108 protein-coding genes and 1 riboswitch (2 of these 109 running past the window's edge) are annotated in these 109,650 nt (G+C 68.5%); of the genes, 52 read left to right on the top strand and 56 right to left on the bottom strand.

Features of this window, described 5'->3' with window-relative positions:
• Both AC1RLW_RS21135 and AC1RLW_RS21130 read right to left on the bottom strand, forming a co-directional pair.
• On the bottom strand, positions 1-442 hold the 5' portion of the coding sequence (locus AC1RLW_RS21135) for a DUF4178 domain-containing protein (RefSeq protein ID WP_493194902.1). Its footprint begins 1,040 nt before the window's first position; 442 of the gene's 1,482 nt are visible here — the first part of the coding sequence; the start codon lies at positions 440-442; its stop codon lies off the left edge, out of view.
• 106 nt (positions 443-548) lie between these two features.
• Positions 549-1,598, bottom strand: coding sequence for an SPFH domain-containing protein (locus AC1RLW_RS21130; RefSeq protein WP_493194901.1), 1,050 nt, complete (start codon positions 1,596-1,598; stop codon positions 549-551).
• Between the two features lie 176 nt (positions 1,599-1,774).
• Between AC1RLW_RS21130 and AC1RLW_RS21125 the strand changes: the two genes are divergently transcribed.
• From AC1RLW_RS21125 to AC1RLW_RS21115, 3 genes are all read left to right on the top strand, one after another.
• Entirely contained in the window at positions 1,775-4,123 is a 2,349-nt protein-coding gene (locus AC1RLW_RS21125) for an NADP-dependent malic enzyme (protein WP_095948384.1), read from the top strand.
• Positions 4,124-4,303: 180 nt separating this feature from the next.
• Positions 4,304-4,717 carry a guanyl-specific ribonuclease gene (locus AC1RLW_RS21120; RefSeq protein WP_056574987.1) on the top strand — a complete coding sequence of 138 codons (414 nt, stop codon included), beginning with the start codon at positions 4,304-4,306 and terminating at the stop codon, positions 4,715-4,717.
• 50 nt (positions 4,718-4,767) lie between these two features.
• Entirely contained in the window at positions 4,768-5,193 is a 426-nt protein-coding gene (locus tag AC1RLW_RS21115; RefSeq protein WP_095747788.1) for a barstar family protein, read from the top strand.
• Between the two features lie 283 nt (positions 5,194-5,476).
• Here the strand turns inward: AC1RLW_RS21115 and rsmA are convergent, their stop codons facing one another.
• From rsmA to AC1RLW_RS21100, 3 genes are read right to left on the bottom strand one after another with little or no spacing between them, the layout of a single operon-like run.
• A complete protein-coding gene (gene rsmA / locus AC1RLW_RS21110) occupies positions 5,477-6,244 on the bottom strand; it encodes a 16S rRNA (adenine(1518)-N(6)/adenine(1519)-N(6))-dimethyltransferase RsmA (protein WP_493194899.1) in 768 nt (255 codons plus the stop codon).
• A gap of 26 nt (positions 6,245-6,270) precedes the next feature.
• Positions 6,271-7,674: a peptidylprolyl isomerase gene (locus AC1RLW_RS21105; RefSeq protein WP_070063345.1), complete on the bottom strand. Its 1,404-nt coding sequence runs from the start codon at positions 7,672-7,674 to the stop codon at positions 6,271-6,273.
• Positions 7,675-7,693: 19 nt separating this feature from the next.
• Positions 7,694-10,285: an LPS-assembly protein LptD gene (locus AC1RLW_RS21100; protein WP_493194897.1), complete on the bottom strand. Its 2,592-nt coding sequence runs from the start codon at positions 10,283-10,285 to the stop codon at positions 7,694-7,696.
• Positions 10,286-10,417: 132 nt separating this feature from the next.
• Here AC1RLW_RS21100 and AC1RLW_RS21095 point away from each other — a divergent pair, with 132 nt between their 5' ends.
• The 5 genes from AC1RLW_RS21095 (at position 10,418) to AC1RLW_RS21075 (ending at position 15,637) form a co-directional block, all read left to right on the top strand.
• Entirely contained in the window at positions 10,418-11,515 is a 1,098-nt protein-coding gene (locus AC1RLW_RS21095; RefSeq protein ID WP_493194895.1) for an aminoglycoside phosphotransferase family protein, read from the top strand.
• A gap of 79 nt (positions 11,516-11,594) precedes the next feature.
• A complete protein-coding gene (locus AC1RLW_RS21090) occupies positions 11,595-12,326 on the top strand; it encodes a 16S rRNA (uracil(1498)-N(3))-methyltransferase (RefSeq protein ID WP_493194894.1) in 732 nt (243 codons plus the stop codon).
• A 106-nt stretch (positions 12,327-12,432) separates the two neighbouring features.
• A complete protein-coding gene (locus tag AC1RLW_RS21085) occupies positions 12,433-13,788 on the top strand; it encodes a M20/M25/M40 family metallo-hydrolase (protein WP_493194893.1) in 1,356 nt (451 codons plus the stop codon).
• Positions 13,789-13,888: 100 nt separating this feature from the next.
• Positions 13,889-14,353 (top strand): YidB family protein, encoded by a 465-nt coding sequence (locus AC1RLW_RS21080; protein ID WP_095948391.1) that lies wholly within the window; start codon positions 13,889-13,891, stop codon positions 14,351-14,353.
• 105 nt (positions 14,354-14,458) lie between these two features.
• Positions 14,459-15,637: an MFS transporter gene (locus tag AC1RLW_RS21075; RefSeq protein ID WP_369630730.1), complete on the top strand. Its 1,179-nt coding sequence runs from the start codon at positions 14,459-14,461 to the stop codon at positions 15,635-15,637.
• Positions 15,638-15,640: 3 nt separating this feature from the next.
• Here AC1RLW_RS21075 and AC1RLW_RS21070 read toward each other — a convergent pair whose 3' ends face one another.
• Together AC1RLW_RS21070 and AC1RLW_RS21065 are read right to left on the bottom strand one after the other, a co-directional pair.
• Entirely contained in the window at positions 15,641-16,516 is an 876-nt protein-coding gene (locus tag AC1RLW_RS21070) for an alpha/beta hydrolase (protein ID WP_493194890.1), read from the bottom strand.
• A 73-nt stretch (positions 16,517-16,589) separates the two neighbouring features.
• Complete coding sequence (locus tag AC1RLW_RS21065) at positions 16,590-18,101, bottom strand: M20 family metallopeptidase (RefSeq protein ID WP_493194888.1); 1,512 nt, start codon at positions 18,099-18,101, stop codon at positions 16,590-16,592.
• A 92-nt stretch (positions 18,102-18,193) separates the two neighbouring features.
• Here AC1RLW_RS21065 and AC1RLW_RS21060 point away from each other — a divergent pair, with 92 nt between their 5' ends.
• Positions 18,194-19,048 (top strand): DUF72 domain-containing protein, encoded by an 855-nt coding sequence (locus AC1RLW_RS21060; RefSeq protein ID WP_493194887.1) that lies wholly within the window; start codon positions 18,194-18,196, stop codon positions 19,046-19,048.
• A gap of 33 nt (positions 19,049-19,081) precedes the next feature.
• Here AC1RLW_RS21060 and AC1RLW_RS21055 read toward each other — a convergent pair whose 3' ends face one another.
• On the bottom strand, positions 19,082-19,594 hold the full coding sequence (locus AC1RLW_RS21055) for a bactofilin family protein (RefSeq protein ID WP_493194885.1): 513 nt from the start codon (positions 19,592-19,594) through the stop codon (positions 19,082-19,084).
• Positions 19,595-19,709: 115 nt separating this feature from the next.
• On the opposite strand from AC1RLW_RS21055, the gene AC1RLW_RS21050 reads away from it, so the two are divergent.
• Positions 19,710-20,642 carry an ion transporter gene (locus tag AC1RLW_RS21050; RefSeq protein ID WP_492744064.1) on the top strand — a complete coding sequence of 311 codons (933 nt, stop codon included), beginning with the start codon at positions 19,710-19,712 and terminating at the stop codon, positions 20,640-20,642.
• Here AC1RLW_RS21050 and AC1RLW_RS21045 read toward each other — a convergent pair.
• From AC1RLW_RS21045 to AC1RLW_RS21030, 4 genes are all read right to left on the bottom strand, one after another.
• A complete protein-coding gene (locus tag AC1RLW_RS21045) occupies positions 20,587-21,174 on the bottom strand; it encodes an IMPACT family protein (RefSeq protein ID WP_139702950.1) in 588 nt (195 codons plus the stop codon). The two genes, AC1RLW_RS21050 and AC1RLW_RS21045, sit on opposite strands and share 56 nt — an antisense overlap.
• A gap of 37 nt (positions 21,175-21,211) precedes the next feature.
• Entirely contained in the window at positions 21,212-21,799 is a 588-nt protein-coding gene (gene metW / locus AC1RLW_RS21040; RefSeq protein ID WP_070063357.1) for a methionine biosynthesis protein MetW, read from the bottom strand.
• Entirely contained in the window at positions 21,796-22,956 is a 1,161-nt protein-coding gene (gene metX, locus AC1RLW_RS21035; RefSeq protein WP_062473608.1) for a homoserine O-succinyltransferase MetX, read from the bottom strand. Before metX ends, metW begins: the two co-directional genes overlap by 4 nt.
• A 127-nt stretch (positions 22,957-23,083) precedes the next feature.
• Positions 23,084-23,647, bottom strand: a complete 564-nt coding sequence (locus AC1RLW_RS21030) for a TMEM165/GDT1 family protein (RefSeq protein WP_062473609.1) — start codon at positions 23,645-23,647, stop codon at positions 23,084-23,086.
• Between the two features lie 9 nt (positions 23,648-23,656).
• Positions 23,657-23,843: riboswitch (yybP-ykoY riboswitch) on the bottom strand.
• A 259-nt stretch (positions 23,844-24,102) separates the two neighbouring features.
• On the opposite strand from AC1RLW_RS21030, the gene rbp reads away from it, so the two are divergent.
• Positions 24,103-24,642 carry an RNA-binding regulator gene (gene rbp / locus AC1RLW_RS21025; protein ID WP_144004541.1) on the top strand — a complete coding sequence of 180 codons (540 nt, stop codon included), beginning with the start codon at positions 24,103-24,105 and terminating at the stop codon, positions 24,640-24,642.
• A gap of 109 nt (positions 24,643-24,751) precedes the next feature.
• On the opposite strand, the gene AC1RLW_RS21020 is transcribed toward rbp, so the two are convergent.
• The 4 genes from AC1RLW_RS21020 to AC1RLW_RS21005 are packed head-to-tail and all read right to left on the bottom strand — an operon-like array spanning position 24,752 to position 27,777.
• Positions 24,752-25,537: an SDR family oxidoreductase gene (locus AC1RLW_RS21020; RefSeq protein ID WP_493194883.1), complete on the bottom strand. Its 786-nt coding sequence runs from the start codon at positions 25,535-25,537 to the stop codon at positions 24,752-24,754.
• A 43-nt stretch (positions 25,538-25,580) separates the two neighbouring features.
• Entirely contained in the window at positions 25,581-26,231 is a 651-nt protein-coding gene (lptC, locus tag AC1RLW_RS21015; RefSeq protein WP_070063362.1) for an LPS export ABC transporter periplasmic protein LptC, read from the bottom strand.
• Positions 26,228-26,776 (bottom strand): KdsC family phosphatase, encoded by a 549-nt coding sequence (locus tag AC1RLW_RS21010; protein WP_062473615.1) that lies wholly within the window; start codon positions 26,774-26,776, stop codon positions 26,228-26,230. The genes lptC and AC1RLW_RS21010 overlap by 4 nt, the downstream gene beginning before the upstream one ends.
• On the bottom strand, positions 26,776-27,777 hold the full coding sequence (locus AC1RLW_RS21005; protein ID WP_062473617.1) for a KpsF/GutQ family sugar-phosphate isomerase: 1,002 nt from the start codon (positions 27,775-27,777) through the stop codon (positions 26,776-26,778). Before AC1RLW_RS21005 ends, AC1RLW_RS21010 begins: the two co-directional genes overlap by 1 nt.
• 86 nt (positions 27,778-27,863) lie before the next feature.
• On the opposite strand from AC1RLW_RS21005, the gene AC1RLW_RS21000 reads away from it, so the two are divergent.
• Positions 27,864-29,849, top strand: coding sequence for a monovalent cation:proton antiporter family protein (locus AC1RLW_RS21000; protein WP_062473618.1), 1,986 nt, complete (start codon positions 27,864-27,866; stop codon positions 29,847-29,849).
• Positions 29,850-29,865: 16 nt separating this feature from the next.
• Here AC1RLW_RS21000 and AC1RLW_RS20995 read toward each other — a convergent pair whose 3' ends face one another.
• From AC1RLW_RS20995 to rpmH, 7 genes are all read right to left on the bottom strand, one after another.
• Positions 29,866-30,804 carry a zinc ribbon domain-containing protein gene (locus AC1RLW_RS20995; protein ID WP_493194880.1) on the bottom strand — a complete coding sequence of 313 codons (939 nt, stop codon included), beginning with the start codon at positions 30,802-30,804 and terminating at the stop codon, positions 29,866-29,868.
• Positions 30,805-30,890: 86 nt separating this feature from the next.
• Entirely contained in the window at positions 30,891-31,352 is a 462-nt protein-coding gene (locus AC1RLW_RS20990) for a Crp/Fnr family transcriptional regulator (protein WP_095948399.1), read from the bottom strand.
• Positions 31,353-31,453: 101 nt separating this feature from the next.
• On the bottom strand, positions 31,454-32,866 hold the full coding sequence (mnmE, locus tag AC1RLW_RS20985) for a tRNA uridine-5-carboxymethylaminomethyl(34) synthesis GTPase MnmE (protein ID WP_493194879.1): 1,413 nt from the start codon (positions 32,864-32,866) through the stop codon (positions 31,454-31,456).
• 76 nt (positions 32,867-32,942) lie between these two features.
• Positions 32,943-34,625: a membrane protein insertase YidC gene (gene yidC / locus AC1RLW_RS20980; protein WP_493194878.1), complete on the bottom strand. Its 1,683-nt coding sequence runs from the start codon at positions 34,623-34,625 to the stop codon at positions 32,943-32,945.
• Complete coding sequence (yidD, locus tag AC1RLW_RS20975) at positions 34,622-34,909, bottom strand: membrane protein insertion efficiency factor YidD (RefSeq protein ID WP_056574909.1); 288 nt, start codon at positions 34,907-34,909, stop codon at positions 34,622-34,624. Before yidD ends, yidC begins: the two co-directional genes overlap by 4 nt.
• Complete coding sequence (locus tag AC1RLW_RS20970; protein WP_062480416.1) at positions 34,906-35,328, bottom strand: ribonuclease P protein component; 423 nt, start codon at positions 35,326-35,328, stop codon at positions 34,906-34,908. The genes yidD and AC1RLW_RS20970 overlap by 4 nt, the downstream gene beginning before the upstream one ends.
• A gap of 101 nt (positions 35,329-35,429) precedes the next feature.
• Positions 35,430-35,564, bottom strand: coding sequence for a 50S ribosomal protein L34 (gene rpmH, locus AC1RLW_RS20965; RefSeq protein WP_007834827.1), 135 nt, complete (start codon positions 35,562-35,564; stop codon positions 35,430-35,432).
• Positions 35,565-35,872: 308 nt separating this feature from the next.
• Here rpmH and dnaA point away from each other — a divergent pair, with 308 nt between their 5' ends.
• The 3 genes from dnaA to gyrB all read left to right on the top strand — a co-directional run bounded on the left by dnaA (position 35,873) and on the right by gyrB (position 41,204).
• Positions 35,873-37,252, top strand: a complete 1,380-nt coding sequence (dnaA, locus tag AC1RLW_RS20960) for a chromosomal replication initiator protein DnaA (RefSeq protein ID WP_062480418.1) — start codon at positions 35,873-35,875, stop codon at positions 37,250-37,252.
• An 89-nt stretch (positions 37,253-37,341) separates the two neighbouring features.
• A complete protein-coding gene (gene dnaN, locus AC1RLW_RS20955) occupies positions 37,342-38,448 on the top strand; it encodes a DNA polymerase III subunit beta (protein WP_056574900.1) in 1,107 nt (368 codons plus the stop codon).
• Positions 38,449-38,582: 134 nt separating this feature from the next.
• Positions 38,583-41,204: a DNA topoisomerase (ATP-hydrolyzing) subunit B gene (gyrB, locus tag AC1RLW_RS20950; protein WP_493194873.1), complete on the top strand. Its 2,622-nt coding sequence runs from the start codon at positions 38,583-38,585 to the stop codon at positions 41,202-41,204.
• Positions 41,205-41,283: 79 nt separating this feature from the next.
• Here the strand turns inward: gyrB and AC1RLW_RS20945 are convergent, their stop codons facing one another.
• Complete coding sequence (locus AC1RLW_RS20945) at positions 41,284-42,447, bottom strand: ABC transporter substrate-binding protein (RefSeq protein ID WP_487847711.1); 1,164 nt, start codon at positions 42,445-42,447, stop codon at positions 41,284-41,286.
• Between the two features lie 408 nt (positions 42,448-42,855).
• Between AC1RLW_RS20945 and AC1RLW_RS20940 the strand changes: the two genes are divergently transcribed.
• The 3 genes from AC1RLW_RS20940 (at position 42,856) to AC1RLW_RS20930 (ending at position 45,392) form a co-directional block, all read left to right on the top strand.
• Positions 42,856-43,380, top strand: a complete 525-nt coding sequence (locus AC1RLW_RS20940) for a hypothetical protein (RefSeq protein ID WP_493194871.1) — start codon at positions 42,856-42,858, stop codon at positions 43,378-43,380.
• Between the two features lie 118 nt (positions 43,381-43,498).
• Positions 43,499-44,011 (top strand): hypothetical protein, encoded by a 513-nt coding sequence (locus AC1RLW_RS20935; protein ID WP_492742954.1) that lies wholly within the window; start codon positions 43,499-43,501, stop codon positions 44,009-44,011.
• Positions 44,012-44,195: 184 nt separating this feature from the next.
• Positions 44,196-45,392 (top strand): metallophosphoesterase, encoded by a 1,197-nt coding sequence (locus AC1RLW_RS20930; RefSeq protein ID WP_493194869.1) that lies wholly within the window; start codon positions 44,196-44,198, stop codon positions 45,390-45,392.
• Positions 45,393-45,404: 12 nt separating this feature from the next.
• Here AC1RLW_RS20930 and AC1RLW_RS20925 read toward each other — a convergent pair whose 3' ends face one another.
• The 4 genes from AC1RLW_RS20925 to AC1RLW_RS20910 all read right to left on the bottom strand — a co-directional run bounded on the left by AC1RLW_RS20925 (position 45,405) and on the right by AC1RLW_RS20910 (position 49,092).
• Positions 45,405-45,905, bottom strand: coding sequence for a polyhydroxyalkanoate granule-associated phasin (locus tag AC1RLW_RS20925; protein ID WP_159279085.1), 501 nt, complete (start codon positions 45,903-45,905; stop codon positions 45,405-45,407).
• Positions 45,906-46,022: 117 nt separating this feature from the next.
• Positions 46,023-47,000 carry a lysylphosphatidylglycerol synthase domain-containing protein gene (locus AC1RLW_RS20920; RefSeq protein ID WP_493194866.1) on the bottom strand — a complete coding sequence of 326 codons (978 nt, stop codon included), beginning with the start codon at positions 46,998-47,000 and terminating at the stop codon, positions 46,023-46,025.
• Positions 46,997-48,280 carry a cardiolipin synthase ClsB gene (gene clsB, locus AC1RLW_RS20915; RefSeq protein WP_493194864.1) on the bottom strand — a complete coding sequence of 428 codons (1,284 nt, stop codon included), beginning with the start codon at positions 48,278-48,280 and terminating at the stop codon, positions 46,997-46,999. The genes AC1RLW_RS20920 and clsB overlap by 4 nt, the downstream gene beginning before the upstream one ends.
• Before the next feature lie 14 nt (positions 48,281-48,294).
• Positions 48,295-49,092, bottom strand: coding sequence for an endonuclease/exonuclease/phosphatase family protein (locus AC1RLW_RS20910; protein WP_493194862.1), 798 nt, complete (start codon positions 49,090-49,092; stop codon positions 48,295-48,297).
• A 210-nt stretch (positions 49,093-49,302) separates the two neighbouring features.
• On the opposite strand from AC1RLW_RS20910, the gene AC1RLW_RS20905 reads away from it, so the two are divergent.
• A complete protein-coding gene (locus AC1RLW_RS20905; protein ID WP_240531255.1) occupies positions 49,303-49,677 on the top strand; it encodes a serine/threonine protein kinase in 375 nt (124 codons plus the stop codon).
• A 102-nt stretch (positions 49,678-49,779) separates the two neighbouring features.
• Here AC1RLW_RS20905 and AC1RLW_RS20900 read toward each other — a convergent pair whose 3' ends face one another.
• The 8 genes from AC1RLW_RS20900 to AC1RLW_RS20865 form a co-directional block, all read right to left on the bottom strand.
• Entirely contained in the window at positions 49,780-50,358 is a 579-nt protein-coding gene (locus tag AC1RLW_RS20900) for a Spy/CpxP family protein refolding chaperone (protein ID WP_095743018.1), read from the bottom strand.
• A gap of 149 nt (positions 50,359-50,507) precedes the next feature.
• Complete coding sequence (locus tag AC1RLW_RS20895; protein WP_447739742.1) at positions 50,508-51,581, bottom strand: flavodoxin family protein; 1,074 nt, start codon at positions 51,579-51,581, stop codon at positions 50,508-50,510.
• 86 nt (positions 51,582-51,667) lie between these two features.
• A complete protein-coding gene (locus AC1RLW_RS20890) occupies positions 51,668-52,561 on the bottom strand; it encodes a pirin family protein (protein ID WP_139702965.1) in 894 nt (297 codons plus the stop codon).
• Between the two features lie 71 nt (positions 52,562-52,632).
• Entirely contained in the window at positions 52,633-53,403 is a 771-nt protein-coding gene (locus tag AC1RLW_RS20885) for a GNAT family N-acetyltransferase (RefSeq protein WP_493194859.1), read from the bottom strand.
• Entirely contained in the window at positions 53,400-54,668 is a 1,269-nt protein-coding gene (locus AC1RLW_RS20880; RefSeq protein WP_493194858.1) for a biosynthetic peptidoglycan transglycosylase, read from the bottom strand. The genes AC1RLW_RS20885 and AC1RLW_RS20880 overlap by 4 nt, the downstream gene beginning before the upstream one ends.
• 13 nt (positions 54,669-54,681) lie before the next feature.
• Positions 54,682-55,251, bottom strand: coding sequence for a hypothetical protein (locus AC1RLW_RS20875; protein WP_493194856.1), 570 nt, complete (start codon positions 55,249-55,251; stop codon positions 54,682-54,684).
• The gene (gene xrtQ / locus AC1RLW_RS20870; RefSeq protein WP_493194854.1) at positions 55,232-56,164 is read right to left on the bottom strand and encodes an exosortase Q; all 933 of its coding nucleotides are present in this window, start codon (positions 56,162-56,164) and stop codon (positions 55,232-55,234) included. The genes AC1RLW_RS20875 and xrtQ overlap by 20 nt, the downstream gene beginning before the upstream one ends.
• A 15-nt stretch (positions 56,165-56,179) precedes the next feature.
• Positions 56,180-58,240: a VIT and vWA domain-containing protein gene (locus AC1RLW_RS20865; RefSeq protein ID WP_493194853.1), complete on the bottom strand. Its 2,061-nt coding sequence runs from the start codon at positions 58,238-58,240 to the stop codon at positions 56,180-56,182.
• Between the two features lie 215 nt (positions 58,241-58,455).
• On the opposite strand from AC1RLW_RS20865, the gene creD reads away from it, so the two are divergent.
• From creD to AC1RLW_RS20845, 4 genes are all read left to right on the top strand, one after another.
• Positions 58,456-59,943: a cell envelope integrity protein CreD gene (creD, locus tag AC1RLW_RS20860; protein ID WP_493194852.1), complete on the top strand. Its 1,488-nt coding sequence runs from the start codon at positions 58,456-58,458 to the stop codon at positions 59,941-59,943.
• Positions 59,940-61,232 (top strand): glycoside hydrolase family 3 N-terminal domain-containing protein, encoded by a 1,293-nt coding sequence (locus AC1RLW_RS20855; RefSeq protein ID WP_493194850.1) that lies wholly within the window; start codon positions 59,940-59,942, stop codon positions 61,230-61,232. The genes creD and AC1RLW_RS20855 overlap by 4 nt, the downstream gene beginning before the upstream one ends.
• Positions 61,233-61,242: 10 nt before the next feature.
• Positions 61,243-63,636, top strand: a complete 2,394-nt coding sequence (locus AC1RLW_RS20850; RefSeq protein WP_390347627.1) for a penicillin-binding protein 1A — start codon at positions 61,243-61,245, stop codon at positions 63,634-63,636.
• Positions 63,637-63,745: 109 nt separating this feature from the next.
• Positions 63,746-64,351, top strand: a complete 606-nt coding sequence (locus AC1RLW_RS20845; RefSeq protein WP_487847721.1) for a hypothetical protein — start codon at positions 63,746-63,748, stop codon at positions 64,349-64,351.
• Here the strand turns inward: AC1RLW_RS20845 and creC are convergent.
• Positions 64,345-65,787, bottom strand: coding sequence for a two-component system sensor histidine kinase CreC (creC, locus tag AC1RLW_RS20840; RefSeq protein WP_062473809.1), 1,443 nt, complete (start codon positions 65,785-65,787; stop codon positions 64,345-64,347). The two genes, AC1RLW_RS20845 and creC, sit on opposite strands and share 7 nt — an antisense overlap.
• Positions 65,784-66,578: a two-component system response regulator CreB gene (gene creB, locus AC1RLW_RS20835; protein WP_062473807.1), complete on the bottom strand. Its 795-nt coding sequence runs from the start codon at positions 66,576-66,578 to the stop codon at positions 65,784-65,786. The genes creC and creB overlap by 4 nt, the downstream gene beginning before the upstream one ends.
• A 568-nt stretch (positions 66,579-67,146) precedes the next feature.
• Here creB and AC1RLW_RS20830 point away from each other — a divergent pair.
• A complete protein-coding gene (locus AC1RLW_RS20830; protein ID WP_492698594.1) occupies positions 67,147-68,106 on the top strand; it encodes a YcjF family protein in 960 nt (319 codons plus the stop codon).
• 112 nt (positions 68,107-68,218) lie between these two features.
• Here the strand turns inward: AC1RLW_RS20830 and cueR are convergent, their stop codons facing one another.
• Both cueR and AC1RLW_RS20820 read right to left on the bottom strand, forming a co-directional pair.
• Entirely contained in the window at positions 68,219-68,641 is a 423-nt protein-coding gene (gene cueR / locus AC1RLW_RS20825) for a Cu(I)-responsive transcriptional regulator (protein WP_493194849.1), read from the bottom strand.
• Positions 68,638-68,832, bottom strand: coding sequence for a heavy-metal-associated domain-containing protein (locus AC1RLW_RS20820; RefSeq protein WP_062473802.1), 195 nt, complete (start codon positions 68,830-68,832; stop codon positions 68,638-68,640). Before AC1RLW_RS20820 ends, cueR begins: the two co-directional genes overlap by 4 nt.
• A gap of 161 nt (positions 68,833-68,993) precedes the next feature.
• Here AC1RLW_RS20820 and AC1RLW_RS20815 point away from each other — a divergent pair, with 161 nt between their 5' ends.
• A complete protein-coding gene (locus tag AC1RLW_RS20815) occupies positions 68,994-71,255 on the top strand; it encodes a heavy metal translocating P-type ATPase (protein WP_493194847.1) in 2,262 nt (753 codons plus the stop codon).
• A gap of 12 nt (positions 71,256-71,267) precedes the next feature.
• Here AC1RLW_RS20815 and AC1RLW_RS20810 read toward each other — a convergent pair whose 3' ends face one another.
• The 4 genes from AC1RLW_RS20810 to AC1RLW_RS20795 form a co-directional block, all read right to left on the bottom strand.
• Positions 71,268-71,756 carry a GNAT family N-acetyltransferase gene (locus AC1RLW_RS20810; protein WP_493194845.1) on the bottom strand — a complete coding sequence of 163 codons (489 nt, stop codon included), beginning with the start codon at positions 71,754-71,756 and terminating at the stop codon, positions 71,268-71,270.
• Between the two features lie 99 nt (positions 71,757-71,855).
• Positions 71,856-73,148: a beta-ketoacyl-[acyl-carrier-protein] synthase family protein gene (locus AC1RLW_RS20805; protein WP_493194844.1), complete on the bottom strand. Its 1,293-nt coding sequence runs from the start codon at positions 73,146-73,148 to the stop codon at positions 71,856-71,858.
• On the bottom strand, positions 73,145-73,432 hold the full coding sequence (locus AC1RLW_RS20800; RefSeq protein WP_307695346.1) for a phosphopantetheine-binding protein: 288 nt from the start codon (positions 73,430-73,432) through the stop codon (positions 73,145-73,147). The genes AC1RLW_RS20805 and AC1RLW_RS20800 overlap by 4 nt, the downstream gene beginning before the upstream one ends.
• Before the next feature lie 17 nt (positions 73,433-73,449).
• The gene (locus AC1RLW_RS20795; protein WP_493194842.1) at positions 73,450-74,331 is read right to left on the bottom strand and encodes an alpha/beta hydrolase; all 882 of its coding nucleotides are present in this window, start codon (positions 74,329-74,331) and stop codon (positions 73,450-73,452) included.
• A gap of 114 nt (positions 74,332-74,445) precedes the next feature.
• Between AC1RLW_RS20795 and AC1RLW_RS20790 the strand changes: the two genes are divergently transcribed.
• The gene (locus tag AC1RLW_RS20790) at positions 74,446-75,135 is read left to right on the top strand and encodes a response regulator transcription factor (RefSeq protein WP_056574813.1); all 690 of its coding nucleotides are present in this window, start codon (positions 74,446-74,448) and stop codon (positions 75,133-75,135) included.
• Between the two features lie 8 nt (positions 75,136-75,143).
• Entirely contained in the window at positions 75,144-76,529 is a 1,386-nt protein-coding gene (locus tag AC1RLW_RS20785) for a sensor histidine kinase (RefSeq protein ID WP_493194841.1), read from the top strand.
• A 4-nt stretch (positions 76,530-76,533) separates the two neighbouring features.
• Here AC1RLW_RS20785 and AC1RLW_RS20780 read toward each other — a convergent pair whose 3' ends face one another.
• The 6 genes from AC1RLW_RS20780 to gstA all read right to left on the bottom strand — a co-directional run bounded on the left by AC1RLW_RS20780 (position 76,534) and on the right by gstA (position 82,129).
• Positions 76,534-77,010: a GNAT family N-acetyltransferase gene (locus AC1RLW_RS20780; RefSeq protein ID WP_493194839.1), complete on the bottom strand. Its 477-nt coding sequence runs from the start codon at positions 77,008-77,010 to the stop codon at positions 76,534-76,536.
• Positions 77,007-77,492 (bottom strand): RidA family protein, encoded by a 486-nt coding sequence (locus AC1RLW_RS20775; protein WP_493194838.1) that lies wholly within the window; start codon positions 77,490-77,492, stop codon positions 77,007-77,009. The genes AC1RLW_RS20780 and AC1RLW_RS20775 overlap by 4 nt, the downstream gene beginning before the upstream one ends.
• 78 nt (positions 77,493-77,570) lie before the next feature.
• Positions 77,571-78,674 (bottom strand): alkene reductase, encoded by a 1,104-nt coding sequence (locus AC1RLW_RS20770; RefSeq protein WP_159279063.1) that lies wholly within the window; start codon positions 78,672-78,674, stop codon positions 77,571-77,573.
• A gap of 86 nt (positions 78,675-78,760) precedes the next feature.
• Positions 78,761-80,584 (bottom strand): acyclic terpene utilization AtuA family protein, encoded by a 1,824-nt coding sequence (locus AC1RLW_RS20765; protein WP_493194836.1) that lies wholly within the window; start codon positions 80,582-80,584, stop codon positions 78,761-78,763.
• A complete protein-coding gene (locus AC1RLW_RS20760) occupies positions 80,581-81,378 on the bottom strand; it encodes an enoyl-CoA hydratase/isomerase family protein (protein ID WP_493194834.1) in 798 nt (265 codons plus the stop codon). Before AC1RLW_RS20760 ends, AC1RLW_RS20765 begins: the two co-directional genes overlap by 4 nt.
• Positions 81,379-81,520: 142 nt before the next feature.
• Complete coding sequence (gstA, locus tag AC1RLW_RS20755; RefSeq protein WP_139704705.1) at positions 81,521-82,129, bottom strand: glutathione transferase GstA; 609 nt, start codon at positions 82,127-82,129, stop codon at positions 81,521-81,523.
• 190 nt (positions 82,130-82,319) lie between these two features.
• Here gstA and AC1RLW_RS20750 point away from each other — a divergent pair, with 190 nt between their 5' ends.
• From AC1RLW_RS20750 to AC1RLW_RS20710, 9 genes are all read left to right on the top strand, one after another.
• Positions 82,320-82,505, top strand: a complete 186-nt coding sequence (locus tag AC1RLW_RS20750) for a DUF1328 family protein (RefSeq protein WP_013538518.1) — start codon at positions 82,320-82,322, stop codon at positions 82,503-82,505.
• Complete coding sequence (locus tag AC1RLW_RS20745; protein WP_492742986.1) at positions 82,502-83,389, top strand: transglutaminase-like domain-containing protein; 888 nt, start codon at positions 82,502-82,504, stop codon at positions 83,387-83,389. The genes AC1RLW_RS20750 and AC1RLW_RS20745 overlap by 4 nt, the downstream gene beginning before the upstream one ends.
• A 197-nt stretch (positions 83,390-83,586) precedes the next feature.
• Positions 83,587-85,572, top strand: a complete 1,986-nt coding sequence (gene mnmG / locus AC1RLW_RS20740; protein ID WP_493194831.1) for a tRNA uridine-5-carboxymethylaminomethyl(34) synthesis enzyme MnmG — start codon at positions 83,587-83,589, stop codon at positions 85,570-85,572.
• Positions 85,569-86,213 (top strand): 16S rRNA (guanine(527)-N(7))-methyltransferase RsmG, encoded by a 645-nt coding sequence (gene rsmG / locus AC1RLW_RS20735; protein ID WP_390347593.1) that lies wholly within the window; start codon positions 85,569-85,571, stop codon positions 86,211-86,213. The genes mnmG and rsmG overlap by 4 nt, the downstream gene beginning before the upstream one ends.
• Before the next feature lie 114 nt (positions 86,214-86,327).
• On the top strand, positions 86,328-86,942 hold the full coding sequence (locus AC1RLW_RS20730) for a LysE family transporter (protein ID WP_099794289.1): 615 nt from the start codon (positions 86,328-86,330) through the stop codon (positions 86,940-86,942).
• Between the two features lie 29 nt (positions 86,943-86,971).
• On the top strand, positions 86,972-87,892 hold the full coding sequence (locus AC1RLW_RS20725; protein ID WP_493194830.1) for a ParA family protein: 921 nt from the start codon (positions 86,972-86,974) through the stop codon (positions 87,890-87,892).
• Positions 87,893-87,940: 48 nt separating this feature from the next.
• Complete coding sequence (locus tag AC1RLW_RS20720) at positions 87,941-88,486, top strand: RBBP9/YdeN family alpha/beta hydrolase (protein WP_493194828.1); 546 nt, start codon at positions 87,941-87,943, stop codon at positions 88,484-88,486.
• Positions 88,486-89,439 (top strand): ParB/RepB/Spo0J family partition protein, encoded by a 954-nt coding sequence (locus AC1RLW_RS20715; protein WP_062473760.1) that lies wholly within the window; start codon positions 88,486-88,488, stop codon positions 89,437-89,439. Before AC1RLW_RS20720 ends, AC1RLW_RS20715 begins: the two co-directional genes overlap by 1 nt.
• 131 nt (positions 89,440-89,570) lie before the next feature.
• Positions 89,571-90,470 carry a CsgG/HfaB family protein gene (locus AC1RLW_RS20710; RefSeq protein WP_070061439.1) on the top strand — a complete coding sequence of 300 codons (900 nt, stop codon included), beginning with the start codon at positions 89,571-89,573 and terminating at the stop codon, positions 90,468-90,470.
• An 87-nt stretch (positions 90,471-90,557) separates the two neighbouring features.
• On the opposite strand, the gene AC1RLW_RS20705 is transcribed toward AC1RLW_RS20710, so the two are convergent.
• Positions 90,558-91,982, bottom strand: a complete 1,425-nt coding sequence (locus AC1RLW_RS20705; protein ID WP_070061438.1) for an FAD-binding oxidoreductase — start codon at positions 91,980-91,982, stop codon at positions 90,558-90,560.
• A gap of 76 nt (positions 91,983-92,058) precedes the next feature.
• Between AC1RLW_RS20705 and AC1RLW_RS20700 the strand changes: the two genes are divergently transcribed.
• The 4 genes from AC1RLW_RS20700 (at position 92,059) to AC1RLW_RS20685 (ending at position 94,347) form a co-directional block, all read left to right on the top strand.
• Positions 92,059-92,559 carry a DinB family protein gene (locus tag AC1RLW_RS20700; RefSeq protein ID WP_369645754.1) on the top strand — a complete coding sequence of 167 codons (501 nt, stop codon included), beginning with the start codon at positions 92,059-92,061 and terminating at the stop codon, positions 92,557-92,559.
• 14 nt (positions 92,560-92,573) lie between these two features.
• Positions 92,574-93,173 carry a cob(I)yrinic acid a,c-diamide adenosyltransferase gene (locus tag AC1RLW_RS20695; protein WP_062473752.1) on the top strand — a complete coding sequence of 200 codons (600 nt, stop codon included), beginning with the start codon at positions 92,574-92,576 and terminating at the stop codon, positions 93,171-93,173.
• Positions 93,170-93,526 carry a hypothetical protein gene (locus tag AC1RLW_RS20690; RefSeq protein WP_070061436.1) on the top strand — a complete coding sequence of 119 codons (357 nt, stop codon included), beginning with the start codon at positions 93,170-93,172 and terminating at the stop codon, positions 93,524-93,526. The genes AC1RLW_RS20695 and AC1RLW_RS20690 overlap by 4 nt, the downstream gene beginning before the upstream one ends.
• A 296-nt stretch (positions 93,527-93,822) precedes the next feature.
• Entirely contained in the window at positions 93,823-94,347 is a 525-nt protein-coding gene (locus AC1RLW_RS20685) for a class IV adenylate cyclase (RefSeq protein ID WP_493194825.1), read from the top strand.
• On the opposite strand, the gene AC1RLW_RS20680 is transcribed toward AC1RLW_RS20685, so the two are convergent.
• Entirely contained in the window at positions 94,314-94,691 is a 378-nt protein-coding gene (locus AC1RLW_RS20680; RefSeq protein WP_095743046.1) for a MerR family transcriptional regulator, read from the bottom strand. The two genes, AC1RLW_RS20685 and AC1RLW_RS20680, sit on opposite strands and share 34 nt — an antisense overlap.
• 95 nt (positions 94,692-94,786) lie before the next feature.
• Here AC1RLW_RS20680 and AC1RLW_RS20675 point away from each other — a divergent pair, with 95 nt between their 5' ends.
• Entirely contained in the window at positions 94,787-95,248 is a 462-nt protein-coding gene (locus AC1RLW_RS20675; protein ID WP_493194824.1) for a hypothetical protein, read from the top strand.
• Here AC1RLW_RS20675 and AC1RLW_RS20670 read toward each other — a convergent pair.
• The gene (locus tag AC1RLW_RS20670; protein ID WP_493194822.1) at positions 95,226-95,867 is read right to left on the bottom strand and encodes a GDSL-type esterase/lipase family protein; all 642 of its coding nucleotides are present in this window, start codon (positions 95,865-95,867) and stop codon (positions 95,226-95,228) included. The genes AC1RLW_RS20675 and AC1RLW_RS20670 overlap by 23 nt on opposite strands.
• Positions 95,868-96,028: 161 nt before the next feature.
• On the opposite strand from AC1RLW_RS20670, the gene AC1RLW_RS20665 reads away from it, so the two are divergent.
• Genes AC1RLW_RS20665 through AC1RLW_RS20640 form a run of 6 tightly spaced genes read left to right on the top strand, consistent with a single transcriptional unit; the run spans position 96,029 to position 102,223 of the window.
• A complete protein-coding gene (locus AC1RLW_RS20665) occupies positions 96,029-97,216 on the top strand; it encodes an ABC transporter substrate-binding protein (protein ID WP_493194820.1) in 1,188 nt (395 codons plus the stop codon).
• Positions 97,217-99,046: an ABC transporter permease gene (locus AC1RLW_RS20660; protein ID WP_493194818.1), complete on the top strand. Its 1,830-nt coding sequence runs from the start codon at positions 97,217-97,219 to the stop codon at positions 99,044-99,046.
• Between the two features lie 17 nt (positions 99,047-99,063).
• The gene (locus AC1RLW_RS20655; protein ID WP_070061429.1) at positions 99,064-99,621 is read left to right on the top strand and encodes an OsmC family protein; all 558 of its coding nucleotides are present in this window, start codon (positions 99,064-99,066) and stop codon (positions 99,619-99,621) included.
• Positions 99,605-100,453 carry an ABC transporter ATP-binding protein gene (locus AC1RLW_RS20650; protein ID WP_493194817.1) on the top strand — a complete coding sequence of 283 codons (849 nt, stop codon included), beginning with the start codon at positions 99,605-99,607 and terminating at the stop codon, positions 100,451-100,453. Before AC1RLW_RS20655 ends, AC1RLW_RS20650 begins: the two co-directional genes overlap by 17 nt.
• On the top strand, positions 100,450-101,295 hold the full coding sequence (locus AC1RLW_RS20645) for an ABC transporter ATP-binding protein (protein ID WP_493194815.1): 846 nt from the start codon (positions 100,450-100,452) through the stop codon (positions 101,293-101,295). The genes AC1RLW_RS20650 and AC1RLW_RS20645 overlap by 4 nt, the downstream gene beginning before the upstream one ends.
• Before the next feature lie 34 nt (positions 101,296-101,329).
• Entirely contained in the window at positions 101,330-102,223 is an 894-nt protein-coding gene (locus tag AC1RLW_RS20640; RefSeq protein ID WP_070061427.1) for a VOC family protein, read from the top strand.
• 4 nt (positions 102,224-102,227) lie between these two features.
• Here the strand turns inward: AC1RLW_RS20640 and AC1RLW_RS20635 are convergent, their stop codons facing one another.
• Complete coding sequence (locus AC1RLW_RS20635; protein ID WP_062473733.1) at positions 102,228-102,650, bottom strand: winged helix-turn-helix transcriptional regulator; 423 nt, start codon at positions 102,648-102,650, stop codon at positions 102,228-102,230.
• 110 nt (positions 102,651-102,760) lie between these two features.
• Between AC1RLW_RS20635 and AC1RLW_RS20630 the strand changes: the two genes are divergently transcribed.
• Both AC1RLW_RS20630 and AC1RLW_RS20625 read left to right on the top strand, forming a co-directional pair.
• Positions 102,761-103,351: a dihydrofolate reductase family protein gene (locus tag AC1RLW_RS20630; RefSeq protein ID WP_493194813.1), complete on the top strand. Its 591-nt coding sequence runs from the start codon at positions 102,761-102,763 to the stop codon at positions 103,349-103,351.
• Between the two features lie 146 nt (positions 103,352-103,497).
• A complete protein-coding gene (locus AC1RLW_RS20625; protein ID WP_159274262.1) occupies positions 103,498-103,959 on the top strand; it encodes an RcnB family protein in 462 nt (153 codons plus the stop codon).
• Positions 103,960-104,049: 90 nt separating this feature from the next.
• On the opposite strand, the gene AC1RLW_RS20620 is transcribed toward AC1RLW_RS20625, so the two are convergent.
• Together AC1RLW_RS20620 and AC1RLW_RS20615 are read right to left on the bottom strand one after the other, a co-directional pair.
• Positions 104,050-104,319, bottom strand: a complete 270-nt coding sequence (locus tag AC1RLW_RS20620) for a hypothetical protein (RefSeq protein WP_070061423.1) — start codon at positions 104,317-104,319, stop codon at positions 104,050-104,052.
• 113 nt (positions 104,320-104,432) lie between these two features.
• Positions 104,433-105,377: a CysB family HTH-type transcriptional regulator gene (locus AC1RLW_RS20615; protein WP_062473726.1), complete on the bottom strand. Its 945-nt coding sequence runs from the start codon at positions 105,375-105,377 to the stop codon at positions 104,433-104,435.
• Between the two features lie 178 nt (positions 105,378-105,555).
• On the opposite strand from AC1RLW_RS20615, the gene AC1RLW_RS20610 reads away from it, so the two are divergent.
• The 3 genes from AC1RLW_RS20610 to AC1RLW_RS20600 form a co-directional block, all read left to right on the top strand.
• Entirely contained in the window at positions 105,556-106,158 is a 603-nt protein-coding gene (locus AC1RLW_RS20610) for a TetR/AcrR family transcriptional regulator (protein ID WP_062473724.1), read from the top strand.
• Positions 106,159-106,375: 217 nt separating this feature from the next.
• Positions 106,376-107,275 carry an alpha/beta fold hydrolase gene (locus tag AC1RLW_RS20605; protein ID WP_493194810.1) on the top strand — a complete coding sequence of 300 codons (900 nt, stop codon included), beginning with the start codon at positions 106,376-106,378 and terminating at the stop codon, positions 107,273-107,275.
• A 90-nt stretch (positions 107,276-107,365) separates the two neighbouring features.
• Positions 107,366-109,650, top strand: partial view of an SEL1-like repeat protein gene (locus tag AC1RLW_RS20600; RefSeq protein WP_493194809.1) — the 5' portion only. 631 nt of this gene lie beyond the right edge of the window; 2,285 of the gene's 2,916 nt are visible here — the first part of the coding sequence; its start codon is at positions 107,366-107,368; its stop codon lies beyond the right edge, outside the window.

The following is a 109,650-nucleotide window of genomic DNA, read 5'->3' as shown; positions in this document are numbered from 1 at the left end:
CGACGGTGTAGCTCTGGCCGGCGAAGGCGGTGGTGGCGCCCACGCGCAGGTCGGTCGGCGGCGGCGCGGCGCGCTGCAGGTCGAAGGGCAGCGCAAAGACGTAGGCGCCGTTGTCCTCGCTGAGGACGCCGGTGCGGTCGCCGTCGAGCGCGGCGATCCACTCGGTCCAGCGCCCGCCGGGGTAGGTGTACTGCAGCCGGCCGATCAGCGTGAAGGGCTTGTCCTGGATGCGGCCGGCGGCGAACAGCTGCAGCGGGCTGAAGTCATCGAACAGCTCGGCCATCTTGCCGGTGCGCGCGAGCGTGTCGCCCTGGCGCACGACGGTGCTCTGGCAGTACGGGCAGACCGCGTGCGTCGATTGCGCCGAGCGGAATTCGACCGGCGCGCCGCAGCCGGGGCAGGGCGCGCGGTAGTAGCGTTGGGAGCCGGTTTCCTCAGCCATGGCGCACCGGGTGCGATGGCGCGGCCGGCCACGAATGATTCAAGCCAAAAAGGCCTCTGACGCCCGCTGGGCGGGCGTCAGTCGCTATCGAAAACATTGCGACGAATCAGACGAGCTTTTTCAGCAGTTCGGCCTTCTTGGCGTCGAACTCTTCCTGCGTGAGGATGCCTTTGGCCTTGAGTTCGCCGAGCTTCTCGAGCGTGGTCATCACGTCGGCGGCGCTCACCACGGCCACGGCCGGCTGCTGCGTCGTGGCCGCAGCCTGGGCCGCGGCGTTCGGGCTCAGGCCCTGCGCGAGGTTCTGCGCCAGCACCTGGCCGAGCGCCACGCCGGCGCCCAGGCCCATCGCGTCACCCGCGATGCCGCCGCCACCGGCCGCCCCTTCGGCGAACTTGGGGATGGCCTGCGCCGTCTGGTACTGCATGAACTTGCCCATGTCGTTGCCGACCATGCCCATGCCGATCTTCTGGTCGAGGATCTTCTGCAGCTCTTCAGGCAGCGAGACGTTCTGGACCGTGATGTTCTCGAGCTTGATGCCGATCTTTTCGAACTCGGGCACCAGCTGGGTGGCCAGCGCGGTCGCGAACTGGATCTGGTTGGCCGCCAGGTCCAGGAAGGGCAGGCCGCTGGAGGCGATGGCGTTGCTGATGTTCTGCAGCACCAGGCCGCGCAGCTGGCCGTCGAGGTCGGCCACGGAGTAGATGTCGCGCGTGCCGGAGATTTCGGTGTGGAACAGCTTCGGATCGCCGATGCGGAAGCTGTAGTTGCCGAAGGCGCGCAGGCGCACGGCGCCGAAGTCCTTGTCGCGGATCGTGATCGGCTGGGGCGTGCCCCACTTCTGGTCGACCTGCTGGCGGGTGCTGAAGAAATAGACGTCGCTCTTGAAGGGGGATTCGAAGAGCTTGTCCCAGTTCTTCAGGTACGTGAGCACGGGCAGCGTCTGCGTCGTGAGCTTGTACATGCCGGGGCCGAACACGTCGGCCACCTGGCCTTCGTTGACGAACACCGCCATCTGCGACTCGCGCACGGTGAGCGAGGCACCGTTCTGGATTTCCATCTCGGCCATCGGGAAACGCCAGGCCAGCGTGCCATCGCCGGACTCGGTCCACTGGATGATGTCGATGAACTGTTTCTTGATGAAATCCATCAGGGCCATGGTCGTTCCTCTCGAGATGTTGTCGGTTTGTGTCCCAGCCACACATATTGCCACAGGGCCTTGACGGTGCCCCGTGCTTTTGGTCATGCCTGCCACCGGCCATGCGGCGTAGGGCGGAATGGACCGAGGTCTACAATCGGCGCCCCCAGAAGAAGCGCCACCAGGAGCAACGGCACATGTCCGATTCGACCGCATCGTCCCCTTCGACCCCCACCCCGGAAGACAAGCGCGCCCTGCTGCGCCGTGCCGCCCTCGAGTACCACGAGTTTCCCGTCCCCGGCAAGATCGCCATCGCGGCGACCAAGCAGATGGTCAACCAGCGCGACCTGTCGCTGGCCTACTCGCCCGGCGTGGCCGCGCCCTGCGAGGAAATCGTCAAGGACCCGGCCAACGCCTTCAAGTACACCTCGCGCGGCAACCTCGTGGGTGTCATTTCCAACGGCACCGCCGTGCTGGGCCTGGGCGACATCGGCCCGCTGGCCTCCAAGCCGGTGATGGAAGGCAAGGGCGTTCTCTTCAAGAAATTCGCCGGCGTCGACGTGTTCGACATCGAGATCGACGAGAAGGACCCGGTCAAGCTGGTCGAGATCATCGCCTCGCTGGAGCCCACCTTCGGCGCCATCAACCTGGAAGACATCAAGGCCCCGGACTGCTTCTACGTCGAGCGCGAGCTGCGCAAGCGCATGAAGATCCCGGTGTTCCACGACGACCAGCACGGCACGGCCATCACCGTGGCGGCCGCCATGCTGAACGGCCTGAAGGTGGCCGGCAAGAACATCGCCGAAGTGAAGCTGGTCACCTCGGGCGCGGGCGCCGCGGCGCTGGCCTGCCTGAACCTGCTGCTCAAGGTGGGCCTGAAGCGCGAAAACGTGTTCGTCACCGACCTGGCCGGCGTGGTCTACGAAGGCCGCGAAGAGCTGATGGACGACGACAAGCGCCAGTACATGCAAAAGACCGACATGCGCAAGCTGTCGGAAGTGATCGCTGGCGCCGACGTGTTCCTCGGCCTGTCGGCCGGCGGCGTGCTCAAGCCGGAAATGGTCGCCAAGATGGCGCCCAAACCGGTGATCTTCGCGCTGGCCAACCCGAATCCCGAGATCGCGCCCGAGGACGCCCATGCGGTGCGTAACGACGTGATCATGGCCACGGGCCGCACCGACTACCCGAACCAGGTCAACAACGTCCTGTGCTTCCCGTACATCTTCCGCGGCGCGCTCGATTCGGGCGCGACCACCATCACCGACGAGATGGAGATTGCCGCGGTGCACGCCATCGCCGAGTTGGCCCAGGCCGAGCAGAGCGAACGCGTCGCGGCTGCCTACGCCGGTGAAAAGCTGAGCTTCGGCCCCGAATACCTGATTCCGAAGCCCTTCGACCCGCGCCTGATGATGAAGATCGCGCCGGCCGTGGCCAAGGCGGCCGAGGAAAGCGGCGTGGCGCTGCGTCCGATTAAGGACATGGACGCCTACCGCGACAAGCTGCAGAGCTTTGTCTACGCCTCGGGCACCACCATGAAGCCGATCTTCGACGCCGCCAAGCGCGCACCGAAGAAGCGCGTGGCCTACTGCGAAGGCGAAGAAGAGCGCGTGCTGCGCGCCGCGCAGATCGTGGTGGACGAAGGCCTGGCGCGCCCGACGCTCATCGGCCGTCCGGCCATCATCGCCCAGCGCATCGAGAAATTCGGCCTGCGCCTGAAGGAAGAGCTCGACTACGACGTGGTCAACGTCGAGCAGGACCACCGCTATCGCGACTTCTGGCAGACCTACCACCGCATGACCGAGCGCAAGGGCCAGACGGTGCAGACCGCCAAGATCGAGATGCGCCGGCGCCTCACGCTGATCGGCGCGATGCTGCTGCACAAGGGCGAGGTCGACGGCATGATCTGCGGCACCTGGGGCACCACGCTGATCCACCTGCACTACATCGACCAGGTGATCGGCAAGCGCCCCGGCGGCTGCGCCAGCACCCCGCAGGACGTGCCCGTGTACGCCTGCATGAACGGCTTGCTGCTGCCCGACCGCCAGGTGTTCCTGGTCGACACGCACGTCAACTACGACCCGACGCCCGAAGAGCTGGCCGAGATCACGACCATGGCGGCCGAGGAAATGATGCGTTTCGGCCTCAAGCCGAAGGCCGCGCTGCTGTCGCACTCCAACTTCGGCACCAGCAACGAGCCCAGCGCCGTCAAGATGCGCAAGACGCTCGACCTACTGCGCGTACAGGCGCCCTGGCTCGAGGTGGACGGCGAAATGCACGGCGACGTGGCCCTGGACAGCAAGCAGCGCGCGGTCGTCATGCCGCACAGCGCGCTCGCGGGCGACGCCAACCTGCTGGTGTTCCCCAACATCGACGCTGCCAACATTTCTTACAACCTGCTCAAGACCGCGGCCGGCGGCAACATCGCCATCGGCCCGGTTCTGCTCGGCGCGGCCAAACCTGTGCACATTCTCACGGCGAGCGCGACTGTTCGCCGCATCGTGAACATGACAGCCTTGACAGTGGCCGACGCAAACGCCGAGAGATAGGCCATTTGGCGAGAGTGGACGCCAACTTAAGGCGTCGCTTTCCGCCCCCGCGACTGCTCAAACTTTGGGCAGTCGCTTGCTATTTTCGCCAGCGTGGTGCACACTCGCGGGCTTGAATTTGCGGGTTAACCCCGAGGTTGAGCGCAATTCAAACCCCCCGCTCTTTTCTTGTGGTGCCCCATGGCGGCTTACGCCTCGATCACGTCCTCTGTCACTAAGTTTGCGCTCACCAGCTTGATGCTGGTGGCTCTGACGACGGGGGCCGAGGCCCGCGGATGGTTCGGCGCCGACAAAACGTCCTCCGAGGCATCGATTGCCCTGACCGATCTGCCGGTCCAGGGCCAGCGAACCTACCAGGCCATCCTTGACGGTGGCCCCTTCCGGTACGACAAAGACGGCACGGTATTCGGCAATCGCGAACGCATCCTGCCAGCGGCACGCCGCGGGCATTACCGCGAATACACGGTGCCAACGCCCGGCGCGCGCAACCGCGGTGCCCGGCGAATCGTTTGCGGTGGCGAGCAGCGCACGGCGCCCGAAGCCTGCTGGTACACGGCGGACCACTATGCGAGTTTCAGACGGATTGCGCCATGAGCGATGACAACGACCTGAGCGGCGCCCCGAAGCGCCCCGACGAGATGATGATGACTATGGAAAGACCAGCGGATATGACCTTATCCCTTCGAGCCGTACGCCCGAACATCGTGCAATCGATCCGCGCGTTCCGCGTGAACGACCTGCAGGATGCCGCCAACGCGGCCGGCCAGCACTTCCTGTACGCCAACCTGGGCAACGCCCAGACCAAGCAGGACGTGCTCGACCTGATTGCCCAGCAGTTCACCTTCCCGGCGCACTTCGGCAAGAACTTCGACGCGCTGTACGACTGCATGACCGACCCGTTGCATAAATCGGGCCCGCAGCCTGGTTTCGTCATCGTGCTCGAGCAGATCCCGGCCAACGCCAAGTTCGACAAGGAAGCGCGCGAGCAACTGCTCGACATCTTCCGCGACGCTTCGGACTACTGGGGCGATCGCAAGGTCCCGTTCCGCTGCTTCTATTCTTTTCTGTAGCCCGTTCTGCATCCACCAGCCAAGCAGAACGGGCGAACGAGGCTCAGCCGACCGCTGAAACCCTCGATGGCATCGAAGTCAACACCACCGCCACGGCAGCCGCCGCGGCCACGCCGGCCGCCAGCACCGAGCCGGCCGGCGAGAAAATGCCGACGGACAAGCTCGTCGACGTGTCGCCCCTGGCGCTGCGCATGAGCAGCCCCTTCAACGCGGGGTACTGGCTGGCCGCCGCTTAACAGCAACGCTCACCGCCACAAAAAAGCCCGTCATCGACGGGCTTTTTTCATGCGGGAACGGCCTGGGCCAGTGCAACGTATTCGGCCACCGGCACCTCCTCGGCCCGGCGCTGGATGTCGAATTCGCCGGTGAAGCCGTGCTCCCCCAGCCATTTGCCCAGCGTGTGCCGCAGGATCTTGCGGCGCTGGCTGAAGGCGACCTGCACGATCTCGCCAAGCCGCGCCGCATCGACCGCCGGCGGCTGCGCGAGCGGCACCATCCGCACCACGGCGCTGTCCACGCGCGGCGGCGGATCGAAGCTCTCGGGCGGCACGAACAGGACGTTCTCCATGTCGTAGCGCCACTGCAGCATCACGCTCAGGCGGCTGTAGTCCGAGGTGGCGGGCCGGGCCACCATGCGGTCGATCACTTCCTTTTGCAGCATGAAGTGCTGGTCGGCGATCAGGTGGGCATAGCCCAGCAGGTGGAACAGGATCGGCGTGGAGATGTTGTAGGGCAGGTTGCCCACCACGCGCAGCGGTTTCGGTTCGGCCTTGGCCGCGAGTTCGGCGAAGTCGACCTTGAGCACGTCCGACTCGATGACATCCAGCTGCGGATGTTCGCGCAGCCGCTTGGCCAGGTCGCGGTCGAGCTCGATGACCGTCAGGCGGCCGAGCCGCTCGACCAGCGGCTGCGTGAGCGCCGCCAACCCCGGCCCGATCTCGACCATCGCATCGCCGGGCTGCGGCGCGATCGCCTGCACGATCCCGTCGATGATCCCGCCGTCGGACAAAAAGTGCTGTCCGAACCGCTTTCTTGCAATGTGCTGTGCCATCGCGGCCTAGAGCGCTGCCGCGGCCATCAGGACTGCGGCGTCTCGCGGTATTCGACGTAGGCGCGCGCGCGCACTTCCTGCACCCAGGTGGCGAAGGCTTCTTCGACGCGCTGTTCGCGCAGCGCGGCACGTGCGGCTTCGCGCTGCTCCGACTGGCTCAGCTTGGCTTCGCGGCGGCCGACCACCTGGATCAGGTGGACGCCGAAGCGCGACACCACGGGGTCGCTGATCTGGCCCGGCGTGAGCCGGTCCATGGCTTCCTCGAACTCGGGCACGAACTGGCCGGGGCGCGACCAGCCGAGGTCGCCGCCTTCCTTGGCGCTCGCGTCCTGCGAGTTGTCGCGCGCCAGGCCGGCGAAATCGGCGGTGCCGGCCTGCACGCGGCGCTTGAATTCCTGCAGCTGGGCCACCGCCTGCGCGGTCGTGCGCTTGGGGTCGTTCAGCAACAGGATGTGGCGCACCTGGGTCTGGGTGATGGACGCATCCGACGAGCCCACCTGTGCCTTGGTCAGCACCTTGAGCACGTGGAAGCCGGCGCCCGAGCGCACAGGCCCGGCGATGCCGTTCACCGCGGTCGATTGCGTGGCCTCGACGAACACCGGCGGGTAGCGGTCGGCGCTGCGCAGGCCGAGCGCGCCGCCGTTGGCACGGTCGGGCGAGTCGGAGTTCTCGCGCACCAGCTTGGCGAAGTCTTCGCCGCTGCGCGCGCGCTGTGCAAGGTCGGTGGCCTTCTTCTGCGCGGTCGCGACCTGCGCCTCGGTGGCGTTCTCGGGCACGGCCACCAGCAGCTGGGCGATGTTGAGGTTGAGCAGGGCGTTGTTCTTGACGGCGCTTTCGCGCTGTTCGCGCAGGTACTCGTCGGCCTCGATGTCGCTGATCTTGACCTTGGACTCGACCTCGCGGTCGCGCAGGCGCGTGAGCAGCAACTGGTCGCGCAGGTCGTTGCGGAATTCGCGCGGCGAGATGCCCTCGGCCGCCACGCGGCTGCGCAGCTCGGTGAGGCTGATCTCGTTCTGGCGGGCCACGGTCTGCTCGGCCTGGTCGATCGCCACGTCGTCGACCTTGATGCCGTTTTCCTTCGCCAGCTGCAGCTGCGCGCGCTCAGTGATCAGGCGCTCCAGCACGAGGCGCGTGAGTTCGGCGCGCGGCACGCGCTCGGCGTCCGGGTTCTCGCGGATCAGGCGCGTGACACGCGACTGCACCTCGGTGTTGGTGATCGGCTCGGAGTTGACCAGCGCCACGATGTACTCGGCCGCGCGCTGCACCGGCGCCGCCGCGGGACCGGCAGGGCGCGCCGCCGGCGGCACGATCCGGGGACCGGCACGCATGATGTCCGTGATGCCGCTGCCGGAACGAAAGCCCTGTGCGCCAGCCGTTGCGGCGATGGCCGCAAGGCAACCCAGGGTGATGAGGGAACGGATGTGTTTCATGGCGTGGACGGTCGTCGTTTCAGTCGTAATTGGTGAAGCGGCTCGGGGCTTCGGTCGGTTGACGCAGCGGCTGGTAGCGCTGGATGTTCTGTCGCAGCGCCTGCATCGGGCTCGAGCCGATGCTGGAGAAACCGACGAATTCGAGCTGGAACATGATGCGGGTGTTGGCCGTCACCTGGCCGGTGGTGATGCGCTGCAGCACCACACGGCTGATCCAGCAGCAGCCGTCGTACTCGACCCCGAGCACGCCGTCCGTGAGCTTCTTGTCCTGCAGGCTGTAGTTCAAGCGACCCACGGCGTACCAGCGTCCACCGCCTTCGCCCTTGCCCGGCCCGAGGTCCTTGCCCTTGTCGCCCCACAGGTCGTTGAGCGGCCATTGCCAGCCGAAGTCGATCGACTTGTTGCCGTCGGTGGCCGTGGGCGTGCTCGGCGCCTGGTAGCGGAAGGCGGCGCTGAGGTTGCGGTACGGGCCCGGGTTGTAGCGCGCGCTGATCGCGCTGCGCGTGGAACGGCGCGAATCGGGGTTGTACTGGAGCAGCGTGTCCAGGCTCCACTTGGGCGTCCAGTTGATCTGGGCGCCCAGCAGCAGGTCGCTGGTGCGGTCGGTGACCGGCGCGACGCCCGGCAGCGTGACTTTCTGGTCGGCAAAGCGGAAGCGCTGCGCGATGCCGAAGCGTACGGCTTCGACGCCGGTGCCCGGATCGATCAGGCGGGACGTGACGCCCAGCGTGAGCGCGTTGGTGTCCGAGATGCGGTCGGCGCCCGAGAAGGCGTTCTCGGTGTAGATGGTCGCGAAGCTGAAGTCGTTGGCGGCCGAATCGTAGTTCGGCAGCATGCTCTGGTTGCGGTACGGCGTGTACACGTAGTACGCGCGCGGCTCCAGCGTCTGGCGGAAGGCGCGACCGAAGTAGCTGGCGTCGCGCTCGAAGACCAAGCCGCTGTCGAGGCTGAAGGTCGGCACGACGCGGTTCGACGAGGTCGGGAAGAAGTACAGCTGGCTCGGGTTGTACGGCATCCCGTTCACGTAGTCGATGCCGTTGACCGACACCTTCGGAATGGACGACTGCGGCAGGTAGTAGTTGTACGAGGTCGCGTGCAGCTGCAGCTTGGGGATGACGAAGGAACTCGGCGTAAGGAACGGCCGGCTGATCGCCGCCTGCGCGAACACGCGGTCGCCGTCGGGCTGCGACTGCTGATTGAGGTCGAAGCCGGGCTGGCCGGCCAGGATGCTGTTGACGCGAAAGCGCGAGTAGTCGGTGTTCAGCGAAACGTCGAAGCCGTGCCAGTCGTACTTGGCGTAGTTGGCCGTGATCTGCGGCACGCGGTCGTACGAGGGCACGACCGGCGACAGGTTGTATTGCAGCGTCTGGTAGCGCAGGGCGCGCACGGCGCCGCTCCAGTCGCCCTTGGACCAGTTCAGCGAGCCTTCGTTCGGCAGCTGCCGCTGCGCGAGCGTCGGCGTGCGTGTGAAGTCGCGCCAGTAGTCGTTGTCGCTGACGCGGTTGATGTTGAGGCTGGCGGACAGCGAGTCCAGGCCCAGCGCCTTGGCATCGAAGTCGTGGCGATGGTTGAGCCACAGGCCCCAGCGCTTGCTGCTGTCGGGCGGCTTGCCGAAGTTCAGGTCCTTGAGCGCGATCTCGCCGTTGTTCAGCTTCTGCAGCTGCTCGGCGCGCGCCTCGTTGTAGCGCTGGCCCACGAGGCGGTCGCTGCCCATCAGGTCCAGGCGGATGCTGCCGCTGTAGTCCTTCTCGAGGTAGCGGAATTCGCTGGCCAGGTTGAGCCCGCGCTTGCTCATCAGCGTGGGCGTGAAGGTGGCGTCGCGGTTGGGCGCGATGTTCCAGTAGTAGGGCTGCGCGACCTCGAAGCCGTTGGTGTTGTCCAGCCCGATGGTGGGCGGCAGCAGACCGCTCTTGCGCTCGTTCGACAGCGGGAAGGTCACGCGCGGGATCGGCGGCGTCGTGATGCCCATGAAGCTCATGCGCGCATCGATGGCGACGCCTTCGTTTTCCTCGGTGTCGGTGGTCAGCGTGGCGGCGGTCAGCAGCCAGGCCGGCATCCAGCCGGGGAAGTCCTCGCGGCGGCAGGTGGTGTAGCTGGCGCGCCGCGCGATCGAGACGTTGGAGTCGACGAAGTCGATGCGCTCGGCCTCGCCGTGGCCGCCGGTCGCGAGGAAGCGGTAGCGCACGTTGTTGAAGAAACCCTCGAAGGTCTCGAGCTTGAGTTCCAGCTCCGGACCTTCGTACACGTTGCCGGCCTGGTTGACCCGCACGTTGCCGGTGGCCTTGGCGCGGTCGTCCGGCTGGTAGTACTCGAGGCGGTCGGCCGTGATGGCGACCGGGCCGCGGCGCAGCGTGGCGTTGCCCTCGACCACAGTCTCGAGGTCGGGGCGACCGGAAATGCGGTCGCCGGTGACGAGGCTGGGCAGCTGGCTGCGTTGCACGGGCGTCAGCGTCTCGGTGAGCAGCGGCGTGCGCTTCAGCGTGAGCGGTCCCTCAAGCACACCGGCTTGCTGGGCAAAGGCGCCATGCGCGTGCAGCAGCGCCAGCGACAGCACGGCCAGTGGCAGCGGCGGGCTCGAACGTCGCAAGGCAGCGCGTGGGGTCGTAGGCATCGATTCGGAACGAAAAATCGTCGGGACGGCGCGGCAAGCCGGCGGGTTGCGGGGTCCGGCAGCCACCCCGCCCGGTCGGATCGACCTCGAGCAGGGGTGCCGCGCCAGGCGGATTTGTAGAATTGATTATCCATGACAGCACCTTCGACCCCGGCGTCCACGACCCCACACCCCGCCCAGGCCATTCTCTGGACAGATCCGCAGCGGGCCGAAGCGTTCCGGGGCTGGCTGGCCGGCATTGCCGACGCCCGGCAACTGCGCCCGGACACCGTCCGGCTGGCGTCGGCCGACGCGAGCTTTCGCCGCTACTTCCGCCTCGACACCACCGACGGCCGCACGCGCATCGTGATGGATGCGCCGCCCGACAAGGAAAACAGCGCCCCCTTCGTGCAGGTGGCACAGCTGATGGCCGAAGCCGGCGTGACGGCGCCGCAGGTGCTCGAATGGGACCGCGACCACGGCTTCCTGCTGCTCGACGACCTGGGCCGCCAGACCATGCTCGACGTGATCGATCCGGCCCGCCCGGACGCCAACCGGCCGCTCTACGACCTGGCCATCGACGCGCTGATCCGCTGGCAGCTCGCCTCCAAGCCCGGCGTGCTGCCGCCCTATGACCGGGCCCTGCTCGAGCGTGAACTGGCGCTCTTTCCCGAGTGGTACATCGGCAAGCACCGCGGCGTGGCCGTGGAAGGCCAGCTGAAAGAGCGCCTGGACCGCGCCTTCGCGCTGATCGTCGAGAACAACCTCGCGTCGCCGAGCGTCTACGTGCACCGCGACTTCATGCCGCGCAACCTGATGGTGGGCGACGATGCCGGCCAGCCGCTGGGCGTGCTCGACTTCCAGGACGCCGTCTACGGCCCGATCACCTACGACATCGCCAGCCTGATGCGCGACGCCTTCCTCAGTTGGGACGAGGAGTTCGTGCTCGACATCACCATCCGCTACTGGACCGCCGCGCGCAAGGCCGGGCTGCCGGTCGACCAGGACTTCGGCGCCTTCTATCGCGCGGTCGAATGGATGGGTCTGCAGCGCCACCTCAAGGTGGCCGGCATCTTCGCGCGCCTCACGCTGCGCGACGGCAAGCCGCGCTACCTGGCCGACACACCTCGCTTCATCGCTTACATCCGCGCCACCGCCAGCCGCTACATCGAACTGAAGCCGCTGCTGCGCGTGATCGACGAGGTCGAGGGCACCACGGCCGTCACCGGCTTCGCCTACGGCCGAGTCTGAAGAGAAACTGAAAAAAGCCAAAAAAGAAAATCGCTGTAGCGCCCGTACCACGGGCGCCATCAGCTCCTGATCTCATCGCATGCCCCGTTTTCACTGCTCCGTGCCGCTGACCGCCGGCGCCAGCCTGGCGCTGCCGCCGGGCGCCGCGCGCCATGTGCAGGTGCTGCGCATGCAGCCCGGCGACACGCTCACCCTGTTCGACGGCGCGGGCGGCGAGTACAGCGCGACGGTCGAACGCATGGGCCGCAGCGAGGTCGCCGTGACGGTGGGTACCCACACGTCCATCGAACGCGAAGCGGCTCGCGCCGTGCACCTGGCGGTCGGCATGCCGGCCAACGAGCGCATGGACTGGCTGGTCGAGAAAGCCACCGAACTCGGCGTGACCAGCATCCAGCCGCTGGCCACGGCGCACGGCGTGCTGCGCCTGTCGGGCGAGCGCGCCGAGAAGAAACGGGCGCACTGGGAAGCCATCGCCGTCGCGGCCTGCGAACAGTGCGGTCGCAACCGCGTGCCGGTGATCCATCCGGTGCAGTCCTTCGCGGGCTGGCTCGGCGGCGCTACCGCCACGGATACGACAACGACGCGCTTGGTGCTGAGCCTGGCCGAGGGCACGCGCGCCGTCACTGCCGTGGCCGCAGAGACACCCACCGCGCAACCGGCGCTCGTGCTGAGCGGTCCCGAAGGCGGCCTCAGCGCCACCGAGGAACAGGACGCCATCGCGCGCGGCTTCGCACCGGCCACGCTCGGCGCGCGGGTGCTGCGCGCCGAAACCGCGGCGCTCGCGGCGCTGGTGTCGCTCGTCGGCGCCTGAGCGGTTCGGGGGGTGTTTTCCGCGAGGCGCACACCGGGCGCCTGCGGAACAATGGCCGCTTCGTTTTTCCTTGTTCAATCCGCCTCCCGGAAGGACCGCTCCCCCCATGCCTCGTTCATCCCGCGCGTTTCGTCTCGCCCCCCTTGTCCTGGCCGCGCTGTGCGCCATGCCCGCCGTTCACGCCCAAAGCCAGGCCGTTGCGCCCACACCGGCGCAGGTCAGCCCCGCGGTCGACCAGGCCTACACCCAGCTCATGGCCTCGCCCGCGATCCGCAAGCTGCTGGAATCGGTCAAGTCCGACCACGAACGCACGGTCGAGGAGCTGAAGACGCTGACCGAGATCGAAGCGCCGCCCTTCAAGGAACAGAAGCGCGCCGAAGCCTTCCTGGCACGCCTGAAGGCACTCGGCCTGCCCGACGCGAAGATCGACGCCGAAGGCAACGTGATCGGCCTGCGCAAGGGCACGGGCAACGGCCCCAAGCTGCTGATCTCCGCGCACCTCGATACGGTCTTTCCGGCCGGCACCGACGTCAAGGTGAAGGAGCGCGACGGCAAGCTCTTCGCGCCCGGCATCGGTGACGACACGCGCGGCCTGTCGGTGCTGCTGTCATGGCTCAAGGTGCTCAACGACAACAAGATCCAAACCGTGGGCGACCTGATGATCGTTGCCAACGTCGGCGAGGAAGAGCTGGGCAACCTGCGCGGCATGAAGGCCATCTTCCGCGACCACCTGGACATCGACGGCATGGTCGGCCTGGAGCCCTCGCCGGACGGCCACGTGCTGGTGCTCGGCACCGCGAGCCACCGCTACGAAGTCACCTTCAAGGGCCCGGGCGGCCACAGCTTCGGCGCCTTCGGGCAGGTGCCCAGCGCGATCCACGGCATGGGCCGCGCGATCGCCAAGATCGCCGACGTGCGCACGCCGAGTTTCCCCAAGACCACCTTCACCGTCGGCACCGTCGGCGGCGGCACCTCGGTGAACACCATCGCGCCCGATGCGCGCATGGCCATCGACATCCGCTCGGACGACATGGCCTCGCTGCTCGAGACCGAGAAGAAGATCCTCGCCACGCTCGACGAGGCCGTGGCGGAAGAGAACAAGCGCTGGAACGTGAGCAGCCTGAGCGTGAGCACCAAGCTGATCGGCGACCGCCCGGGCGGCCGCACGCCGCCCGACTCGGTGATCGTCGAGGCCGCCACGCGTTCCAACAGTGCTTTCGGCCACAAGACGCTGCTGCGCGGCGGCAGCACGGATGCGAACGTTCCCATTTCGCTGGGCATCCCGGCCATCATCATCGGCGGCGGCGGCAAGTCGGGCGGATTCCACTCGCTGGGCGAGTCGATTGACGTGACAGATGCATGGAAAGGCGCGCAGAATTCGCTCGTCACCGTGCTCGGCCTGGTCGGTGTGCAGGGCGTCAGTCCCGCGCTCCTGCCGAAACGCGCAGCACGCAGCAAGTAATTTGTCACGTTGCCAGTTCGAAAGTGGCCGCGCCACTTTCGGCAAGCGGGTCGCCACATTGGAAAATGTGAGCGTTTCTGTCACACACCAAGGAATGGTCATGGGGTTGCTCGATTCGGTACTCGGTCAGGTGCTAGGAGGCGCTGCACAGCAGCAGCAACCGCAAGGCGGTGGCCTCGGGGGATTGGGAGATCTCGGAAGCCTCGCCGGCGCCCTGGGCGGCCTGCTTGCCAACAACGGCGGGCAGGGCGGCCTCGGCGGCATGGTCTCGAAATTCGAGCAGGCGGGCATGGGCGACGTGATCGGCTCGTGGATCGGCAACGGTGAAAACAAGCCGGTGTCGGGCGATCAGCTGCAGAACGCGCTGGGCGGCGACACGATCGCCGCCATCGCCTCCAAACTCGGCATCAACGCACAAATGCTGCTGCCGATGCTGGCCACCATGCTGCCGGCCCTCATCAACCAGCTCACACCGCAGGGCAAGGTGCCCGAGCAAGGCCTCGGCAACCAGGACGACCTGCTGGGCTCGCTCAGCGGTCTGCTGCAAGGCAACAAGCCGACCTGACCTGCCACCCGGCGAATTTCATTCTCAGAATTCCGGCGCCCGCGAGGGCGCTTTTTTTTGGCCGGCGCCTTGCCTTCGCCGCCCAATCGCGTAGAACCGCGCCCCATGAATCGCAATCTGTGGCTCCTGGCCATCTGCCAGGGCCTGCTCCTGACCAACAACGTCACCTTCATCGCCATCAACGGTCTCGTGGGCCTGGGCATCGCGCCGCAGGGCTGGATGGCCACGCTGCCGGTGATGGGCTACGTGGTGGGCGGCGCGCTGAGCACGGGGCTGGTGGCGCGCACGCAGCAGCGCTTCGGCCGTCGCGGTTCGTTCCAGATCGGGCTGGCGGTGGCGGTCGGCTCGGCGCTGCTGTGCGCCTACGCGGCGTCCTCGAAGAACTTCTGGCTGCTGTGCTTCGCCACCGTGGTCGCCGGCTACTACAACGCCAACGCCGGGCTCTACCGTTTCGCGGCAGCCGAGCTGGCACTGCCGGCCTGGCGCGAGAAGGCCGTGTCGATGGTGATGGCCGGCGGCCTGATCGGCGCGGTGGCGGGGCCGAACCTGGCGACCCTCACGCGCGAAGCGCTTTCCGTGCCCTTCGCCGGCGCCTACATCGCGCTGGCGGCGGTGGCACTGCTCTCGATGGCGGTGATGCATTTCATCGAATTCCCGCCCTCGCCGACCCGCAAGGAAGCGGGCGGCGGCCGGCCGCTGGGCGAGATCATGCGCCAGCCCGTGTTCATCGTGTCGGCCGCCGCGGGCGCGCTGAGCTACGGCGTGATGAACCTGCTGATGGCCGCCACGCCCATCGCGATGCAAATCTGCAGCCTGCCGTTTTCCGACGCGGCGCTGGTGCTCGAATGGCACGTGATCGGCATGTTCGCGCCGGGCTTCTTCACCGGCCACCTGATCCGCCGCTTCGGCGCGCTGCCGGTGATGGGGGTGGGGCTGGCGCTCAACCTCGGCTGCATCGTGGTGGCGCTGTCGGGCGTGGACCTGCACCACTTCCTGGTGGCGCTGTTCCTGCTGGGCGTGGGCTGGAATTTCCTGTTCACCGGCAGCACGACGCTGTCGCTCACCGCCTACACGGCCGAGGAGCGCGACCGGGCCCAGGGCGCGCTCAACTTCTGCGTGTTCGCGACGCTGGCGCTGACCTCGTTCGCCTCGGGCGTGCTCGTGACCACGCAGGGCTGGCAGCTGTTGAACTACGGCTCGCTGGTGCCGGTGGCCCTGACCGGCGCCGCGCTGCTCTGGCTCGCGCAGACGCAACGCCGGCGCGCGCCGGTGGCCAAGGCCTGAGCCTCAGGCCACGCGCGCAGGGACAGCCGCCGCCGGAAACCGCCGGTCGAGCCAACGCTGCAGCGTGTCGAACACGGGCTCCGCATCGAGTTCGTTGAAGAGCTCGTGGTACAGCGCGTCGAAGCACTTCGCCTCGACGTTGCCGCTGGGCGCCGCAGCGGCCGCGAAGGCACGGCTGGCCGCCGGCCGCACGAGCCGGTCGTCGCCCGCGTAGATCAGCAGCGTGGGCACCGGCCAGCGCGCCGCGTGCTGCTGCACCGTGGCACCTTCGTAGGCGAGAAAACGCGCCAGCCGGCTGCCGATGCGGTCGTGCGTGAGCGGATCGTCGCGGTAGGCCTGCACCACCACCGGGTCGTGCGAGAGGTAGTTGTCGTCGAGCCCGTTGCCCACGCGCAGGTTGGGCGCGATGCGCGGCAGCACCGCCAGCAGCATCTTCTGGAAGCCGTTCAGCCCCGGGTCGAGCCCCGGCGACGACAGCACCAGCGCATCGACCGGCCGCACGCCGCGCGCCACCAGGCTCGCGGCGACCAGGCCGCCCAGGCTGTGGCCCAGCAGCACCAGCGGCACGCCGGGGTTCTCGCGGCGCGCGTCGTCGATCACCAGCGCCAAGTCGTCGACCAGACGCAGCTCGCCGGGCAGGCCGCCGCGCGCGCCGGTGGATTCGCCGTGCCCGTGATGGTCGTGCGCCCAGACCGCGAAGCCCCAGGCATGCAGTTGCTTGGCGAGGCCGTGATAGCGCCCCGCATGCTCGCCCAGCCCGTGCACCACGACCACCACGGCGCGGGGCGTGCCCGCGGCGGGCAGCCGCCGCAGCGCCAGCGTCTCGCCGTCCGGCGTGGACAGCGACACGCGGTGCGGCAAGGGCAGCGTGTCGCTCATGGGTGCACCCTTGGCGCTGCGCGCCTTCCCGCCAGGCGGGAGCGAGCTTGCTTGGGGCGGCCCGGCGCGGCGCTCAAGCCGCCACCGGCTCCGCAGCCGCAGCGCGGTGCGCGACGGGCAGGGCGGCGATGACCTCGGCCACGGCGGCCGTCAGCTTCTTGGCGTAGGGCACGTGCAGGAACTCGTTGGGGCCGTGCGCGTTGCTCTTCGGGCCCAGCACGCCGCAGACCATCATCTGCGCCGTCGGGAAGCCGGCGCTCAGCATGTTCATCAGCGGGATCGTGCCGCCCTGGCCGATGTAGCCGCAGGAGGCGCCGAAGTGCGCGCGCGAGGCCTTGTTGAGTGCGTCCTCGAACCACGGCGTGATGGTGGGCGCGTTCCAGCCGGTGGCACCGCCGCCGCTTTCGAAGGTGACACGTGCCTGGTAGGGCGCGTTGTCTTCGAGCAGGGCCTTGAGCTTTTGCACCGTCTCGGCCGCATCGACCAGCGGCGGCAGGCGCAGCGAGAGCTTGAAGGCGGTGTAGGGGCGCAGCACGTTGCCCGCGTCCTTCAGGGCCGGAAAGCCTTCGGCGCCGGTGACCGACAGCGTGGGCTTCCAGGTGCGGTTGAGCAGGGCCTCGACCGGGTCGGTGGTGGTCGGCAGCGCGAACATGGTCGAGCCGCCGCAGTCGTAGTGCGCCCACGGGAAACGCTTGTAGACCTCGTCGCCGAGGATGGCGGCGGTGGCCTTGGCCTGCGCCAGCCGGTCGGCCGGCACTTCGCAATGGAAGCTGGCGGGCAGCAGGCGGCCGGTGGCGCTGTCTTCGAGGCGGTCGAGCACCTGCCGCATGATGCGAAAGCTCGAGGGCACCAGGCCCGAGGCGTCGCCCGAGTGGATGCCTTCGGTCAGCACCTCGACCTTGAGCGTGCCGCTGGCCATGCCGCGCAGCGAGGTCGTGAGCCACAGCTGATCGTAGTTGCCGGCGCCCGAATCCAGGCAGATCACCAGCTCGACCTCGCCCAGGCGCGGACGCAGCGCGTCGACGTAGGGCAGCAGGTCGTAGGAGCCGCTTTCCTCGCAGGTCTCGATGAGGCCGACGATGCGCGGGTGCGCCACGCCCTGGGCCTTGAGCGCCTGCAGCGCGGCCACGCTGGCGTACACGGCGTAGCCGTCGTCGGCGCCGCCGCGGCCGTAGAGCAGGCCGTTCTCGTACTTGGGCGTCCACGGGCCAAGGTCGTTGCGCCAGCCGGTGAATTCGGGTTGCTTGTCGAGGTGGCCGTACATGAGCACGGTCTCGGCCATGTCGGTGCCGGTGGCCGGCACTTCGAAGAACAGCACCGGCGTGCGGCCCTCGAGGCGCACGATCTCCAGCTTCAGGCCCTCGACCTTCTGCGCCTCGACCCAGGTCGCGGCGTTGCGCAGCACGGTCTCCAGGTAGCCGTTGGCCGACCAGTCCTTGTCGAAGCCGGGCGACTTGGCGGGAATGGCGATGTAGTCGGTGAGTTGCTTGACGATGTCGCCGTCCCATCGGGCGGTGACATCAGAGAGGGCGCGCGTCGCGTCGAGCGTGCCGGCGGGCATTTCACGGTGCAGGGGGGCGTTCATCGGGGGATTCTCCGCGGGGACGAAAAAACGCATTTTGCGCCTCGCGGCGAGCGCGCGTAGAGTGCGGGCGATCTCAAAACCCGGAGCGCAATGTGAGCAAGGCAACATCGACGCGGATCAAGGTCGGGATCGGCGGCTGGACCTACGAGCCCTGGCGCGACAACTTCTACCCCAAGGGCCTCGCTCACGCGAAGGAGTTGAACTACGCCAGCCGGCAGGTCAGCGCCATCGAGATCAACGGCACCTACTACAGCACCTTCAAGCCCGAGACCTTCCGCAAGTGGCGCGACGACACGCCCGACAACTTCATGTTCTCGATGAAGGCCTCGCGCTTCACCACCAACCGCAAGGTGCTGGCGACCGCGGGCGAGTCGATCCAGCGTTTCATCGACAGCGGTGTGGCCGAGCTGGGCGACAAGCTCGGGCCGATCGTCTGGCAGTTCATGCCGACCAAGCAGTTCGACCCCGAAGACTTCGAGGCATTCCTGGAGCTGCTGCCGAAGAAGGAAGGCAGCCGCGTGCTGCGCCACGTGATGGACGTGCGCCACGAGAGCTTCATCACGCCTGCCTACAAGGCGCTCGCGAAGAAGCACAAGGTGTCGACCGTGTTCACCGACGCCGACAAGTTTCCATCGTTCGAGGAGCCCGAGGGCGATGTCGCCTACGCGCGGCTCATGATGGCCGACGCGTCGCTCGCGACCGGCTACGCGCCCAAGGCGCTGGACACCTGGGCCGCGCGCGCGCAAGGCTGGACCACAACGCCGAAGGCGCGCGACGTGTTCGTGTATTTCATCAATGGCGCCAAGGAGAGGGCACCGGCCGCGGCCGGTGCCTTGCTGCAGCGCCTGGGGTGGGCGCCGCAGGCCGCAGACGCAGCAATGGCCGCCGCCGCGGACAAGCCGAAGCCGGCGGCCAAAAAGGCCCCACCGAAAAAGAAAGCGCCCTGATCGACGGTCGTCAGACCGGGCGCGTCAGGTGCCTCAGGCGGCGGCCTGCAGCGACGGCTTGGCGCCGAAGCTGATTTCGCCGGACAGCTGGCCGCCTTCTTCGATCACGATCTTGCCGTAGCGGATCTTGCCGGTGACCTTGCCGGTCGAGTGGATGACGAGCTTCTCGCGCACGGTGAGGTTGCCGTCGAACACGCCGCGGATCTCGGCGATGTCGATCTCGGCCGAGCCCTTGAACTCGCCCTGCTCGGCGATCTGCATCAGGCGCGAATCCATCGTCGCTTCGACCAGGCCTTCGACCACGAGCGTGTCGCAATCGGTGATCTCGACGCCCTTGAGCTTGATGTTCGGGCCGACGGTGAGCTTGCTGCCGCCTTCCTTGGCGGGCGCAGCCGCCGGGGCCAGGCCGGCCTGCGCGGTCAACGAGGAGGGATTGACGGGAGTGCCCGAGAGATTGGTGCCCGAACCAACCAGCGGTGCGGGACGGGACGTCAGCGAATCGGTGTCACGATCACGCTTGCCGAAAAAGGGGGACTGTGTGGCCAATGGGGAGCTCCTCAAGAAAGGGGACTATCGTAAGAACGCACTCACGGCATGCGGCACTTCATTGCGCAATAAGCGTAACTGAATAAGTCGCCCGAGGCCCCTGACAATGCCTCGCATGACCCGCCTGATCCGCCCGAACATCGAAGCCCTGTCCACGCCCGCCGCCACCGACTCGCGGTTCGACAAGCCCGCGCGCGGCTGGCGGCGCACGCTGTTCACCGTGATCTTCGAGGCCGACACGCCCGCCGGCCTGTGGTTCGACCTGACGCTGATCGCGGTGATCGTGATGAGCGTGCTGGTCGTCATCCTGGACAGCGTGCAGTCGATCCGCGACCAGTGGCGGCCTCTGTTCAATGCGCTCGAATGGGTGTTCACGATTCTCTTCACGCTGGAGTACATCGCGCGGCTGTGCTGCGTGAACAAGCCGCTGCGCTACGCGCTGAGCTTCTACGGCGTGATCGACCTGCTGGCGCTGCTACCGACCTTTCTCGTGGCCTTCGCGCCCGAGCTGGCGTACCTGATCGACGTGCGCATCCTGCGGCTGCTGCGCGTGTTCCGCATCTTCAAGCTCTCGCGCTATTCGGTGGAGTACCGCGCGCTGGTGTCGGCGGTGGCGTCCAGCCGCCGCAAGATCACGGTGTTCGTGGGCTTCGTGATGCTGGTGGTGCTGGTGATGGGCACGCTGATGTACGTGGTCGAAGGCCCGACGCACGGCTTCACCAGCATTCCGGTGGCGATCTACTGGGCGATCTCCACCATGGCCACGGTCGGCTTCGGCGACCTCGTGCCCAAGACCGACCTGGGCCGCGCGATCGCCTCCGTGATGATGCTGCTGGGCTGGGGCGTGCTGGCCGTGCCCACCGGCATCGTCACGGCCGAGATGACGCGGCGCGGCGTCGACGACGACCTGGCGGAGCCGATCGCGCTCGCATCGCGCGGCGTGCTCGCCTTGGCGGTGGAGCCGGCCCCGGGCAAGGTGCCGGCGAAGCGGCTCACGCCGTCGGCCAGACGACGCGCCCTTGCGCAGCATCGTCGAGGCGCGCGATGAAGGCGTCGGCCTCGGGCGCGGGCAGCGCGAAGGCCAGGCGCACGTCGTCGCCGTGCTGCACGTCTTCGAGCACCGCGCCGATGGCGGCCAGCTCGCGCCGCACCAGCCCCTCGAGCGCGTAGGGCACGGCGCACTGCAGGTGGCGCTGGCGCACGAGCGGCACCAGCGTGGCGCCGAGCAGGGCCTGCGCCACGGCGTCGGTGTAGGCCCGCACGAGGCCGCCGGCGCCGAGCTTCACGCCGCCGAAGTAGCGCACCACAGTCGCGAGCGCGCCTTCCACCTGCTGGTGGCGCAGCACCTCGAGCATGGGGCGCCCGGCCGTGCCGCCGGGCTCGCCGTCGTCGTTCGCGGCCGACTGGCCGCCGGCCATCAGCGCCCAGCACACGTGCGCGGCACCCGGATGTTCGGCGCGCAGCGAGGCGACCACCGCCAGCGCGGCCGCGCGGTCGGGCACCGGTTGCACGCAGCCGATGAAGCGGCTTTTCTTGATGAGCAGGTCGCTGTGAACCGGCTGCGCGAGCGTGAAGCTCATTCCGACCCGATGTCCGTGCGGTGCAGGGGCGGCGTGCTCAGCCGCCCCGCTCGAACTTGAACACCGCCGTGCTGGCGCGCGCGTTGGGCAGCCAGCGCACGTCGCGCCCGTTCTGCAGGCCGAAGGCGTCGAGCACGCGCAGGTTGTTCTTGCCGGCCAGCACCTCGAAGTCCTTGTAGGTGCCGACGCGGATGTTGGGCGTGTCGTACCACTGGTAGGGCAGGCGGCGCGTCACGGGCATGCGCCCGCGCGCCACGCTCAGGCGGTTGGGCCAGTGCGCAAAGTTGGGAAAGGCGACGATGCCGAAGCGGCCCACGCGCGCGGTCTCGCGCAGCATGACCTCGGCATTGCGCAGGTGCTGCAGCGTGTCGATCTGCAGCACCACGTCGAAGGTGGCGTCGTCGAACATCGCCAGACCTTCGTCGAGGTTGAGCTGGATCACGTCAACGCCGCGGCGGATGCACTGCAGCACGTTGCCGTCCGCGATCTCCACGCCGTAACCGGTGCAGCCGCGCTCGCGCTGAAGCAGGTCGAGCAGGGCGCCATCGCCGCAGCCCAGGTCGAGCACGCGCGAGCCTTGCGGCACGAGCTGTGCGATCAGTCGTTGATGTGCAAGGTCGCTCATTGGAATTCCTTGGCGACGCGTTCGAAGTACGAGCGCACCACGCCCATGTAGCGCACGTCGTCGAGCAGGAAGGCGTCGTGGCCGTGCGGCGCGTCGATCTCGGCGTAGCTCACGTTGCGGCGGTTGTCGAGCAGCGCCTTCACGATCTCGCGGCTGCGCGCGGGCGAGAAGCGCCAGTCGGTCTTGAAGCTCACGAGCAGGAACTTGGCCGTGGCCTGCGCGAGCGCGGTGCTGAGCTGGCCGCCGTGGTGGCGCGCGGGGTCGAAGTAGTCGAGCGCGCGGGTGATCAGCAGGTAGGTGTTGGCGTCGAAGTACTCGCTGAACTTGTCGCCCTGGTAGCGCAGGTAGCTTTCGATCTGGAACTCGATGTCCTGCGTGGAATAGCGGTAGTCGAGCCCCGCCACCTCGCCCTCGACGGCGCTGCGCAGGATGCGCCCGAACTTGGCGTTCATCACGTCGTCGCTCAGGTAGGTGATGTGGCCGATCATGCGGGCGATGCGCAGGCCGCGCTTGGGCACCACGCCGTATTCGTAGAAGTGGCCGCCGTGGAAGTCGGGGTCGGTCACGATGGCGCGGCGCGCCACCTCGTTGAAGGCGATGTTCTCGGCCGTGAGGTTGGGTGCGCTGGCCACCACCACGGCGTGGCGCACGCGGTCGGGGTACTGCAGCGTCCACGACAGCGCCTGCATGCCGCCGAGGCTGCCGCCCATCACGGCCGCGAGCGTCCGGATGCCGAGCGCGTCGAGCAGCGCCGCCTGGGCGTCGACCCAGTCTTCGACCGTGACCACCGGAAAGTCGGCGCCGTAGACGCGGCCGTTGGCGGGGTTCACGTGCATCGGCCCGGTCGAGCCGAAGCAGGAGCCGAGGTTGTTGACGCCGATCACGAAGAAGCGGTCGGTGTCCAGCGGCTTGCCCGGGCCCACCATGTTGTCCCACCAGCCCTCAGAGCGGGCCTGGCCCTCGTACACGCCCGCGACGTGGTGCGAGGCGTTGAGCGCATGGCACACCAGCACCGCATTGCTGCGCTCGGCGTTGAGGGTGCCGTAGGTTTCGTAGGCGAGCGTGTAGCCGCTGATCGACGCGCCGCTGCGCAGGGCCAGCGGACCTGCGAACTGCATCGACTGCGGGGTGACGACCAAAGGTGACGACGACGACATGAATGAAAAAACCCGGCCTCGCCAAAAACGAGCCGGGTTCGGCAGCCGTCTTTAGCAGAATTTATAAAGCGCCCGCAAGCTGAAGCAAATCGGCGCAGGGCAAGTATAGCCCCGTGACTTTTTCCTGCTACCAGCCGACGATCATCACGACGCCCAGCACCAGGAAGATCGCCGCCGAGATACCGTGCACGAGCTTGATCGGCACGCGCCGCACGATCTTGTCGCCCAGCCACACGACCGGCGCATTGGCCAGCATCATGCCCAGCGTGGTGCCGACGACGACCCAGGCGTAGTCCTGCGTGAAGCGGGCGGCCAGCATGACGGTGGCGATCTGGGTCTTGTCGCCCATCTCGGCCAGGAAGAAGGCGATCACCGTGGTGCCGAAGACGCCGAACTTCGAGACGCCGGGGGCGTCGTCTTCATCGAGCTTGTCGGGAATCAGCATCCAGACGGCCATGGCGATGAACGAGCCGCCCAGGATCCAGCGCAGCACCTCGGGACCGAGCCAGCGCGTAATGTAGTTGCCGACCGCGCCGGCCAGCGCGTGGTTGATGACCGTGGCGACAAAGATGCCGAACACGATCGGCCAGGGTTTCCTGAAGCGCGCGGCCAGCAAAAGGGCCAGGAGTTGGGTCTTGTCGCCCATTTCGGCGAGCGCGACCACGCCCGTTGCAACGAGAAAAGCTTCCATGATGGATGTGGGGTTCCTTGGGCCGAAGGACGCAATTGACCGCACAACACCTTCGGCCATATTCCCGAAGTTGTGCGGTCAAAGGTCTCGCCAGGTGTGTTCACTGCACGCGCCATGTCCTCGTGGGGCAAGGACAAGTCTGTTGACGCGGGCCCTTCTCGTATGCGGAAGGCGGCTACTCCCCAATGACCCGCAAATTGTAGCCGCATCGTCAATTCCCCCGGCTCAAACAGGTAGGCGTGCGCTAACTTCCACTAGTTTCGAAAGGCGCTACCTCAAGACGCAAATTCCTGCTTGCTTTTTTGATATTTCACCCATAATGCACGAGCATCCCTCTTGATTTTGGGCGGGAGCAATTCGGTGATCGGTCAGTTTCGCGCGGCTCGGCGGCTCTCGTTTGAGTGATGCTTTCGGGACTCCATCGCTTTTCTTGATGTGTTTATAGGAGTCCCTTGATGGGCAACAAACTCTACGTCGGCAACCTGCCTTACTCGGTGCGCGACGGTGATCTCGAGCAGGCCTTCGGCCAGTTCGGCGCAGTGACCAGCGCCAAGGTCATGATGGAGCGCGACACGGGTCGCTCGAAGGGCTTCGGCTTCGTCGAGATGGGCAGTGACGCGGAAGCACAGGCCGCCATCAACGGCATGAACGGCCAACCCCTGGGCGGCCGCAGCGTGGTCGTCAACGAAGCACGTCCCATGGAAGCACGTCCCCCCCGCAGCGGTGGCGGCGGCTACGGCGGCGGCGGTGGTGGTTATGGCGGCGGTGGTGGCGGTGGCTACGGCGGCGGCGGTGGTGGCGGCTACGGTGGTGGCGGCGGTGGCCGTTCCGGCGGTGGCGGCGGCTACGGCGGCGGCGGTGGTGGTCGTTCGGGTGGCGGCGGCGGTGGTGGCGATGGCGGTTTCCGCAGCCCCTACGGCGCAGGTCCCCGTGGCGGCGGCGGTGGTCGCAGCGGCGGTGGCGGCTACGGCGGCGGCGGCAACGGTGGGTACTGAACCCCGTTCACTCCTTCGCATGCCTCACGGCACACAAACACAAAAGGCTCCCTCGGGAGCCTTTTTCTTTGCCTGCGCGCTGTGCCCGCTGTGCAATCGGCAATGAAGCTCAGGCTTCGCCGCTGCGCTTCTTGCGCTCCCGGCCCTGCACCGCGCGGTCGAGCACGGCATTGGGCAGCAGGCGCATGACCTTGGCGACCACGCCCATCTGCCACGGAATCACGCGGTAGCTCGTGCCAGCCTCGATGGCGCGCAGCGCCTGGGCTGCGAAATCCTCGGGCTGCATGAGAAAGGGCATGCCGTAGCGGTTGCCCTGCGTCAGCGGCGTGTCGATGTAGCCCGGGCAGAGCGTGACGACCTTCACCCCGCTGTTGTGCAGTTCCCCGCGCAGGCTTTCGCAGTACGCGACCACGCCGGCCTTGCTCGCGCAGTAGGCGCCGTGCCCCGGCAGCCCGCGGATGGCGGCGACGCTGCCGATGCCCACGAGCCGCCCGCTGCCGCGCTGCACCATGGCCTGCACGAAGGGATGGAAGGTGGCGGCCAGCCCCACGTTGTTGACGGCGAAGGTGCGCGCCAGCACGTCGAGGTCCGAACGCTCGGCCGTGTCGATGCCGATGCTGATGCCTGCGTTGGCGATCACCACGTCGGGCACGCCCTGGCGCGCGATGCAGTCGACGCCGGCGGCCACGATGCTGTCGGTGTCGGCCACGTCGGCGCCGTAGACCTGGTAGCGGCCCGCGTCCAGCTGGCGGCCCGTCGCCCAGGTTTCGATCTCGCCCGTGCGCCGCGCGACCAGCGCCAACCGGTAGCCCGCGTCGTAGAAGCACGCGGCCAGCGCCTGGCCGATGCCGCTGGAGGCGCCGGTGATGAAGACGAGCGGTGCGGCGGTGGTCATGCGTGGATCGTCTCCCGGGAACTTGTTCTTGTGTGGCAGCCGCTCAGCGCGGCTTGCCTGCGGCGGCCGACGGCACCAGCACGCCGCGCACGCGGCCCGTGAGGTTGGCCACGCCGCTCAGGTTGTCGTAGTCGAGCGTATCGCCCGTGAACTGGTCGCTGCCGCGGATGAGCGTGACCGGCTTGTTCGACTGCACCTTCTCGGTGTCGAGGAACGCATGCAGGAACTCGCCGCGAAACTCCAGCCGCGGCGTGGCCTTGCCGCTCGCGCTCACCGCGGGTTCGCGGATCACGATCGCGTTGCCGAACAGCTGGATCTCGCTGCCGTCGGAATTCGACAGGCCCCGGTTCGCCGACGAGCGCGTGACCAGCCCCTCGGGCGACACCGAGCGCATGCGCACCTGGTCGACCTCGATGGTGTCGGTGTCCGGGTAGTGCCGCCCCTCGGTGCCATGCAGCTCGCTGCGCAGGTCGCCGTTGGGCAGGAAGTTCTTGATGACGAAGTCCCGCATGAAGTAGTCGGGCTCGTGCGTGGGCGCCGCCTTGACGGTGGGCTCCAGCAGCTTGGGCGCATTGCGCACCAGCCAGTAGGTGCCCAGCGCCACGCCCGCCATCAGGATGATCGGCAGGTAGATGGTGGTGCGGTCGAGCACATCGCGCGTCAGGTTCCAGGCGCGTCGCAGCTGCGGGCTCATGGTCGGGGGCCCAGGGCAGCGTCGAGCAGCGGGCGGTACTGGCCGCAGGCCGTCAACAGCAGGTCGCAGAATTCGCGCGCCGCGCCTTCGCCGCCACGCGCGGTGGTGACGTAGCGCGCCACCGCGCGCACCTCGGCGTGCGCGTTGGCCGGTGCCGCGGCGAAGCCGACGCGGGTCAGCACGGGCAGGTCGGGCCAGTCGTCGCCGATGGCGGCGGCCTGCGCCCAGGTGAAGCCGAGCTGCTTCAGCATGGCCTCGGCGGCGGGCAGCTTGTCTTCGGTGCCGTAGCGCACGTGCTCGATGCCCAGCGCCTCGAGCCGCACGCGCAGCGGCTTGGAGTCGCGCCCGGTGATCACGGCCGGCGTGATGCCGGCCTTGCGCAGCAGCTTGAGGCCGTAGCCGTCGAGGATGCTGAAGCGCTTGAGCGTCTCGCCGTGCTCGGTGAAGTACACGCCGCCGTCGGTCAGCACGCCGTCGATGTCGAAGAAGACGATGCGCACGTCTTGCGCGGCCAGCAGGGTCTCGGCCTGGAAATCAAGCGGCATCAGATGACCTTCGCGCGCATCAGGTCGTTGGTGTTCACCGCGCCGACGATCACCCCCGCGCCGTCGATCACGAACAGGCGGGTGATGCCGCATTGCTCCATGAGTTCGGCCGCCTCCACCGCCAGCGCGTCGACGCGGATGGTGCGCGGGTCGCGGTGCATGATGTCGGCCGCCTTGGGCGTGCGCAGGTCGGCGCCGGCCTCGATCAGGCGGCGCAGGTCGCCGTCGGTGAAGATGCCCAGCGCCCGGCCGTCGGGCTCGACCACCGCGGCGGCGCCGAAGCCCTTGATGCTCATCGCGCGCATCAGCTCGCTGACGGTGGCCGTCGGCGGCACACACGGCACTTCGTCGCCCGAGCGCATGACATCGCTCACGTGGGTGAGCAGCTTGCGGCCCAGCGCACCGCCGGGGTGCGAGCGCGCGAAATCTTCGGAGCCGAAACCGCGCGCGTCGAGCAAGGCCACGGCCAGTGCGTCGCCCATGGCGATCTGCGCGGTGGTGCTCGCGGTGGGCGCGAGGTTCAGCGGGCAGGCTTCCTTGGCGACGCCGGCGTCGATCACGATGTCGGCATGGCGCGCCAGGGTGGAATCGGGGCGGCCGGTCATGGCGATCAGGGGCACGCCCTGGCGCTTGACCACCGGCAGCAGCACGGTGAGCTCGTCGACCTCGCCGCTGTTGGAGATGGCCAGCACGAGGTCGACCGCCTTGATCATGCCGAGGTCGCCGTGGCTGGCCTCGGCCGGGTGCACGAACATCGCGGGCGTGCCGGTGGAGGCGAGGGTGGCAGCGATCTTGCGGCCGACGTGGCCGCTCTTGCCCATGCCCATCACGACCACGCGGCCGCGCACTTCAAGAATCTTGCGCACGGCCTCGACGAAACTCGGGCCGACGCGGGCCTTCAGGCCGAGGACGGCTTCGGCTTCGATGTCGAATGTGACGCGTGCCCGGGCCAGGATGGCGTCGGGGTCGACCACGTGGGTCGGGGCGGGGCGGGAGCTCATCGCCGGATTTTACGAGGCGGGCGCGGTCGGGGATCACATGGCCCGGGGAAGCCCGGGGCACGGACATTGCTCTAGCATCGGCGCCTATGTCTTCGTTCGATCTCACGCTGTTGTATCTGTTGGCCGCGGTGATCGGCGTGGTGGCCTGCCGGTCGCTCAAGCTGCCGCCGATGCTCGGCTACCTGACGGCCGGCGTGCTCATCGGCCCGCATGCGCTGGCGCTGGCGCAGAACTCCGAAGGCATCCGCCACCTGGGCGAATTCGGCGTGGTGTTCCTGATGTTCGTGATCGGGCTCGAGTTCAGCCTGCCCAAGCTGCGCGCCATGCGCAAGCACGTGTTCGGGCTGGGCATGGCGCAGGTGCTGCTGACCATGGCGCTGGCCACGGCCGGCGCGCTGCTGATCGCCACGCAGCTGCCGCCGGCCTGGCAGCTGGGGTGGCAGACCACGCTGGCGCTGTCGAGCGCGCTCACCATGAGCAGCACCGCCATCGTGGTCAAGCTGATGGCCGAGCGGCTCGAACTGGAGAGCGAACACGGCAAGCGCGTGATGGGCGTGCTGCTGTTTCAAGATCTGGCCGTGGTGCCGCTGCTGGTGCTGATTCCCGCCCTGGGCGCGCCGCCCGAGGCGCTGGCCAAGGCGCTGGGCTTCGCGCTGGTGAAGGCCACCTTCCTCATCGGCGTGCTGCTGTACGGCGGGCCGCGCATCATGCGCTGGTGGCTCACGCTGGTGGCGCGGCGGCGCAGCGAGGAGCTGTTCATCCTGAACGTGCTGCTGATCACGCTGGGCCTGGCCTGGCTCACCGAGCTGGCCGGCCTGAGCCTGGCGCTGGGCGCCTTCATCGCCGGCATGCTGGTGTCGGAGACCGAATACAAGCACCAGGTCGAGACCGACATCCGCCCCTTCCACGATGTGCTGCTGGGGCTGTTCTTCATCACCGTCGGCATGTCGCTCGACTGGCACATCGTGGTCGAGCGCTGGCTGCTGGTGGCGGTGCTGCTGCTGGTGCCGCTGCTGTTCAAGCTGGGGCTGGTGACGGTGCTGGCGCGGGTGCTGGGCGCCACCTCGGGCGTGTCGCTGCGCACTGGCCTGTACCTGGCGCAGGCCGGCGAGTTCGGCTTCGTGCTGCTGGCGCTCGCGCAGGACCGCAACCTGCTGCCGCCATGGCTGGCCAACCCGGTGCTGGCGTCGATGGTGCTGTCGATGCTGGCCACGCCGTTCATCGTCATGTACAGCAACGCCATCGTGCGCAAGCTGGTGGCCAGCGACTGGCTGCAGCAGTCGCTGCAGATGACGACCATTGCGCGCAAGACCATCAACACCGCGCAGCACGTGATCATCTGCGGCTACGGACGCTGCGGCCAGAACCTGGCGCGCATCCTGGAGCGCGAAGGCATTCCCTACATGGCGCTCGACCTGGACCCCGACCGCGTGCGCCAAGCGGCCGCGGCTGGCGATTCGGTGGTGTTCGGCGACGCGGCGCGGCTGCAGGCGCTGATGGCCGCGGGCCTGGCGCGCGCCAGCGCGGTGGTCGTCACCTACCTGGACGTGGGCGGCGCGATGAAGGTGCTGGCCAACACGCGTGCCCACGCGCCGCACGTGCCGGTGATCGTGCGCACCCAGGACGACCACGACCTCGAGAAGCTGCAGGCCGCCGGCGCGACCGAGGTGGTGCCCGAGGCCATCGAAGGTTCGCTGATGCTCGCCAGCCATGCGCTGGCGCTGGTCGGTGTGCCGATGCGGCGCGTGATCCGCGTGGTGCAGGACCAGCGCGACGCGCGCTACAACCTGCTGCGCGGCTACTTCCACGGCGCCGACGACGACAACGCCGACGAGATCGACCACGAGCGCCTGAACAGCTTCACGCTCACGCCGGGCGCACGCGCCATCGGCCAGACGCTCGGACGGATTGCGCTGCCGACGCTGGGCGTGCGGGTGGCCAGCCTGCGCCGCCAGGACGGCCAGGCGCGCGTGCCGGCCGACGACACGCTGCTGTCGGACGGCGACACCCTGGTGCTCTCGGGCAAGCCTGCCGCGCTGGCGATTGCCATCGAACGGCTGCAAAAGGGCTGAGGCTGCCGGCGCGGGCTCAGTTCAAGAGCGACGGGTTGCGCTTTTCTTCTTCGATGCGCTGCTGACGGCGCACCGCCTCGCACTGCGCATGCGACCTGTACTCGGGCTTCACGCACTGGGCCGCCATACATTGCGCCTTGGCGATGAAGTTGCGGTCGCCGCATTGGGCCTGCGGGTCGGCGGGAGGAGCCGGTGTCGCGGGCGCGGGTGCCGGTGCGGCCGCCACGGGCGCCGCGGCGGCTGGGGCCTGGGGCGCCGGTGTGGCGGGTGCCACCGGCTTGCGCGGCTTCGCGACGGGCGTCGGCTTCGGTGCGGCTTCCGCCGGCTCGACGACCGCTTCTGCAGGTGGCGCTTCAGCCACGGGCGGCGCAGGCTCGGTCGCGACAGGGGGGGCTTCGACCACCGTTGGGGTCGCAGCGGGAGCCGGCACGGCGACAGGAGGCGGTGCCACGGCCGGCTCGGGCGCCTTGCTGCCGGTCCCGTAGCCCAGCCAGCCCGCGACGACCAGCAGCAGCGCGACCGCGAGCAGCCCCAGCCACAGCCCGATGCCGCGCGGGCGCAGCACCGGTTCGGGCGGCTTGATGCGCTTGACCTTGATCCGCGTCTTGGGCCGGTCGGCCCGCGGGGTCGGAGGCAAGGACGAGGCCGCGCCTGCGCGCCCCGGCGCCACGATCACGGTTCGTTCATCCGCCGGCGGCGGTGGGGGTGGCGGCTCGGGCATCCAGCCGTTGGACGCAGGCGACGACGCCCGCTTCGACTCGGCGGGATCGAACAGCGGTGCGGGAATGGTCGGCGCACGCAGCTGGGCTGGTGCGGTGGTGGCCCATTCGCGATCGGCAGGACTGGGCGCCGGCGGCGGCACGCGGTCGGCGGCCGACAGCCGGCCACCGCAGCTTCTGCAGAAATTGGCACCGTCGCGGTTGTCCGCGTCACAGACCGGGCAGATCAAGGCCATGGCTCACCAGCAATTCTCGGGATCGGAAACGAAGACTTGTTCTTGTTGTTGTGCGCCGGCTGGCAGCGCGCGGCGAGTCGAAAGGCTCAGGTGACGGCCACCCGCTTGGAGCGGTGCGCCATGCGCTTGGCGATCACGGCGCCGAGCGCCATCGCGATGTCCAGCGCCATGTTGGGCTGGCGGTTCGACATTTCGGAGAACCGCACGGCGGTGAGGCGCCACACGCGTCCCGCGCCGGTGACCACCACGTTGGCCGCATGCGGCTCGCGCGAGAAGAACGAGCCTTCGCCCACCACCGAGCCCGGCGACAGCACGGCCAGGCGCATCTGTTCCTTGCTGCTGACGCGGTGCACGCTGATGGCGCCGCTTTCGACGAAGAACACCGAGCGGTCGTGCGTGCCTTGGGAGATCAGCACGTCGCCGACACCGGTCTCGATGGGCTGCAGATAACCCGCGAGCGTGTCCCACTGCGCGACGCTCAAGGTCAGCGCGAACGCATCGGCGCTCAGGTTCTCCGCAATGGAGCGGCTCAGGTTCTGGATGGACATGTTTTTCTCGACCCCCGCAAGTGATCCGAAGTATCCGCGAAGGCCCCGAGGTTCGGCTACAACTGTTTACGCTTTCCCCGGCGAAGCGCACGCATGTGTCGCTATTTCCCGATACAGAAGCGCGAAAAGATGACCCCCAGCAGGTCGTCCGCGCCGAACTCGCCGGTGATCTCGTTGAGTGCGTTCTGCGCCAGCCGCAGCTCCTCCGCCAGCAGGTCGAGCAGCTGGGCCTGCGCCGCCAGGTGGGCCGCCGCCAGCGCGAGGTGCGTCTCGACGCGGGCCAGCGCCTGGACGTGGCGCGCGCGTGCCAGGTAGACGCCCTCGGGCACGGCCTGCCAGCCGGCCATGGCGAGCAGCTGATCGCGCAAGGCCTCGATGCCCGCGCCGGTCTTGGCCGACAGGGCGATGCCTTCGGACGGCGGCGCGGCCGACGCCGCCGCGTCCTGCTTGTTCCACACATCGAGCACCGGCACGCTCGCCGGCAGCTTGCGCTGCAGGCCGGCCAGGATCTCGGCGTCGGCGGCGGCGTAGTCGGGCTGGCCGGCGCGCGTGAGGTCGTGCAGGAACAGCACGGCGTCGGCGCTTTCGATCTGGCCCCAGGCGCGCGCCACGCCGATCTGTTCGACCTCGTCGGTGCTGTCGCGCAAGCCCGCGGTGTCAGCCACATGCAGCGGCACGCCGTGGATCTGGATGGTCTGCGAGACCACGTCGCGCGTGGTGCCCGCGATGGCGCTCACGATAGCCAGCTCGGCGCCGGCCAATGCGTTGAGCAGCGAGCTCTTGCCCGCATTGGGCTGGCCCGCGATCACCACCTTGATGCCTTCGCGCAGCAACGCGCCTTGTTTGGCGCGCTGTTGCACGGCGGCCAGCTGCGCCTGCAGCCGTTGCAGCTGGCCCGTGGCGTCGGCTTTCTGGAGGAAGTCGATCTCTTCCTCGGGGAAATCGAGCGTGGCCTCAACCAGCATGCGCAGGTGGATGAGCGCGTCGCGCAGCGTGTGGATCTCGCGCGAGAAGGCGCCCGACAGCGAGCGCCCGGCGCTGCGCGCGGCCGCCTCGGTGCTCGCGTCGATCAGGTCGGCGATGGCCTCGGCCTGCGCCAGGTCGATCTTGCCATTGAGAAAGGCGCGCTGGCTGAACTCGCCCGGCTCGGCCACGCGCAGGCCGGGCAGGCGCGGGCGGCCGGTGGCCGGATCGATTTCGGCCGCGGCCTCGAGGCAGCGCGACAGCAACAGCTGCAGCACGACCGGGCCGCCGTGCGCCTGCAGCTCAAGCACGTCTTCGCCGGTGTAGGAATGCGGCGTCGGGAAATGGATCGCCAGGCCGTGGTCGACCGGCTCGCCCAGCGCATCGCGAAAGGGCAGGTAGGTGGCTTCGCGCGGCTTGAGGGCGCGGGCGCACAGCGCCTGGACCAGCGGCGCCAGCCGGGCGCCCGACACGCGAACGATGCCGACCGCCCCGCGCCCCGGGGCGGTGGCGATGGCGACGATGGGATCGGTGGTGCGGGCGAAGGTCATGACAGCGCGATTCTTTCAGCAAAAAGCAAAGGGCCGCGGATGCGGCCCTTTGCGGGTTGCGGAGGCCGTGGGCTACTTATTTGCCCAGCACGCCCAGCCGCTTGTTGATGAACCACTGCTGCGCGATCGACAGCACGTTGTTCGTGATCCAGTACAGCACCAGGCCGGCCGGGAAGAAGATGAACATCACGCTGAACGCGAGCGGCATGATCCACATCAGCTTGGCCTGCATCGGATCGGGCGGCGTCGGGTTGAGCCAGGTCTGGAACAGCGAGGTGGCCGTCATCACGATCGGCAGGATGTACCAGGGATCGGGTGCCGACAGGTCGGTGATCCAGCCGATCCACGGGGCGTGGCGCATTTCAACCGACGACAGCAGCACCCAGTACAGCGCGATGAACACCGGGATCTGGATCACGATGGGGAAGCAGCCGCCCATCGGATTGACCTTCTCGGTCTTGTAGATCCGCATCATTTCCTGCTGCATTTCCTGCGGCTTGTCCTTCAGCCGCTCGCGCATTTCCATGATCTTCGGATTGATGGCCTTCATCTTGGCCATGCTGGCGTAGGCCTTGGCGTTGAGCCAGTAGAAGGCCGCCTTCAGCAGCACCACCAGCGCCACGATCGCCCAGCCCCAGTTGCCCAGGATGCCGTGCAGCTGCGTGAGCAGCCAGTACAGCGGCTTGGAGATGATCGCGAAGATGCCGTAGTCCTTCACCAGGTCCAGGCCGGGGGCGATGGCTTCGAGCTTCTTTTCTTCTTCGGGGCCGGCGAACAGCGCGCTGTTCACGACCTGCGTGGCGCCCGGAGCGATCTTCGGCAGCGTGGCCACCATGGCGACGGTGAAGAGGTTGTCGCCCAGGTCCTTCACGCGGAATTCGCGGCGCAGCTGTTCGCTGGCCGGATCGCCCTTGAGCAGCCAGGCCGATGCGAAGTAGTGCTGCACCATCGCGATCCAGCCGTCGTTGGCCGGCGGCGGCGGCTCGACCTTGCCCTTGGCGATGTCCTTGAAGTCGAGCTTGTGGAACTTCTTCTCGTTGGTGTACGCGGCCGGGCCGGTGAAGGTGTTGGTGCCGAACATGGTGCCGGCGGCCACGGTGCCGTGACGCAGCAGCTGCATGTACAGCTGCGCGTCGCGCGGCTGGTCGCTCACGTTGACCACTTCGTGGCGCACGCCGATGACGTAGTCGTCACGCTTGAACACGTAGGTCTTGATGTACTTCAGGCCACCGACCGGGGCGCTTTCGAAGCTCACCTCGAGCGTGTTCTGGCCGTCGGCCATCGTGCGCGGACCGGCCTTGGGCGTCATTGCCGTCAGGTGGTTGGGGAAAGCGTCGCCGGCGACGGGGTTCAACAGGCCGGTCTGCGCCACGTAACGCGTGGCGGGCGAGCCGTTCTCGAACAGCACGACGCGCTTGGTGCGGTCGGCTTCGTCGTACTTGAGCAGTTCGAGGTGGTTGACCGTGGCGCCTTCGCTGTCGATCGTCGCCTTGAACAGGTCGGATGTCACCACGACCTGCTCGCGCGGTGCAGCCGGGGCCGCCTGCGTGGGCACGGCGCCCGCGGTGCCGCCGGCTGCGGCAGCCGCGGTCGGCACGCCGTTGTTGGCCACGCTGCCCGTGGCCGGCGCCGTGGCGGCGGGCTTGGTCGACGGCAGGAAGGTCGGCTTGTTGCCGTTGAAGACCTGCCATTGGTCCCACAGCAGCACGAGCGAGAAACCAAAAATCACCCACAGAATCGTGCGGCGGATATCGTTCATGACGAAGACTTCTTGTCGGAGGAGAGAAGAGACGAAAACAGCGATCCTGACTTGTCAGTGCGACGCTGTGATTTCGGTGGAACCGGATCGTGGCCGCCCTGGCACCAGGGCTGGCAGCGCGCGATGCGGTGCAGCGTCAGGTAGCTGCCCTTGAGCGCGCCGTGCACTTCCAGCGCCTCGATCGAATACACGGAGCAGGTCGGCGTGAAGCGGCACGACTGCCCGAGCCAGGGGCTCAGCAGCAGGCGGTAGCCCTTCACGAGGCCGATCAGCAGGCGTTTCATGCGGAAGCAGGTGCGGGGGAGGCGGCAGCCGGTGCCGGCGGACGTCCGGCGCGCGCCAGCAATTGCTGGAGCTCGGCGCGCACGGCGGCCTTGAGCTTGTCCGAGGAGGCGCTCACGAACGCCTTGCGATCGAAACCGGCGCGCAGACGCACCACGTGCGCGGCACGCGGCAACACGACGCCAGGCGCGGCGCTCACGGCGTAGATCTGGCGCTTGATGGCGTTGCGCGTCACCGCGCGGCGTGCCCAGCGCTTGGGCACCATGGCGCCCAGCCAGACCTCATCGGACGGAAACAGCGAAGCGGCGCCCGATGGGGAAACATCGAGCGCACAGCGGTGCAATGCGAAATGGGCAGTGCGCGCCACGGTGGCACCTGCGAGGACGGCCTGGAATTGCGCGCGGGTCTTGAGCCGCTGCAAGGAAGCCGGGCCGCGGACGTCGCTGCTGGCGGGGCCAGGCGCAGAGGCTGCAGGAGCCTGCGCGGACGTGTCGGCGGCTGACAACGGCAGGTGGGGTGCCGTCAGACGGCCAGGCGCTTGCGGCCCTTGGCGCGGCGTGCGTTGATCACGGCGCGGCCGCCACGGGTCTTCATGCGGACCAGAAAGCCGTGGGTACGGGCGCGGCGGACTTTGGATGCTTGGTAAGTGCGTTTCATGATGGTTTCCTGATTCCCTGTTTGCGCCAGTTTCCGCATGAAGGCATGCAAAAACCCGGCGAGCGCTGGGGGAGCGAGTTTCGGATGGCCCCCGAAAGACGCTGTGAAGGCTTTTCAGGGAAACCCGCAATTATCGCAAACATTGGCCGCCGGAACAATCTTCGACTGGATTTGCGGGCCTTTCCATGTGCAGCGCAGCATGTGGATAAGGTTTTGACAAGTTAGAATGCCCAGCGCCTTCCAGCAGAGAATATCCACAATACCTATACAAGAAATGCCCGAGGGTTCCATCACTTTTTCAAGCGCCCATGTCGACTGACGGCATCGGCGAAAGCCTGTGGCAGGCCTGCGTCGACCAGCTCGCGCAGGAGCTGTCCGAGCAGCAGTTCAACACCTGGATCAAGCCCCTCACCGCGCAGGTCGCCGACGACCTTTCGCGCATGACGGTGTTCGTCGCCAACCGCTTCAAGCTCGACTGGATCCGTGCCCAGTACGCGGGCAAGATCGCGGCCATGGCCGAGAAGATGTACGGCCAGCCGGTCACCATCGAGTTAGCGCTCGCTCCGCGAGAAACCCCCGTCCGTGTTGCACCCATGGCCATCATGGCCGAAACGGACGTGCCGCGCGACGTGGCCGGCCCAGGCGAGGAACCGGCGGCCGCCGGCTTCAAGAACCGGCTCAATTCGGGGCTCACGTTCGACACCCTGGTCGAGGGCACGGCCAACCGCATGGCGCGCGCCGCGGCCATGCACGTGGCCGGCATGCCGGGCCACCTGTACAACCCGCTTTTCATCTACGGCGGCGTCGGCCTGGGCAAGACCCACCTGATGCACGCTGTGGGTAACCGGCTGCTGGCCGATCGGCCCGATTCCAAAGTTCTCTACATCCACGCCGAGCAGTTCGTGTCGGATGTGGTCAAGGCCTATCAGCGCAAGACTTTCGATGAGTTCAAGGAACGCTACCACTCGCTCGATCTGCTGTTGATCGATGACGTGCAGTTCTTCGCCAACAAGGACCGCACGCAAGAAGAGTTCTTCAACGCCTTCGAGGCCCTGCTCGCCAAGAAGTCGCACATCGTGATGACCAGCGACACCTACCCCAAGGGGCTGGCCGACATCCACGAGCGGCTGGTGTCGCGCTTCGATTCGGGCCTCACGGTGGCGATCGAGCCGCCCGAGCTCGAGATGCGCGTGGCCATTCTGATCAACAAGGCCCGCGTCGAAGGCACCGAAATGCCCGAGGAAGTCGCCTTTTTCGTGGCCAAGAACGTGCGCTCCAACGTGCGCGAACTCGAAGGCGCCCTGCGCAAGATCCTGGCGTACTCGCGCTTCAACCAGAAGGAGATCTCGATCGCCCTGGCGCGCGAGGCGCTGCGCGACCTGCTGTCGATCCAGAATCGGCAGATCTCGGTCGAAAATATCCAGAAGACGGTGGCCGACTACTACAAGATCAAGGTCGCCGACATGTACAGCAAGAAACGCCCGGCCAGCATTGCGCGGCCCCGGCAGATCGCGATGTACCTGGCCAAGGAGCTCACGCAGAAGAGCCTGCCGGAAATCGGCGAGCTGTTCGGCGGTCGCGACCACACGACGGTGCTCCATGCAGTGCGAAAGATTTCGGGCGAGCGCCAGCAGCTCACCGAACTCAACCAGCAGCTGCACGTCCTCGAACAGACCCTCAAAGGCTGAAGCCGAATGTCATCAAGAACGCCCCTCGCGACAGCGGAGAATGGCGTCCTGAAAGCTGATTCAAAGAGATAAGAGAAGAGGAAGAAGACATGATCGTTTTGAAGGCAACCCAAGACAAAGTTCTTGCCGCGCTGCAGTCGGTGGCCGGCATCGTGGAGCGGCGCCATACCCTGCCGATCCTGGCCAATGTGCTGATCCGCAAGACCGGCGGCCAGCTGCAGCTGACCACCAGCGACCTCGAGATCCAGATCCGCACCACCGCCGAGCTCGGCGGCGACGAAGGCAACTTCACGACCACCATCGGTGCGCGCAAGCTGATCGACATCCTGCGCACCATGCCGGCCGACCAAACCGTGAGCCTCGAGTCGAGCGCCAGCAAGCTCGTGCTCAAGGGCGGCAAGAGCCGCTTCACGCTGCAGTCGCTGCCCGCCGAAGACTTCCCGCTGGTGCAGGAAGCCGCCAATTTCGGCCCCGTGTTCAGCGTGCCGCAAAAGACGCTCAAAGACCTGCTCTCGCAGGTCTCGTTCGCGATGGCCGTGCACGACATCCGCTACTACCTGAACGGCATCCTGTTCGTGGCCGAAGGCAAGCAGCTGAGCCTGGTGGCCACCGACGGCCACCGCCTGGCGTTCTCCTCGGCCATGCTCGACGTCGAAGTGCCGCGCCAGGAAGTGATCCTGCCGCGCAAGACCGTGCTCGAAATGCAGCGCCTCTTGTCCGACGCCGAAGGCGCCATCGAGATGCAGTTCGCGAACAACCAGGCCAAGTTCAGCTTCGGCGGCATGGAGTTCGTCACCAAGCTGGTCGAGGGCAAGTTCCCCGACTACAACCGCGTGATTCCGAAGAACCACAAGAACACCGTCACGCTGGGCCGCGCGCCGCTCTTGGCCAGCCTGCAGCGCACCGCCATCCTGACCAGCGAGAAGTTCAAGGGCGTGCGCCTGAACATCGAGCCGGGCACGCTGCGCATCGCGTCGAACAACGCCGAGCAGGAAGAAGCCCAGGACGAGCTCGACATCGACTACGGCGGCGACAGCATCGAGATCGGCTTCAACGTCACCTACCTGATCGACGCGCTGTCGAACATGGACCAGGACATGGTCAAGCTGGACCTGGCCGACTCCAACAGCTCGGCCTTGTTAACCATCCCTGAGAACGCATCTTTCAAGTACGTCGTGATGCCGATGCGCATCTAGACCCTGGAAAACACAGCGCCTTGCGCACACGACCCGCGGCCCCCCGCGGGTTTGCGCTTTCAAGAGGCGGCGAATTGAGCTTTTGAGAGCCCGAAAAATCACGGGAAACCCGTGAGAGACAGAGGAATATCCGAATGAGTGCAGAAGAGAACAAGCCCGACGTGCCGCACACCGAGCCGGTCTATACCCCCGAAATCCAGATCGTGGCGCCCGAAGGCGTCCCCGCCGACTCCAGCTACGGCGAAGGTGCGATCACGATCCTCGAAGGTCTGGAAGCCGTGCGCAAGCGCCCGGGCATGTACATCGGCGACACCTCCGACGGCACGGGCCTGCACCACCTCGTGTTCGAGGTGGTCGACAACTCCATCGACGAAGCGCTCGCGGGCCATTGCGACGACATCGTCGTCACGATCCACTCCGACAATTCGATCTCCGTCACCGACAACGGCCGCGGCATCCCGACCGGCGTGAAGATGGACGACAAGCACGAGCCCAAGCGCTCGGCCGCTGAAATCGCACTCACCGAGCTGCACGCCGGCGGCAAGTTCAACCAGAACAGCTACAAGGTCTCGGGCGGCCTGCACGGCGTGGGCGTCTCGTGCGTGAACGCGCTGAGCGTGAAGCTGCGCCTGATCGTGCGCCGCGAAGGCAAGATCCACGAACTCGAATTCAGCCGCGGCTTCGTGCAGAACCGCCTGCTCGAAACCGTGAACGGCTTCGAGGTCTCGCCCATGAAGGTCATCGGCGACACCGACAAGCGCGGCACCGAGGTGCACTTCCTGCCCGACACGGAAATCTTCAAGGAAAACAACGATTTCCACTACGAAATCCTGAGCAAGCGCCTGCGCGAGCTGAGCTTCCTGAACAACGGCGTGCGCATCCGCCTGCTCGACGAACGCACCGGCAAGGAAGACGACTTCTCCGGCGCCGGCGGCGTGCGCGGCTTCGTGGAGTTCATCAACAAGGGCAAGACCGTCCTGCACCCGAACTCGTTCTACGCGGCGGGCGAGAAGCCGGCCGACACCTACGGCGGCATCCCCGGCACGCACATCGGCGTCGAAGTGGCGATGCAGTGGAACAGCGGCTACAACGAGCAGGTCCTCTGCTTCACCAACAACATCCCCCAGCGTGACGGCGGCACCCACCTCACGGGCCTGCGCGCCGCGATGACCCGCGTCATCAACAAGTACATCGAAGAGAACGAATTCGCGAAAAAGGCGAAGGTCGAGGTCACCGGCGACGACATGCGCGAAGGCCTGTGCTGCGTGCTGAGCGTGAAGGTGCCCGAGCCCAAGTTCTCCAGCCAGACCAAGGACAAGCTGGTGTCCAGCGAAGTGCGCGCGCCGGTGGAAGACATCGTCGGCCGCCTGCTCACCGACTACCTGCAGGAGCGCCCGAACGACGCAAAGATCATCTGCGGCAAGATCGTCGAGGCCGCCCGCGCCCGCGAAGCCGCGCGCAAGGCCCGCGAAATGACGCGCCGCAAAGGCGTGCTGGACGGCATGGGCCTGCCCGGCAAGCTGGCCGACTGCCAGGAAAAGGACCCCGCCCTGTGCGAGGTCTACCTGGTGGAGGGTGACTCCGCCGGCGGTTCCGCCAAGCAGGGCCGCGACCGGAAGTTCCAGGCCATCCTGCCGCTGCGCGGCAAGATCCTGAACGTCGAGAAGGCACGCTACGAGAAGCTGCTCACCAGCAACGAAATTCTGACGATGATCACCGCGCTGGGCACCGGCATCGGCCGCGCCGGCGCGACCACCGCGGGCGGCGGCGCGGACGACTTCAACGTCGCCAAGCTGCGCTACCACCGCATCATCATCATGACCGACGCCGACGTGGACGGCGCGCACATCCGCACGCTGCTGCTCACCTTCTTCTACCGGCAGATGCCCGAGCTGGTCGAGCGCGGCCACATCTACATCGCGCAGCCGCCGCTGTACAAGGTGAAGGTCGGCAAGGAAGAGCAGTACCTGAAGGACGGCCCCGCGCTCGACGCCTTCCTGCTCAAGGTGGCACTGAAGGACGCGAGCATCGAGACCGGCGGCGCCACCTCGACCACGCTGTCGGGCGACACCCTGGCCGAGCTGGCGCGCAAGCACCAGGTCGCCGAGGCCGTGATTGCGCGCCTGCGCAACTTCATGGACGCCGAAGCCCTGCGCGCCATCGCCGACGGCGTGGCGCTCGACCTCGACACGCCGGCCGCCGCCGAGGCCTCGGCCGTCGCCCTGCAGGCCAAGCTGCGCGAGCTCAACACGACCGGCGTGCCGGCCGAGGTGAGCAGCGAATTCGACGCCCGCACCGACAAGCCGCTGCTGCGCATCAGCCGCCGCCACCACGGCAACATCAAGTCCAGCGTGATCTCGCAGGACTTCGTGCACGGCGCCGACTACGACGCGCTGGCCCAGGCCGCCAACACCTTCCGCGGCCTGCTGAGCGCCGAAGGCGCGCTGGTCAAGCGCGGCGAAGGCGAACGCGGCAAGGAAGAGAAGGTCGACGACTTCCGCCAGGCCATGAAGTGGCTGATCGGCGAAGCCGAACGCGCCACCTCGCGCCAGCGCTACAAGGGCCTGGGCGAGATGAACCCCGAGCAGCTGTGGGAAACCACCATGGACCCGACCGTGCGCCGCCTGCTGCGCGTGCAGATCGACGACGCGATCGAGGCCGACCGCGTGTTCACGATGCTGATGGGCGACGAGGTGGAACCACGCCGCGAGTTCATCGAGCAGAACGCGCTGCGCGCGGCGAACATCGACGTCTGATCGATCGATGGCGCGGCACCGGCGGTGTCGCGCTGTTCACCAAAGGGCGCCTGCAAGCGCCCCTTTTTTTTGACTCCTCCTACTGCTTGCGCTGCACGAACAGGTTGCGCTTGGCGTCCTCCGGGTACGCGAAGCTGATCTGCCCGTTGCGCACCACGCCCATCACCAGCATGTTGGGCGACAGCGCGTCCTTGTCGTTTTCCGAGAACGACTTGTCGTAGGTCGTGACCACGCCGTAGTAGGGCCGCTTGGGCTGCTCGAGCGCGGCCTTGATGAACGGGCCTTCGAGCTTGCCGCTGGGCACGTTGAACATCGCGTGGGCCAGCAGGTAGGTGGCGTCGTAGGCCTGGGCGGCGGCCATCGGCACCGGGATGCGCTTGGTGTTGAATTTCCGCGCGTAGTTGGAGAGAAACGACGAGCGCCGCTCGTTGCTCGGCTCGGCGATGAAGCTCTGCGCCATCAGCGCGCCTTCGGAAGCTTCGCGGGCGCCCTCGATGAAGGACGGGAAGGACAGCGTCCAGGCGCCAACCTGCGGCACCTTCCAGCCGATGGCCTGCCGGCTGCGCGCGATCACGGCGTTCTCGGGGCCCACGGTGTAGCTGAAGATGACGTCCGCGCCGGCCGCCTTGGCCTCTGACAGCTCCTTCGTCAGGTCTTTCACCCCAAGCGGAAATCTCCCCACGTACACGGGCTTGAGGTGCTTGGCCGCCAGCGCCTTCTCGACATCCTTGGCGCCCGCCTCGCCGTAGCCGGTGCTGTCGTGCAGCACGGCGACCCGTTTCCAGCCGCGCGCCAGCAGGTCGTCGACCACGAAAGGGGCCTGGATGCTGTCCTTGGGCGAGGTGCGAAACACATAGCTCGTGGCCGGCGGATAGGTCGACGTCAATGGCGAGCCGGTGGCGCAGGGCACGATCAGCGGCAATTTCGCGTCATTGAAAACGGCCAATGAATTCATCGCCACGCCGGTATTGCAGAAGCCGATGGTGGCGACCACTTTTTCATTGACGAGGGCCTGGGATTGCGAGCGGCCGGTGTCCGGATTGGCCTGGTCGTCCTTGATCACCAGTTCGAGCGAGCGGCCCAGATACCCGCCCACGGCATTGATTTCGTCGACGGCCATCTTCACGCCGTTGAGCATGGGCAGGCCGAAATCGGCCGACGGCCCAGTGAAAGGGCCGATGACGCCGATGCGGATCGGCACCGGCTGCTCTGCGCTTGCCTGGGCGGCCAGTCCCAAAGCCATCAGCAAAAAAACGAATCGGCGATTTGAATGAAGCATTTGGTTTGCGCGCTTTGAAAGGAAGCGCCGAGCCTAATTTCTTTGCGCGCCCGCCAATAGCTAGGGAATGCCCAGTCAATTGCGCATCAATTCCGTCTTTTGTTGCCAATTCAGCACAGGCCGGGGGGCTGGCGACGGACCGAAACGCGCTCGCTCGCAGCGCGTCCGCGAGCCCCGTCTCAGGGTTTCCGATGAAAGACACCCGAAAAGTGGAACTGACGCCCGTCACACGGGCGTCACCAGCTATGAAAACAATAGCATTCACCTGCGCAACGCAGAAGCTTCCTCGTAAACGCTATATCTAGCCCGACTCTTGCTAAGCAAAATTCCTGACGGATTTCCTGTCACGCAAGATCGAGGACACACAGAGCAATGAACCCCAAGCGTTTCCAACAGCCCGTGGCTGTACTGGTTCTGGGCGGCGCATCGATCGCCGCAGCCTTCCTCGGGGCCGTGTCGCCGGCCCACGCGTTCTCGAACCCGCCGATCCAGGTCGCGCAGGGCATCGAATACATGTGCGGCGGCGCCGCCAAGGGCGAAGCCGCCTTCCTGGAAATGGTCGCGCCGCGCTGGGCCGCGACCATCGACTTGCGCGTGAACGACGGCAAGGGCGCACAGCAGGCGGGTTTCCCGGCCAAGGCGTCGATCCAGGTGCGCCAGAAGTACACGGGCCAGACGGTGATGGAAGTGCAGACGCAGGCGCCCTACATGCTCGCGCGGCTCGAACCGGGCGCCTACGACGTCGACGTGACGCTGGGCGGGCTCACGCTCACGCAGCAACTGGTCGTGATCGCCGGCATTCCGGCGCGCGCCTCGTTCGTCTGGCCGTCGAACTTCGACATGGCCTCGGTCGCGCCACCGCTGCCCCAGGCGCTGGCACAAACCGCCGCGCGCTGACCCGACGCGGACGCGGGCCGCTGCGGCCCGCGCGCAGTTAAGTCTTCCTTAAGCCGTGCCCGGCACAGTGTCTTCCTGCGTGGCGTGTCGCCACCACCGCCCGGAAAGGAAGGCTTCGATGTCTCTCACCACCAACCCCCTGTTTCTGTTCTCGCACGCCCGGCCTGTGGCCGCGGCGGCTGGCGCCGCCTTGCTGGTGCTGCTCGGCGGCGCGCTCTCGGCGCAGCCGGCCCAGGCCGCGATGAACCCGCCGATCCACATGGCGCACGGCGTCGAATACATGAGCGGCGGCATCGGCCAGGACGAGGCGCAGCTGATGGAAACCGTGTCGCCGCGCTGGCCCGCGAGCTTCGAATTCGCGATCAAGGACGGCCGCCGCGCCGATTTCGCGGCCGGCGTGCACGTGACGGTGCGCGACAGCCACGGCACCGCGCTGCTCGACAACGTGGTCTCGGGCGGCCCGTTCATGGTGGCGCGGCTCGAGCCGGGTCGCTATGAAGTGGAGGCTCGCATCGGCGGCCAGACGCTGAAGCAAACGCTGCTGGTGTCGCCCGGTGCGCCGGCCAAGGCGCTCTTCGAATGGCCGGCGGGCACCGACATGGCGTCGGCCGGCACGCGCGCGGTGCGGTAAGCGAGGCGGCACCGCGCCGCAGCGGACACCGAAGCGTCGCGCCCGAGGCGCCATAACGCCCGCTATCCGGTTGCCCTGCGCTATAGAAAAAATAGCGACCCCGGCAGCTTTCGACGCCTTGAATGCGCGGCATGCGCCTTGCAGATGACGTGTCCCGGGCAATGCCCGCGTCCCCCCAGTCCTCATGCCGATCCGTCCCCTGAGCGTCCTGACCGCGCTGCTGCACGTCTACATCGCGCTGCGCCTGCTGCCTGCGCTGGCGTCGCTCACGCCTGCGTGGCCGCTGGCGCTCGTGCTGCTGGCGGTGTCGGCGGTCACGATGCCGCTGCCCTTCGTGTCGCGCAGCCACCGCGCCGACCGCAAGGCGAAGCCAGCCGGCGAGACGCTGCACTGGATCGGCCTGATCAGCATGGGCTGGTTCTCCTCGCTGTTCGTGCTCACGCTGGTGCGCGACCTCGGCCTGCTGCTGGCCTCGCTGGCGAGCGCGCTCGGCGGCCTGCAGGTGCCCTGGGACAAGGTCGGGCCCTGGAGCGCGCTGGCGGTGCTGGCGCTGGCCACGGGCGTGTCGCTGGTCGGCTTCGTCAACGCGCGCCGCACGGCCGGCGTGAAGCAGGTCGACGTGCCCATTCGCGGCCTGCCCGCGGCGCTGGCCGGCTTCACGATCGCCCAGCTCAGCGACATCCACGTGGGCCCGACGATCCGCAACGGCTACATCCAGCGCATCGTCGACGCGGTGAACCGGCTCGGCGCCGACGCCATCGCGATCACCGGCGACCTGGTCGACGGCAGCGTGCCCGAGCTGCGCGAGCACATCGCGCCGCTGGCAGGGCTGCGCGCGCGCCACGGCACCTTCGTGGTCACGGGCAACCACGAGTACTACGCGGGCGCGCACGCCTGGATCGACGAACTGCGCCGCCTCGGCCTGAAGGTGCTGCTGAACGAGCACGTGGTGCTGCAGACGCGCAACGTGCGCGGCGCGCAGACCGACGAAGAGCTGTTCGAGAGCGCGCTGGTGCTGGCCGGCGTGACCGACTTCACCGCCGGCCATTTCGACGCCGCGCACGCGAGCGACCCGCACTTGGCGCTGTACGACGCGCCGCCGCTGGTGCACACCCGCGTGCTGCTGGCGCACCAGCCGCGCAGCGCGCCGGTGGCGGCTGCGGCCGGCTACCAGCTGCAGCTGTCGGGCCACACGCACGGCGGCCAGTTCTTTCCGTGGAACCTGTTCGTGCCGATGCAGCAGCCGTTCACGGCCGGCCTGCACCGGCTGCACGACATGTGGATCTACGTGAGCCGGGGCACCGGCTACTGGGGACCGCCGAAGCGTTTCGGCGCGCCGTCGGAAATCACGCTGGTGACGCTGGTCCCGGCGCAACCCTGAAACGCAGCGGCTTCAGGCCTGCAGTTCGGCCAGCAACCGCCGTGCGTTCGACGTGGCAGCGGTGTGGATCGGCTTGAGGCCTTCGCGCGCAATGCGCGCCGCCACGCCCGTGAACTGACCCATCGTGCTGGCACCACGCGCCGTGGCTTGCACGAGCGCGTCGCCGTGCGTCGCTGCCTGCGCCGGCGTGAAGCTGCCGGCCAGCGAGAAGAGCGCCGTGGCGCCCTGCAGCCATTGCTGCCACGCACGTTGGGCCAGCGAGGCCTGGCTGCTGTGCCACTGCCGGGCCATCGCCAAGCCTGATTCGCTGGCTGCCGCGAGCTTTTCATGGCCCATCAACTGGAACTCCGCGAGGTCGGCCGCGCTGGGCGTGAGCCCTGCTTTGGCGATGCGCTCGGTGCGCATGCGGATCACCGTGCCGGACGACAGCAGGGTCTCGTGGGTCTTGAGGGCCAGGTCGACCCATTGCATCAGCGGGCTGGCCACGCGGGCGGTGGTACTGAAGGACGACATGGGAAGAGGGCACGTAGGGGAACAGAGGGCCACTATAGGCCTGCAAAGTGAAAATTGTTGCAGTGCAACAATTCCTGACCGTCATTTCACCGATCGATTGCTTTCTGCGGGCAATATTTAACGTTTGTTGTGGTTGTTGCCGGCATCCGCGCGCAAGCGGCGTGCACGCGCCTCGGTGACGAGGTAAGCGACGAGCGCCACGGCCAGCGGCAGCAGGTAGTACAGCGCGCGGTAGGCCAGCAGCGCGCCCAGCAGCCGGGTGCTGGGCACCTCGTGCGCCAGCAGCGCGACGAACACGGCCTCCAGCACGCCGAGCCCCGCCGGCACGTGCGTGACCACGCCCGCCACGGCGGCGACCAGCAGCACCGCGAGCACCTGCGGATACCCGACCTCGCCCTGCAGCAGCACCCAGATCACGCCGCCGATGAGCGACCAGTTGACGCACGACATCGCCAGCTGCAGCAAGGCCATCGGCAAGCTCGGCGTGCGCAGCGCATGGCCGCGCACGCGCCAGACGTGGCCATCGGAGAACGCGCACAGCGCCAGGTAGGCCAGCGACACCATGAGCAGCACCGCGCCGAGCATGCGCAGGCCACCGCCGTCAATCTTCCAGTCGGGCGGCAGCGCCATCGGCCAGAAGCAGAACGCGACGCCGGCCACCACGAGGTAGCCGAGCCAGTTGGTCAGCATGCTGAAGCCCAGCACGCGCGTGATGGTCTCGTTGCCCAGCCCCAGGCGCGAGTACAGCCGGTAGCGGAAGGCCACGCCGCCCACCAGCGAGCCGAAGTTGAGGTTGAAGGCGTAGCTGATGAAGGTCACGCCGATGACGGTGCCCGCGCCGAGCCGGTGCTTCGTGAGGTGGCGCCCCAGCAGGTCGTAGGTGCTGTAGAGCCCGAAGCTGGCGGCGGCCAGCGCGCCGGCCGCGAGCAGCGTGGCGCCCGGCAATGCGCGCAGCGCGGCGAACACCTCGGCCCAGTCGATGGTGCGCGCCTGCTTCAGCAGCAGCCAGGCGATGGCGCCGAAGAAGGCCCAGATCGCCACGCGCCGCGCCCACGGCCACCAGGGCCGATGCGTGAGGGCGAGGGACGCGCTCATGCCGTCTCCGTGCGCGCCGTGCCCTCGTCGCCCGTGTGCTTCTTCTGCTGCTGCGCCATGAGATCGGTCGCCTCGGCCGGCGTCAGGCGCGGCGCGTGGCGCGGCAGGCGGTTGAGCCACGACGGGTACCAGCGCAAGAAGTGGAAGACGAAGAAGCTGCGCACCAGCCGCCAGCCGCTCCATTCGCTGGCCAGGTCGTGCGTGCCGATCTGCTTGCAGCTGTGCTGCATGAGATGGTCCATGCGCTCCCACAGCACCTTGTTGAACGCGGTGTCGCGCACGACCACGTTGGCCTCCAGGTTGAGCGACAGGCTCAGCGGGTCGAGGTTGCTCGAGCCCACGGTGCTCCAGCGGTCGTCCATGAGCGCGACCTTGCCGTGCAGCGGGCGGTCGCAGTACTCGTAGATGCGCACGCCCGCGTGCAGCAGGTGGTGGTACAGCATGCCGGCGGCCGTCTTCACGATCGGCATGTCGGGCTCGCCCTGCAGGATGAGCCGCACATCGACGCCGCGCCGCGCCGCGCGCCGCAGCTCCTTGATGAGCCGGTAACCCGGAAAGAAGTACGCGTTGGCGATCACGATGCGCTCGCGCGCGGCGCGGATCGCGGCGCGGTAGTGGCGCTCGATGTCGTTGGTGTGGCGGCGGTTGTCGCGCGTGACGAAGATCGCGTCGGCCTCGCCCGCCGCGGCCTGCAGCTGCGACACGGGCGGTGCCTGTTTCAGCCGGCGCCGGAACCAGCCCACGCCCTTGCCGCCGACCGCGATGGCGCGCAGCACGAACTGGTGGATCTCGGCCACGATCGGCCCCGCCAGCTCGACCGCGTAGTCCTGCTTGGCCTTGGGACCGAAGTCGAGCAGGTGGTCCTCGGAGTAGTTGATGCCGCCCACGAAGGCGCGTTCGCCGTCGACCACCACGATCTTGCGGTGCATGCGGCGGAACACGTTGAGCCGCTGCCCCAGGAAGCGCTGGCCCGGGTCGAACACGCGCACCTTGACGCCGGCCGTGGCCAGGCTCTCGAGGTACGCGTGCGAGAGATCGGGCGAGCCGAAGCCGTCGATCATCAGGTCGACCTTCACGCCGCGCTGCGCCGCCGCGCGCATGGCCGCGTGCAGCGCCAGGCCCACCTTGTCCTCGAACAGGATGAAGGTCTCGATGATCACTTCGCGCCGCGCCGCGCCGATGGCCTCGAACACGCGCGGAAAGAATTCCTCGCCGTTCTCCAGCAGGTCGATGCGGTTGCCGCCGGTCCAGTGGCCGGCGCGCTCGGGGGTGTCGCGCATGGGGGCCTCGCTGCTCACAGGTCGATGTCCGCCACCAGCGGGGCGTGGTCCGACAGATGCGACCAGGGCCGGCGCGGCAGCACCACGGGCGCGTGCGCGCCCGCGTTGCGCACGTAGATGCGGTCCAGCGGCAGCAGCGGCAGGCGCGCCGGAAAGGTGCGCGCGGCGCGGCCGTGGGCATGCACGAACACCTCGCGCAGCGACGCGCCTTCGGCCAGCACGTCGTGTGCGCGGGCGCGCCAGTCGTTGAAGTCGCCGGCCACGATCAGCGGCGCGTCGGTCGGCACCTCGTCGCGCACGATGTGGCACAGCAGCTCCAGCTGCTGCTGGCGGTGCGCCTCGGCCAGCCCGAGGTGCGCGCAGATCGCATGCACGTCGACCGTGCGCCCGGGCAGGCGCAGCACGCAGTGCAGCAGGCCGCGCTTCTCGGGACCGCTCACCGACACGTCGTGGTTGCGGAAATGCACGATCGGAAACTTCGACAACACGGCGTTGCCGTGGTGCCCCTTCGGATACACCGCGTTGCGCCCGTAGGCGAACTGCGGCCACATGGTGTCGGCCAGGAATTCGTAGTGCGGTGCCTCCGGCCAGTTGTTCACGGTGCGCGAATGGCGCGCGTGCGTGCCCATCACCTCCTGCAAAAACACCACGTCGGCGCCCACGGTGCGCACCGCGTCGCGCAGCTCCGGAAGGATGAAGCGACGGTTCAGCGCCGTGAAGCCCTTGTGGGTGTTCACGGTCATGACCTTGAGCGAGGCCGGTGCGGCGGCGACAGCGGCCTCGGGCAGCGGGGAAGTGATGGGGGAGGACATCGGTGTTCCCGTTGTACGTGGCCGCGCCCGCGCCGACTGTAGGAACGCGCCACCTTCTTCGCGTGCCTTTCACGCAAGGGCGGCGGGCTCCTACAGGCAGGCCTGCCACACCCCCACACAGCGCCCGAAACGAGGCTCCTACGGTGGTTTCAAAGCCGATGCCAACGCGCTCGCGCTTTATGCCTTTTTCCATCTGCAAAGGAGCTTTCCATGATGACCACCCTGCAACGCCTGACGATCCCCACCGCGCTGCTCGCCGCCCTGCTGGGCGCGGGCGTCGCCCAGGCCCAGAAACCGGCGCCCGTCGAACCGATGGCGGGCGACAGCTCGATGCCCGTCTCGCGCGAAGCCGTGAAGGCCGAGGCCCGCGCGCAGAACCGCAACAACGCCAACAGCGTGGTACCCAAGGGCGAAGCCAGCACCACCGTGAACCACCAGCCCAACGCGATGCCATCGCCCACCGGCGAGCGCTCGCGCGCCGAGGTGCGCGCCGAGACGCAGCACGTGAAGCCGCGCTTCGGCCAGCCGGGCGAACGCCCGGCGGTGCCGACCAACCCGACCGAGAAGACTGGCACGCCGCAGTAACACCGCGCGCCCACGAAAAAGCCCGCGATGCTTCGCGCATCGCGGGCTTTTTCTTGCCCTTTCCTGGAGGCCGGCTCCCTTCAGCCGGCCGCCTGGTCAGCCTCAGCTCTTGGCAGGCGCTGCACCGTGGTGGCCTTCATGCCCACCGCGATGGAAGCGATGGCCGTGGCCCGCGAACTTCGCGGTCTCGGCGTCGAAGGTCTTCTGCTGCTCGGGCGTCAGCGCGGCGTAGAAGGTCTTGGTCGCTTCGGCGCGCTTGGCGAACCGGGCGCTGCGCTCGGCCTGGCGGGCCTGCATGTGCTCCAGGCGCTGCGGCGTGGTCAGCTTGGCGAACTCGGCGCGGTCCATGCGCTGCGGGCGGGCGGCACCGGCCGGCGGCTGGCTGGCCTCGGTGAAGCTGCTCCACGCGCCTTCCTGGGCGCTGGTGAGCTTGAGCTTGTCCTTCAGCGCCGCCAGGCGCTTGGCACGGTGCTCCTTCATGCGCTCCATGCGCTGGGCCGGGTCCATGCGCTTGTGCTGCGCCTTGGGTGCGGCGGTGGCATCGGCAGGGGCCGTGGCGGCCGTGGGTGCGGCGGTCGACGGCGCGGTGGCGGCCGGCGCCTGAGCGAAGGCACCCGAAGAGGCGAGGGCGGCCGAACCCAGCAGGCTGGCCCAGACGATGCGTTGGCGAAGAGAGATCATGAGAGTCGCTTCCTTTCGAAGAAGTCCGCCACCAAAGGGCAGCGGGTGAAACGAAGTGTGGAGCGCCTCTGTAACGCGTCCGTGAGCCGAACGTGAGCGTGCGTAAAGAAGCATGAACCGCAGCGCGGTCCTGCGGCCTGCAGCGTGACTTATTTGGGCCGGGGCGCCTTCAAGCCGCGGTCGGGCACCTGCAGCTTGCCGGCGCGCAGCGCGGCCACCGCGAGCACCACGGCGCGCGCGACGTTGCGCACCTCTTCCTGCACGTCGGCATCGGCGTCCAGCGCCTCGTGGCTGGTGGCGTAGGGCGCGTAGTAGCCGATGTAGCGATCGAGCCGCGCCTGCGCGCCCGCATCGACCAGCCCCATCCAGTCGAGCCAGTCCGTGAGGTTGCGGCGCAGGCCCTCGGGGCCGGCCACGTCGCCGTGCACCACCACGCCGTAGACGCGGCCTTCCAGGTGCTTGGGGTAGCCCCAGCCTTCGAGCTCCAGGGCCTTGGCCTCGTCGGGCTTCTTGCCGTGCGTGCTGGTGGGGTCGGGATTGCCGCCGTCCGCGCACACGAGGCGGTCGATCATGAGCTTGAGCGGACTCGCGGCCTGGTACCAGTGCGTGGGCGTGAGCACGATCACGCCGTGCGCGGCCACCCAGCGTTCGTAGATCTCGTTCATCCAGTCGCCGGTCTGGCGCAGCGCGTGGTTGGGGTAGCAGCTGCAGGGCCAGTGGCACAGCGGCATCGCGGTCGAGACGCAGCCCTTGCACGGGTGGATGTGGCGGCCGTAGTCCGACGTGAGCCGGCTCAGGTCGAGCACGTCGACCTCGATGCCGCCGCCTTCGAGCACCTCGCGCGCGCACTGCGTGAGGCGCCAGGTCTTGGAGATTTCGCCGGGGCAGGTGCCGTCGTTGCGCGGCGAGCCGTTGACGAGCAGCACGCGCGAGCGCGTCTCGGGCCGGCCCCAGGCGTCCTGCGCCGCGTCGATGCGCGCGCGGGCGTCGAGCCAGTCGACCGAGAGTTCGTAGTCGGGGTCGGCATAGCCGGGCCCGGCGCGGCGCGTCACGGGCGCCTTGCGGCCTTCGTCGTAGGCTTTCCAGGCGATGTCTTCCAGGCGCCGCAGCGCCTCGGTCTCGGCCCGGAACGCCGGGTCGTGGAAGCTCTGCATGAAGCGGTCGTGGAACTCGGCGCGCTGCAGCATCGGCGGCGCCTGTCCCTTGCGTATCGTGGGAGGCATGACCGCAATCTAGGCCGCGCACCGGCCGGCGCGAACCGCACGCGACGCCGACTTGCGGTAGGCGAGCGACTACAGAGGCTTCGGGCTCAGCCCAGCTTGCCGTTCTGGAAGTCGTGCACCGCCTGCTTGATCTGCTCGGGCGTGTTCATCACGAAGGGCCCGTACTGCGCGATGGGCTCGTTCAGCGGCCGGCCCGCGATGAGCAGCGCGCGCGCCGGGCTGTGGTTGCTGGCGCCGGCGCGCAGCACCGTGCCGTCGCTGCCGGGGTCGTTCGCCAGGATGGCCATGCGCCGCGTCGGCACCTCGCTGCCCGCGATCCACAGCGATTCGCGGAACACGTAGACCAGCGCGTTGTGGTCGGGCGGCAGCGGCTGCGCGAACTCGGCGCCGGGCGGCAGCGTGATGTCCAGGTACAGCGGTTGGGTGTGCGCGCGCTGCTCCGCGCCCACGACGCCGTGGCTGGTGCCGGCGATCACGCGCACGTGGGCGCCGCTGGCGGTGGTGAACTCGGGGATCTCGCTGCTGCGGATGTCGCGGTACCAGGGCTCGCGCATCTTGTCCTTGGCGGGCAGGTTGAGCCAGAGTTGAAAGCCTTCCATCAGGCCTTCTTCCTGCTCGGGCAGCTCGCTGTGCACGAGGCCGCGGCCGGCCGTCATCCACTGCACGCCGCCGTTCTCGAGCAGGCCTTCGTGGCCCGCGCTGTCGCGGTGGCGCATGCGCCCGGCGATCATGTAGGTGACCGTCTCGAAGCCCCGGTGCGGGTGGTTCGGAAAGCCGCCGATGTAGTCGCCCGGGTTGTCGCTGCCGAAGGCATCGAGCATCAGGTAGGGGTCGAGCCGCTTCTGCAGCGGCTGCTGCAGCACGCGGGTGAGTTTGACGCCGTCGCCGTCACTGGTGGAAACACCGGCCACGATGTGGTCGATGCCGCGCGGGGTGGCGACGGGATCGGTGGGGTGGTGGTGGGCATGAACGTTCGTCATGCCGCCCATGGTGGCACCAAAGCCCCGACCGCGCCACCGGTGGGGGTGCCCGCCGCCCGGAGCCGTTCAGCTCAGCGCGGCCACTGCTGGCGCTGCCAGTAGCAGTACTGCCAGCGCGTCTCGAAGCCCGCGCGGCGGTACAGCGCCAGCGCCGGCTGGTTCTGCGCATCGACCTGCAGGAACACCCGTTCGACGCCGCGTGCCAGCGCCGCCTGCGCCAGGCCGGCGAGCACGCGCCCGGCCAGGCCGCGCCCGCGCTGCGACTGTTCGGTGCGCATGCCGTGCACGCTGGCCCAGCCGTGGCCGAAGGCCATGGCGCCGGCCGCCACGGTGGCGCCGTTTTCGCGCACGCTGGCAAAGAGCGAACCCGTGGCGCGCGACAGCGAGCGCACGCGGTGCACGCCATCGACCGGGTCGAAACCCTCGCCGAGGAACAGCGCGGCCCAGTCCGGATCGGGCGTCGCGTCGACGTCGGCCAGCCGCGCGTCCGCCGCGACGAGGTCGCGCATGCGCCGCGCCGAGCCGGTCTGCACGCAGGTCGGGCTGTCGGCCATGTAGTGCCGGCGCGCGAGTTCGGCGCGCAGCGTGTCGAAGCAGGCGGCGTCGGCCAGCCGCAGCGCGGGCGCGACCTGGCGGCTGTCGCAGCGGTCTTCGATGCGGTCGAGCGTGGCGGGCTCGACCGGGTCGCGGTGCAGCGGCACGGCCGAGCGGGCGCGCTTGACAGTGCCGCGGTCGAAGGGCAGCAGCCAGCCGTCGAGTTCCTCGCAGGCCTCGGGAGCTACCGCCGCCACGGTGGCGCGTTCGATGGCCTCGATGTCGGGCGGGGCCACGCTCGTCGTCACTGCACGGCCTCCGGTGGCGCGTACTTGGCGGCGGCCACGCTCTTGAGCAGCGCCTCGCGCTGGTTGCGGCTGATGCCGCGCACGCTCTCGGCCACCCACTTGGTGCGGTCGGCATCGATGTGGCCGTCGCGCCGCCATTGCTCGAGCACGGCCTGCGGCTTGTGCAGCATGGCCGCGAGCCAGACGGCCTGCGCCGGTTCGAGCGTGCGCGCGCTGCGCTTGAAGTAGCGCCGCGCCGCGGCCTCGCCGCCGCAGAGGTTGCCACCCCACGGGGCGTTGTCCAGGTACAGCTGCAGGATGCGGGCCTTGCCCAGCGTCTGCTCCATCTCGACCGCATAGAGCAGCTCGCGCAGCTTGCGCTCGGCCGTGCGGTCGCTGCCGGTGACCAGCAGCTTGGCCAGCTGCTGCGTGAGCGTGCTGCCGCCGCGCCGGGTCTGGCCGGGCTTCTGGTTGTGGTCGATCGAAGCGAGGATTTCGGTCAGGTCGTAGCCGGCGTGGCTGAAGAAACGCTGGTCTTCCGCCGCGATGACGGCGCGCGCCAGCCAGCTGTCGTTGGCCAGCTTGGCCGACGGGCCGCAGCTGGTGCGCGCGCCCAGCATGGCCTCGGTGCCCAGCCCTTCGACCGTGAACTGGCCGATGGTCGGCTGCACCGCGAAGGTGGCGTCGGGCAGCAGCAGCTGCGCTTGCAGCGCCAGCGTGCCGCCGATGCGGGCGCGCTGCAGCTCGGGCAGCGCCGGCACGAGCACGGCGTACCAGCGGGCGATGGGCGCGTCCTGCACGCGAACGTCGAGCTGCAGGTTCTTCGGCGCGAGGCGGCCGGTCCAGCTGCCCTGCAGCAGGGCGTTGCTGTCGGCCGCCTGGGGCGTGGCCTCGAAGGTGCCGGCCAGCGTGTTGCCGTCGCGCCGCACGGTGGCCACCAGCCGCTCGACCTTGATGGGCTGCGTGCCGAGCGCAGGCACGTCGGCGCTGCATGGCGCGCAGCGCATCTGCTGCTGGCCGGTTTTCTCGTCCCAGGTGAAATGCACGGTGCCGAAGCGGGTGTCCAGCGCGTGGCCGTTCAGCCGCGGCGCGAACCAGGACGAGGTGGCCAGGCGCACCGCGGTGGGCACGCCGATCTCGAACGACAGCGGGCCGGCCTTCACCGTGGTGCTCCATTCGCCCGCCGCCGGCGCAAGGGCGATCTTGGCGATCAGGAAGATGGCCACCAGGGCGGTCAGGACGAGGGCCAGCAGCCCGAAAAGCACGAATCGCAGGGTCTTCTTCACAAACACGTTCTCATCACATCGGTCTTGCCACGGTGACAGCTTGCCACGGACCGTGCGACTGGCCGCTGGCCGCCGCCCAGTACCAGGCCGAAGTGTCGGTGAAAGCCGTGCCTTGGGCGTCGACGATGCGCTCGCAGACGCGGAAATTTGCCGTACCGTGCCGTTGCGCCACAAAACAGCGCCACATCCGCGCCTGCGCGTCGCGTTCCAGCCGCGCCTGCTCGATGCGGTAGCCCAGCGCGCGGTAGCAGTCGGCGGCCGGATGCAGCATGCGCGTGGGCCGGTTCACGGCGCGCATCACCAGCGTCTGCTGGCCGTCGGTCATGCGGCCGATAGCGCCCGGGAAGCGATCGGCAAAGCGCTGCTCGACCTCGCTCAGCGCCAGCGGACGCAGCGGCATGCCGTCCCACTGGCTGGGCCATTCGTGGGACCCCACGGCGTCGGCCTCTTCAGCGGGCGCGCGCAGCGCTGCCGCAGCCGACCAGAGCACGCACAGCAGCATCGCCAGCGCGAAGGCGCTCTTGTGGCCCACGCGGTTGATGAAATGGTTGGCGAACCAGCGTTCAACGAACGGTATCGACACGGCGGCCTCCTTCGGCGGTGATCAGGCCCGGCAGCGGGCGGTCGAGTTCGATGCGCGGTGCGACGCGCGCCGGCACCATCAGGCGCGCGATGGCGCCGCACACCACGGCCAGCAGCACCAGCCCCAGCGCGTTGTGCGCCCAGGGCGCGAGCGCATGGCCGGCGCCTTCGCAGGCGATCAGCACGCTGTTGCGCACGATGTTGCCGGCCAGCACCAGCAGGCCGATGGCCGGCAGGCGGCGCAGGAAGGCGCGGTCGCTGCGCCGCGCCCACAGCGCGACCGCGCAGGCCGTGAAGTAGCCCAGCCACACCATCTGCACGCCCGAGCAGGGCGCGTCGACGATCACCAGGCGCCCGTCGACCATCAGCGTCGCGCCCTCACGCGCCACCTCGAAGCCCGGCGCGAGCAGCCAGCGGCTGGCCTCGGCCGTCACCACGCGCAGCGGGTAGCCGGCGTAGAACTGCAGCGACGACAGCAGCGGCAGCGCCAGCACCGACAGCCCGGCCACCGGCAGCGCCGCCACGCCGCGCGGCAAAAAGGCCAGCAGCCCGGCCGCGAGCGACAGCACCGCCACCAGCCCCGAGGCCAGCGGCGGCAGCGCGGGCAGGCCGCCCCCGCCCGTGCGCAGCAGCGTGGCGAGCACGGTGCCCACGCCGGCCAGCGCCAGCCAGCCCAGGCGCGGCGAAGCGCGCAACTCGCGCCGGCACTGCCAGGCGAGCGCGGCCAGGGCGACCAGCGCCACGAGCCCCAGCGGATCGTCGGAACCGTCCTGCAGGCGTCGCGCCATCCAGGCCCAGGTGGGCGCGAGCGCGGCGCACTGCAGCGCGAGCCAGCCGAAGGCCGGCGTGCGGTCGATGCGGATGGCCCAGTCCACGACGCGCGGATGGTGGTGGGCCAGGGTTGCCAGAGACATGGTCGTGCGTCCTGTTCAGGCGGTAAAGCGGCGCGGGTCGTTGCGGCGCGCGCGGCGGCGCAGCATGGCCAGCATCGACAGCACCACGGCGATCGCGCCCAGCGTTTCCGGCTCCGGCGTGCTCGGCACCTCGGCGCCCAGCGCCAGGTCGCTCACGCCCTGCGGCATCGGCAGCGGCTGGTTCACGTCCACGCTGTTCTGCGGCGCGACGTTGCGCACCACCTTGTCCACCGCGATGAAGCTGGTGTACTGCGTGAGCAGGCTGTACTTCAGGCCCAGCTCGGTGATGCGGTCCTTGAAGGCGGCGCTGCCCTCGAGCGCTTCCTGGTCGCTCAGGCTCTGGATGCGGTGGCGTGCCCACAGCGTGCGCAGCGCGGCGGTGTCCTGGCGCGTCTGCGGCGTGATGCGCACCTCCTCGCGGTACGGGCCGGTGGCGGCCTGGCCTTCGATGATCACGCGGCCCTTGGCCTCACCACGCCACTTGCCGAACACGATCACCGGGCGCTCGCCCAGCACGTCGGGCAGCGCCTGCGGCTCCACGTCGTACACGTCCAGGCCGCCGAAGGTGGCCTTCACGTTCGTGAGCACAGGCGACTCCACCATGCGGCGAAAGCGCGCGGCCTGCTCGGGTGCCTGCACCGGGTCGGTGATGATGAAAGGCTCGCCCATGCCGGCGCGTGCGATGCCTTCCATGAGGCTGCGGTTCACCGACGAGCCGATGCCGAAGGCGAACACGTTGGCCTTCGAGAGGTTGTTGCGCACCAGCTCGAAGGCTTCGCGCTCCACGGTCACGTAGCCGTCGGTCACCACCACCACGGTGCGCGACACGTTCGCGGCCTTGGGTTCGGCGTACACGCGCTTGAGCGCGGGGATCAGCTCGGTGCTGCCACTGCCGCTGTAGTTCTTGATCGTGGCGAGCGCCTGCTCGATGTTGGCGCGCGTGGCCGGCACCGACTGCGGCGACAGCATCTTGTTGCTGCCCGAGAACAGCAGCACGTTGAAGGTGTCGCTGGGGCGCAGGCCGCCGATCAGGCGTTCGAGCACGGTCTTGGCGGTATCGAGCGGAAAGCCGTGCATCGAGCCCGAGATGTCGACCACGAAGATGTAGTCGCGCGGCGAGATGGCGCTGGCGGTCACGGCCTTGGGCGGCTCGACCATGGCGAGGAAGAAGTTTTCTGCGTTCTCTCCCTGGCCCTTGTAGAGCATCAGGCCCGATTCGATCTTTTCACCCGCCAGGCGGTAGTCGAGCACGAAGTCGCGGTTGTCGGCGGGGCGGCCGTCGGCACCGAGCGTGATGTCGGCATGCTGGTCTTCGTCGCGCTTCTTCACGTCGATGGCGTGCGTGGCGGAGCGGATTTCCTTCAGGCCCATCGGCGTGTCGATGCTCGCCGTGAGCTTGAAGCTGGTGCTGGGCGCCACGCCGGCGCGCAACGTGGGCTGCGCCGGCCATGCGGCCTTGGCGTTCTCCGACTGCGGCGAGTTGTAGCGCGGCCCGACCACGGTCGGGAACACGAACTGGTAGTTGCCCGACTGCGGCACCAGCAGCTCGGTGTAGCGCAGCTCCACCTTCACGTCGTCGCCCGGCAGGATGTTGGCGACGTTCATCTGGAACACGTTGGGCAGGTGCTGCTCGAGCAGCGCGGCGGTCTTGCCTTCCTTCTTGGCGGTGTCGTATTCGATCCTGGCCTGCTGCTTCTCGCGGATCTGCGCCGTGATGAGCCGGTCGGCCAGGCGCACGTTGAGGCCGCTCACGGCCGCCTTGGTGGAACCGGGGAACACGTACTTCGCCTCGATGGCGCGCTGGCCTTCGTTGCGGTAGGTCTGCGTGACCGTCACGTCGGCGATCACGCCCGAAATCTTGACCGAGACCTCGGTGCCCTTCAGCGGCAGGCGGTCGACCGAGGGGTCGTCGCTCTTGACGAAGAAATACGGGCTCTCGGTCTTCAGGCGCGGACCGGCGGGCGCTTCCTGCGCGTGGACCGGGCGGGCGCCCATGGCGATGAAACCCACGGTGGCCAGGCTCACGGTGGCGAGCCAGAGCCAACGGCCGGGGCGTGGGGTGGTGGGGGTGTCCATGGCGGGTGTCCTTCTGCGTGCGAACTTGCACGGCCCTCACTGTCGTGAGCGTGCGAGAAGGCAGTTGGAAGGCGCGTTGAAGTCGCCACAAGCGGATGCGCCGCTGTGTGAAGTCTGTGTGAAGTGCGCGGCGCGGCGGCTTCATACGGCCTTCGGATCGGCCGGAGAGCATCGGCGCCTCATCACGAAAAACCCGGAAAGGAGGGGAGAAACCCATGCTTCAACTGTTGAAGGCCCTGCAGGCTTCGGTGCTGGTCAAGGTGGCCGGCCTGTTCTTCCTGCTGCTGGTGCTGTGCATTCCGCTGGCGCGCATCGACGACCTGAACCGCGCCCGCGGCGAAAGCCAGCAGGAGGCCGCGCGCGAACTGGCCGAGTCCTATGCCGGGCCGCAGGCCATGGTCGGCCCGCTGCTGCTGGTGCCGTACGTGGAGCGCTGGACGGAGCCGCTGCGCGACGCGCAGGGCAAGGTGATCGGACAGGCCCCGCAGAGCAAGGAGATGGTGCACGCCGTGTTCCCCGACAAGCTGCACATCGAGGGTGACATGGCGCCGCAGGAGCGCTACCGCGGCATCTTCCGCATTCCGTTCTACACGCTCACGGCCGCGCTCGGCGGCGGCTTCGCGGGCTTCGACCCGCAGGCCGTACCGCACAGCGAAAGCGGCTCGTCGATCGAGTTCCGCCCGCCGTTCGTCGCCTTCCACGTGAGCGACCTGCGCGGCCTCGACGGCTCGCCCGCGCTCACCGTCAACGGCGAGGCGCTGCGCTTTCGCCAGCGCGTGCCCGGCCTGCCCGACAACGCCACGTACGCCGACGGCATCCACGCGCCGCTCACGGGCGCCGCGCTCGCGGCCTGGCAGACGGGCAAGCCGCTGGCCTTCGACATGAAGCTCTCGCTGGTGGGCCAGGACACGCTCTCGATGGTGCCGATCGCCGAAGAAACCACCGCGCACCTGCGTTCGCCGTGGGCGCACCCCAGCTTCGGCGGTCGCTTCCTGGCCACGCAGCGCGAGGTGACGCCGCAGGGCTTCGACGCGCACTGGCGCGTGTCCTCGCTGGTGACCACGGCGCGCGAGCAGGTGCGCGCCGGCCTGTGGGGCGGCGAAGGCGATGCCGCGCAGAACGCCGCGGCGGCCGTCGTGCGGACGGCGCCCTCGGCGTCCATGTCGCGCCATGCCTCGGGCCCGCTGCAGACCTTCGACGTCTCGCTCGCACAGCCCGTCAACGTGTATTCGATGAGCACGCGGGCCGGCAAGTACGGCGCGCTCTTCATCGGCCTGGTGCTGATGGCGGCCTTCATGTTCGAGCTGTTCCGCAAGCTGCGCCTGCACCCGGTGCAGTACGGGCTGGTGGGCCTGTCGATCGCGCTGTTCTTCCTGCTGCTGCTCGCGCTGTCGGAGAAGTTCGCCTTCTGGATGGCCTACGCGGGCGCGGCCGCGGCCAGCGTGGCGCTGCTGGCCGTGTACTTCAGCGCGGTGCTCGAAGGCTGGCGCCGCGGCCTGTCGTTCGCCGCCTTCGTGGCGCTGCTGTACGGCGCGCTCTACGGCCTGCTGGCCTCGGAAAGCAATGCGCTGCTGCTGGGCGCGCTGCTGATCTTCGGCATGCTGGCCACGCTGATGCTCGTGACGCGCAAGGTCGACTGGTATGCACTGTCGCGCCGCAGCGAACCCGCCCCGGCCACGCCGGCGGCCACGGTGGACGCATGAGGCTGCTGCGCGCCATCCCCGGCGTGCTCGGCTGGCTGCTGCTGGCCGTGCTGTGCGCCTGGGCCTGGCACCTGAAGGACCCGCACCTGCGCTTCCTGCGCGAGGAGGAGCTGCCACTGCTGCTCTCCGCGCTGTGCGCCGCAGGCGCGATCGCCTGGCGCAGCGCGCGCGGCGCGCGCCGTGTGGTGGCGCTGGCCCTGACGGTGGGTGCGACGCTGACGGCGCTGGGCCACGAGCTGGCCTCGCGCCAGCACCGGCTGGAAGTGAATGCGGCCTCGGGCCCGGTGGCGCAGGCCCTGGGCGCGCGCTTCATCGTCGGCTACGACGACGCGAACGACCTGCGCGAGCTGGCCCGCCGGGACCTGATCGGCGGCATCTTCGTCACCGGCCGCAACGTGAAAGGCCGCAGCGCCGACACCTTGCGCGCGGAAATTGCCAGCCTGCAGGCGCTGCGGCTCGCGGCCGGCTTGCCGCCGCTGGTGGTGGCGACCGACCAGGAGGGCGGCGGCGTCTCGCGCCTGTCGCCGATGGTGCCCCGCCAGCCGGCACTCGCCAGCCTGCTGGAGGCCGACGTGCCCGCACACGAACTGTTGCAACGTGCCCGCGCCTACGGCGCGCAGCAGGGCGAGGCGCTCGCCGCGCTGGGCATCACGCTGAACTTCAGCCCGGTGGTCGACCTGCGTCCCGGCCGCGCCCCAGGCCGCTGGGACCTGCACACCCGCATCGAGGAACGCGCCATTTCCAGCGACCCCGACGTCACCGCGCAGGTGGCGCTCGCTTACGAGCAAGGCCTTGAATCGGCTGGCGTGCGCGGCACGCTCAAGCACTTTCCCGGCCTGGCCGGCGTGACCGAAGACACGCACCACATGGGTGCCGAACTGCGCACGCCCGTGGCCCGGCTGGCCGCGCACGACTGGAAGCCGTTTCAAGACGTGTCGAAACATTCGGATGCCGCGATCATGCTCGGCCATGTCATCCTTCGGGAACTCGACGCGGACGCGCCGGTCTCTTTCTCACGCAAAATCGTGCGGCAGGTGATTCGAGGCGAATGGGGCTTTCAGGGCCTGCTCGTCACCGACGACCTCACGATGGGCGGGGCCTACAACCGAGGTCTTTGCAACGCCACTCTGGGCGCACTCGATGCCGGGGTGGACCTGCTGCTCATCGCCTACGACCACGACAAGTATTTCGATGCCATGCACTGCGCGCTGGAAGGCGTGCGGCGCGGCGCGCTCGATCCCCGGGTGACGGAACGCCCGCGCGCGCCACGGCTCCAACCTCTTCGCTAGCCCCCATCCCATGTCCCAAGAACCTCGCCCTTCCCAACCCGCCGGTGCGCTGCGCCAGCTTCCGTGGAAACGCATCGCCGGCTGGAGCGCCATCGCGGCCGGTGCCGGCGCCGTCGCGCTGCTAGGCGCCGCCATCGTGGGGGTGGTCGCCATCTACCCGAAGCTGCCCGACATTTCCGAGCTGGCCGACTACCGGCCCAAGCTGCCGCTGCGCGTGTACACGGCCGAAGGTTCGCTGATCGGCGAGTTCGGCGAGGAGCGCCGCAACCTCACGCCCTTCGCGAACATTCCGAAGGTCATGAAAGACGCCGTGCTGGCCGTGGAAGACGCGCGCTTCTACGACCACGGTGGCGTGGACTACAAGGGCTTCGCGCGCGCGGCCGTGGCCAGCTTCAAGGGCGGGCGCAAGCAGGGCGCCTCGACCATCACGATGCAGGTGGCGCGCAACGTCTACCTGAGCTCGGAGCGCACGCTCAGCCGCAAGGCCTCGGAGATCGTGCTGGCCTTCCGGCTCGAGCAGCAGCTCAGCAAGGACCAGATCCTGGAGATCTACCTGAACCAGATCTACCTGGGCAACCGCGCCTACGGTTTCGCCGCTGCCTCCGAGGCCTACTTCGGCAAGCCGCTGCAGCAAGTGACCATCGCCGAGGCCGCCATGCTCGCCGGCCTGCCGAAGGCGCCCGGCGCCAACAACCCGGTGGCCAATCCGCGCCGCGCGCGGGCGCGCCAGCTCTACGTGATCGACCGCATGCACGAGACCGGCTTCATCACCGCCGAACAGGCGGCCGAAGCCAAGAAGGAAGAACTGCACCTGCGCGACGCCGCCGACCCGAACCGCCTGCACGCCGAGTACGTGGCCGAGACGGTGCGCCAGATGATGTACGCGCAGTACGGCGACAGCATCTACACCAGCGGCATGAAGGTCTACACCTCGCTGGTGGCGGCCGACCAGGCCGCGGCGTACAAGTCGCTGCGCAAGGGCATCATGGATTACGAGCGCCGTCAGGTGTACCGCGGCCCCGAGAAGTTCGTCGACCTGCCGGCCAGCGGCCAGAAGGAAATCGACGAGGCCGTCGACGAAGCCCTGGCCGAGCACCCCGACAACGGCGACGTGATCTCGGCCGTGGTGCTGGAAGCCAGCGCGAAAGAAGTGACCGCGGTGCGCGCCAACGGCGAAGCCTTCGAGATCTCGGGCGAGGGCCTCAAGCCCGCGCAGTCCGGCCTGGCCGCGAAGGCACCGCCCAACATCAAGATCCGCCGCGGCGCCGTGATCCGCGTCGCTAGGACGCCGAAGAACACCTGGGAAATCACGCAGCTGCCCGAAGTGGAGGGCGCCTTCATCGGCATGGACCCGCGCACGGGCGCCATCACGGCGCTGGTCGGCGGTTTCGACTTCGGCAAGAACAAGTTCAACCACGTGTCGCAAGCCTGGCGCCAGCCGGGCTCGAGCTTCAAGCCGTTCATCTACTCGGCCGCGCTCGAAAAGGGCTTCACGCCCGCCACCGTGGTGAACGACGCGCCGCTGGTGTTCGATGCCGCCGCCAACGGCGGCCAGCCCTGGGACCCGAAGAACTTCGACGGCGGCTTCGAAGGCCCGATGCCGCTGCGCAACGCGCTCATGAAGTCGAAGAACCTGGTCACGCTGCGCGTGCTGCAGTCGATCGGCGCGCCCTACGCGCAAGACTGGGTCACCAAGTTCGGCTTCGACAAGGACAAGCACCCGGCCAACCTGCCGATGGGCCTGGGCGCCGGCTCGGTCACGCCGATGCAGATGGCGGTGGGCTATTCGGTGTTCGCCAACGGCGGCTACCGCGTGAACCCGTACCTCGTGACGCGCGTGACCGACCTCAAGGACAAGGTGCTGATGGAAACCGAGCCCCCGGTGCTCGACGAAAGCCGCCGCGCCATTCCCGCGCGCAATGCCTTCATCATGGAATCGCTGCTGCAGAGCGTGGTCAAGGGCGGCTCCGGCTTCAAGGCCTACCAGGCGCTCAAGCGCGACGACCTGTACGGCAAGACCGGCACCACCAACGACTCCTTCGACACCTGGTTCGCGGGCTTCCAGCCCACGCGCGTGGGCATCGCCTGGGTCGGCTACGACACGCCGCGCCAACTCGGCGTGCGCGGCGAGACCGGCGGCAGCCTGAGCCTGCCGATCTGGATCGGCTACATGCAGTCGGCGCTGCGCGGCGTGCCCGTGACCCTGCCGGCCGAACCGCCCGGCGTGGTGAGCATCGACGGCGAGTGGTACTTCGACGACTTCACGCCGGGCCACAACGTGGCGAGCCTGGGCCTGGAAAGCGCCGAGCAGCCGATCCAGCCGGTGGAAGTGCTGACGGGCGCGCCGGTCGGCGCCCCACCGCCGCCTGAAGAACGCAACCGCATCCTGGACTTTTTCCGCTAGCCAGCGGCGAGATCATCCAAAGACGCGGGGGACGCGCGGTGCCTACACTCGGTGCCGCGGCCCCCGCTTCTTTTTTGTCTCTTCTCTTTTCTCCCCTTTTTTCGCATCCATGGAAATCCTCACCCTGGTGGCCCTGATCGCCGCCGGCTTCTACATCCTCAAGTCCAAGGAACAGCGCCAGCGCATCGCGCTGCTCGGTCGCCATCTGGGCCGCTACCAGATCGAGAAGCTGATGGAGAGCCTGACCCAGGGCTACCTGCGCTGCCTCGGCGAAGACGACGCCGAGCGCCGCCAGCAGATCTGGCACCTGCTCGACGCCACCGAGGAAAAGCTCGCCGCCCAGTTCGAGACCTTCGCCGCCGAACTGGCGCGTGAGCCTGAAGCCGACACGCGCGTGAGCCGCCTGCCGGTGGCTCTGCCTTTCGCCACCACGCTGTTCCCATCTGCGAGCTTCGACCTGCGCGAAGCACTGCGCATTCATGCGCGCGGCATCGCGGGCGTGGCAAAAAATGCGACGGGCCGCTCGCCGAAATCGAAGGCCTTCACGATGTCGGCCGAGCTGTTCCTGATGCAGCACACCTGCCACTGGTTCTGCAAATCGAAGGCCGTGGCCTCGGCGCGCATGCTGGCGCGGCACCAGACTTCGTACGAGCAGCTGCTCGACGCCGTGAGCCCCGAGACGCGCGAGGCGTATCGCGCGCTCGTGGGTCAGTGATGGGTTGACAGCAGCGGCAGCGTGAGCGTCGCCACGGCGCCGCCGCGCGTCGCATTGCCCAGGTCGATGCGGCCCCGGTGCAGGGTCGCGATTTCCTTCACGAACGCCAGGCCCAGCCCCGTGCTCTTCTTCTGGCTGTGCGGCCGGGCGAGCGAATAGAACTTCTCGAAGACTTTTTCCTGCGCGTAGTCCGGAATGCCCGGGCCGTGGTCGCGCACGTTGATGCGCGCCAGGCGCGAGGTGGTTTCCAGCGTCAGCAGCACCTCGCTGTCGGGCGGTGAAAAGTCGAGCGCGTTGTCGAGCAGATTGCTGATCGCGCGGCGCAGCAAAAACGGATCGCCCTCGACGCGCGCAGGCTCTCGAATATTCACGATCAACCGGATGTTGCGTCGAGACGCAGCGGGTTGCGCGCTGGCGGCAATGTCTTCGATGAGCGGCCCCAGCGCCACGGGTTCGGTGCGGTCGAGCGTGCGCCGCGTCTCGAGCGCGGTGAGCTCCATCATGCGGTCGACGATTTCCTGGATTCGCTGGGTTTCGCGTTCGATGTTCTTCAGGAAACGCTCGCGCTGGTCGTGCGGCATCTGCGGTTCCTGCAGCAGCTCGGCCGCGCCGCGGATGGCCGAGAGCGGGCTCTTCACTTCGTGCGTGAAGGTCTGCACGTAGTCGGCCACGTAGTTGCGCCCGGTGAGCGCGTCGCGCATTTCGCCGAAGCCGGTGCGCACCGCGTCGACCGCGCGCCGCGCCATGCGCGACAGGCTCAGGCTGCGCTGCGCGCGCACCCAGGTCCAGTAGTCGCGGATCAGGCCGAAGGGCCGCACCAGCCAGACCGAGACGATCACGGTGAGCAGCAGCAGCGCCAGCGCCGAGCCCACGCCGACCCATATGGTGCGCACGCGCGCGTCCTCGACGAACTGGCCGAAGCTCTGCACCGGCTTGCCGACGCTGACCACGCCGACGATCTCATCGTTCCAGCGGATGGGTGCGCCGACGTACATCACCGAGGTGCGCGGGTCGCCGTCGACGTCGCGCGAGGTGCGCGCGCCGTACAGGCCGCCGAGCGTGCGCTTCACGTCGCTCCACTGCGAGTAGTCGTTGCCCAGGTGACGGCCGAGCGAATCGAACATCACGCGGCCAGTACGGTCGGTGACGTACACGCGCAGCTCGACCCGGCTCTTGTGCAGGTTGTAGATCTGGGCCGAGAACTCGCGCGTGTAGACGCTGCGAAAGAGCGGCTCCAGCCGCGCGGTGTTGATGGCGCCGGCGATCACGTCCTGCTCGACCAGGCTGGCCATGAGCTGCGAAGTTTCGACCAGCGATTCCTCGGCCGACTCGCGGTAGCGCGGGTCGATGTCGGAAACGACGCGGTACAGCAGGAAGGCGATGCCCGCCGTGTAGATCAGCAGGATGCCGATGAAGATCCGGGTCCGGCGGGTCATTCCCTGCTGGCGGGCAGATCTTCGTGCAGCGCGTAGCCGGTGCCGCGCAAGGTGCGGATCGGCTCCACCTCCGGCGCGATGGTCTTGAGCTTGGCGCGCAGCGTCTTGATGTGCGCGTCGACCGTGCGGTCGAAGCTGTCGCTGGCGTCGTCCCAGACGAGTTGCAGCAGTTCGTCGCGCGTGAACACGCGCCCCGGGCGCTGGACCATGAGTTTCAGCAGGCCGTATTCGTAGCGCGAGAGTTCGAGCAGCCGTCCGTAGTAACGGATTTGCATGCGCTCGCTGTCGAGCGCAAAGGGGGTTGCGGGGGTCTGTGGCGCCGCTGAAGGCGGCGCCGGCGCGTTTTGATGGGGTACCCCATGAATCGGCGCTGCGGCCGCTGGAGGGCTTCCTGGGCCGTTTCTGGCGCTGCGCCGCAGGATGGTTCGTACGCGAGCGACCAGCTCGCGGGGTGAAAACGGCTTGGCAATGTAGTCGTCCGCACCCAGTTCGAGGCCCACCACGCGGTCTATTTCGTCGCTGCGGGCCGTCAAGAAGACCATCGGTACCTCCGGGCCGCCCATCGACTGGTTCAGCGCCTGGAGGCGTTTGAAGAGCTCGAAGCCGTTCAGGTCGGGCAATCCGATGTCCAGGATCGCGAGCGCGGGGCGCTCCTGTGCGAACTGCGCGATGGCTTCTTCGGCCGTGGCGCACCAGATCGGCTGGAAACCATCGCTGCTCAAAACGTACTGGAGCGTGTCGGCGATGCCCGATTCGTCTTCGGCAATCAGGATCCGGGGTTTGAAGCTCATCCGGCGATGTTAGCGAGGGCCACGGACCACCCGTGCCCGGTTTTCCGTCCGAGGCGCCGGCGACCGGCGCGGCCTTTCGCGGCTTTTTTTTCGGGCGCGGCTTTTCCTCTTCCTGTCTTCTTATTCTTCTTATTCAAATTAGTAGTAGTAGATAAGGGTCGCACCGGTCTGTGGAAAGGTCGCTTTTTCCTTGACGTGACAACGACTTGTCATGCCCGCGTCACTGTGCGCACCCGCGCTTCCGTGGTGTACCCGCAACTTGGACAACATGGGGTAACCCGCCGGCCCTGTGGATAACCGATGGCTTGTGCAAAAACTCTCCCCAGAGTTGTCCTTTGACAGCCTTCCGGAATTCTGCGAAAGGCGGTTTTCGGGTCGAGAAATTCATTGCCTGTTAATTGAGCAGGCTGTAGATTTCCCTTGCAAATCAATGACTTGCAACGCCCCTACAGAGCAGTGCCGGGGTTATCCACAGAGTTGCCCCAGTTTTGTGGGGAGAACGCGTGGAGGAACCTTCGGGCGCCGCGCGGACCCAATCGGCTCCTTCACATGACGAAAAAACTCGAACATGACACCTTCTGAAACAAAAGCGATCGTCACCCTGAGCCTGCTGGCGGCCTTCGTCGACGGCGAGAAGCACGAACGCGAGCGCGCCGAGATCAAGCGCATCGCCGAGGGCCTGTCGCAGGCCGACGGCGTGAACCTGCCGACGATCTACCAGGACGTGCTGATGAAGCGGGTGTCGCTGGCTTCGGTGGCTGGCGAGCTGAAAAGCGCCGAGTCGCGCCAGCTGGCGTACGAGATGGCGGTGTGCATGTGCGACGCCGACGGCGTGCAGTCGGAGCCGGAGCGGCTCTTTTTGATGGACGTGCGCAGCTCGCTCGGCCTGGACGCCTCGGCGGCGCAGTTTTCGCAGCGGGCGGAAGACATTGCCGCCGCGGTGCCAGCGGCGGTCGCGGTGACGGCCGGAGCGGCCGCAACGGCCACCGCCCCCGCAGCGCCGCAGGCGCCCGACAGCACCGAGCTCGACCGCGCGATCCTCAACGCCGCCATCCTCAACGGCGCGCTCGAGCTGCTGCCCGAGACGCTGTCGACCATGGCGATCATTCCGCTGCAGATGAAGCTGGTCTACCGCATCGGGCAGGCGCACGGCTACCAGCTGGACACCGGCCACATCAAGGATTTCCTGGCCACCGTGGGCGTGGGCCTGACCTCGCAGTACCTGGAGCAGGCCGGGCGCAAGCTGCTCGGCGGCCTGCTGGGCAAGGTCGGCGGCGGTTTGCTGGGCGGCCTCGGCAAGCAGGCCGTGAGCTCGGGCATGAGCTTCGCGTCGACCTATGCGCTGGGCCACGTGGCCAAGCGCTACTACGCGGGCGGCCGGACGCTCTCCACGCAGATGCTGAAGGACGCGTTCTCCAGCGTGGTGAAGGAAGGGCAGGGCCTGCAGACGCAGTACCTGCCGGCGATCCAGGAACGGGCGCGCACGCTGGACACGAGCCAGGTCCTCTCGCTGGTTAAAAACGCCTGACTTTTTCCAGGGATACCGTGGAACCGGCTTTGCCGGGCCACCGGTATCGCCCCCGGCGAGGGGGTTGGCGCAGCGACACGAAGTGCGCGAAGCCTGGGGGAGTACCTGGACTCTAGACCTGGCTCAGGTCGTCGAGGATGGGGCAGTCGGGCCGCGCATCGCCGTGGCAGCAATGCACGAGGTGCGCGAGCGTGCTGCGCATCGACTGCATGTCGGCGATGCGCTGTTCCAGTTCACCCAGGTGCTTTTGCGCGATGCGCTTGACGCTCGAGCTGGCGCGGCGGCGGTTGTGCCACAGGCCGACCAGTTCGGCGATTTCTTCCATCGAGAACCCCAGGTCGCGAGAGCGCTTGATGAAGCGCAGCGTGTGGATGTCGGCGTCGTTGTACTGGCGGTAGCCGCTCTCGGTGCGCGCCACCGCGGGCAGCAGGCCCAGGCCTTCGTAGTGGCGCACCATGCGCGCCGACACGCCCGACAGCCGCGCGGCCTCGCCGATGGCGACCTGGCGGCCGTGGGCGGAGGTCGCCGTTATCATTGAACGGTGTAGCCGGCGTTCTCGATCGCGACCACGATGTCCTGGCGCGGCTGCTGGCTCAACACGTCCACATGACCGGTTTCGAGATCGACCGTGACCTGCGCGTGCGGGTCGACCGTCTGCACCGCGTCCTGCACCGCCTCCACGCAGTGGTTGCAGCTCATGCCGGAGACCTGGAATTTCTGGCTCATCGTCGTTGCTCCTTGTCGGAATGAATGAAGGGTGGAAGGATTGAACACCCGAATCGGGGACAACGCCAGTTTCAACCCTCTCACGATGTCAACGTCCAGCCAAGGGCTTTGAAGCCACCGCGCTTGACCTTGCCATGGTGTCAGGCTTTAGCCTCGGGGCCATGGAACACATTCAGCCTCAACCTTCCGCGGCCGCCGCCACGCTGGACCTCTCGGTCGGCGGCATGACCTGTGCCTCGTGCGTGATGCGCGTGGAGCGCGCGCTCAAGAACGTGCCCGGCGTGCAGAACGTGAGCGTCAACCTCGCCACCGAGTCGGCCCGCATCGTGGCCACCGGCGGCGAGGACATGGCCCTGCTGCTGCGCCGCGCCGTGCGCGCCGCCGGCTACGAGCCGCGCGCCGAAAGCACCGCGCAGGACGAGGCCGCCGCGCTGTCGCCCTGGCACGGCTTCATGCCCGTGGCCATCGGCCTGGCGCTGTCGATCCCGTTGATGGCGCCGATGCTCGGCGACCTGGTCGGCCAGAGCTGGATGCTGCCGCCCTGGGTGCAGCTGCTGCTCGCGACGCCGGTGCAGTTCTGGCTCGGCGCACGCTTCTACCGCGCGGGCTGGCATGCGGCCAGGGCCCGCACCGGCAACATGGACCTGCTGGTGGCGCTGGGCACCAGCGCGGCCTTCGGCCTGTCGCTGTGGCTGTGGTGGCGCGCCGCCACCGGCGGGCATGCCGGGCATGGCATGGTGCCGCACCTGTATTTCGAAGCCTCGGCGGTGGTGATCACGCTGGTGCTGCTGGGCAAGTGGCTTGAGGCGCGTGCCAAGCGCCAGGCCACCTCGGCGATCCGCGCGCTGCAGCAGCTGCGGCCCGAAGTGGCGCACCTGATCAACGCACGCGGCAAGGAAAGCGACGTGCCGCTGGCCGAGGTGATGGTCGGCGACCGGCTCGCCGTGCGTCCCGGCGAACGCGTGCCGGCCGATGCGCGCGTGCTCGAAGGGCAGTCCGAAGTCGACGAGTCGATGCTCACCGGCGAACCGCTGCCCGTGGCCAAGAATCCCGGCGACAACTTGACCGGTGGCGCGGTGAACGGTGATGGCCGAATGGTCATCGAGGTACGCGCGGTCGGCGCCGAGAGCGTGCTGGCACGCATCATCCGGCTGGTCGAGGACGCGCAGGCCGCCAAGGCGCCGATCCAGCGCATGGTCGACCAGGTGGCGGCGGTGTTCGTGCCGGTGGTGCTGGTGATTGCGCTCGTCACCTTCGCGGGCTGGATGGTCGCGGGGGCCGGCGTCGAGATCGCACTGATCCATGCGGTGGCGGTGCTGGTCATCGCCTGTCCCTGTGCGCTGGGCCTGGCGACGCCGGTGGCGGTGATGGCGGGCACGGGCGTGGCCGCGAAGCACGGCATCCTCATCAAGGACGCGCGGGCTTTGGAAATTGCACACCGCGTCGACACTGTGGCTTTCGACAAGACCGGCACGCTGACGGTGGGCCGTCCGGTGCTCACGGCGCTGTTGCCTGCGGCCGGTGCGCTGGCGAAGGAGAACGACCTGCTCGCCACGGCCGCCAGCCTGCAAGGCGGCAGCGAACATCCGCTCGCACGCGCCGTGTTGTCTGCCGCTGCCGAACGCGGCGTACAGGCGCCGCCGCTCGGTGCGATGCAGGCGATGCCGGGCCGCGGCGTGCGCGGTGAGGTGAACGGCGCGACCTGGGCCATCGCCAGCCTGCGCTGGTGCCGCGAACTCGACGCGATGCCGGCCGAAGCCGACATCGAACGCCTGCAGTCGCAGGGTGCCACGGTCTCCGCGCTGCTGCGCTTCGACGATGCCGGTTCCGCGCATGTGCAGGCGCTGCTGGCCTTCGCCGACGAGCCGAAGCCGCAAGCTGCCGAAGCGATCCGCACCTTGCGTGCGCGCGGCCTTCGCGTGGTGATGATCTCGGGCGACAACCTGCGCGCGGCGCAGGCGATGGCGGCCCGCCTGGGCATTCCGGCCGAGGATGTGCGCGCCGACGTGCTGCCGGCCGACAAGGCCGAACAGGTGAGCGCGCTGCGCAAGAACGGCCATGTGGTCGCGATGGTCGGCGACGGTGCGAACGACGCGCCCGCGCTCGCCGCGGCCGATGTGGGCATCGCGATGGCGCCGTCGGGCGGCGGCACCGACGTGGCGATGGAAGCGGCCGGCATCACGCTGATGCGCGGCGACCTCGCGCTCGTGGCCGAAGCGCTCGAGCTCTCAGGCCGCACGGTGGCGAAGATCCGGCAGAACCTGTTCTGGGCCTTCGCCTACAACGTGGCCGGCATCCCGCTCGCGGCCTTCGGTTTGCTGAGCCCGGTGGTGGCCGGCGCGGCGATGGCGCTGTCGAGCGTAAGCGTGATGGCGAATGCGCTGTTGCTGCGGCGCTGGAAGCCAAAGCACCCACAACATTGATCCGACAGCGGATCAGTCGAACAGCAGCGCCATCAGGTGCTCGTCGACGAAGTCCGCTTCACCGGCCCGGCGGTAGAACTGGCGCAGCGTGCCTTCCTGCACGAAGCCCAGCCGGGCATAGAAACGCAGGGCCGTGGCGTTGTCGCTCTCGGCCATCAGCTCGACGCGGCGAACGCCTTCGGCCTTCAGCCGCGCGAGCACGTCGGTCACCATGGTCTGCGCGATGCCGCGGCCGTGGAATGCGGGATCGACCGCGAGCGTGCCCAGGCTCGCCACATGCTGCGCGCGGCCCGGGTAGCGTGTGACGCGGTAGAAGCCGGCGACCTGGCCATCGACTTCGAAGATGAAGAAAGCACCGCTGTCGAGCAGGCCCTGGAAGATCGGGCGAAAGTCGTCGCGCGGCATCGGGTCGTAGCCCAGGTAGGGCACGACCCGCTCATGCATGTAGAGATCGAAGACGGCGTCGAAATCGGAGGGGGTGGCGAGGCGGTGCAGGGGCATGTCGCGCTTCTTCTATGAGGTCCGCAAGGATGGATGCGGCCGAGCATAGCCATGGCAAGGTGGTGCTGACAACCGCCCCGTTTTTTTCTCCCCCGAAGTTCAACCCTCCGGGAAGCGCCGGCTCGCCACGATCACCGCGTTGGTGCCGCCGAAGGCGAAGGAATTCGACAGCACATGGCGCAGCCCCCGCGCCTCGCGCGCCGCGCCGCGCACGAAGTCGACGTTGCCGAACGCGGCGTCCGGCGTGTGCAGGTGGGCGATGGGCGGCAGGGTCTCGCGGGCCAGTGCGCGCAGTGCGGCCACGAGTTCGATGGCACCGCCGCCGCCCAGCACGTGGCCGTGGATCGCCTTGGTCGCGCTGACCGGTGCGGCGTCGCCGAACAGTTCGCCGATCGATGCGGCCTCGGCCGCATCGCCCGCGCTCGTCGCCGTGCCGTGGGCGTTGATGTGGCCGATGTCCGAGGGCACGAGCCCGGCGTCGCGCAGCGCGGCACGCATCGCGCGCACCTGGCCGGCCGGGTCAGGGTGGGTGATGTGCGTGCCGTCGCAATTGCTGGCGTAGCCGCTGAGCACGAACGGCTGCGCGCCGGCACCGCGTGCCCGCGCATGGGCTTCCGATTCGAGCACCAGCGCCGCCGCGCCCTCGCCGATGGCGAAGCCCGCGCGGTCGCCCGAGAACGGACGGCAGGCGGTGGCGGGCGCATCGGCCGGCGGCGGCGCCATGACGCGCATCGCGTGCCAGCTGGCCATCACGCCGGGCGTGAGCATGGCGTCGTGGCCGCCGACGATGGCGATGTCGATCCAGCCGCCGCGGATGGCGCGCATGGCTTCGCCGATGGCCACGGCCGATGAAGCACAGGCGCAGGCATAGGCCAGCGCCGCGCCGCGCGCGCCGAAGTGCAGCGCCAGTTCGGCGACCGCGGCGTTGGGCATCACGGTGAGCACGGTGGTGGGGCGCATGCGGCGCTGTTCGCCGTAGAGCGCGCGCGTGGTGGCGTCGAAGGTGCCGGCGCCGGCCAGGCCGCTGCCCCAGAAGACGCCGAGGCGGTCGCGGTCGAGGGCGTCGAGGTCCAGACCGGCATCGGCCGCAGCATCCTGCGCAGCGGCCAGGGCCATCGCGGTGCCGCGGTCCAGCGGCAGGCGCGAGGCGCTGCGCACGCCGCCGGCGTCGAAGTCGCAGGTGGCGGCGGCGATGGCCATCGGGTCCATGCCGGGAATCTCGAGGGTCTGCGCGCGCACCGCGGAGCGGCCGGCGAACAGCGCGTCGTCGAAGGCTTCGATGCTGCGTCCGAGCGGCGTGATGAAACCGAGCCCGCTCACGTGCACGGGCGCGGCGGCGGTGTGGGCCGTGGCGGTGGCCGCCAGCACGGCATGGGCGGCGCCGCTGCTCATGCGGCCGCTGCCATGGGTTCGGCGCGTGCGGCGGCGGCTTCGCCCTCGGCGTCGATCACCTCGCACAGCCGCTGCAGCGTGATGCCGGCTTCGCGCGGGTCGAGCCGGTCTTCGGGAATGCGCAGGTGGAAGGCGTCTTCCACCGCGAAGACGAACTCCATGAGCGCGAGCGAATCGAGACCGAGGTCCGACAGCGCGGTGGTCGGCGAGATGGCCGTGCGTGCGACGCGGAAGTCGGTCTCAAGGATGGTGGCGATGCTGTTGAAGGTGGGAGAGGAAGACATGAGGAGGTTCCTTTCTTTCAGGCGTGAAGAGCAAGTCCGCGGACGCGGAACACGGGTTCGGGCACCGGGCCGTGGGCCACGGTCTCGGCGAAGGCGAGGGTCTCGCGCACGACCTGCTGGCGGTCGTTGTCGATGCTGATCATGTGGTAGCTGTTGTTCAGGACCACGGTACGCAGCGAGGCGCAGCGCAGCCCGCGCACCAGCAGGTCGAGGTTGGACAGGCTGGCCACCTCATCCTCGCGCGCATGCAGCGCCAGCACCTGCTCGCACTGCACGTCGTTCAGGCGCCGCCGCACGTGGCGGATCAGCCGGTCGTGCTCGCGCAGGTGACCTACGCCGATCACCGCGCTGCCGGCGCGCGAGACCTGGCGATGCCGCAGCTCGCGCTCGATCCAGGTGCGCACGCGCTCGTTCTTCACACCGTAGGGCGGGCGCTCGCGGTACTGCCAGAGACGGCCCAGCGGCGTGTAGAAGGCCAGTGGCAGCAGGAAGCGCGTGCGCGGCACGGCCCAGCCGTCGAAGCGCAGCGTGGTCGACATGAGCACCAGCGCGTCCACCTCGCGCCCGCAGCGGATGGCGCCGCCCAGGGCCAGCGAGGCGCCGGCCGAGATGCCGACCAGCATCACGCGGTCGTGCGTGCGCCGCAGCGCCTTCACGTGCGCCTCGAGGGTGTCGAGCCAGCGTTCGAAAGGCACGGCCTGCTGCAGCGGCGCGGCGGTGTCGAACGAGTAGCCGGAGATGCACAGCGGCTGCACCGCATACCCGTGGCGCTGCAGGGTCGATTGCACGGTCAGCAGCTCGTCAGGCGTGCTGCATAAACCATGCAGCAGAACCACCGCGGTGCGCTGCACGGCGGGGGACACCAGGCTCAAGGGATCGGAGGGATCGCGTGCACTCATCGGAAGGTGTGTCGTATGCTCATGTCGCGTTTATCGCGGTGAGCGACTGACCGGCCGCTGACGCGTCCATCGCCAGGGCAGACCCACAAATCACCCACCACTCATTCACTCACCATGCGAATCCTGCTTGTGGAAGATGACACCGTGCTGCGCGACGTGATGCTGCGCAGCCTCGCCGACGCGGGCCACCGGGTCGACGTGTCGACCAACGTCGAAGATGCCGACCACCTGTGGCGCGTGCAGCCCTTCGATGCCGTGCTGCTCGACCTCAACCTGCCCGCCACCGCCAGCCCTACCAGCGGCCTGGCGAGCGGCCTCACCGCGTTGCGACAGGCCCGTGCGCGCGGCGACCGCACGCCGGTGCTCGTGCTCACGGCGCGCGGTCGCACCGAAGAACGCATCGCCGGGCTCGACGCCGGCGCCGACGACTACCTGGGCAAGCCCTTCGACCTCGCCGAGGTGGAGGCGCGGCTGCGCGCCCTGGTGCGGCGCGCCAAGGGCACCGAAGACATCGTGGTGCTCGGCCAGCTCAAGCTCGACCGCAAGGCGCGGCGTTTCGCGGTCGCGAACGCGCCGCTCGACCTGCCGGCGCGCGAGTTCGAGGTGCTGTGGGAACTCATGAGCCCGCCGGGCCGCACGGTGAGCAAGCGGGCGCTGTCGGACAAGCTCTCGGGTTTTGACGAATCGCTGGGCGACAACGCGCTCGAGGCCTTCATTTCGCGCCTGCGCAAGAAGCTGCTCGGCTCGGGCGCGGGCATCCGCACGCTGCGCGGCATCGGCTACCTGCTCGAAGCCGAGGTGTGAGGCCGCCCGTGAGCGAGGCCACCCCACCGGTCACGCGCACTGCACCTTCGCTCACGCGGCGCGTGCTGCGCAACGTGCTGGTGCCGCTGGCGCTCACCTGGATGGCCGGCGCGGTGATCGCGCTGGTCATCGCCAACTACTTCTCCGAGCAGGCCTTCGACCGCGGCATGCTCGACGACGCCTATGCGCTGTCGGCCAATGTGCAGGCCGGCGAACGCGGCATCGAGCTGCTGCTCACGCCGCGCGAGGTGGCGACCGTGCTGTTCGATCAGACCGACAAGGTCTATTTCTCGGTGCAGCGGCTCGACGGCACGCCCATTTCGGGCAGGGTCGACCTGAAGGCACCGCTGCCCGACGAAGGTTCGCGCTACCGTTTTTCCGACATCGACTACGACGGGAACGTGCTGCGTGCCGTGGTGCTCGATCACGACGCCGAACCCGGCCTGCACATGCCCTACCGCGTGATCGTGGCCCAGACCACGCTGAGCCGCGCCGCACTGGTGCAGCGGCTGCTGTTCTATGCCATGGCGCCGCAGGTGCTGCTGCTCGTGCTGCTGGCCGTGTGGCTCTGGCACGGCATCCGACGCGACCTGCGACCGCTCGGCGAACTGCAGCGTGCGCTCGACACCCGCGATGTGCGCGACCTCTCGCCGGTGACCGTGGCGCAGACCTCGAAAGAACTGCAGCGCCTGGGCGATGCCGTCAACGCACTGTTCGATCGCCTGCGCCACAGCGTGCGCGCGCAACGCGAGTTCGTGGGCAACGTGGCGCACGAACTGCGCACGCCCCTCGCAGGCATTCGCGCGCTGGCCGAGTACGGGCTTGCGCAGCACGACACCGAGGTGTGGCGCGAACAGCTCACGCGCGTGTCCGAACGGCAGGCGCGTGCGAGCCACCTGATCGACCAGCTGCTTGCGCTGGCATTGGCCGACGAGGCGCGCACCGACCTGCAGCGCACGCCCGTGTCGCTCGACATGCTGGCCGAGCAGACCGTGCTGCGCCACCTCGCGCGCGCCGATGCACGCGGCGTCGACCTGGGCGCGCGCGGCCTCGACGACGGCGTGACGGTGCTTGCGAACGAAGCGCTGGTGGAGGGCATCCTCGACAACCTGATCGACAACGCGTTGCGCTACGGCGGACGCACGATCACCGTCGAACTCGCGGGTCGCACGCTGAGCGTGATCGACGACGGACCCGGCATTCCGCTCGAGGCGCAGCGCGACCTCATGCAACGCTGGGCGCAAGGCCCCGCGGGCCAGAAGCTGGGGCAGGGCGCGGGGCTGGGGCTGTCGATCGTGGCGCGTTATGCCGAGTTGCTGGGGGCCGAGTTGCGGCTCGACGCCGCTGAGCCCACGGGCCTGCGCGTGAGCGTGACCTTTGGGGACGACGCCTGACAGTTCACGCGCTTGTCAGTGGCTTGCGCAGATAGACGCGCGTGCGCCCGTCGAGCGATTCGCGCCGGAACTCGACATAGCCGATGCGCTGGTAGAGCGCGAGGTTCTCGGTCATCTTCTCGTTCGTGAACAGGTAGATCGATGCGTGGCCCTGGCGCAGTGCCTCGCGCTCGGCCAGTTCGAGCAGCGCGCGGCCCGCGCCACTGCCCTGGTGGTCGGGGTGCACCGCGATCACGTCGATGAGAAAGCCCTCGTCAGTCACGTCGAGCAACAGCGCCGCACCGATCTGCGAACCCTTGCGCTCGGCCACCCACACCTGCAGATGGGCGATGGCCTGCGCGTAGTCGCGCGTCATCGGCCGCGGCGTGAGGCCCAGGCGCGCGATGTAGGTGCGGAAGGCTTCGACGGCGCACGCAGTGACGGCCGCCACGTCGGCGGCGGTGGCGCGGCGCAGGTGCCAGGGTGCTGCTTTGTCGCTCACGCGTCGAACTCGACCTCGCCCTCGATCTCCACCGGGATGCCGAAAGGCAGCTCCGCCATGCCCACGGCGCTGCGCGCATGGGCGCCGACCTCGGGACCGAAGAGTTCGAGGATCAGGTCGGAAAACCCGTTGATGACCGCCGGCTGCTGTTGAAAGCCGGGCGCCGAGGCCACCATGCCGAACACGCGCGTCCATGCGGTGATGCGGTCCAGGTCGCCGAGCGCGCGCTGCAGGCTGCCGAGCATCGCGAGGCCGGTGAGGCGCGCGGCGGCGTAGCCTTGGTCGACTGTCAGCTCTGCGCCGAGCTTGCCCAGCGGCGCAGCGATGCGGCCATCGGCCGTGAGCGGGCCGTGGCCCGAGACGATCGCGCGCCGGCCGATGAGGCGGACGAACTGGAAGGGAAGGACGACGCCGGGTGGTGGCGTGACGGGAGGGGGCAGCACGAGGCCGAGTGCTGCAAGCCGTTGTTCGATGCGGGCCATGGCGTTGCGCTCCTGCAGGCGGACGTTGATGAAGAGGTCCGCCGCATCTTGCCATGGCCCTCAGGGGCCGTCGTGGGCTCAGCCCAACGCCGGATAGTCCGTATACCCCTTCACCCCACCCCCATACATCGTCGCCTTGTCCAGCTCGTTGAGCGGCGCGTGCTCGCGCAGGCGGCGCACCAGGTCGGGGTTCGAGATGAAGGGCTTGCCGAAGGCCACGAGGTCGTCGCCTTCCTTCACGGCTTCTTCAGCCAGGGGGCGGTCGTAGCCGTTGTTGACCATCCAGGCGGCCTTGCCGCCTGCGGCGCGGTAGGCAGCCTTGAGGGCTTCGTAGTCGAAGGGGCGGTCGGCGATCTCGCGCGGGCCGCCGGTGGCGCCTTCGATGATGTGGATGTAGGCCAGGTTCAGCGGCGCGAGCTGCTGCACGACATAGGTGAACAGCGGCTGCGGGTCGCTGTCGTGCGCGTCGTTGGCGGGCGTGACGGGCGACAGGCGGATGCCGGTCTTGCCGCCGCCGACCGCGTCGACCACGGCGCGCGTGGATTCGAGCAGCAGGCGCGCGCGGTTCTTGATGGAGCCGCCGTAGTCGTCGGTGCGCTTGTTGCTGCCGTCTTTCAGGAACTGGTCGAGCAGGTAGCCGTTGGCGCCGTGCAGCTCCACGCCGTCGAAGCCCGCGGTCTCGACGGCGTTGCGTGCGGCCGCGGCGTAGGCGTGGACGATGCCGGGCAGTTCGGCCGCGTCGAGCGCGCGCGGTTCCGACGTTTCAACGAAGGTGGGCACGCCGTCCTTGATGAGCACGGTCTTGGTCTTGGCGGTGATGGCCGAGGGCGCGACGGGCTTGCCGCCACCGGGTTGCAGTTCGGTGTGCGAGACGCGGCCCACGTGCCACAGCTGCACGACGATCTTGCCGCCCTCGGCGTGCACGGCGTCGGTCACGCGCTTCCAGGCGTCGAGCTGCTCGGTGCCGTAGAGGCCGGGCACGTCGGCGTAGCCCTGGCCCTGGTGGCTGATGGCGGTGGCTTCGGTGATGAGCAGGCCGGCGCTGGCGCGCTGGGCGTAGTAGGTGGCGGCGATGTCGGGCGGGATCGCGTTGGGCGAGCGGTTGCGCGTGAGCGGCGCCATCACGATGCGGTTGGCGAGCTGGAGGTCGCCGGCCTGGACGGGGTCGAAAAGGGTGGACATCGTGGATTGAGGGGGCAGAGTTGAAACAGGCGCAAGGCTAAGCCGCCCGTCTCAACCCTGCTGTCGCACGGTTGTCCCGATTGGTGCTAAGAAAGCAACCGCGCCAGCAACGCCGGGCTTACGCGCACGGGCAGCGCCAGCAGGATCTGTCCCATGCCCTTGCCGAGCGGGTCGTTGCGCAGCGAGGCCATGCCGCCGCCGCCCAGCGCCTGCTCGCAGACGAAGTTGAAGGCGTGGATGCCGGGCACCTCGTGGCGCGTGACGCGGCCCTGCACCAGGTGCGCGAGCCATGCGGCCACGCGCGCCTCGGTGAGCTGCGCGCGCAGCAGCGGCAGCAGTTCGGGATGGCGCGCGATGACGCCGATGTTCGAGGTGTCGCCCTTGTCGCCGCTGCGGGCCCACGCGAGGCGGATCAGCGGGACCTCGATGGCGTCGTCGCCGGGCGTGGCCAGGGGCAGTTCATCGTTGGTGCGCACAGCGGGCGGGTCGTCGCTGGTGGCGTGCGTCGCGGGCACATCGACGGCCTGCCCATCGACGCGCACCTGCGGGATCACGCGTGCCTTGTCGAGCAGGAACGCGTACTGCCGGATCGATGGCGACACCGAGGCGCGTCCGCCGCCCGCGCCCGTGGTGCCGGGCGCCCACGAGGTGCCGGCCGGCGCGACCTCGCGCGCGAACAGCTCCAGCGCGTCCTTGCGCGGATGCGTCACGGCGAGCCGCAGCACGGCCTCGCGGATCTGCAGCGCCTGTGTCTGCGCGTGCGGGCCGTAGCAGGACTCGGCGCCGAGCACTTCGAGCTGCGTGCCGCTGTAAGGCCCGAGGCCCTGTTGCGCGAAGAGGGCGCCGGTGCGCGCGAGGATCGCTTCGCCGGTGCGCCGCGCCTTGGCCACCGCGTCGAAGCCGACGATCGTGAGCTGCGCCGCGGTCTTGAAGCCGTCGACATACGTGGCGCAGACCTTGTAGCTGCCGGTGGGTGCGTGGCCGCGCGCGCCGTGCACGCGCACGCGGTGTTCGCCCGCCTGTTCGATGCGCACCTGCGTGAAGTTGGCCACCACGTCGGGCAGCAGGTAGGCGGCAGGGTCGCCGATTTCGTAGAGCATCTGCTCGCCGACCACGGCGGGCGTGAGCTTGCCGCCGGTGCCCGCGGGCTTGGTGACGACGAAGCTGCCGTCCGCGCTGCATTCGACGATGGGGTAGCCGATGTTCGGCCAGTCGGGCACGGTGTCCCAGTCGGTGTGCAGGCCGCCGGTGGCCTGGCAGCCGCACTCGATGATGTGGCCCGCGAGGCTGCCCGCGGCGAGCAGGTCGTGGTCGCCGGGCTGCCATTGGAATTCGTGCATGAGCACGCCGAGCGTGACGGCCGAGTCGACGCAGCGGCCGGTGATGACGACCTGCGCGCCCGCGTCGAGCGCGGCCTGGACCGGGCGCGCGCCCAGATAGGCATTGGCGCTGAGCACGCGCTCGGGCAGCGGTGCGCCGCTCTGCAGTTCGCGCACAGGCGGTTGCGAGGCGCGCAGCTCGGGCAGCAGCGGCGACACGTCGTCACCGCTCACCACGGCGATCTTCAGCGAGACGCCTTGCTCGGCGGCCAGTGCCGCGAGCGCATCGGCGCAGCCTTGCGGGTTGACGCCGCCCGCGTTGCTCACGATGCGGATGCCCTGTTTCACGGCGTCTTTCAGCACGGCCTTCATCGCGACCGTCACGAAGTCGGTCGCGTAGCCCAGCTCGGGCTTCTTGAGCCGTGCGCCCGCGAGGATCGACATGGTGAGCTCGGCGAGGTAGTCGAACACGAGGTAGTCGATCTGCCCGCTGGCCACGAGCTGCGGCGCGCCCACGCTGCTGTCGCCCCAGAAGCCCGAGGCGCCGCCGATGCGCACGACGCGATTGCTGTTGTGGTTGCTGCTGTTCATCGTCCGCTCCATTGCGGCTTGCGCTTCTCGCGGAAGGCGAGCTGGCCTTCGGCCGCGTCTTCGGTGAGCGCGAACAGGCCGATCTGGCTTTCGGTGAAGGCCATCGATTCCTCGAAGGCCATGGCCTCGATCTTCTTCATCGTGTACAGGCCGCGGCGGATGGCGGCGGGCGACTTGTCGAGCAAGCGACCCAGCAGCCAGTCGACGCTCTCGTCGACGTCGTCGCTCACGCGGTTGACCAGCTTCAGCTCGAGCGCCTGCGCGGCGTCGATCGGTTCGCCGGTGATGCACATCTCGGCCAGCACGCGGCGCGGCAGCAGGCCGCCGAGCACGCTGAGCACCTGCGCGGGAAACACGCCGACCTTCACCTCGGGCAGGCCGAACACGGCCTGGCGGCTGGCCACGGCCAGGTCGCACATCGCCATGAGGCCCATGCCGCCCGCCATGCAGGCGCCGTTGACGCGCGCGATCAGCGGCACGGTCGATTGCCGCGCCTGGCGAAAGAGGTTGGCCATGCCCTGGTAGGGCGCGGCGTAGTCGAACTTGAAGGAGGTGCCGCTTTGCAGGTCGGCGCCGGCGCAGAAGGCGCGCGTGCCGGCGCCCGTGAGGACCACGGCGCGCACGGCGGTGTCGCGGTTGGCGCGTGCCAGTGCATCGGACAGGCCCTCGAGCACGGCCGCGTTGATGGCGTTGCGGCGCTCCTGGCGATCGATGGTGAGCCACATGACGGGCCCGCGCATCTCTTCGCGCAGTTCGACGGGGAAAGGGGAAGAAGGGGGAGGGGATTCGGACATGGGCGGCTCGGCTTCCTGGTGACGGATGCCGTAGCGTCGCCCGAAAAAAAAGCCGCGGCATGCGGCTTGTGGCTGCGGTGATCCGGGTTTTCCCTTGGGGTGGCCCGGACCGTCGCTGGCGTCGCGTTCTGCGCGCTTCGGCTTACTTCAGCAGGCCTTCGGCCTTCATCGCTTCCTGAACGGCGGGGCGGGCGGCCACGCGGGCGTGCCAGGCCAGCACGTTGGGGAAGTCCGAGATGTCCACGCCGGTGGGCTTGGTCCAGTTGGTGACGGTGAACAGGTAGCCGTCGGCCACGCTGAAATGCTCGCCCATCAGGTACTGCTTGGCGGCGAGTTCGCTGTCGAGCCACTGGAAGCGGGCCTTGAGCTTGTCCTTGGAGATGGTCTTGGCTTCCTCGGGCATGGCCGGGTTGAACAGCGGGCTGAAGCCCTTGTGCATCTCGGTGCCGATGAAGGTCAGCCATTCCTGCAGGCGGTAGCGCGGCATGGTGCCGTTGGCGGGCGCGAGGTTCTTGGTGGGGGCGAGGTCGGCAATGTACTGGACGATGGCCGGGCCTTCACGCAGGCGGGTGCCGTCGTCGAGCTCGAGCATCGGCACGTAGCCCAGCGGGTTGATGCCGTAGTAGTCGGTGCCGTCCTGCAGCTTGTGGCTCTTGGTGCTGGCCAGCACCGGCTCGAAGGCGATGCCCGCTTCGTGCAGCGCGATGTGGGGGGAGAGCGAGCAGGCGCCGGGCGAGTAGTACAGCTTCATTCGAAAAAACTCCAATGGATAGAAGGAAAAGATCTGTGCGACCGAAAGGGATGCTAGCGGGTTTGGCTGCATCGCGTTTTTGTCCTACGGCGGCTCGCGCGTGGCGACTATCGGGCGGCGCGGCGGGGCTTCCTACAGTCCGGACACGGCGGCGCATGCCCGCCGCAAAGCAACCAAGGAGTGGTTCACCATGCTCAAGTACGCGATCATTTTTGCGGTCATCTCGCTCGTGGCGGGTCTGCTGGGCTTTGGCGGCGTGGCGGCCGGCGCGGCGGGCATCGCCAAGCTGCTGTTCGGCCTGTTCCTCGTGCTGGCGGTGCTGTTCGTGGTGCTGGCCGCACTTGGCGTGGGCGCGGTGAAGAAGGCGCTCGATTGACCGCCTTGCCCCATGCCATGCACCTGTCGCACGTCGACCTGCGCCTGGACTACGAGGTGGACGCCCCGGCGCACCTGCGGCTGAACATCGAGGCCGCGCGCACGGGTGCGCAGGCGGTGCTGGCCGAGACGCTCACCATCGAGCCGCCCGTGCGGCTGCGGGTGGGCTGCGAGCCCGACAGCGGCAACCGCTTCGTGCGCTTCGACGCGACGCCCGGCCCGCTGACCATCGCCTACCGCGCGACGGTGCGGCGCCCGGTGGTGCATGTGCCGGCCACCTTGCCCGAGGTGCCGGTGAGCCAGCTGCCCGACGCGGTGCTGGGCGACCTGCTGCCCACGCGCTATTGCGAGTCGGACCTGCTGGCGCGCTGCGCGCAGCAGCTCTTCGGCGACCTGCCGCCGGGCATCGGCCGCGTGCAGGCGATTGCCGACTGGATCCACGACAGCATCGTCTACGTGCCGGGCAGCAGCGACTCGACCACCACCGCGCGCGAAGTGTTCGTGCAGCGCGCGGGCGTGTGCCGCGACTTCGCGCACCTGGGCATCACCTTCTGCCGCGCGCTCAACATTCCGGCGCGGCTGGTGGTGGGCTATGTGTGGTTCGACGAACCGCCGCAGGACTTCCATGCCGTGTTCGAAGCATGGCTGGGTGGGCAGTGGGTGCTGTTCGATCCAACGCGCATGGCGCCCGTCGACCGGCTGGTGCGCGTGGGCACGGGGCGCGACGCGAAGGACGTGGCCTTCTCCACGATCTTCGGCGCGGTGCGCATGACCGACAAGAAGCTCGCCGTGCGCGAATTGCAGGACGAGCGGGCCATTGCGCCGCGCACGCCGGCACCCAGTGGCGAGCTGCGGGGCATCGAGAAGCCCGAACCGGTGCTCTGACCCTCCCAAGTGACCGCCCGATGCGGGTTGTTTGCTATTAAATATATAGCATCCTGCGCAATGACGGCGAGGCTCTGGACCGATTTTGGCGTGGCCCCCTAGCTTGTCCACACAGGGGTTGCGGCAGGGCATCGCCGCTTAAAATTAGTGCCCTTTTTTGCGCCGCGCACGCGTCCTGTGGTGCGCTCCTTTTTCCAATGCTGTACCCCGAAGAATTCGATGTGATCGTCGTCGGCGGTGGCCATGCCGGCACCGAAGCCGCGCTCGCTTCCGCACGCATGGGCGCCAAGACGCTGCTGCTCTCCCACAACATCGAGACGCTGGGGCAGATGAGCTGCAACCCGTCGATCGGCGGCATCGGCAAGGGCCACCTCGTGAAGGAGGTCGACGCGCTCGGCGGCGCGATGGCCATTGCCACGGACGAGGCGGGCATCCAGTTCCGCATCCTCAACTCGAGTAAGGGCCCGGCCGTGCGCGCCACGCGGGCGCAGGCCGACCGCGTGCTGTACAAGGCCGCGATCCGCCACCGCCTGGAGAACCAGCCGAACTTGAGCCTGTTCCAGCAAGCCGTCGACGACCTGATGATCGAAGGCGATCGCGTGGTCGGCGCCGTCACGCAGGTGGGCATTTCTTTCCGCGCGCGCACCGTGGTGCTGACCGCGGGCACGTTCCTCGACGGCCGCATCCACGTCGGCCTCGACAACTACCAGGCCGGCCGCGCGGGCGACCCGCCGGCGATCAGCCTGTCGGCGCGCCTGAAGGAACTGAAGCTGCCACAAGGTCGCCTCAAGACCGGCACACCGCCGCGCCTGGACGGCCGCAGCATCGACTTCTCGAAGTGCACCGAACAACCCGGCGACGGCATGCCCGGTGGGGCAGGGCCGATGCCGGTGTTCAGCTTCATGGGCAAGGTCGAGATGCACCCGCAGCAGATGCCGTGCTGGGTGACGCACACCAACCAGCGCACGCACGACATCATCCGCTCGGGCTTCGACCGCAGCCCGATGTTCACCGGCAAGATCGACGGTGTCGGTCCGCGCTACTGCCCGAGCGTCGAAGACAAGATCAACCGCTTCGCCGACAAGGACAGCCACCAGATCTTTCTCGAGCCCGAAGGCCTGACGACCAACGAGTACTACCCGAACGGGATCTCGACCAGCCTGCCGTTCGACATCCAGTACCAGCTGGTGCGCTCGATGCCGGGCCTGGAAAACGCCCACATCCTGCGCCCGGGCTACGCCATCGAGTACGACTACTTCGATCCGCGCGAGCTCAAGAGCAGCTTCGAGACCCGTGCGATTCGCGGCCTGTTCTTTGCTGGACAGATCAATGGCACCACCGGCTACGAAGAGGCAGCGGCCCAAGGCCTGTTCGCCGGCATCAACGCCGCGCTGCAATGCCGCGGCGAAGACGCCTGGCTGCCGCGCCGCGACGAGGCCTACCTGGGCGTGCTGGTCGACGACCTGATCACCAAGGGCGTGACCGAGCCGTACCGCATGTTCACCAGCCGCGCCGAGTTCCGGCTGCAGCTGCGCGAGGACAACGCCGACATGCGCCTGACCGAAGCAGGGCGCAAGCTGGGCCTCGTGGACGACGCGCGCTGGGACGCTTTCAGCCGCAAGCGCGACGCTGTTTCACGTGAAACAGAGCGGCTCAAGTCGATCTGGGTGAACCCGCGCAACCTGCCGGCGACCGAGTCGGCCCGGGTGCTGGGCAAGGCCATCGAGCACGAATACAACCTGGCCGACCTGCTGCGCCGGCCCGACGTGAACTACGAAACCCTGATGTCGCTGGACGGTGGCAAGTACGCCGCCAGCACGGCCTTGGGCGAATCCGAGATCGAGCAGATCGAGATCTCGGCCAAGTACTCCGGCTACATCGAGCGCCAGCACGACGAAGTGGAGCGCGCCGCCCACTTCGAGAACCTGAAGCTGCCGGCCGACTTCGACTACGGCCAGGTCAAGGCCCTGAGCTTCGAGGTGCGCCAGAAGCTGGACAAGCACCGGCCTGAAACGCTGGGGCTGGCATCGCGCATCTCGGGCGTCACGCCCGCCGCGATCTCGCTGCTGATGATTCACCTGCGCAAGGGCGGGCACAAGGCCTTCGCCCGCGACGCCGCCGATACCGCCACGACCACAGAAACCACCGAAGCTGCTGCCACCGAGCCGCACACCGCACCATGAGCGCGACGCCCCTCGACACGCTGCGCGCAGGCGCAGCCGCCCTGGGCGTGGCCCTGTCCGACACGCAGGGCGAACAGCTGCTGGCCTACGGCACGCTGATGCTCAAGTGGAACAAGGTCTACAACCTGACGGCCGTGCGCGACCCGGCCGGCGTCATGACGCACCACCTGCTCGACAGCCTCGCGGCCGTCGCACCGCTGCAGCGCGAGTGGGCAGGGAAGGGCAGGCTGCTCGACGTTGGCTCCGGCGGCGGTCTGCCGGGCGTGGTGATCGCCATCATGCGGCCCGACATCGAGGTCAGCTGCCTCGACGCCGTCGCCAAGAAGGCGGCCTTCGTGCAACAGGTGGCGGCCGAACTGGAGCTGCCGAACCTGCGCGGCCTGCATGCACGGGTTGAATCGCTGGCCGGCAGCTACGAGGTGATCAGCTCGCGCGCCTTCGCGTCGTTGCCCGATTTCTTCAACGGCTCGGTGCATCTGCTGGCACCGGGCGGCGTCTGGCTGGCCATGAAGGGCAAGATGCCGACCGACGAACTGGCCGCCTTGCCGGCCGGCGTCGCAGTGTTTCACGTGGAACAACTGACGGTGCCGGGCCTGGACGCCGAGCGCTGCATCGTCTGGGCGCGCAAAGAGGCCGCCTGATTTCGTAAAAGATGCGACGGTGCCGGCAAAAGCCGGTGCCGGAGCAATCTTCCCGGCGCTGGCCTGCCTTAGACTCGAAGCCTCCCCCTGGCTCTCTTTTTCGAGGCACATCCCATGTTCGGCATCGCTGACTACGGCGCATTCGTCGCCGCCATCGTCCTGTTCCTTCTGATTCCCGGCCCGGGCAATCTGGCGCTGATCACTTCGACCAGCAAAGGCGGCATTCGTGGCGGCCTGGCAGCGACCTTCGGCGTGATCCTGGGAGACCAGGTCCTGATGTGGGCAGCGGTGGCGGGTGTGTCGGCCGTGCTGGCCGCTTACCCGGCGGCCTTCAAGGCGGTGCAGTGGCTGGGCGCCGCCTACCTGGCGTGGCTCGGCCTCAAGATGCTCCTGGCCAAGCCCGGCGCGGCGCCGATTTTGAACATCCGTCCGAGCCATTTCCTGCGCCAGGCGCTGACGATCACCTTGCTGAACCCCAAGGCGATCGTGTTCTACATGGCCTTCTTCCCGCTGTTCGTCGATCCGGCGCGCCACCAGGGCCTCATCACTTTCGGCGCCATGGCCGTGACCATCGCCGCGCTGACCTTCCTGTACGGCCTGACCTCGACGCTGCTCACGCACTTCCTGGCCGAGCGCATCCGCGCCAATCCCCGCATCTCGGCCACGCTCGAAAAGCTGGCCGGCACCTTCCTGATTGCCTTCGGCATCAAGCTCGCGATCTCGCGCTGACCGACCCCGACGACCCGCACTGACGACACATGGCCAAGATTTTCTGCATCGCCAACCAGAAGGGCGGCGTCGGCAAGACCACCACCACCGTCAATCTCGCCGCCGGCCTGGCCAAGGTGGGCCAGCGGGTGCTGATGATCGACCTCGACCCCCAGGGCAACGCCACCATGGGTTCGGGCATCGACAAGCGCCAGCTGGAGCTCACGGTGTACGACGTGCTGCTCGAATCGGCCTCGGTGGCAGAGGCGCGGGTGAAGTCCGACAAGCTTGTCGAGGCCGAAGCCAGCTACGACGTGCTGGGCGCCAACCGTGAGCTGGCCGGCGCCGAAGTCGAAATGGTGGCGCTCGACCGCCGCGAAAAACGCCTGCGCACCGCGCTGGCCGCGGTCGGTGCCGAGTACGACTTCGTGCTGATCGACTGCCCGCCCAGCCTGAGCCTGCTGACGCTCAACGGCCTGTGCGCGGCCCACGGTGTGATCGTGCCGATGCAGTGCGAGTACTTCGCGCTCGAAGGGCTCACGGACCTGGTCAACACCATCAAGCAGGTGCACGCCAACCTCAACAAGAACCTGCAGATCATCGGCCTGCTGCGCGTGATGTTCGATCCGCGCATCACGCTGCAGCAGCAGGTGAGCGAGCAGCTCAAGTCCCACTTCGGCGACAAGGTGTTCGACACCGTGATCCCGCGCAATGTGCGCCTGGCCGAAGCGCCGAGCTACGGCCTGCCGGGCGTGGTGTTCGACCCGTCCGCCCGCGGCAGCCAGGCCTTCATCGCCTTCGCCGAAGAGCTGGTCGCCAAGATGCCGCCCGCGAGCGCTTTCGCCTCGGGTGCGGTGGCACCGCCGGTCACGCCCGCACCGCGCGTGGTGCCCGACTTGCCGATTCCCGACGATGTGCTGGCCGCAGCGCCTTCTGCTTCCGTCGCCGATACCGACCAAAACCCCGTCTGATGCTCGCCCGATGGGCGGCAGGCGCTATCAAGTTCGTAGCAACCAGCCATGAGTGAACCCCGCATCCTGCTGCTGCCCGGATGGCAGAACAGCGGCCCCGGCCATTGGCAGACCCGCTGGGAGTCGCTCTACGGCGACCGCCGCGTCGACCAGCACGAGTGGATGCGCCCGCTGCGCGGCGACTGGTCGATCCGCCTCGAAGAAGAAGTGCTGGCCGCGCCGGGCCAAGTGGTGCTGGCCGCGCACAGCCTCGGTTGCATCCTCACCGCCGCCTGGGCGGCCCATTCGCGCAACACGCACAAGGTGCGCGGCGCGCTGCTGGTGGCGCCCGGCGACCTGGAGCGCGACGATCTGCGCCAACTGATTCCCGGCTGGGCGCCCATCGTGCGCCAGCCGCTGCCGTTTCCGGCCGTGCTCATCGCCGCCAACGACGACCCGTACTGCGAAGCCTTGCGCTCCAAGCAGCTGGCCCGCGACTGGGGCGCACGCTTCATCGATGCCGGCACCGGCGGCCACCTGAACGCCGAATCCGGCCTGGGCGACTGGCCCGAAGGCCGGAAACTCCTGAACGACCTCTCGAAAGACACGCACTGATGGCGACCAAGAAACCCAAGGGCCTGGGCCGCGGCCTCGAAGCGCTGCTCGGCCCGACGGCCGCACCCTCCGCCGATCCGCTCGGCAATGGCGGCGACCGCGCCACGGAAGAGGGCGGCGCCCCGCAGAACCCCAACACCCTGAAGCTCGACCAGATGGTGGCCGGCGTCTACCAGCCGCGCACCCGCATGGACGAGGGCGCGCTGTACGAGCTGGCCGAGAGCATCAAGGTGCAGGGCATCATGCAGCCGATCCTGGTGCGCCGGCTCGATGCCGAATCGGCTGCGGCCAAGAATGCCGAGTACGAAATCATCGCGGGCGAGCGGCGCTTCCGTGCCGCCCGGCTCGCCGGCCTGGACACCGTGCCGGTGCTGGTGCGCGACGTGCCCAACGAGGCCGCGGCGGCCATGTCGCTCATCGAGAACATCCAGCGCGAAGACCTCAACCCGCTGGAAGAGGCCCAAGGCCTGCAACGCCTGGTGACCGAGTTTGGGCTCACTCACGAAATGGCGGCCCAGGCTGTCGGTCGGTCGCGCAGCGCCGCCAGCAACCTGCTGCGCCTGCTGAACCTGGCCGAGCCCGCCCAACTGATGCTGATGGCCGGCGACATCGACATGGGCCATGCGCGCGCGCTGCTGTCGCTCGACCGCGGCACGCAGATCACCGCCGCCAACCAGATCGCCGCCAAGAAGATGTCGGTGCGCGAGGCCGAGGCGCTGGTGAAGAAGCTCGCGGCCGAGTTCACGCTCACGCCCTCGCGGCGCGGCAATGCCGGCGAGAAGTCGCGCGACCTGCAGCGCGTGGAAGAAGAGCTGGCCGACCTGCTGACGGCCGAGGTCGAGGTGCGCATCAAGAAGCGCACGAAGCGCGGCGAAAGCGGCGAGCTGGCGATCCACTTCGGCTCCATCGAAGCACTCAACGGGCTCATCGAGCGCATCCGCCGAACGGCCTAGTTCGGTCCGGGTTGCGAAGACGGACCCCAGCGTTCGTTTGATTGATTCCTGCAATCCTTTGCGCGTATCCTCGATCGCGGTTTTTCTTTCAGCCCTGCAAGACCACCACCATCGAAACGAGGGAGTCGACCATGCCGTTCTTCGCCACCAAGTTCCCGCTCGCCGCAGTCGCCGTCGGCGCGCTGCTGCTCACGGGCTGCGCCACCACCGACATGCAGATGGGCAGCCAGTCGGCCAAGACCATGGCCACCGGCAGCGCCGCCGGCGGTGCCACCTCGGGCGAGAGCAGCCAGCTCGAGCGCTGCGAATCGCCGCTGGGCACCGTCTCGCTGGTCGAGAACGTCAACGCCGGTTGGTACACCATCCTCACGGGCGAGTACCGCCTGCCGCCTACTGCAAATCTGTTGCGTTTGCTGGTCCAGCAGTCAAACTGCTTCATCGTGGTCGAGCGCGGCGCGGCCGGCATGAACGCGATGACGCGTGAACGTGCGCTGCAGCAGTCGGGCGAGATGCGCGGCGGCAGCAACTTCGGCCGCGGCCAGATGGTGGCGTCCGACTACGGCCTGTCGCCCGAGATCGTGTTCAGCAACAGCGATGCCGGCGGCATCGGCGGCGCGCTCGGCGGCCTTGTGGGCGGCGGCCGTGGCCGCGCCATCGCAGCCGTCGGCGGCAGCCTGCAGACCAAGGAAGCCAGCGCGCTGCTGACGCTCATCGACAACCGCTCGGGCGTGCAGGTCGCAGCAGCCGAGGGCAGTGCTTCCAAGACCGACTTCGGCGCCTTCGGCGGCCTGGCCGGTCGCAGCGGCGCCGGTGGCCTTGGCGGCTACACCAACACGGCACAAGGCAAAGTGATTGCCGCAGCCTTCATGGACGCCTTCAACCAGATGGTTCGTTCGCTGCGCAACTACAAGGCGCAGACGGTGCGCGGCCAGGGCCTGGGCGGTGGTGGCCGTTTGGGTGTCGATGGGGGCGCTGCGCCTTCGCAGACCTACGTGCCGCCGGAGCCGGCACCGGCACGTCGCCGCAGGTAAGAACAGGACGCGGGCCTTCGGGCCACGAAAAAGCCCGGCGCTCTTGCGAGCCGCCGGGCTTTTTCATTGATGCGTGATCGCGAGGGATCAGAGGCTGAAGATCTTGCCCGGGTTCATGATGTTCTTCGGATCGAGCGCGCGCTTGATCGTGCGCATCATGTCGATCGCGCCCACGCCGGCTTCGGTCACCAGGAAGTCCATCTTGTGCAGGCCCACGCCGTGCTCGCCCGTGCAGGTGCCTTCGAGCGCCAGCGCGCGGCTCACCAGCGCGTGGTTCAGTTCTTCGGCCTTCACGCGCTCTTCGGGGATGTTCGGATCGAGCAGATAGCCGAAGTGGAAGTTGCCGTCGCCCACGTGGCCGACGAGGAAGTAGGGGATGCCGCTGGCATCGGCTTCGGCCACCGAGTCGAGCAGGCAGTCGGCCAGGCGCGAGATCGGCACGCAGGTGTCGGTCGAGATCACGCGGCAGCCCGGGCGTGACTGGACCGCGGCGAAGTAGCTGTTGTGCCGCGCGGTCCACAGGCGCGTGCGTTCTTCCGGCGTGCTGGCCCATTCAAAGGCGTTGCCGCCGTGGCCGCTCGCGAGCTCCTGCACCGTCTCGGCCTGCTCCTTCACACCCGCGGGCGAGCCGTGGAATTCCATCAGCAGCATCGGCTCTTCGCGCAGGTTCAACTTGGCGTAGGCGTTGACCATGCGCACCGTGTTCACGTCGATGAGCTCCACGCGCGCGATCGGCACGCCGAGCTGGATGGTCTCGATGGTGGTGCGCACCGCAGCCTCGATGCTCGGGAACGAGCAGATCGCCGCCGACACCGCCTCGGGCAGCGGGTAGATGCGCAGCGTGACTTCGGTGACGACGCCCAGCGTGCCTTCGCTGCCCACCATGAGGCGCGTGAGGTCGTAGCCGGCCGACGACTTCTTGGCGCGCGTGCCGGTGCGGATGATGTCGCCGCTGGCCGTGACCACCTCGAGCGCCAGCACGTTCTCGCGCATCGTGCCGTAGCGCACCGCGTTCGTGCCGCTGGCGCGCGTGGCCGTCATGCCGCCGATGGAGGCGTCGGCGCCCGGGTCGATGGGGAAGAACAGGCCCGTGCTCTTGATCTCTTCGTTGAGCTGCTTGCGCGTGACGCCGGGTTGCACCGTCACCGTGAGGTCGTCGGCGTTGATCGACAGCACCTGGTTCATGCGCGACACGTCGATGCTGATGCCGCCTTGCACCGCGAGCAGGTGGCCTTCGAGTGAAGAGCCCACGCCGAAGGGAATGACCGGCACGCTGTGCTCGCTGGCGAGCTTCACGGCATCGGCAACATCCTGCGTGCTTTCGGCGAACACCACGGCCGCGGGCGGCGGCGCGTCGAACGACGACTCGTCGCGCCCGTGCTGCGTGCGCACCGCCATCGCCGTGGAACAGTTGTCGCCGAAGCGCGCCTTCAGCCCGTCGATCAGGGCCGCGGGGACATCGCGCAGATGAAGCGCCGGCATCAGGTGCGAGGTGGAAGTCGGGGCGTTCATCGGGCGTCTCCTGGAGGGGCTGAGGGGGATCGGTCATTTTACGGAGCGCGCACCATAATGCGCTTCGGTAAAAGACATGAACCCCACGACCCTTGCAGCCCTCGCGGCCTTTCCCTCGCAGCTCGAAGCCCACTACGCGGCCATTCCCAAAGCCTTCCGGCATTGGGCGCCGCCTTCGTGGGAGGGCGTGCCCAGCGAGGCCTTCACCGCCATCGAGCAGCTGTGCCATGTGCGCGACATCGAGATCGAGGGCTACCACGTGCGCTTTCGCCGCACGCTGGCCGAAACCCATCCGACGCTCGCATCGATCGACAGCGAGCCGCTGGCCATCGAGCGCCACTACGGCGCGGCCGACCCTGCCACCGTGCTCGCCGAATTTCGCCTGGCGCGCGTGCAGACGATGGAAATCATCTCGCAGCTGAGCGACGCGCAGCTCGCGCGCACGGCCGTGTTCGAGGGCTACGGCCCGCTCACGATGCGCAGCCTCATCCATTACCTGTGCAGCCACGACCATCAGCATCTGGCCGGACTGCAATGGCTGGCCGGCAAGATCGACGCCGCCGGCCTTTCGACCTGAACCGAGGAGCGCCCATGGGCAACCGACTTTCCCAGATCGCCACCCGCACCGGCGACGACGGCACCACCGGCCTGGGCGACAACACCCGCGTGCCCAAGGACCACCTGCGCGTGCACGCGATGGGCGACGTGGACGAACTCAACTCGCACATCGGCGTGCTGCTGTGCGAACCGCTGCCAGAGCCCGTGCGCGAGCTGCTGGTCGATGTGCAGCACCAGCTCTTTAACCTTGGCGGCGAACTCTCGATGCCCGGTTTCACGCTGCTCAAGCCCGAGGCGCTGCTGCAGATCGACAACGCACTGGCCGACCACAACGCAGCCTTGCCGCGCCTGGCCGAATTCATCCTGCCCGCCGGCACGCGCGCCGCCTCGCTCGCGCACGTGTGCCGCACCGTGGCGCGGCGTGCCGAGCGCGCCGTGGTGTCGCTGGGCGCCACCACCGAACTCAACGACGCGCCGCGCCAGTACCTCAACCGGCTCAGCGATCTGCTCTTCGTGCTCGCACGCGTGCTCAACCGCATGAACGGCGGCGACGACGTGTACTGGAAGAGCGAACGCATGGCCCGCGCGGCCGCCGCCGAATCCGAAGACCACTCCCAGGGGACGACGCCATGAAGAAGCTTCACATCACCACCGCATCGCTCGCCGCCATCGCCGCCGCGCTCTGGCTGCCCGTCACCGCGCAGGCGCAGAGCGCCGACAACCCGCCCCAGGCCGAACGCGCCCACACGATCAAGTCGCCCTCGCGCAGCGGCAAGGTGGTGGGCAGCGTGCAACGCGGCACCAACGCCGCCGGCCGCGGCGTCAACCGCGCCGATGCCGCCACGCGGCGCGGTGTGAGCAACGTGTCGGAAAAAGCCAGCCGGCCCGTGCGCAACGTGGGCGAGGCCTTCGGACGCAAGCTGGCACCGGGGTCGAGTGGGCGTGCGGCACCGCCGCCTGTGGGACCGCAGGGCAACGCGCCCTGATTCAGCGCTGCTGTTCAGGGCGACGCTCACGCCGACGGGGTACCTTGCTCCGCGAATGTCCTCCGCCCTTCGGGCTCCCCCTTAATTTCGCTGCGCAAGGCACCCCGTCGGTGTGAGCGTTGGGCAGTGCAGCCGTTGATCGGCCACACAACGACCGCGCCCATCGTGCGCAGGACACTGGGTGCTTCCCGCAGCGAAATCAAGGAGGAGGCCGAAGGCCGGGGGACATTCGCGGAGGGAAGTACCCGGTGGCCTGTGCACGCGCCCCGAACCCACCGAAAGGAAAGTCCACAGACATGGCAAGAAACATAGAGATCAAGGCCCGCATCGACAGTGTGGACCGCATCGCAAAAATCGTCGCAACGCTCGCCGACCAGGGCCCCATCGAGATCGCGCAAGACGACACCTTCTTCCGCTGCGAGCACAGCGCCGACCGCCTCAAGCTGCGCACCTTCGCGCCCGACCGCGCCGAACTCATCTTCTACCGCCGCGCCGACAGCACCGGCCCGAAGGAATCGTTCTACCTGATCACGCCCACCACCACGCCCGACGCGCTGCGCGAATCGCTCACGCTCGCCTGGGGCCAGGCTGGCCGCGTGCGCAAGCAGCGCCGTCTGTTCCTCGTGGGCCGCACGCGCGTGCACCTCGACCGCGTCGAAGGCCTCGGTGAATTTCTCGAACTCGAAGTGGTGCTGCAAGATGGCGAGCCCGCCGACGCCGGCGTGGCCGAAGCCCATGCACTCATGGCCCGGCTCGGCGTCGCTGAAGACCAGCTGGTGCAGGGCGCCTACGTCGACCTGTTGCGCGCGCAGGCCGCCTGAGCCATCGGACAGCCGGCGGGTACGCGCGCCAGCAGGTCTTGCCGCAGCGCATTCAGCTCGGCGATCTTCTGGTCGATGACCGCGACCTTGTCGGCCAGCAGCGCCGCGATGGCATCGTCGGGCGCCGCCGACTCCCATACCGCGGGCAGGTTGTCGCCGATCTCGTGGAGGCTGAAGCCGAGCTTCTGCGCGGTGCGGATGTAGCCCACCATCTGCACGGTTTCCTTCGCATAGACCCGGTAGCCGTTGCTGCCGCGTTGCGCGCGGATCAGGCCGCGCTCTTCGTAGAAACGCAGCGTGTCGCGGCTCAAGCCCGTCGCCGAAGCCAGCTGGCCGATCTGCATGGTCGTGGTTCCTTCGCCGAAGAATGTGCTTGACCCTGGAGCGTACCCGAGGCTTTAGCTTCCGGGGCTTCTTCACTCCTGCAGGGCTCTTCTTCATGATCGCGCTTCCCACCTACCAACGCATCGTCCGCGCCAGCGCCTGGTACGACCTCGTCGTGACCATCGGCTTCGCCACCCCGTGGACCTTCGCCGCAGTGCACACCCTGCTGCTGTGGACCATCCAGACGCTGCAGCTGCCAGGCAGTTTTCCGGCCTTCGACCCCGTGCACATGCTGATGGCCAACCTGCTCGGCTCCGTGGTCACCGTCTGGGCCGTGCTGCGCATCCGCGATCCGCGCCTGCGCTATGGCCGCTACGACGCCGTGGCGCGCTTCCTGTTCGCGACCTGGCAGGTCTACGCCGTGACGCAGGGCGCCAGCCTGATCATCCTCGGCTTCACCGCGATGGAGCTGCTGTTCGGCGTGCTCGAGAGCCTGCCAGTGCGCGGCGCCACGGCACGCGCGCCGATGCACGCCGACGACCGCGCCACAGGCCTCAGCGCCAGCCCGCAGCCTTGAGCTGCTCGGCCAACTGCTGCGCCACCTGGGCGTAGCCCTTCGCGTTCGCATGGATGCGGTCCGAGCGCAGGGCCGCGTCCGACAGCACGCTCGAATACACACCGGCGACCAGCAACGCCTGCCCCGACTTCGCGACCTCTTCGTAGAACGGCGCATCGCTGAGCGAGCCGACCACCGCGCGCATCGCATCGGGCGCCGGCGTGGCCAGCACCGCCACATGCGACGTGTGCGCGCGCGCCTGCTCGATCAATGCCGCAAGGTTCTCGCGCGTGCTGGCGGGCGACACGCCGCGCAGCATGTCGTTGCCGCCGATGCCGATCAGGATCGCGTCGTAGCTGCCGGCGGACAGCAGCGCGGGCAGGCGTTCCAGCGCACCCGCCGAGGTGTCGCCGTTGACGCCCGCGTTCTCGACCTGCCAGCCCGTGAGCTCGCCCAGCTTTGCGGGCCACGCCGTCTCGGGCGATGCGCCGTAGCCGAAGGTCAGGCTGTCGCCCAGCGCCAGCACGCGGGCATCGGGCTTCAACGCATTGGCTGAGGCCTTTCGTTTGCCGCACGCGGAGAGCAGCAGGGCGGTGGCCGGCACGCCGGCGAGCATCTGGAGGAGGTGGCGTCGCTTCATGTGGCGCGCAGCTTAAACGAGGCCGTGCGGCCGTTGGCGCTTGCCCCTTCGCTTGCTCGGAAAGCGCATAAGCCTCTCCGTTTTCGTTCCTTCCCGGCGCCGGGACAGCGGCGAAGAATCGCGGCCCTGCACATCCCTTCACTGCCACCGAGGTCCGCCCCATGCCGCCGCTGTTCACCCGCCATCGTTTCCTGCGCCATGCGGTCGCACTGTCCGCCGCCTTGCTGGCCGCGCCGCTCGCGGCCTGGGCCGCACCCGCCAGCGGCGAGCCCGTGTGGTTCGGCGTGAGCGGTCCGCTCACCGGACAGAACGCGCAGTACGGCGCGCAGTGGAAGGCCGGCTTCGACCTCGCGCTGGAGCACGTCAACGCGCAGGGCGGCATCCACGGCCGGCCGCTGGCCTACAACTTCGAGGACAGCCAGAGCGACCCGCGCCAGTCCGTCGCCATCGCGCAGAAGCTCGTGAACGACAAGCGCGTGCTCATCGAACTCGGCGACTTCTCCAGCCCCGCCTCGATGGCCGCCTCGCCCATCTACCAGCGCGCGGGCCTCGTGCAGCTGGGCTTCACCAACTCGCACCCCGACTTCACCAAGGGCGGCGACTACATCTGGAGCCCGTCGATCAGCCAGGCCGACGCACAGCCGCTGCTGGCCGACTTGGCCGTGAAGACGCTGGGCTTCAAGCGCATCGCCGTGCTGTTCCTGAACACCGACTGGGGCCGCACCAGCAAGGACGTGCTCGTGAAGGCCGCGCAGGAGCGCGGCGCGCAGCTGGCCATTGCCGAGGGCTACCAGCCCGACGAGAAAGATTTCCGCTCGACCCTGGTGCGCGTGCGCGACGCCAACCCCGACGGTGTGGTGCTCATCTCGTACTACCCCGACGGCGCGCTCATCGCGGGCCAGGTGCGCAGCGTGGGCCTGAAGCAGCCCATCGCCGCCGTGGGCTCGGTCTACTCGCCCAAGTTCATCGAGCTCGGCGGCGCGGCCGTGAACGGCATCCACACCAACACCGCCTTCTTCCCCGAGGAGCCGCGCACCGAAGTGCAGGCCTTCGTGAAGAGCTTCCGTGCCAAGTACAGCAAGGAGCCCGACGCCTTCAATGCCTATGCCTACGACGCCGTGGTGTACGCCGCCGCCGCGCTGCGCGAGGCGGGCCCCAAGGCCGACCGCAAGGCCGTGCGCGACGCGTTTTACAAGATCAAGGACGTGCCCAGCGTCATCTTCGGCAAGGCCACCTTCGATGCGCAGACGCGCCGCGTGATCGGCGTGAAGAGCGTCAACCTGGTGGTGAAGGACGGCAAGTGGGCGCAGATCGACGAGAAGGCGGCGGCGCTGGCATCGGCCAAGTAGATGAGCTTCACCTCCTTCTTCGACCACACGGTCAACGGCCTGATCATCGGCAACATCTATGCGTTGCTGGCGGTCGGGCTCGCGCTGATCTTCGGCGTCTCGCACCTCATCAACTTCGCGCACGGCTCGGTCTACACCGTGGGCGCGTACATCGGCTGGGCGAGCATCACCTACCTGCATACGCCGTTGCCGGTCACCATAGTGCTGGTGGTGCTGGGCTCGGGCGCGCTCGGCATGCTCATCGAGCGCGTCGGGCTGCGGCCATTGCAAGGCGCCGCGCGCATCGCGCCGCTCCTGGCCACCATCGGCATCAGCTTCGTGCTCGACATCCTCGTGCAGCTGGTGTTCAGCCCCGACCCGCGCGCGCTGCCCACGCAGCTGCCCGACTGGCGCCTGCAGATCGGCACCGGCACCATCGGCGCGCTCGACCTCTTGATCGCGGGCATCGGCATCGCGAGCGCGGCCGTGCTGTTCGGCTTCCTGCGTTTCACGAAGCTGGGCTGGGCCGTGCGCGCCACCGCGCAGGACCGCGACGCCGCGCAGCAGATGGGCGTGGACGTGAACCGCGTGAACCAGACCGTGTTCGCCATCGCGGCCGCACTGGGCGGACTCTCGGGCCTGCTGGTGGGCATGTACTACAACAACATCAGCCCGGCGATGAGCTTCCAGGCCACGCTCAAGGGCGTGGTGGCCACGGTGGTCGGCGGCGTGGGCAACGTGCCGGGCGCCATCGTCGGCAGCCTGCTGCTGGGTCTCATCGAAAGCTACGGCGTGGCGATTCTCGGCACGCCGTACCGCAACCTCTTTGCCTTTGCGTTGCTGCTGGTCATTCTGGTGTGGAAGCCCAATGGCTTGTTCGGCCGCAAGCGTGTGCTGCCGCCCGAGCCGCTCACCGGCACCTTCATCGCACCGAGCAAGCCGTGGCGCGTGCCGCCGCGCGTGTTGCTCGCGCTGTTCGCCGCGGCCGTGCTGTTGCCGCTGTTCGATCCGTCGCCCTATGTGCTGCAGACGCTCACCAACGCGTGGCTCTACGGTGCGCTCGCACTGAGCCTCACGCTGGTGGCCGGCACCATCGGCCAGATCTCGCTGGGCCACGCGGGGCTGCTGGCCATCGGCGCGTACGCCTCGTCGCTGCTGGTGCTCGACCTGCACCTGCCCGTGGGCACGGGCATCGTGGCCGCGGGCGTGCTCACCTCGCTGATCGGCACGGCGCTGATCTTCCCGGCCTTCCGGCTGCGCGGGCACTACGTGTCGATCGCCACGCTGGGCATCGGCGAGATCGTGGCGCTCACCATCCTCAACTGGGAAAGCCTCACGCGCGGGCCCATCGGCGTCTCGGGCATTCCGCCGCTGTCGCTGTTCGGGCGCGATGCGTCGTCGAACGAGGCGATCTACTGGGCCTCGTTCGGTGCGCTGGTGCTGCTGGCCCTCCTGCAGTGGCGCCTCTTGCGCTCGCACTTGGGCCGCACCTTCCGCGCCGTGCGCGAAGACGAGGTCGCCGCGCGCGCCTACGGCGTGAGCCCCGACCGCTACAAGGCGCTGGCCTTCGGCTTCGGCGGCTTCGCGGCGGGCGTGAGCGGCGCCTTCACCGCGCACATGTACTCGTACATCAACCACGAGACCTTCGGCTCGCAGATCTCGATCCTCGCGCTCACGATGGTGATCCTCGGCGGGCTCGGGAACATCAGCGGCGCACTGCTGGGTGCGGTCGCGCTCGTGAGCCTGCCCGAGCTGTTCCGCGTGACGGCCGAGTACCGGATGCTGATCTACGGCGTCGCGCTCCTGCTCCTGATCCGCTTCCGTCCCCAAGGCCTGCTCGGCACCGTCTGAAAGAACCACCAAACACCATGAGCCACCTCAACGACTACCTCGCCGAGAAACGCGCCGCCGTGCTGGCGCGCAACGCCGCGGTCGCGGCCGGCACCGCACAGCCCTCGCAGCTCAAGGCCAGCGTGCGCGCCGAAGGCCGCAGCGGTGTGCGCCGCCTGCGCATCCGCGAGCACCAGGTCATCAGCGACAGCCCGCCCGACTTCGCGGGCTACAACCTCGGCCCGAGTTCGCCCGAGCTGCAGCTGGGCGTGCTCGGCACCTGCGTGACGCACATCTTCCTGATCCAGGCGGCCGAACGGCAGGTGCCGCTCGAAAGCCTCGAGGTCGAGGTGACCGGCGTCATCGATCCGCGCGGCGGCAAGCCGGGCCACGAGCAGACGCCGATCTGGCCGCACGAGATCGGCTACACCGTGCACATCGATTCGCCCGCGAGCCGCGAGGAGATCGATGCGCTGTTCGAGGCGGTGGAGCGCAACTGCCCCATCCTCAATCTGCTGCGCAACCCGCAGGCCATTCGCGCCGAGGTGAAGCTCGTGAACTCGAAGGCGAAGGTCGCCGATGCCGTCGCTGCTTGAGGTCCGCGGCCTCGTGCGCCGCTTCGGCGGGCTCACGGCCGTCAACGCCGTCGACCTGCAGGTGGGCGAGGGCGAACTGCTGAGCGTGATCGGCCCGAACGGCGCGGGCAAGACCACGCTGTTCAACCTCGTCACCGGCCTCGACAAGCCCGATGCCGGGCAGGTGCGCTTCGACGGCCAAGACATCACCGGCCTGCCCGCGCAGCAGCTCGCACAGCGCGGCCTGGCGCGCACCTTTCAGCACGGGCGCGTGTTCGCGAACCTCTCGGTGCTCGACAACGTGCTGGTCGGCGCGCACACGCGGCTGCGCGCCGTGAAACCGCGCGTGGGCGGCGTGCCGGGCCTCGGGGCGCTGGCCGAGCTGGCGCTTGCGCTGGTGCAGCCAGGGGCGGTGCGGCGCGAGGAAGAAGCGCTGCGCGACGAGGCGCGCGAGATCATCGCGCTCTTCGGCGAACGCCTCACGCCGCGCACCGACCATCCGGCCTACAGCCTCTCGTATGCCAACCGCCGCCGCGTGGAGATCGCGCGTGCCCTCGCGCTGCGGCCGCGCCTGCTGCTGCTCGACGAGCCCACGGCCGGCATGAACGAGAGCGAGACGGCCGAGATGCTGGAGATCATTCGCGGCCTCAAGGCGCGCCGCCAGACCATCCTGCTGATCGAGCACAAGCTCGACCTCGTGATGCAGCTGTCCGACCGCGTGGCCGTGCTCGACGACGGCCGCAAGATCGCCGAAGGCCTGCCGGACGCGGTGCGTAACGACCCCGCGGTGATCGAGGCCTACCTCGGCCATCGGCAGGTCGGCGAAGCGCAGGAAGAAGCGGTGCCCGCATGATCGCCACCGTTGCCCGCACCGGCCTGTCGCCTTCGTCCCTCTGGGGAGAGGGGAGAAACGACGATCTGCCTGAACGCGCCGTCACGCAGGCGCCGGCGAGTGCGGTTGCGCCCCTGCTGCAGCTCCAGAAGGTCAACAGCTTCTACGGCCCCGTGCAGGCGCACTTCGATCTCGACATCGAGGTGCGCAAGGGCCAGATCGTCAGCCTGCTCGGCGGCAACGCCAGCGGCAAGTCGACCACGATGAAGATCGTGCTCGGCCTGCTCAAGCCGCGCTCGGGCGAGGTCCGCTTCAACGGCGAATCGACGCTCGACCTGAGCACGCCGCAGATCATCCGCAAGGGCATCGGCTCGGTGCCCGAGGCACGCCGCCTGTTCCCCGCGATGACCGTGCGCGAGAACCTGCTCATGGGCGCCTATGCGCGCCGCGACCGCGCGGCCGTGGCCGACGACCTGGAACGCATGCTCGAGCTGTTCCCGCGCGTGGCGCAGCGCCTGGGCTTCCTGGCCGGCACGCTCTCGGGCGGCGAGCAGCAGATGGTGGCCATGGCGCGCGCGCTCATGGGCCGGCCGCAGCTGCTGTGCATGGACGAGCCCACCATGGGCCTGTCGCCGCTGTACGTCGACAAGGTGCTCGAGCTCATCGCGCGCATCAACGCGCAGGGCGTCTCGGTCTTCATGGTCGAGCAGAACGCCAGCCTCGCGCTGCAGATCGCGCACCACGGCTACGTGCTGCAGACGGGCCGCATCGTGCTCTCGGGCCCGGCGCGCGCGCTGCTGGCCGACGCGCGCATCCGCGACGCCTACCTGGGCGGCGAGGGCGCCGCCCGCACCGCCTCCTGACGACGACCCCTTTGCCGCGAGGAAGACCTTCACCATGCCCCTGACCCTCGACCACGTCGTGATCGCCGTGCACGACCTCGAACGCGCCATCGCCGACTACGCCGCGCTCGGCTTCCACGTGCTGCGCGGCGGCGACCATCCGGGCCGCAGCACGCACAACGCGCTCGTCGTGTTCAGCGACGGCAGCTACTTCGAACTCATCGCGTGGCGCGAACCCGCGCCCGCCGAGCGCTGGTGGCAACTGCTGCAGCGGCACGGCGAAGGCATCGTCGACTTCGCGCTGTTGCCGCGCGACACGGCCGTCACCGTGGCCGACGCGAAAGCGCGCGGCCTCGTGCTCGAAGGCCCGCTCGACGGCGGGCGCGTGCGCCCCGACGGCGAACACCTGCGCTGGCAGACCGCGCGCGCCCCGTCGGCCGACCTGCCGTTCCTGTGCGGCGACCTCACGCGGCGCGCCCTGCGCGTGCCCGAGGGCGCCGCGCGCGTGCATCCCAACGGCGTGCTCGGCGTGGCCAGCCTGGCCATCGCCGTGCGTGACCTCGACGCCACGCTGGCGCGCTACCGCGCCTTGCTGGGCACGGTCTCCGACGACACGAGCACGCACATCGGCGAACCCGTGGCCGTGCCTGCCAGCCAGGTGCGCGTGGCCGTGATCGCCCTGGGCAGCAGCGTGCTCGTGCTGTCGTCGCCGCGCGACCGTGCCCCGGCGGCGGAGCTGGGCGGCGACGCGCTCGCACAGCGCCTCGCCGTGCGCGGCGAGGGCCCCTATGCGCTGGTGCTGCACACCGACCGGCCGCAATCGACCGGCACCTTCGACCTCGCACGCGCGCACGGCGCGTGGATCGAACTCGACCTGCCGCCGGTGGACGCGCTGGAGGCGCAGGGCCGCGTGCGCGCCGACGCGGCGAACAGCACGGTGGGCGGGTAACGCCTTACCTGCCGCCCAGGTGTGCCTTGCGCAGCGCGGCGCGCATCTTCTTCTGCAGCGCCGGCCCGCCCTTTTCCAGCGCGGCCGCGGGCGCGCCGCTCTCGGCCGTCACCGGCCGGTGCTTGCGCCCCCAGATGCCGAGCTGCGTGATCACCGGCAGCAGGTCGATGCCCACGGGCGTGAGGCTGTAGAGCGCCTTCTGCTTGTGCGTGGGGTCGTCGGTCTTGCTGAGCACGCCGTGTTCGACCAGCGTGTTCAGCCGCTCCGTGAGGATGTTCGAGGAGATGCCTTCCTCGGACTGCAGGAACTCGCGGAAGTGCCGCTTGTCCGCAAACATCAGGTCGCGAACGATCAGCAGGCTCCAGCGGTCGCCGACGACTTCGAGCGCGAGGTTGATCGGGCACAGGGACTTCTGCTGGATGGCCATCGGGATTCCGCGGGTTCAAGAAACTGCTTGCATTTTCGCATCGGTTTGAGAATACTGAAACTGCTTGCATTTCTAGATCGGTTTGCGCAAGCGACCTCAAGGAGACGCCGATGCGAAAGCTCATCGTGCAAATGCAGATGTCGGTCGACGGGTTCGTGTCGCCGGCCAACGGCGACATCGACTGGCAGCTGTGGGGCTGGGGCGACCGGTGGCGCTGGGATGCGGCGCTCAGGCGCGACTTCAACGCCGCGTTCGCGGGCGTCGACACGATCCTGCTGAGCCGCAAGATCATCGAGGAGGGCTACCTCGAGCACTGGGGCCGCGCCGCGACGCGCTTTCCTGCGAACCCCGACTACGCCTTTGCCCAGCGGGTCATTGACGCACGCAAGGTGGTGCTCACGAACAAACTGCAGGCCTCGCGCTGGGAGCGCACCGACATCGCACGCGGCGCCATGGCCGACGAGGTGAATGCGCTCAAGCGCGAGCCGGGCAAAGACATCTTGACCATCGGAGGTGTCGGCTTTGCGTCGTCGCTCACATCGGCAGGGCTGGTCGACGAGTTCCAGTTCTTCGTGAACCCCACGGCCGTCGGCGCGGGCCGCTCGGTGTTCCACGACACGCGCCATGGCCACGCGCTGCGCCTGCTCGGATCGAGGGCCTACGACTGCGGCATGGTGGTGAACCGCTATGCGCCCGCGTGAAGTCCGTCACGCGCGTGCAGGACAACACGCCGTGGAGATACCTGCGCTTACCGGATTTCATCTGACGGTGACCTGACGCACCCGAAGCAGACACATGCGCTGCCCAGAATGGAGGCGTCATCACAGACACACAAAAGGAGTTCCAGATGATCTTCCGTACCAAGCGCCTGACCACTGCCGCCGTTGCGGCGCTCGCAATGTCCCTGGCGGCAGGCAGCGCGCTGGCGCAAGATCGCCGGGGCGACGACCACCGCCCGGGCGGCGGCCGCTACGAGCAGCGCGATGACCACCGTCCTGGCGGCGGTCGTTATGACCAGCGCGACGACCATCGCGGGCATCGCGGCCCTCACGCCGGCTACCGCGGCGACCAGGACTTCCGCGACGGCCGCCAGTTCGACCGCCGGGGCTTCCCGCAGCCGCACACCGAGTGGCGCCGCGGTGGCCGCGTGCCGACCGAGTACCGGGGCCGCAACTACGTGGTGAACGACTGGCGCGCCTACCGCCTGCAGCAGCCGCCGCGCGGCTACCAGTGGGTGGGCGTGGGTGGCGACTACGTGCTCGCAGCCATTGCCACCGGCCTCATCGCGCAGATCATCGCGGGTCAGTAAGCCTTCGCACTGCGCTCGCACCGCGCACATGCAAAAACCGCCACAGGAGACTGTGGCGGTTTTTCTTTGGGGAACTGGGAGAGGGGCTTGTCAGGCCACCGCGGTGGCGGCCGACTGGGCGCACACGTTGCGCCCGGTGATGGTGAGGCGCAAACCGCCGCCATGCCATTCGAGCCAGTTGAGATCGACGTAGGCGTCGATGTCGCGATCGTCGATGCGATCGGCCTGGCGGCTTTGCAGCAGCTCGACCGTGGCGGGCAGGGCACGTTTCAGGCGTTCGCGCTTCTCCGCTGCATCGGCCGCCTTTTGGGCGGCCCGGGTGGCCTGTAGTTGCTGCTGCTGCTGCGAAGTCGATGCCATTGCTGATCCGTTCCGGAAGCCAAGGAATTAACCCGAATGTACGCCGCTTGTGTGAAGCTGCGCGCATTCTTTTCAACCCTGGAGCCGGAAGTGTCGATTTCGTTGCGCTTGAGCTAAATCTCGTAGTGAGACACCTTGACCTCGTCGCCCAAGGCCTTCTCGACAATCGCGCGCGTCAATGTCGGCGCAAACGACTCGATGAACGCGTAGACATATTTGCGCAGGTAGGTGCCGCGCCGCACCGCGAGCTTGGTGAGGTTGATGCCGAACAGTCGCCCCGCATCGAGCGCGCGCAGCTGCGTGTCGCGCTCGGCCTCGTAGGCCACGCCGGCGACGATGCCCACGCCCAGGCCCAGCTGCACATACGTCTTGATGACGTCGGCGTCCATCGCGGCCAGCACGATGTTGGGCTGCAGGCCGCGCTGTTCAAAGGCCTCGTCGATGCGCGAGCGGCCCGTGAAGCCCGTGTCGTAGGTGATCAGCGGGTGCTGCGTGAGCGCCTCCAGCGTGAGCGGCGCGTCGAGCAGCGGGTGCCCTGGCGGCACGATCACCGAGTGCGTCCAGCGGTAGCAGGGCAGGGCGACCAGCTGCGGGTAGTCGCCCAGCGCCTCGGTGGCAATGCCCACGTCGGCCTCGCCGTCGAGCAGCATCTGCGCGATCTGCTTGGGCGAGCCCTGGTGCAGGTGCAGTTTCACGTTCGGGAACTGCGCGCGGAATTCCTGCACCGCCACCGGCATCGCATAGCGCGCCTGCGAGTGCGTGGCCGCCACCGAGAGCAGGCCGCTTTGCTGCGCCACGAACTCCTGGCCCGCGTGCTTGAGGTTGCTGCTTTCCATCAGCATGCGCTCGATGATCGGCAGCACGTGGCCGCCGGGCTCGGTGAGGCCCGTGAGCCGCTTGCCGGCCCGCACGAAGAGCTCGATGCCGAGTTCTTCCTCAAGTTCGCGGATCTGCCGGCTCACGCCGGGCTGCGAGGTGTGAAGGGTGTGGGCGACCTCGGTCAGGTTGAAGCCGCAACGAACGGCCTCGCGTACCGAGCGCAGTTGTTGAAAGTTCATCGGGCGCGCAGGAGGTGAAAAGAGGTCCGGACCCCGGGTCGGGGCCGACCGGCGATTCTCGGCAGAAGTGCTTATGCGGGGAACGATGCGTTTGTTGGTTCCACATGAGCAAAACATCTATGAGGCCCCTCTGCGTGGGGAAGTTGATATTTCGCACGACTGTGCTAAAGTTCGCCACATGGACGCCAAGACCCAGAAAAGCGAACTCACCCGTGCCGCCATCGTCGGCGCGGCGATGCATCTCGCGCTGGCCGAAGGGCTGGAGGCGATCTCGCTGCAGGCCGTGGCGAGCCGGCTGGGGCTGTCCAAGAGCGGCGTGTTCTCGCGCGTGGGGTCGCGCGAGGCGCTGCAGAAGGCCGTCATCGAGGAGTACGGCCGCGGCTTCCTGGCCGAGGTGTTCGTGCCCGCCATGCAGAAGCCCAAGGGCCTGCCCCGCCTGAACGACATCGTCGCGCGCTGGATCGCCCGCACGCGCGACGTCGAAGCGCAGAACGGCTGCCTCTACGTGGCCGGCGCCTTCGAGTTCGATGACCGCGAAGGCGAGCTGCGCGACCTGCTGTTCGACGAGATCACGCGCTGGCGTGCCGCGCTGCGCCGCACGGTGTTGCAGGCGGTCGAGACCGGCGAGCTCCAGGCCGACACCGATCCGGCCCAGCTCGTGAGCGAGATCAACGGAATCATGATGAACCAGCTGCACGACGCGCGCTTCCTGCGCGACGGGCATGCGGCCGAGCGCGCGGGCCAGACCTGGCAGCGCCTTCTTTCCAGCTACCGCGCCTGAGGCGCACCCGCAGACGACGGCCACCGCCTCTTCGTTTGCCTTAATTTCGCACTACCGTGCGATAAAAAAGGAGAAGCACCATGCTGATCATTGCCCTCTTTCTCGCCGCCTACGCGGTCCTCCTCGGTGTGCGCGGCGTGCAGGACACGCTGCGCAGCCTGCCGCGCAGCAACCAGGACTGGGTCTGGTACTGAGCCCCTGAACGAAAGCCTTCCCCATGACCACCACCAGCACCACCACAGCCCCCGTGGGCTACTACAGCGCCAGCCCGCTGATGCGCGCGATGCGCTTCGGCCTCGGCGCCTCGCAGCGCCTGTGGCCTGCCCTCGGCGTGCGCGCGGCCTACCGCGTGTTCGGCACGCCGCTGCCGCCCAAATGGCTGCACCGCGGCCAGCAGCCCGGTGCCGACTGGCGCCGCGAGGCCTGGTCCTTCGAAGACGCCAACCTCGGCATCTACCACCTGGCCGCGCAGGACTCGGGCGCCGAGTCGGCACCGGTCGTGCTGCTGGTGCACGGCTGGGGCGGCCACGCGGGCCAGATGCTGCCGCTGGCACAGGCCGTCGCTGCGCAAGGCCTGCGGCCCGTGCTGCTGGAGATGCCGGCCCACGGCCGCAGCGCGGGCACGGCCAGCAACCTGCCGCAGTTCGCGCGCGCCATCGACTACGTGGCGGCGCGGCTCGGCGCCGACGGGCACGTGCTGCGCGCGGCGGTCGCGCATTCGCTGGGGGCCAATGCGCTGGCCTATGCGGCGGGGCGCGGGCTGCCGGCGCAGCGGCTGGTGCTGCTGGCACCGCCGGCCTCGCCGCGCGAGTACACGCGCTACTTCGCGCAGGTGTTCGGCCTCAGCGAGCGCACGCGCGCGGGCATGCAGCGCCTGATCGAGGCGCGTGAGGGCATCCTGATGCAGCAGCTGGAGCCCGCCGCCGTGGGCCCGCGCATCGCGCAGCCCACGCTCATCGTGCATGACCGCGACGACCGCGTGAACCGCTTCGCCGATGCCGAGGCCTTTCGCGATGCGATCGCCGGTGCGCGGCTCTTTCCCACGCAGGGCTGGGGCCATCGCCGCATCCTCAAGGAGCAGGCCGTGCTCGCGCAGGTCACGCAGTTCCTGGCGTAGCGGCCGGCGGTCACGTGCGCGTGAAACGGCGCCCCTAAACTGGGCGCCACCCATGGCCTTCGCCATGGACGACACACGCACCGACCACACATGGGCAATCGTTCCTGGCTCTATCTCGAACACAGTCTTCCCGACACCGAAGAAGCATCGGCCGACGAAATCGCCGAAGCCAACAACAACTTCCCCGTGCTCTGGCAGCTCCTGCTGGCCGATGGCGCGGCCGGCGACGCCATCGACCACCAGCGCGTCTTCGGCGATGCGGGCACCGACAACCTCGCCAGCGACGCGCACGCCGCGCTCGCGCGCATCCGGCAGCTGCACGCCTTTGTCGAACGGCACCCGATGCTGCACACGCTGCCGCAGATCGCGCTGCAGTTCGAGGCCGTGGCGCTGCACCTGGCCGAACTGATCGACGAGACGCCGGACGACAGCGCGCCGCGCTTTTCCGCCAACCTCGACGAACTGTCCTGGCTGGGCGGAGACACGGAAGGCGAGGGCTTCATCGAACGCAACCGCCGCGAGTGCAATGAACTGTGGGCCGAGGTGCAGCGCTGCATCGACGGCGGCAACCACCCGGGCGTCGACGCGGCACTCGGCGTCCAACGTTTCGCCGACTGGGAGGCCTGGGCCTGGCAGTTCGGCTTCGGCAGCCTGTCGCATCCGTACTTCGACGGCTACGAGGCGCCGCGCGACGAGCGCTTTGCCGACTTCGAGCCCGAGGAAGAAGACGAAGACGACGGCGAGCGCCCCGACTACGACAACCACCTGGGCGAGGACCTCTGGCGCTTCGAGGTCGACGGCCGCTGGGGCGTGATGCGCGTGGTGTACGACGACGACGGGCGCAGCCAGCGCACCACCGTGGTCGAGCCCGCGTGGGACGACATCCGCTACGCCGGTGCGGATGATCCGCGCCTGCTCTGGATCTCGCAAGGCGAGCGCTCCGGCCTGCTGCATGCCGACGCCGAGGCGCCGCGCGTGCTGCTCGAACCGCAGCTCGACGAGGTCTGGGCCTTCGAGGACGACATCGCCACGGCGCTGGTCGGCGACCACGTCGGCCTGCTGCGCACCGACGGCAGCTGGCTGCTCCCGCCCTCGGTCGACGAGGTCTGGAGCTTTGTCGAAGGCCGGGTGCGCGCCCGCGTGGGCGAGCGCATCGGGTACGTCGACCTGCAGGGCCAATGGACGATTGCGCCCCGGTTCGAAGAAGCCGAAGACTTCACGCCCTTCGGCCTCGCGCCCGCGCGCGGCGACGAGGGCGGCTGGGGGCTGGTGCGCGCGGACGGCGACTGGGCCGTGCCGCCGCATTTCGAAAGCCTGCAGTGGCGCCACGACTGGGAGGGCTTCGACGCCAAGCGCGACGGCAAGAGCGGGCTGCTCGACGCGCAAGGCCGCGTCGCGATCGAGCCGGTGTACGAACAGATCGACCTGCTCGAGGAATACCCGATGGAGGTCCTGACGAGCGAAGACAACGATCCGTCGAACGAGCGCGGCACCCCGGCCCGGCCGAAGCGCTTTGCCGTGGAACGCGCCGACGGCCTGTGCGGCCTCGTCGATGGGCAGGGCCGCGTGCTCGTGCCCTTCGACTACGGCCGCTTCGAGACCCTGGAGCCGCTGACCGGCGAAGAGCGCGCGCACGCCATGGTCCGGCGCGACCTGGTGCGCGTGGCGTCCAAGGGCGGGCGCACGGCGAAGAACGCGCCGTGGCTGCGCGGCATCTACGACGTGGCCGCCGGCCGCGAGCTGGTGCCGTGCCGGCACCGCACGCTGCAGCCGCTGGCCTGGGGCACGCAGGACATCGGCTGGCTGGTCGCCGATCCGGTGCCGCGCGCCGCGAAGGTCGAGAAGGGGCAACTCGCCGTGGGCGTGCTGCGCGTCGACGGCGCCGTGCTGCACCCGCAGGCCTACCCGTGGATCACGGCCGCGTTGTCGGTCGCCGACGGCTGGATGGCCGTCGCGGTCCGCTCGGCGCTGTGCAAGCGCTGGAGCGCGGGCGAGCCGGTGCAGGCCGCGCGCAACGACACCGGCCTGTACGTCTGGCTGCACGCCGACGGCCGCGAGCAGGCGCACGCCGAGCACATGGCCGCGCGCCATGCCGCCGGCGACCTGCGGGCCGCCTACGAGCTGGCCTGCCACCTGCGCGACGGCGAGGGCATCGAGGCCGACCCGCGCGAAGCCCTGCGCTGGATGGCACGCGCCGCCGGCGTGCGCGAGCCCGGCGACGCCCCCGCCACCGCGTCACCCGACGGCCTGCCCGTGGCGATGTGCGAGCTCTCGAAGATGCTGCGCTGGGACACGGCCGGCCTCGGCGCCGAACCCGCCTTGGCGCGCGCATGGCTGCTCCACGCCATCGCCCATGGCGGCGAGGACGACGCCGC

This window comes from Variovorax sp. GW822-FHT04A09 (assembly GCF_058801005.1).
The sequence above is the reverse complement of the archived record's forward strand: the minus strand, read 5'-3'. Positions and strand labels throughout refer to the sequence as shown.

Bases quoted from the DNA above. Each gene is read 5' to 3' on its own strand.
- AC1RLW_RS20935 (WP_492742954.1), top strand. From the start codon at position 43,499: ATGTCTCTCACCACCAACCCCCTGTTTCTGTTCTCGCACGCCCGGCCT.
- AC1RLW_RS21005 (WP_062473617.1), bottom strand. From the start codon at position 27,777: ATGAGCTCCCGCCCCGCCCCGACCCACGTGGTCGACCCCGACGCCATC.
- AC1RLW_RS20845 (WP_487847721.1), top strand. From the start codon at position 63,746: ATGGAAATCCTCACCCTGGTGGCCCTGATCGCCGCCGGCTTCTACATC.
- AC1RLW_RS20665 (WP_493194820.1), top strand. From the start codon at position 96,029: ATGCCGCCGCTGTTCACCCGCCATCGTTTCCTGCGCCATGCGGTCGCA.
- AC1RLW_RS20765 (WP_493194836.1), bottom strand. From the start codon at position 80,584: ATGAACAGCAGCAACCACAACAGCAATCGCGTCGTGCGCATCGGCGGC.
- AC1RLW_RS21065 (WP_493194888.1), bottom strand. From the start codon at position 18,101: ATGAACGCCCCCCTGCACCGTGAAATGCCCGCCGGCACGCTCGACGCG.
- AC1RLW_RS20640 (WP_070061427.1), top strand. From the start codon at position 101,330: ATGCCCCTGACCCTCGACCACGTCGTGATCGCCGTGCACGACCTCGAA.
- AC1RLW_RS20655 (WP_070061429.1), top strand. From the start codon at position 99,064: ATGAGCCACCTCAACGACTACCTCGCCGAGAAACGCGCCGCCGTGCTG.
- metW (WP_070063357.1), bottom strand. From the start codon at position 21,799: ATGAGCGACCTTGCACATCAACGACTGATCGCACAGCTCGTGCCGCAA.
- AC1RLW_RS21090 (WP_493194894.1), top strand. From the start codon at position 11,595: ATGCCCCGTTTTCACTGCTCCGTGCCGCTGACCGCCGGCGCCAGCCTG.
- gstA (WP_139704705.1), bottom strand. From the start codon at position 82,129: ATGAAGCTGTACTACTCGCCCGGCGCCTGCTCGCTCTCCCCCCACATC.
- AC1RLW_RS21115 (WP_095747788.1), top strand. From the start codon at position 4,768: ATGACTATGGAAAGACCAGCGGATATGACCTTATCCCTTCGAGCCGTA.
- AC1RLW_RS21120 (WP_056574987.1), top strand. From the start codon at position 4,304: ATGGCGGCTTACGCCTCGATCACGTCCTCTGTCACTAAGTTTGCGCTC.
- yidD (WP_056574909.1), bottom strand. From the start codon at position 34,909: ATGAAACGCCTGCTGATCGGCCTCGTGAAGGGCTACCGCCTGCTGCTG.
- rsmA (WP_493194899.1), bottom strand. From the start codon at position 6,244: ATGGCACAGCACATTGCAAGAAAGCGGTTCGGACAGCACTTTTTGTCC.
- metX (WP_062473608.1), bottom strand. From the start codon at position 22,956: ATGTCGTCGTCGTCACCTTTGGTCGTCACCCCGCAGTCGATGCAGTTC.
- AC1RLW_RS20700 (WP_369645754.1), top strand. From the start codon at position 92,059: ATGAACCCCACGACCCTTGCAGCCCTCGCGGCCTTTCCCTCGCAGCTC.
- AC1RLW_RS21000 (WP_062473618.1), top strand. From the start codon at position 27,864: ATGTCTTCGTTCGATCTCACGCTGTTGTATCTGTTGGCCGCGGTGATC.
- AC1RLW_RS21125 (WP_095948384.1), top strand. From the start codon at position 1,775: ATGTCCGATTCGACCGCATCGTCCCCTTCGACCCCCACCCCGGAAGAC.
- rbp (WP_144004541.1), top strand. From the start codon at position 24,103: ATGGGCAACAAACTCTACGTCGGCAACCTGCCTTACTCGGTGCGCGAC.
- AC1RLW_RS21045 (WP_139702950.1), bottom strand. From the start codon at position 21,174: ATGAGCTTCACGCTCGCGCAGCCGGTTCACAGCGACCTGCTCATCAAG.
- yidC (WP_493194878.1), bottom strand. From the start codon at position 34,625: ATGAACGATATCCGCCGCACGATTCTGTGGGTGATTTTTGGTTTCTCG.
- dnaA (WP_062480418.1), top strand. From the start codon at position 35,873: ATGTCGACTGACGGCATCGGCGAAAGCCTGTGGCAGGCCTGCGTCGAC.
- clsB (WP_493194864.1), bottom strand. From the start codon at position 48,280: ATGCGCGACACCCCCGAGCGCGCCGGCCACTGGACCGGCGGCAACCGC.
- AC1RLW_RS20995 (WP_493194880.1), bottom strand. From the start codon at position 30,804: ATGGCCTTGATCTGCCCGGTCTGTGACGCGGACAACCGCGACGGTGCC.
- AC1RLW_RS20810 (WP_493194845.1), bottom strand. From the start codon at position 71,756: ATGCCCCTGCACCGCCTCGCCACCCCCTCCGATTTCGACGCCGTCTTC.
- AC1RLW_RS20990 (WP_095948399.1), bottom strand. From the start codon at position 31,352: ATGTCCATCCAGAACCTGAGCCGCTCCATTGCGGAGAACCTGAGCGCC.
- AC1RLW_RS21030 (WP_062473609.1), bottom strand. From the start codon at position 23,647: ATGGAAGCTTTTCTCGTTGCAACGGGCGTGGTCGCGCTCGCCGAAATG.
- mnmE (WP_493194879.1), bottom strand. From the start codon at position 32,866: ATGACCTTCGCCCGCACCACCGATCCCATCGTCGCCATCGCCACCGCC.
- AC1RLW_RS20690 (WP_070061436.1), top strand. From the start codon at position 93,170: ATGAAGAAGCTTCACATCACCACCGCATCGCTCGCCGCCATCGCCGCC.
- AC1RLW_RS20650 (WP_493194817.1), top strand. From the start codon at position 99,605: ATGCCGTCGCTGCTTGAGGTCCGCGGCCTCGTGCGCCGCTTCGGCGGG.
- AC1RLW_RS20830 (WP_492698594.1), top strand. From the start codon at position 67,147: ATGACACCTTCTGAAACAAAAGCGATCGTCACCCTGAGCCTGCTGGCG.
- AC1RLW_RS20895 (WP_447739742.1), bottom strand. From the start codon at position 51,581: ATGCCTCCCACGATACGCAAGGGACAGGCGCCGCCGATGCTGCAGCGC.
- AC1RLW_RS20720 (WP_493194828.1), top strand. From the start codon at position 87,941: ATGAGTGAACCCCGCATCCTGCTGCTGCCCGGATGGCAGAACAGCGGC.
- AC1RLW_RS20925 (WP_159279085.1), bottom strand. From the start codon at position 45,905: ATGTCGTCCTTCAGTACCACCGCCCGCGTGGCCAGCCCGCTGATGCAA.
- rsmG (WP_390347593.1), top strand. From the start codon at position 85,569: ATGAGCGCGACGCCCCTCGACACGCTGCGCGCAGGCGCAGCCGCCCTG.
- AC1RLW_RS21020 (WP_493194883.1), bottom strand. From the start codon at position 25,537: ATGACCACCGCCGCACCGCTCGTCTTCATCACCGGCGCCTCCAGCGGC.
- AC1RLW_RS21050 (WP_492744064.1), top strand. From the start codon at position 19,710: ATGACCCGCCTGATCCGCCCGAACATCGAAGCCCTGTCCACGCCCGCC.
- AC1RLW_RS20910 (WP_493194862.1), bottom strand. From the start codon at position 49,092: ATGTCCTCCCCCATCACTTCCCCGCTGCCCGAGGCCGCTGTCGCCGCC.
- AC1RLW_RS20790 (WP_056574813.1), top strand. From the start codon at position 74,446: ATGCGAATCCTGCTTGTGGAAGATGACACCGTGCTGCGCGACGTGATG.
- AC1RLW_RS20775 (WP_493194838.1), bottom strand. From the start codon at position 77,492: ATGGCCCGCATCGAACAACGGCTTGCAGCACTCGGCCTCGTGCTGCCC.
- AC1RLW_RS20725 (WP_493194830.1), top strand. From the start codon at position 86,972: ATGGCCAAGATTTTCTGCATCGCCAACCAGAAGGGCGGCGTCGGCAAG.
- AC1RLW_RS20865 (WP_493194853.1), bottom strand. From the start codon at position 58,240: ATGGACACCCCCACCACCCCACGCCCCGGCCGTTGGCTCTGGCTCGCC.
- AC1RLW_RS20685 (WP_493194825.1), top strand. From the start codon at position 93,823: ATGGCAAGAAACATAGAGATCAAGGCCCGCATCGACAGTGTGGACCGC.
- AC1RLW_RS20945 (WP_487847711.1), bottom strand. From the start codon at position 42,447: ATGGCTTTGGGACTGGCCGCCCAGGCAAGCGCAGAGCAGCCGGTGCCG.
- AC1RLW_RS21105 (WP_070063345.1), bottom strand. From the start codon at position 7,674: ATGAAACACATCCGTTCCCTCATCACCCTGGGTTGCCTTGCGGCCATC.
- mnmG (WP_493194831.1), top strand. From the start codon at position 83,587: ATGCTGTACCCCGAAGAATTCGATGTGATCGTCGTCGGCGGTGGCCAT.
- creD (WP_493194852.1), top strand. From the start codon at position 58,456: ATGCTTCAACTGTTGAAGGCCCTGCAGGCTTCGGTGCTGGTCAAGGTG.
- AC1RLW_RS20705 (WP_070061438.1), bottom strand. From the start codon at position 91,982: ATGAACGCCCCGACTTCCACCTCGCACCTGATGCCGGCGCTTCATCTG.
- AC1RLW_RS20610 (WP_062473724.1), top strand. From the start codon at position 105,556: ATGGACGCCAAGACCCAGAAAAGCGAACTCACCCGTGCCGCCATCGTC.
- AC1RLW_RS20645 (WP_493194815.1), top strand. From the start codon at position 100,450: ATGATCGCCACCGTTGCCCGCACCGGCCTGTCGCCTTCGTCCCTCTGG.
- AC1RLW_RS20940 (WP_493194871.1), top strand. From the start codon at position 42,856: ATGAACCCCAAGCGTTTCCAACAGCCCGTGGCTGTACTGGTTCTGGGC.
- AC1RLW_RS20795 (WP_493194842.1), bottom strand. From the start codon at position 74,331: ATGAGTGCACGCGATCCCTCCGATCCCTTGAGCCTGGTGTCCCCCGCC.
- AC1RLW_RS20850 (WP_390347627.1), top strand. From the start codon at position 61,243: ATGTCCCAAGAACCTCGCCCTTCCCAACCCGCCGGTGCGCTGCGCCAG.
- xrtQ (WP_493194854.1), bottom strand. From the start codon at position 56,164: ATGTCTCTGGCAACCCTGGCCCACCACCATCCGCGCGTCGTGGACTGG.
- AC1RLW_RS21080 (WP_095948391.1), top strand. From the start codon at position 13,889: ATGGGGTTGCTCGATTCGGTACTCGGTCAGGTGCTAGGAGGCGCTGCA.
- AC1RLW_RS20855 (WP_493194850.1), top strand. From the start codon at position 59,940: ATGAGGCTGCTGCGCGCCATCCCCGGCGTGCTCGGCTGGCTGCTGCTG.
- AC1RLW_RS20625 (WP_159274262.1), top strand. From the start codon at position 103,498: ATGATCTTCCGTACCAAGCGCCTGACCACTGCCGCCGTTGCGGCGCTC.
- AC1RLW_RS20710 (WP_070061439.1), top strand. From the start codon at position 89,571: ATGCCGTTCTTCGCCACCAAGTTCCCGCTCGCCGCAGTCGCCGTCGGC.
- AC1RLW_RS20675 (WP_493194824.1), top strand. From the start codon at position 94,787: ATGATCGCGCTTCCCACCTACCAACGCATCGTCCGCGCCAGCGCCTGG.
- AC1RLW_RS21130 (WP_493194901.1), bottom strand. From the start codon at position 1,598: ATGGCCCTGATGGATTTCATCAAGAAACAGTTCATCGACATCATCCAG.
- AC1RLW_RS20800 (WP_307695346.1), bottom strand. From the start codon at position 73,432: ATGTCTTCCTCTCCCACCTTCAACAGCATCGCCACCATCCTTGAGACC.
- AC1RLW_RS20890 (WP_139702965.1), bottom strand. From the start codon at position 52,561: ATGACGAACGTTCATGCCCACCACCACCCCACCGATCCCGTCGCCACC.
- AC1RLW_RS21085 (WP_493194893.1), top strand. From the start codon at position 12,433: ATGCCTCGTTCATCCCGCGCGTTTCGTCTCGCCCCCCTTGTCCTGGCC.
- AC1RLW_RS20920 (WP_493194866.1), bottom strand. From the start codon at position 47,000: ATGAGCGCGTCCCTCGCCCTCACGCATCGGCCCTGGTGGCCGTGGGCG.
- AC1RLW_RS20930 (WP_493194869.1), top strand. From the start codon at position 44,196: ATGCCGATCCGTCCCCTGAGCGTCCTGACCGCGCTGCTGCACGTCTAC.
- lptC (WP_070063362.1), bottom strand. From the start codon at position 26,231: ATGAGCCCGCAGCTGCGACGCGCCTGGAACCTGACGCGCGATGTGCTC.
- AC1RLW_RS21010 (WP_062473615.1), bottom strand. From the start codon at position 26,776: ATGCCGCTTGATTTCCAGGCCGAGACCCTGCTGGCCGCGCAAGACGTG.
- AC1RLW_RS21095 (WP_493194895.1), top strand. From the start codon at position 10,418: ATGACAGCACCTTCGACCCCGGCGTCCACGACCCCACACCCCGCCCAG.
- AC1RLW_RS20635 (WP_062473733.1), bottom strand. From the start codon at position 102,650: ATGGCCATCCAGCAGAAGTCCCTGTGCCCGATCAACCTCGCGCTCGAA.
- cueR (WP_493194849.1), bottom strand. From the start codon at position 68,641: ATGATAACGGCGACCTCCGCCCACGGCCGCCAGGTCGCCATCGGCGAG.
- dnaN (WP_056574900.1), top strand. From the start codon at position 37,342: ATGATCGTTTTGAAGGCAACCCAAGACAAAGTTCTTGCCGCGCTGCAG.
- AC1RLW_RS20630 (WP_493194813.1), top strand. From the start codon at position 102,761: ATGCGAAAGCTCATCGTGCAAATGCAGATGTCGGTCGACGGGTTCGTG.
- AC1RLW_RS20680 (WP_095743046.1), bottom strand. From the start codon at position 94,691: ATGCAGATCGGCCAGCTGGCTTCGGCGACGGGCTTGAGCCGCGACACG.
- AC1RLW_RS20760 (WP_493194834.1), bottom strand. From the start codon at position 81,378: ATGTCCGAATCCCCTCCCCCTTCTTCCCCTTTCCCCGTCGAACTGCGC.
- AC1RLW_RS20715 (WP_062473760.1), top strand. From the start codon at position 88,486: ATGGCGACCAAGAAACCCAAGGGCCTGGGCCGCGGCCTCGAAGCGCTG.
- AC1RLW_RS20900 (WP_095743018.1), bottom strand. From the start codon at position 50,358: ATGATCTCTCTTCGCCAACGCATCGTCTGGGCCAGCCTGCTGGGTTCG.
- rpmH (WP_007834827.1), bottom strand. From the start codon at position 35,564: ATGAAACGCACTTACCAAGCATCCAAAGTCCGCCGCGCCCGTACCCAC.
- AC1RLW_RS20730 (WP_099794289.1), top strand. From the start codon at position 86,328: ATGTTCGGCATCGCTGACTACGGCGCATTCGTCGCCGCCATCGTCCTG.
- AC1RLW_RS20670 (WP_493194822.1), bottom strand. From the start codon at position 95,867: ATGAAGCGACGCCACCTCCTCCAGATGCTCGCCGGCGTGCCGGCCACC.
- AC1RLW_RS20770 (WP_159279063.1), bottom strand. From the start codon at position 78,674: ATGTCCACCCTTTTCGACCCCGTCCAGGCCGGCGACCTCCAGCTCGCC.
- AC1RLW_RS20620 (WP_070061423.1), bottom strand. From the start codon at position 104,319: ATGGCATCGACTTCGCAGCAGCAGCAGCAACTACAGGCCACCCGGGCC.
- AC1RLW_RS20605 (WP_493194810.1), top strand. From the start codon at position 106,376: ATGACCACCACCAGCACCACCACAGCCCCCGTGGGCTACTACAGCGCC.
- AC1RLW_RS20820 (WP_062473802.1), bottom strand. From the start codon at position 68,832: ATGAGCCAGAAATTCCAGGTCTCCGGCATGAGCTGCAACCACTGCGTG.
- AC1RLW_RS20905 (WP_240531255.1), top strand. From the start codon at position 49,303: ATGATGACCACCCTGCAACGCCTGACGATCCCCACCGCGCTGCTCGCC.
- AC1RLW_RS20695 (WP_062473752.1), top strand. From the start codon at position 92,574: ATGGGCAACCGACTTTCCCAGATCGCCACCCGCACCGGCGACGACGGC.
- creC (WP_062473809.1), bottom strand. From the start codon at position 65,787: ATGACCCGCCGGACCCGGATCTTCATCGGCATCCTGCTGATCTACACG.
- AC1RLW_RS21100 (WP_493194897.1), bottom strand. From the start codon at position 10,285: ATGCCTACGACCCCACGCGCTGCCTTGCGACGTTCGAGCCCGCCGCTG.
- AC1RLW_RS20615 (WP_062473726.1), bottom strand. From the start codon at position 105,377: ATGAACTTTCAACAACTGCGCTCGGTACGCGAGGCCGTTCGTTGCGGC.
- AC1RLW_RS20805 (WP_493194844.1), bottom strand. From the start codon at position 73,148: ATGAGCAGCGGCGCCGCCCATGCCGTGCTGGCGGCCACCGCCACGGCC.
- AC1RLW_RS21075 (WP_369630730.1), top strand. From the start codon at position 14,459: ATGAATCGCAATCTGTGGCTCCTGGCCATCTGCCAGGGCCTGCTCCTG.
- AC1RLW_RS20815 (WP_493194847.1), top strand. From the start codon at position 68,994: ATGGAACACATTCAGCCTCAACCTTCCGCGGCCGCCGCCACGCTGGAC.
- creB (WP_062473807.1), bottom strand. From the start codon at position 66,578: ATGAGCTTCAAACCCCGGATCCTGATTGCCGAAGACGAATCGGGCATC.
- AC1RLW_RS21070 (WP_493194890.1), bottom strand. From the start codon at position 16,516: ATGAGCGACACGCTGCCCTTGCCGCACCGCGTGTCGCTGTCCACGCCG.
- AC1RLW_RS20660 (WP_493194818.1), top strand. From the start codon at position 97,217: ATGAGCTTCACCTCCTTCTTCGACCACACGGTCAACGGCCTGATCATC.
- gyrB (WP_493194873.1), top strand. From the start codon at position 38,583: ATGAGTGCAGAAGAGAACAAGCCCGACGTGCCGCACACCGAGCCGGTC.
- AC1RLW_RS20750 (WP_013538518.1), top strand. From the start codon at position 82,320: ATGCTCAAGTACGCGATCATTTTTGCGGTCATCTCGCTCGTGGCGGGT.